The 111,741-nt window shown below is 67.6% G+C and carries 111 protein-coding genes and 1 riboswitch (2 of these 112 running past the window's edge); of the genes, 52 read left to right on the top strand and 59 right to left on the bottom strand.

What is annotated here, in order from left to right:
* The 4 genes in view from ACFTSF_RS04885 to ACFTSF_RS04900 are tightly spaced (at most 47 nt apart) and all read right to left on the bottom strand, a layout consistent with a single transcriptional unit that may run on beyond the window.
* Window positions 1-205: the beginning of a RimK family alpha-L-glutamate ligase gene (locus ACFTSF_RS04885; protein WP_380152540.1), read on the bottom strand. 1,037 nt of this gene lie to the left of the window's left edge; the window shows 205 of its 1,242 coding nt (coding positions 1-205); its start codon is at window positions 203-205; its stop codon lies beyond the left edge, outside the window.
* 16 nt (window positions 206-221) lie between these two features.
* A complete protein-coding gene (locus tag ACFTSF_RS04890; RefSeq protein ID WP_344159246.1) occupies window positions 222-968 on the bottom strand; it encodes an alpha/beta hydrolase-fold protein in 747 nt (248 codons plus the stop codon).
* A gap of 47 nt (window positions 969-1,015) precedes the next feature.
* A complete protein-coding gene (locus ACFTSF_RS04895) occupies window positions 1,016-2,143 on the bottom strand; it encodes an MFS transporter (RefSeq protein ID WP_380152541.1) in 1,128 nt (375 codons plus the stop codon).
* 10 nt (window positions 2,144-2,153) lie between these two features.
* On the bottom strand, window positions 2,154-3,185 hold the full coding sequence (locus ACFTSF_RS04900; RefSeq protein ID WP_380152542.1) for an alpha/beta hydrolase: 1,032 nt from the start codon (window positions 3,183-3,185) through the stop codon (window positions 2,154-2,156).
* A gap of 64 nt (window positions 3,186-3,249) precedes the next feature.
* Between ACFTSF_RS04900 and ACFTSF_RS04905 the strand changes: the two genes are divergently transcribed.
* Window positions 3,250-3,594 (top strand): MmcQ/YjbR family DNA-binding protein, encoded by a 345-nt coding sequence (locus ACFTSF_RS04905; RefSeq protein WP_344159255.1) that lies wholly within the window; start codon window positions 3,250-3,252, stop codon window positions 3,592-3,594.
* 72 nt (window positions 3,595-3,666) lie between these two features.
* Window positions 3,667-6,450, top strand: coding sequence for a hypothetical protein (locus ACFTSF_RS04910; RefSeq protein ID WP_380152543.1), 2,784 nt, complete (start codon window positions 3,667-3,669; stop codon window positions 6,448-6,450).
* A 176-nt stretch (window positions 6,451-6,626) separates the two neighbouring features.
* Here ACFTSF_RS04910 and ACFTSF_RS04915 read toward each other — a convergent pair whose 3' ends face one another.
* Both ACFTSF_RS04915 and ACFTSF_RS04920 read right to left on the bottom strand, forming a co-directional pair.
* Complete coding sequence (locus ACFTSF_RS04915) at window positions 6,627-7,367, bottom strand: response regulator (protein ID WP_380153081.1); 741 nt, start codon at window positions 7,365-7,367, stop codon at window positions 6,627-6,629.
* Entirely contained in the window at window positions 7,364-8,713 is a 1,350-nt protein-coding gene (locus ACFTSF_RS04920; protein WP_380152544.1) for a sensor histidine kinase, read from the bottom strand. The genes ACFTSF_RS04915 and ACFTSF_RS04920 overlap by 4 nt, the downstream gene beginning before the upstream one ends.
* 174 nt (window positions 8,714-8,887) lie before the next feature.
* On the opposite strand from ACFTSF_RS04920, the gene ACFTSF_RS04925 reads away from it, so the two are divergent.
* The 3 genes from ACFTSF_RS04925 to ACFTSF_RS04935 are packed head-to-tail and all read left to right on the top strand — an operon-like array spanning window position 8,888 to window position 10,459.
* A complete protein-coding gene (locus ACFTSF_RS04925) occupies window positions 8,888-9,655 on the top strand; it encodes a D-alanyl-D-alanine carboxypeptidase family protein (RefSeq protein WP_380152545.1) in 768 nt (255 codons plus the stop codon).
* A 29-nt stretch (window positions 9,656-9,684) separates the two neighbouring features.
* Window positions 9,685-10,062: a hypothetical protein gene (locus ACFTSF_RS04930; protein WP_344159267.1), complete on the top strand. Its 378-nt coding sequence runs from the start codon at window positions 9,685-9,687 to the stop codon at window positions 10,060-10,062.
* A 10-nt stretch (window positions 10,063-10,072) separates the two neighbouring features.
* Window positions 10,073-10,459 carry a pilus assembly protein CpaE gene (locus ACFTSF_RS04935; protein ID WP_344159270.1) on the top strand — a complete coding sequence of 129 codons (387 nt, stop codon included), beginning with the start codon at window positions 10,073-10,075 and terminating at the stop codon, window positions 10,457-10,459.
* 1,274 nt (window positions 10,460-11,733) lie between these two features.
* On the opposite strand, the gene ACFTSF_RS04940 is transcribed toward ACFTSF_RS04935, so the two are convergent.
* Window positions 11,734-12,441 carry a hypothetical protein gene (locus ACFTSF_RS04940; RefSeq protein WP_380152546.1) on the bottom strand — a complete coding sequence of 236 codons (708 nt, stop codon included), beginning with the start codon at window positions 12,439-12,441 and terminating at the stop codon, window positions 11,734-11,736.
* A 64-nt stretch (window positions 12,442-12,505) separates the two neighbouring features.
* Between ACFTSF_RS04940 and ACFTSF_RS04945 the strand changes: the two genes are divergently transcribed.
* The 3 genes from ACFTSF_RS04945 (at window position 12,506) to ACFTSF_RS04955 (ending at window position 15,762) form a co-directional block, all read left to right on the top strand.
* On the top strand, window positions 12,506-13,519 hold the full coding sequence (locus ACFTSF_RS04945; RefSeq protein WP_380152547.1) for an ornithine cyclodeaminase family protein: 1,014 nt from the start codon (window positions 12,506-12,508) through the stop codon (window positions 13,517-13,519).
* 1 nt (window position 13,520) lies between these two features.
* Window positions 13,521-14,954 (top strand): aromatic amino acid lyase, encoded by a 1,434-nt coding sequence (locus tag ACFTSF_RS04950; RefSeq protein WP_380152548.1) that lies wholly within the window; start codon window positions 13,521-13,523, stop codon window positions 14,952-14,954.
* 184 nt (window positions 14,955-15,138) lie between these two features.
* On the top strand, window positions 15,139-15,762 hold the full coding sequence (locus ACFTSF_RS04955) for a hypothetical protein (RefSeq protein ID WP_380152549.1): 624 nt from the start codon (window positions 15,139-15,141) through the stop codon (window positions 15,760-15,762).
* Here the strand turns inward: ACFTSF_RS04955 and ACFTSF_RS04960 are convergent, their stop codons facing one another.
* The 3 genes from ACFTSF_RS04960 to ACFTSF_RS04970 form a co-directional block, all read right to left on the bottom strand.
* Entirely contained in the window at window positions 15,763-16,920 is a 1,158-nt protein-coding gene (locus ACFTSF_RS04960; RefSeq protein WP_380152550.1) for an NAD(P)/FAD-dependent oxidoreductase, read from the bottom strand.
* Window positions 16,917-18,461, bottom strand: a complete 1,545-nt coding sequence (locus ACFTSF_RS04965; RefSeq protein ID WP_380152551.1) for an aldehyde dehydrogenase family protein — start codon at window positions 18,459-18,461, stop codon at window positions 16,917-16,919. Before ACFTSF_RS04965 ends, ACFTSF_RS04960 begins: the two co-directional genes overlap by 4 nt.
* 121 nt (window positions 18,462-18,582) lie before the next feature.
* Complete coding sequence (locus ACFTSF_RS04970; RefSeq protein ID WP_380152552.1) at window positions 18,583-19,155, bottom strand: hypothetical protein; 573 nt, start codon at window positions 19,153-19,155, stop codon at window positions 18,583-18,585.
* Between the two features lie 103 nt (window positions 19,156-19,258).
* Here ACFTSF_RS04970 and ACFTSF_RS04975 point away from each other — a divergent pair, with 103 nt between their 5' ends.
* Window positions 19,259-19,753: a DUF1992 domain-containing protein gene (locus ACFTSF_RS04975; RefSeq protein ID WP_380152553.1), complete on the top strand. Its 495-nt coding sequence runs from the start codon at window positions 19,259-19,261 to the stop codon at window positions 19,751-19,753.
* Here the strand turns inward: ACFTSF_RS04975 and ACFTSF_RS04980 are convergent.
* Both ACFTSF_RS04980 and ACFTSF_RS04985 read right to left on the bottom strand, forming a co-directional pair.
* Window positions 19,746-21,848, bottom strand: a complete 2,103-nt coding sequence (locus tag ACFTSF_RS04980) for a thiamine pyrophosphate-dependent enzyme (RefSeq protein ID WP_380152554.1) — start codon at window positions 21,846-21,848, stop codon at window positions 19,746-19,748. The two genes, ACFTSF_RS04975 and ACFTSF_RS04980, sit on opposite strands and share 8 nt — an antisense overlap.
* A 12-nt stretch (window positions 21,849-21,860) precedes the next feature.
* Window positions 21,861-22,334: a MarR family winged helix-turn-helix transcriptional regulator gene (locus ACFTSF_RS04985; RefSeq protein ID WP_380152555.1), complete on the bottom strand. Its 474-nt coding sequence runs from the start codon at window positions 22,332-22,334 to the stop codon at window positions 21,861-21,863.
* Window positions 22,335-22,441: 107 nt separating this feature from the next.
* On the opposite strand from ACFTSF_RS04985, the gene ACFTSF_RS04990 reads away from it, so the two are divergent.
* Both ACFTSF_RS04990 and ACFTSF_RS04995 read left to right on the top strand, forming a co-directional pair.
* On the top strand, window positions 22,442-23,737 hold the full coding sequence (locus ACFTSF_RS04990; protein WP_380152556.1) for an MFS transporter: 1,296 nt from the start codon (window positions 22,442-22,444) through the stop codon (window positions 23,735-23,737).
* 133 nt (window positions 23,738-23,870) lie between these two features.
* Window positions 23,871-24,506 carry a hypothetical protein gene (locus ACFTSF_RS04995; protein ID WP_380152557.1) on the top strand — a complete coding sequence of 212 codons (636 nt, stop codon included), beginning with the start codon at window positions 23,871-23,873 and terminating at the stop codon, window positions 24,504-24,506.
* A gap of 3 nt (window positions 24,507-24,509) precedes the next feature.
* On the opposite strand, the gene ACFTSF_RS05000 is transcribed toward ACFTSF_RS04995, so the two are convergent.
* Entirely contained in the window at window positions 24,510-25,370 is an 861-nt protein-coding gene (locus ACFTSF_RS05000; protein WP_380152559.1) for a Ku protein, read from the bottom strand.
* A gap of 18 nt (window positions 25,371-25,388) precedes the next feature.
* A complete protein-coding gene (locus ACFTSF_RS05005) occupies window positions 25,389-26,252 on the bottom strand; it encodes a hypothetical protein (RefSeq protein ID WP_344159309.1) in 864 nt (287 codons plus the stop codon).
* Between the two features lie 48 nt (window positions 26,253-26,300).
* Between ACFTSF_RS05005 and ACFTSF_RS05010 the strand changes: the two genes are divergently transcribed.
* Together ACFTSF_RS05010 and ACFTSF_RS05015 are read left to right on the top strand one after the other, a co-directional pair.
* The gene (locus tag ACFTSF_RS05010) at window positions 26,301-26,954 is read left to right on the top strand and encodes an NIPSNAP family protein (RefSeq protein ID WP_380152560.1); all 654 of its coding nucleotides are present in this window, start codon (window positions 26,301-26,303) and stop codon (window positions 26,952-26,954) included.
* Between the two features lie 150 nt (window positions 26,955-27,104).
* On the top strand, window positions 27,105-27,962 hold the full coding sequence (locus ACFTSF_RS05015) for a serine protein kinase RIO (protein WP_380152561.1): 858 nt from the start codon (window positions 27,105-27,107) through the stop codon (window positions 27,960-27,962).
* On the opposite strand, the gene ACFTSF_RS05020 is transcribed toward ACFTSF_RS05015, so the two are convergent.
* Window positions 27,959-29,614, bottom strand: a complete 1,656-nt coding sequence (locus ACFTSF_RS05020) for an FAD-binding dehydrogenase (RefSeq protein ID WP_380152562.1) — start codon at window positions 29,612-29,614, stop codon at window positions 27,959-27,961. The genes ACFTSF_RS05015 and ACFTSF_RS05020 overlap by 4 nt on opposite strands.
* A gap of 82 nt (window positions 29,615-29,696) precedes the next feature.
* Between ACFTSF_RS05020 and ACFTSF_RS05025 the strand changes: the two genes are divergently transcribed.
* The gene (locus tag ACFTSF_RS05025; RefSeq protein WP_380152563.1) at window positions 29,697-31,544 is read left to right on the top strand and encodes a DUF5107 domain-containing protein; all 1,848 of its coding nucleotides are present in this window, start codon (window positions 29,697-29,699) and stop codon (window positions 31,542-31,544) included.
* A gap of 135 nt (window positions 31,545-31,679) precedes the next feature.
* A complete protein-coding gene (locus ACFTSF_RS05030; protein WP_380152564.1) occupies window positions 31,680-32,102 on the top strand; it encodes a DUF3592 domain-containing protein in 423 nt (140 codons plus the stop codon).
* A 54-nt stretch (window positions 32,103-32,156) separates the two neighbouring features.
* On the opposite strand, the gene ACFTSF_RS05035 is transcribed toward ACFTSF_RS05030, so the two are convergent.
* Window positions 32,157-32,774, bottom strand: coding sequence for a TetR/AcrR family transcriptional regulator (locus tag ACFTSF_RS05035; protein ID WP_380152565.1), 618 nt, complete (start codon window positions 32,772-32,774; stop codon window positions 32,157-32,159).
* A 95-nt stretch (window positions 32,775-32,869) separates the two neighbouring features.
* Here ACFTSF_RS05035 and ACFTSF_RS05040 point away from each other — a divergent pair, with 95 nt between their 5' ends.
* Window positions 32,870-34,018, top strand: coding sequence for a phosphatidylinositol-specific phospholipase C1-like protein (locus ACFTSF_RS05040; RefSeq protein WP_344159328.1), 1,149 nt, complete (start codon window positions 32,870-32,872; stop codon window positions 34,016-34,018).
* 7 nt (window positions 34,019-34,025) lie between these two features.
* Window positions 34,026-34,469: an OsmC family protein gene (locus ACFTSF_RS05045; RefSeq protein WP_380152566.1), complete on the top strand. Its 444-nt coding sequence runs from the start codon at window positions 34,026-34,028 to the stop codon at window positions 34,467-34,469.
* A gap of 391 nt (window positions 34,470-34,860) precedes the next feature.
* Here ACFTSF_RS05045 and ACFTSF_RS05050 read toward each other — a convergent pair whose 3' ends face one another.
* Window positions 34,861-36,045: an aromatic acid exporter family protein gene (locus ACFTSF_RS05050; RefSeq protein ID WP_380152567.1), complete on the bottom strand. Its 1,185-nt coding sequence runs from the start codon at window positions 36,043-36,045 to the stop codon at window positions 34,861-34,863.
* Window positions 36,046-36,099: 54 nt separating this feature from the next.
* On the opposite strand from ACFTSF_RS05050, the gene ACFTSF_RS05055 reads away from it, so the two are divergent.
* A complete protein-coding gene (locus ACFTSF_RS05055) occupies window positions 36,100-36,603 on the top strand; it encodes a DUF5709 domain-containing protein (RefSeq protein WP_344159337.1) in 504 nt (167 codons plus the stop codon).
* A gap of 7 nt (window positions 36,604-36,610) precedes the next feature.
* Here ACFTSF_RS05055 and ACFTSF_RS05060 read toward each other — a convergent pair whose 3' ends face one another.
* Together ACFTSF_RS05060 and ACFTSF_RS05065 are read right to left on the bottom strand one after the other, a co-directional pair.
* Entirely contained in the window at window positions 36,611-37,936 is a 1,326-nt protein-coding gene (locus ACFTSF_RS05060; protein ID WP_380152568.1) for a cytochrome P450, read from the bottom strand.
* Window positions 37,937-37,950: 14 nt separating this feature from the next.
* Window positions 37,951-39,168, bottom strand: coding sequence for a PucR family transcriptional regulator (locus tag ACFTSF_RS05065; RefSeq protein ID WP_380152569.1), 1,218 nt, complete (start codon window positions 39,166-39,168; stop codon window positions 37,951-37,953).
* Between the two features lie 100 nt (window positions 39,169-39,268).
* Between ACFTSF_RS05065 and ACFTSF_RS05070 the strand changes: the two genes are divergently transcribed.
* The gene (locus ACFTSF_RS05070) at window positions 39,269-40,099 is read left to right on the top strand and encodes an SGNH/GDSL hydrolase family protein (RefSeq protein ID WP_380152570.1); all 831 of its coding nucleotides are present in this window, start codon (window positions 39,269-39,271) and stop codon (window positions 40,097-40,099) included.
* A gap of 792 nt (window positions 40,100-40,891) precedes the next feature.
* On the opposite strand, the gene ACFTSF_RS05075 is transcribed toward ACFTSF_RS05070, so the two are convergent.
* Entirely contained in the window at window positions 40,892-43,918 is a 3,027-nt protein-coding gene (locus ACFTSF_RS05075; protein ID WP_380152571.1) for an alpha-mannosidase, read from the bottom strand.
* Between the two features lie 202 nt (window positions 43,919-44,120).
* Between ACFTSF_RS05075 and ACFTSF_RS05080 the strand changes: the two genes are divergently transcribed.
* A complete protein-coding gene (locus tag ACFTSF_RS05080; protein WP_380152572.1) occupies window positions 44,121-45,176 on the top strand; it encodes a TAXI family TRAP transporter solute-binding subunit in 1,056 nt (351 codons plus the stop codon).
* 20 nt (window positions 45,177-45,196) lie between these two features.
* Here ACFTSF_RS05080 and ACFTSF_RS05085 read toward each other — a convergent pair whose 3' ends face one another.
* Window positions 45,197-46,540: a sensor histidine kinase gene (locus tag ACFTSF_RS05085; RefSeq protein WP_380152573.1), complete on the bottom strand. Its 1,344-nt coding sequence runs from the start codon at window positions 46,538-46,540 to the stop codon at window positions 45,197-45,199.
* A gap of 36 nt (window positions 46,541-46,576) precedes the next feature.
* Window positions 46,577-47,242 (bottom strand): response regulator transcription factor, encoded by a 666-nt coding sequence (locus ACFTSF_RS05090; RefSeq protein WP_132414253.1) that lies wholly within the window; start codon window positions 47,240-47,242, stop codon window positions 46,577-46,579.
* 148 nt (window positions 47,243-47,390) lie between these two features.
* Between ACFTSF_RS05090 and ACFTSF_RS05095 the strand changes: the two genes are divergently transcribed.
* Together ACFTSF_RS05095 and ACFTSF_RS05100 are read left to right on the top strand one after the other, a co-directional pair.
* The gene (locus ACFTSF_RS05095; RefSeq protein WP_380152574.1) at window positions 47,391-49,385 is read left to right on the top strand and encodes a TRAP transporter permease; all 1,995 of its coding nucleotides are present in this window, start codon (window positions 47,391-47,393) and stop codon (window positions 49,383-49,385) included.
* Complete coding sequence (locus ACFTSF_RS05100) at window positions 49,382-50,359, top strand: TAXI family TRAP transporter solute-binding subunit (protein ID WP_380152575.1); 978 nt, start codon at window positions 49,382-49,384, stop codon at window positions 50,357-50,359. Before ACFTSF_RS05095 ends, ACFTSF_RS05100 begins: the two co-directional genes overlap by 4 nt.
* A gap of 134 nt (window positions 50,360-50,493) precedes the next feature.
* Here the strand turns inward: ACFTSF_RS05100 and ACFTSF_RS05105 are convergent, their stop codons facing one another.
* The 3 genes from ACFTSF_RS05105 to ACFTSF_RS05115 form a co-directional block, all read right to left on the bottom strand.
* The gene (locus tag ACFTSF_RS05105; protein ID WP_380152576.1) at window positions 50,494-51,156 is read right to left on the bottom strand and encodes a hypothetical protein; all 663 of its coding nucleotides are present in this window, start codon (window positions 51,154-51,156) and stop codon (window positions 50,494-50,496) included.
* 118 nt (window positions 51,157-51,274) lie between these two features.
* Window positions 51,275-52,309, bottom strand: coding sequence for an L-glyceraldehyde 3-phosphate reductase (mgrA, locus tag ACFTSF_RS05110; RefSeq protein ID WP_344159367.1), 1,035 nt, complete (start codon window positions 52,307-52,309; stop codon window positions 51,275-51,277).
* A 60-nt stretch (window positions 52,310-52,369) separates the two neighbouring features.
* Window positions 52,370-53,014: a flavin reductase family protein gene (locus ACFTSF_RS05115; RefSeq protein WP_380152578.1), complete on the bottom strand. Its 645-nt coding sequence runs from the start codon at window positions 53,012-53,014 to the stop codon at window positions 52,370-52,372.
* 58 nt (window positions 53,015-53,072) lie between these two features.
* Between ACFTSF_RS05115 and ACFTSF_RS05120 the strand changes: the two genes are divergently transcribed.
* Window positions 53,073-53,930, top strand: coding sequence for a phosphotransferase family protein (locus tag ACFTSF_RS05120; protein ID WP_380152579.1), 858 nt, complete (start codon window positions 53,073-53,075; stop codon window positions 53,928-53,930).
* A 1,343-nt stretch (window positions 53,931-55,273) separates the two neighbouring features.
* Entirely contained in the window at window positions 55,274-55,459 is a 186-nt protein-coding gene (locus ACFTSF_RS05125) for a hypothetical protein (protein WP_380152580.1), read from the top strand.
* A gap of 1,250 nt (window positions 55,460-56,709) precedes the next feature.
* Here ACFTSF_RS05125 and ACFTSF_RS05130 read toward each other — a convergent pair.
* Window positions 56,710-57,615, bottom strand: coding sequence for a hypothetical protein (locus ACFTSF_RS05130; RefSeq protein WP_380152581.1), 906 nt, complete (start codon window positions 57,613-57,615; stop codon window positions 56,710-56,712).
* Window positions 57,616-57,760: 145 nt separating this feature from the next.
* On the opposite strand from ACFTSF_RS05130, the gene ACFTSF_RS05135 reads away from it, so the two are divergent.
* Together ACFTSF_RS05135 and ACFTSF_RS05140 are read left to right on the top strand one after the other, a co-directional pair.
* Window positions 57,761-58,303 (top strand): acyl-CoA thioesterase, encoded by a 543-nt coding sequence (locus ACFTSF_RS05135; RefSeq protein WP_380152583.1) that lies wholly within the window; start codon window positions 57,761-57,763, stop codon window positions 58,301-58,303.
* On the top strand, window positions 58,300-58,959 hold the full coding sequence (locus ACFTSF_RS05140) for a potassium channel family protein (RefSeq protein WP_380152584.1): 660 nt from the start codon (window positions 58,300-58,302) through the stop codon (window positions 58,957-58,959). The genes ACFTSF_RS05135 and ACFTSF_RS05140 overlap by 4 nt, the downstream gene beginning before the upstream one ends.
* Here the strand turns inward: ACFTSF_RS05140 and ACFTSF_RS05145 are convergent.
* On the bottom strand, window positions 58,956-59,582 hold the full coding sequence (locus ACFTSF_RS05145; protein WP_380152585.1) for a TetR/AcrR family transcriptional regulator: 627 nt from the start codon (window positions 59,580-59,582) through the stop codon (window positions 58,956-58,958). The genes ACFTSF_RS05140 and ACFTSF_RS05145 overlap by 4 nt on opposite strands.
* A 38-nt stretch (window positions 59,583-59,620) precedes the next feature.
* Here ACFTSF_RS05145 and ACFTSF_RS05150 point away from each other — a divergent pair, with 38 nt between their 5' ends.
* The 9 genes from ACFTSF_RS05150 (at window position 59,621) to ACFTSF_RS05190 (ending at window position 66,066) form a co-directional block, all read left to right on the top strand.
* Window positions 59,621-60,529, top strand: coding sequence for a DMT family transporter (locus tag ACFTSF_RS05150; protein ID WP_380152586.1), 909 nt, complete (start codon window positions 59,621-59,623; stop codon window positions 60,527-60,529).
* Entirely contained in the window at window positions 60,508-60,969 is a 462-nt protein-coding gene (locus tag ACFTSF_RS05155; protein WP_344159391.1) for a MarR family transcriptional regulator, read from the top strand. Before ACFTSF_RS05150 ends, ACFTSF_RS05155 begins: the two co-directional genes overlap by 22 nt.
* Entirely contained in the window at window positions 60,969-62,183 is a 1,215-nt protein-coding gene (locus tag ACFTSF_RS05160; RefSeq protein ID WP_380152587.1) for a glycoside hydrolase family 3 N-terminal domain-containing protein, read from the top strand. The genes ACFTSF_RS05155 and ACFTSF_RS05160 overlap by 1 nt, the downstream gene beginning before the upstream one ends.
* On the top strand, window positions 62,183-62,518 hold the full coding sequence (locus ACFTSF_RS05165; RefSeq protein ID WP_380152589.1) for a YidH family protein: 336 nt from the start codon (window positions 62,183-62,185) through the stop codon (window positions 62,516-62,518). The genes ACFTSF_RS05160 and ACFTSF_RS05165 overlap by 1 nt, the downstream gene beginning before the upstream one ends.
* The gene (locus ACFTSF_RS05170; RefSeq protein ID WP_380152590.1) at window positions 62,515-62,823 is read left to right on the top strand and encodes a DUF202 domain-containing protein; all 309 of its coding nucleotides are present in this window, start codon (window positions 62,515-62,517) and stop codon (window positions 62,821-62,823) included. The genes ACFTSF_RS05165 and ACFTSF_RS05170 overlap by 4 nt, the downstream gene beginning before the upstream one ends.
* A 140-nt stretch (window positions 62,824-62,963) precedes the next feature.
* On the top strand, window positions 62,964-63,596 hold the full coding sequence (locus tag ACFTSF_RS05175; protein WP_344159403.1) for a DUF47 family protein: 633 nt from the start codon (window positions 62,964-62,966) through the stop codon (window positions 63,594-63,596).
* 2 nt (window positions 63,597-63,598) lie between these two features.
* Complete coding sequence (locus ACFTSF_RS05180) at window positions 63,599-64,597, top strand: anion permease (protein ID WP_380152591.1); 999 nt, start codon at window positions 63,599-63,601, stop codon at window positions 64,595-64,597.
* Between the two features lie 85 nt (window positions 64,598-64,682).
* Window positions 64,683-65,819 (top strand): anion permease, encoded by a 1,137-nt coding sequence (locus ACFTSF_RS05185; protein WP_380152593.1) that lies wholly within the window; start codon window positions 64,683-64,685, stop codon window positions 65,817-65,819.
* A 13-nt stretch (window positions 65,820-65,832) separates the two neighbouring features.
* Window positions 65,833-66,066 (top strand): hypothetical protein, encoded by a 234-nt coding sequence (locus ACFTSF_RS05190; protein ID WP_344159412.1) that lies wholly within the window; start codon window positions 65,833-65,835, stop codon window positions 66,064-66,066.
* Here ACFTSF_RS05190 and ACFTSF_RS05195 read toward each other — a convergent pair.
* Together ACFTSF_RS05195 and ACFTSF_RS05200 are read right to left on the bottom strand one after the other, a co-directional pair.
* Window positions 66,063-66,587 (bottom strand): hypothetical protein, encoded by a 525-nt coding sequence (locus ACFTSF_RS05195; protein WP_344159414.1) that lies wholly within the window; start codon window positions 66,585-66,587, stop codon window positions 66,063-66,065. The genes ACFTSF_RS05190 and ACFTSF_RS05195 overlap by 4 nt on opposite strands.
* A gap of 120 nt (window positions 66,588-66,707) precedes the next feature.
* Window positions 66,708-67,454, bottom strand: coding sequence for a lysophospholipid acyltransferase family protein (locus ACFTSF_RS05200; protein WP_380152594.1), 747 nt, complete (start codon window positions 67,452-67,454; stop codon window positions 66,708-66,710).
* 29 nt (window positions 67,455-67,483) lie between these two features.
* Window positions 67,484-67,604: riboswitch (TPP riboswitch) on the top strand.
* Here ACFTSF_RS05200 and thiC point away from each other — a divergent pair.
* The 3 genes from thiC (at window position 67,594) to ACFTSF_RS05215 (ending at window position 70,631) form a co-directional block, all read left to right on the top strand.
* The gene (gene thiC, locus ACFTSF_RS05205; protein ID WP_380152596.1) at window positions 67,594-69,216 is read left to right on the top strand and encodes a phosphomethylpyrimidine synthase ThiC; all 1,623 of its coding nucleotides are present in this window, start codon (window positions 67,594-67,596) and stop codon (window positions 69,214-69,216) included. It overlaps the preceding riboswitch by 11 nt.
* A gap of 354 nt (window positions 69,217-69,570) precedes the next feature.
* Entirely contained in the window at window positions 69,571-70,080 is a 510-nt protein-coding gene (locus ACFTSF_RS05210) for a SatD family protein (protein ID WP_344159419.1), read from the top strand.
* Entirely contained in the window at window positions 70,077-70,631 is a 555-nt protein-coding gene (locus ACFTSF_RS05215) for a hypothetical protein (RefSeq protein WP_344159422.1), read from the top strand. The genes ACFTSF_RS05210 and ACFTSF_RS05215 overlap by 4 nt, the downstream gene beginning before the upstream one ends.
* Window positions 70,632-70,634: 3 nt before the next feature.
* Here ACFTSF_RS05215 and ACFTSF_RS05220 read toward each other — a convergent pair whose 3' ends face one another.
* Together ACFTSF_RS05220 and ACFTSF_RS05225 are read right to left on the bottom strand one after the other, a co-directional pair.
* Window positions 70,635-71,117, bottom strand: coding sequence for an RDD family protein (locus ACFTSF_RS05220; RefSeq protein ID WP_344159425.1), 483 nt, complete (start codon window positions 71,115-71,117; stop codon window positions 70,635-70,637).
* Window positions 71,118-71,131: 14 nt separating this feature from the next.
* A complete protein-coding gene (locus ACFTSF_RS05225) occupies window positions 71,132-71,728 on the bottom strand; it encodes an RDD family protein (protein ID WP_380152598.1) in 597 nt (198 codons plus the stop codon).
* Window positions 71,729-71,823: 95 nt separating this feature from the next.
* Between ACFTSF_RS05225 and ACFTSF_RS05230 the strand changes: the two genes are divergently transcribed.
* Window positions 71,824-72,213, top strand: a complete 390-nt coding sequence (locus ACFTSF_RS05230) for a DUF2752 domain-containing protein (protein WP_344159431.1) — start codon at window positions 71,824-71,826, stop codon at window positions 72,211-72,213.
* Window positions 72,214-72,260: 47 nt separating this feature from the next.
* Here ACFTSF_RS05230 and ACFTSF_RS05235 read toward each other — a convergent pair whose 3' ends face one another.
* The 18 genes from ACFTSF_RS05235 to ACFTSF_RS05320 all read right to left on the bottom strand — a co-directional run bounded on the left by ACFTSF_RS05235 (window position 72,261) and on the right by ACFTSF_RS05320 (window position 93,437).
* Complete coding sequence (locus tag ACFTSF_RS05235) at window positions 72,261-72,812, bottom strand: hypothetical protein (protein ID WP_344159434.1); 552 nt, start codon at window positions 72,810-72,812, stop codon at window positions 72,261-72,263.
* A gap of 104 nt (window positions 72,813-72,916) precedes the next feature.
* Window positions 72,917-73,693: a phosphate ABC transporter ATP-binding protein PstB gene (gene pstB / locus ACFTSF_RS05240; RefSeq protein WP_380152600.1), complete on the bottom strand. Its 777-nt coding sequence runs from the start codon at window positions 73,691-73,693 to the stop codon at window positions 72,917-72,919.
* Window positions 73,694-73,714: 21 nt separating this feature from the next.
* Window positions 73,715-74,635, bottom strand: a complete 921-nt coding sequence (pstA, locus tag ACFTSF_RS05245; protein WP_380152601.1) for a phosphate ABC transporter permease PstA — start codon at window positions 74,633-74,635, stop codon at window positions 73,715-73,717.
* Window positions 74,632-75,819, bottom strand: coding sequence for a phosphate ABC transporter permease subunit PstC (gene pstC, locus ACFTSF_RS05250; RefSeq protein WP_380152602.1), 1,188 nt, complete (start codon window positions 75,817-75,819; stop codon window positions 74,632-74,634). The genes pstA and pstC overlap by 4 nt, the downstream gene beginning before the upstream one ends.
* Window positions 75,820-75,962: 143 nt before the next feature.
* A complete protein-coding gene (pstS, locus tag ACFTSF_RS05255; protein WP_380152603.1) occupies window positions 75,963-77,090 on the bottom strand; it encodes a phosphate ABC transporter substrate-binding protein PstS in 1,128 nt (375 codons plus the stop codon).
* Between the two features lie 235 nt (window positions 77,091-77,325).
* Complete coding sequence (locus ACFTSF_RS05260) at window positions 77,326-78,606, bottom strand: hypothetical protein (protein ID WP_380152604.1); 1,281 nt, start codon at window positions 78,604-78,606, stop codon at window positions 77,326-77,328.
* Window positions 78,599-79,033, bottom strand: coding sequence for a hypothetical protein (locus ACFTSF_RS05265; protein ID WP_380152605.1), 435 nt, complete (start codon window positions 79,031-79,033; stop codon window positions 78,599-78,601). The genes ACFTSF_RS05260 and ACFTSF_RS05265 overlap by 8 nt, the downstream gene beginning before the upstream one ends.
* A 7-nt stretch (window positions 79,034-79,040) precedes the next feature.
* Window positions 79,041-80,360 carry a hypothetical protein gene (locus ACFTSF_RS05270; RefSeq protein WP_380152606.1) on the bottom strand — a complete coding sequence of 440 codons (1,320 nt, stop codon included), beginning with the start codon at window positions 80,358-80,360 and terminating at the stop codon, window positions 79,041-79,043.
* 11 nt (window positions 80,361-80,371) lie between these two features.
* A complete protein-coding gene (locus tag ACFTSF_RS05275; RefSeq protein ID WP_380152607.1) occupies window positions 80,372-81,655 on the bottom strand; it encodes a hypothetical protein in 1,284 nt (427 codons plus the stop codon).
* 20 nt (window positions 81,656-81,675) lie between these two features.
* Window positions 81,676-82,938: a hypothetical protein gene (locus ACFTSF_RS05280; RefSeq protein ID WP_380152608.1), complete on the bottom strand. Its 1,263-nt coding sequence runs from the start codon at window positions 82,936-82,938 to the stop codon at window positions 81,676-81,678.
* Window positions 82,939-82,958: 20 nt separating this feature from the next.
* The gene (locus tag ACFTSF_RS05285) at window positions 82,959-84,224 is read right to left on the bottom strand and encodes a hypothetical protein (protein ID WP_380152609.1); all 1,266 of its coding nucleotides are present in this window, start codon (window positions 84,222-84,224) and stop codon (window positions 82,959-82,961) included.
* A 113-nt stretch (window positions 84,225-84,337) separates the two neighbouring features.
* Window positions 84,338-85,603, bottom strand: a complete 1,266-nt coding sequence (locus tag ACFTSF_RS05290; protein WP_380152610.1) for a hypothetical protein — start codon at window positions 85,601-85,603, stop codon at window positions 84,338-84,340.
* A 114-nt stretch (window positions 85,604-85,717) separates the two neighbouring features.
* A complete protein-coding gene (locus ACFTSF_RS05295; RefSeq protein ID WP_380152611.1) occupies window positions 85,718-86,980 on the bottom strand; it encodes a hypothetical protein in 1,263 nt (420 codons plus the stop codon).
* A 79-nt stretch (window positions 86,981-87,059) separates the two neighbouring features.
* On the bottom strand, window positions 87,060-88,328 hold the full coding sequence (locus tag ACFTSF_RS05300) for a hypothetical protein (RefSeq protein ID WP_380152612.1): 1,269 nt from the start codon (window positions 88,326-88,328) through the stop codon (window positions 87,060-87,062).
* Window positions 88,329-88,402: 74 nt separating this feature from the next.
* On the bottom strand, window positions 88,403-89,671 hold the full coding sequence (locus tag ACFTSF_RS05305) for a hypothetical protein (protein WP_380152613.1): 1,269 nt from the start codon (window positions 89,669-89,671) through the stop codon (window positions 88,403-88,405).
* A 119-nt stretch (window positions 89,672-89,790) separates the two neighbouring features.
* Window positions 89,791-90,255 (bottom strand): bifunctional nuclease family protein, encoded by a 465-nt coding sequence (locus ACFTSF_RS05310; RefSeq protein ID WP_165952492.1) that lies wholly within the window; start codon window positions 90,253-90,255, stop codon window positions 89,791-89,793.
* A 134-nt stretch (window positions 90,256-90,389) separates the two neighbouring features.
* On the bottom strand, window positions 90,390-91,268 hold the full coding sequence (locus tag ACFTSF_RS05315; protein ID WP_380152614.1) for an NUDIX domain-containing protein: 879 nt from the start codon (window positions 91,266-91,268) through the stop codon (window positions 90,390-90,392).
* Window positions 91,269-91,277: 9 nt separating this feature from the next.
* Window positions 91,278-93,437 (bottom strand): RNA degradosome polyphosphate kinase, encoded by a 2,160-nt coding sequence (locus ACFTSF_RS05320; protein WP_380152615.1) that lies wholly within the window; start codon window positions 93,435-93,437, stop codon window positions 91,278-91,280.
* A 76-nt stretch (window positions 93,438-93,513) separates the two neighbouring features.
* On the opposite strand from ACFTSF_RS05320, the gene ACFTSF_RS05325 reads away from it, so the two are divergent.
* Complete coding sequence (locus ACFTSF_RS05325; RefSeq protein ID WP_380152616.1) at window positions 93,514-94,569, top strand: alpha/beta hydrolase; 1,056 nt, start codon at window positions 93,514-93,516, stop codon at window positions 94,567-94,569.
* 85 nt (window positions 94,570-94,654) lie between these two features.
* On the opposite strand, the gene mshD is transcribed toward ACFTSF_RS05325, so the two are convergent.
* Window positions 94,655-95,599, bottom strand: a complete 945-nt coding sequence (gene mshD, locus ACFTSF_RS05330; protein ID WP_380152617.1) for a mycothiol synthase — start codon at window positions 95,597-95,599, stop codon at window positions 94,655-94,657.
* 146 nt (window positions 95,600-95,745) lie between these two features.
* On the opposite strand from mshD, the gene ACFTSF_RS05335 reads away from it, so the two are divergent.
* Window positions 95,746-97,503, top strand: a complete 1,758-nt coding sequence (locus ACFTSF_RS05335; protein ID WP_380152618.1) for a bifunctional metallophosphatase/5'-nucleotidase — start codon at window positions 95,746-95,748, stop codon at window positions 97,501-97,503.
* A 38-nt stretch (window positions 97,504-97,541) separates the two neighbouring features.
* On the opposite strand, the gene ACFTSF_RS05340 is transcribed toward ACFTSF_RS05335, so the two are convergent.
* Window positions 97,542-97,847: a hypothetical protein gene (locus ACFTSF_RS05340; RefSeq protein WP_380152619.1), complete on the bottom strand. Its 306-nt coding sequence runs from the start codon at window positions 97,845-97,847 to the stop codon at window positions 97,542-97,544.
* 132 nt (window positions 97,848-97,979) lie between these two features.
* Window positions 97,980-98,219 carry a MoaD/ThiS family protein gene (locus ACFTSF_RS05345; RefSeq protein ID WP_344159484.1) on the bottom strand — a complete coding sequence of 80 codons (240 nt, stop codon included), beginning with the start codon at window positions 98,217-98,219 and terminating at the stop codon, window positions 97,980-97,982.
* 133 nt (window positions 98,220-98,352) lie between these two features.
* Between ACFTSF_RS05345 and ACFTSF_RS05350 the strand changes: the two genes are divergently transcribed.
* Together ACFTSF_RS05350 and ACFTSF_RS05355 are read left to right on the top strand one after the other, a co-directional pair.
* A complete protein-coding gene (locus ACFTSF_RS05350) occupies window positions 98,353-99,066 on the top strand; it encodes a response regulator transcription factor (protein WP_355468733.1) in 714 nt (237 codons plus the stop codon).
* 44 nt (window positions 99,067-99,110) lie between these two features.
* The gene (locus ACFTSF_RS05355; protein WP_380153082.1) at window positions 99,111-100,481 is read left to right on the top strand and encodes a hypothetical protein; all 1,371 of its coding nucleotides are present in this window, start codon (window positions 99,111-99,113) and stop codon (window positions 100,479-100,481) included.
* Here ACFTSF_RS05355 and ACFTSF_RS05360 read toward each other — a convergent pair.
* The 3 genes from ACFTSF_RS05360 to ACFTSF_RS05370 are packed head-to-tail and all read right to left on the bottom strand — an operon-like array spanning window position 100,444 to window position 102,262.
* Entirely contained in the window at window positions 100,444-101,061 is a 618-nt protein-coding gene (locus tag ACFTSF_RS05360) for a hypothetical protein (RefSeq protein ID WP_380152620.1), read from the bottom strand. The genes ACFTSF_RS05355 and ACFTSF_RS05360 overlap by 38 nt on opposite strands.
* Window positions 101,058-101,624, bottom strand: a complete 567-nt coding sequence (locus tag ACFTSF_RS05365; protein WP_380152621.1) for a hypothetical protein — start codon at window positions 101,622-101,624, stop codon at window positions 101,058-101,060. The genes ACFTSF_RS05360 and ACFTSF_RS05365 overlap by 4 nt, the downstream gene beginning before the upstream one ends.
* The gene (locus tag ACFTSF_RS05370; protein WP_380152622.1) at window positions 101,621-102,262 is read right to left on the bottom strand and encodes a hypothetical protein; all 642 of its coding nucleotides are present in this window, start codon (window positions 102,260-102,262) and stop codon (window positions 101,621-101,623) included. The genes ACFTSF_RS05365 and ACFTSF_RS05370 overlap by 4 nt, the downstream gene beginning before the upstream one ends.
* Before the next feature lie 46 nt (window positions 102,263-102,308).
* Between ACFTSF_RS05370 and arfB the strand changes: the two genes are divergently transcribed.
* From arfB to ACFTSF_RS05405, 7 genes are all read left to right on the top strand, one after another.
* Entirely contained in the window at window positions 102,309-102,737 is a 429-nt protein-coding gene (gene arfB, locus ACFTSF_RS05375) for an alternative ribosome rescue aminoacyl-tRNA hydrolase ArfB (protein ID WP_380152623.1), read from the top strand.
* 60 nt (window positions 102,738-102,797) lie between these two features.
* Window positions 102,798-103,226: a thioredoxin family protein gene (locus ACFTSF_RS05380; RefSeq protein WP_344159503.1), complete on the top strand. Its 429-nt coding sequence runs from the start codon at window positions 102,798-102,800 to the stop codon at window positions 103,224-103,226.
* 42 nt (window positions 103,227-103,268) lie between these two features.
* Window positions 103,269-104,177: an RDD family protein gene (locus tag ACFTSF_RS05385; RefSeq protein WP_380152624.1), complete on the top strand. Its 909-nt coding sequence runs from the start codon at window positions 103,269-103,271 to the stop codon at window positions 104,175-104,177.
* A gap of 273 nt (window positions 104,178-104,450) precedes the next feature.
* Window positions 104,451-104,906: a DUF4395 domain-containing protein gene (locus ACFTSF_RS05390; RefSeq protein WP_344159509.1), complete on the top strand. Its 456-nt coding sequence runs from the start codon at window positions 104,451-104,453 to the stop codon at window positions 104,904-104,906.
* 14 nt (window positions 104,907-104,920) lie between these two features.
* Complete coding sequence (locus ACFTSF_RS05395; RefSeq protein WP_380152625.1) at window positions 104,921-105,769, top strand: sulfurtransferase; 849 nt, start codon at window positions 104,921-104,923, stop codon at window positions 105,767-105,769.
* Window position 105,770: 1 nt separating this feature from the next.
* Window positions 105,771-106,067: a DUF1416 domain-containing protein gene (locus ACFTSF_RS05400; protein ID WP_344159514.1), complete on the top strand. Its 297-nt coding sequence runs from the start codon at window positions 105,771-105,773 to the stop codon at window positions 106,065-106,067.
* A gap of 292 nt (window positions 106,068-106,359) precedes the next feature.
* On the top strand, window positions 106,360-107,586 hold the full coding sequence (locus tag ACFTSF_RS05405; protein WP_380152626.1) for a choice-of-anchor P family protein: 1,227 nt from the start codon (window positions 106,360-106,362) through the stop codon (window positions 107,584-107,586).
* A gap of 84 nt (window positions 107,587-107,670) precedes the next feature.
* Here ACFTSF_RS05405 and ACFTSF_RS05410 read toward each other — a convergent pair whose 3' ends face one another.
* Entirely contained in the window at window positions 107,671-108,561 is an 891-nt protein-coding gene (locus tag ACFTSF_RS05410) for a GIY-YIG nuclease family protein (protein ID WP_380152628.1), read from the bottom strand.
* Between the two features lies 1 nt (window position 108,562).
* Complete coding sequence (dtd, locus tag ACFTSF_RS05415) at window positions 108,563-108,988, bottom strand: D-aminoacyl-tRNA deacylase (RefSeq protein ID WP_380152629.1); 426 nt, start codon at window positions 108,986-108,988, stop codon at window positions 108,563-108,565.
* 94 nt (window positions 108,989-109,082) lie between these two features.
* On the opposite strand from dtd, the gene ACFTSF_RS05420 reads away from it, so the two are divergent.
* Window positions 109,083-109,913, top strand: coding sequence for a 3-keto-5-aminohexanoate cleavage protein (locus ACFTSF_RS05420; protein WP_380152630.1), 831 nt, complete (start codon window positions 109,083-109,085; stop codon window positions 109,911-109,913).
* Here ACFTSF_RS05420 and ACFTSF_RS05425 read toward each other — a convergent pair.
* Together ACFTSF_RS05425 and ACFTSF_RS05430 are read right to left on the bottom strand one after the other, a co-directional pair.
* Window positions 109,850-110,305: a hypothetical protein gene (locus tag ACFTSF_RS05425; RefSeq protein WP_380152631.1), complete on the bottom strand. Its 456-nt coding sequence runs from the start codon at window positions 110,303-110,305 to the stop codon at window positions 109,850-109,852. The genes ACFTSF_RS05420 and ACFTSF_RS05425 overlap by 64 nt on opposite strands.
* Window positions 110,302-111,423: a molybdopterin-dependent oxidoreductase gene (locus ACFTSF_RS05430; RefSeq protein WP_380152633.1), complete on the bottom strand. Its 1,122-nt coding sequence runs from the start codon at window positions 111,421-111,423 to the stop codon at window positions 110,302-110,304. The genes ACFTSF_RS05425 and ACFTSF_RS05430 overlap by 4 nt, the downstream gene beginning before the upstream one ends.
* A gap of 157 nt (window positions 111,424-111,580) precedes the next feature.
* Here ACFTSF_RS05430 and ACFTSF_RS05435 point away from each other — a divergent pair, with 157 nt between their 5' ends.
* Window positions 111,581-111,741: the 5' portion of a hypothetical protein gene (locus ACFTSF_RS05435; protein ID WP_380152634.1), read on the top strand. The gene runs 397 nt beyond the window's last position; 161 of the gene's 558 nt are visible here — the first part of the coding sequence; the start codon lies at window positions 111,581-111,583; the stop codon falls past the right edge of the window.

Consider the following 111,741-nt stretch of genomic DNA (forward strand, 5'->3'; position numbering starts at 1 on the left):
AGGCGAGCCGGTCGATCACCAGGCCGACCTTGACCGGGTCGTTCAGGTCGAACGGTTCGATGGTCAGCCGCTCGGCCTCGAACTCGTGGGTGCCCGAGGCGGTCTTGACCGGGCCGACCTGCCGCAGCAGGGCCTCGAAGGCCTGTGGCCAGTCCTCCTCGGCACCCAGCAGCAGCCCGATCAGATGGCGAGAGTTGTCAGCCACGGGTTCTCCTCACGAATCAGACGAATCGGGGCAGGTGGTGGGCGATCTGCTGCCGCCACCACGGCCAGTCGTGGGCTACGTCGTACCCCCATTGGTCCAGCTCATGCGGGATGCCCTTGGCATTCAGTACGGCGTCGATCGCGCGGGCCGACGGCAACGAACCGGTCGGGTGGGTCTCCCAGTCGCCCTGACCGACGGTGAGCACGACGAACAGTCGCCGGCGCAGCCAGTCCAGGTGGTCGCCCTCGAGGTTCGGCAGGTAGTCGGCCGGGTTGTTGAAGTACGTCGCCTCGCCGCGCTCGCCCCAGGCGTGCCAGCTGGCCGCGTCGTAGTTGCCGGACTGGCAGATCGCGACCGGGAACAGATCGGCTCGTTTGAACGCGAAGTTGAGCGCGTGGAAGGCGCCCAGGCTGCAGCCGGTGGTGATCATGTCGGTGGTGCCTGGTGAGTCCGCACCGATCGCGGGGACCACCTGGTTCAGGATCCAGGACTCGTACCCGCCGTGTCGGCGTGCGCGGTCCTCCAGTTGGATGCTGCGGTCCGACCAGCTCAGGTGGTCGTAGGAGTCGACGCAGTACAGCTTCACCCGGCCGGCCTCGATCAGGTCGGCGACTGCGTCCACCATGCCGTTGTTCTCGTAGTCCCAGGCACGACCCTGCTCACTGGGGAACACCAGCACCGGGCGGCCGTAGTGCCCGTACCGGATCACGGTCCCGCGCCGGTCAAGCCCCGGCGCGTCGAGTTCGACCTGCTCTCGCTCCATTCGCCTCACCCCCGCAGTAGTGTCCCGCCAGCCACCTTGCCATGTCTTTACCTCGGCTGCTTTGTCTCAGCGCGTCCTGCGACCGGACCGAGGGCTGCGACGACTACAGCCAGTACTGCGACTCCACCGAGTGCCGTCGGCAACGACCAGACGCTGGATGCGGCGCCGACCATCGCGGGGCCGAGGAGGAAGCCCAGGTAGGCGATGGTGGTGACAGTGGAGATTGCGCTCGCGCGGCGCTCCGGACCGGCCCAGGCGCCGGCCATGCTGATGATGGTCGGCGCGCAGACCGACGTACCGAGTCCTGCGATGGCTATGCCGACCAGTGCGAGCCAGGCGTTACCGGCCACGGCGGCCAGGGCGCTGCCGACCGCTGCGATGACGCCGCCGGCAACCAGAAGCTGTGCAGGCTTGAGGCGGCGGAGGAGCGCGTTGCCGCTGATTCGGCCGGTGGCCGCGGCGGCGGCAAAGACAGCCGGTGCGCTGGAGGCCAGGGCCGGGGCGGCGCCGAGCGTGGTGTCGAGGTGTACGGCGCTCCAGCTCTGCCAGGCGTTCTCGACGACGAAGGCGAGTGCGCAGAGCCCGCCGAACACCAGTAGTGCGGGTTCCAGTCGTCGGGGCGCCTTTTCGGCGACCACTGGCTTGATGTGCGTGGAGCCGGGTGCGAGGACGACGGCAGCGAGTAAGGCGATCAGGATGAAGACTCCGCCGAGTACTGGCAACGCACCGGCGCCGGACGCGCGGAGCGCCGCCGTACCGAGGCTTGCGACGACTACTGCGATCGAGAACAGGCCGTGAGCCAGGTTCATCAGCGGTCGGCCGGTGTCAGCCTCAGCCGCGGACCCGGTTGCGTTGACTGCCACATCCGTGGCTCCCGAGGTGGCACCGAGCAGAAACAGCGCACCGCCCAGTGCGACGGGCGATCCGGCCAGTGCGGGCAGCACACCGCACGCTCCGAACAGGAGTACGGCTACCGGGAGTACAACTCCGCCGAAACGGTCGATCAGGTAGCCGGTGAACCGCATCGAGCACAGTGCGCCCAGTCCGACCATCAGCAGCGCACCGCCCAACTGGGCATCGGTGACACCAGCCTCGGCCTTCACAGCGGGTAGCGCAGCACCCCACGCACCCCAGAACAGACCGAACGCACCGAACCCAGCGAGTGTTTTAACCACCCGCTCGACACTAACTCCAGACGCGGTTCAGCAATCCGGTCAGATCAGGATCCAAGACGTCCCGCCAGGCGGTGAAGTTGTGCATGTCAGGTGTCTCGTCGAACTCGACCGCGAGCCCGAGCTCGGCCAGCTGCGCCGCCATCACCCGGTTGTTGTGCACGTTCTCTTCCGTGGCACCCGCAGTCATCGCAACCGCCGGTGTGCTCGGGGCAGCCGTCGCGGCCAGCACCTCGCGGACGAAACCGGTCACCTGCGCGTAGAACTCGAACCGTGACTCCTGCGGGTCGGTGTCCGGCGTGAAGAACGATCCGGACTGCAGGAACAGCCCGTCGAACGTCCCCGGGTGGTGCCACTCGGCGTACAGCGCTGCCAGTGCGCCCAGGCTCGCGCCCATGAGCACCGGCTGACGACTCTTGTACTGCGCCTCGATCGTCGGAAGCACGAGCTGTGTCAGAGCCTCGGCGTACTGCGGATTGGCGGCGTACCAGAGGTTCCGCGTGGTCGGCCGGATCAGGGCGAGCCGGAACGGCGGGAGGTCCGCGGAGGCGATCATCGCGCCGGCGTAGTGCATCAGACCGGCGTACATGGCGAACTCAGGCCCGTCATGCGACAACAGCAACGGCAGCTCGAACGCCGGTGTGATCCCCTCCGGCGCCCACACCTGTACGTCGATCGGCCCGACCGGCGAGTCCACCGTGAGCGGGGTCAGCGTCGACGCCACCGGCGCAACCCCGATCCACGCCGGCTCGACGTACCCGGGCAGCGGCAGCCACGAGTGGTCACCGAATGCGCCGCCAACCACCCGCGGGTTGGTCGGATCGGTCCGCATCCCCAGGTCGGCGATATCGAACAGGTACTCCATCCGATGCACCGACGGCCGCGGCAACCGCAGCTCCCAGCCGTAGTCCACCGGTTTGAACTCCAGCAGCTCAGCCGCCAGCCCCAGCTCCTGCCACAGCCGCACCCCCGTGAACGCATGCGACGGATCGCCGAGGCGGAACACCACCTCGGCCCCTTCGACCGCACTGACCACACTGGGCATCCGAACACGGTAGCGGCAGAAACACTGACAACACCTGTCAGTGATGACGGCTTATCGTGAGGAGGTGGTCGATCTCACGGATATTCGGGCAGCGACAGCCGACCTGCCGCGCAGCTACGAGGTGCTGGTACGAGACCGGATCAAGTTCCGGGTCGGCAGCATCGTCTACCTGGCCGTGTCGCCGGACGAGGAAACGATCGGTATCGGTTTCCCCCGCGAGGAACGCGCCGCCGCGCTCGCCGCCGAGCCGGACAAGTTCCTCCCGCCGAGCAAGTCCGACGAGCGGTTCCAGTGGATCGTCGTACGACTCGCAGCCATCGAGTACGACGAACTCCGCGAACTCGTCATCGACGCCTGGTCCCTGTGCGTCCCGAAAAAGGTGCGCACGGAGTTCTTGGCGAATCTCTGACACTGCTCCCGGTGACGGAGCGCAACGGAATGGGTACGTTGTCCCCTCGACCGTGAGAATTCTGGGGGAGACATGGCCGAGGTTCCGGTGGGCTTCAATCGACTCGCCACCTCGTTGTACCAGGCGTACCGGCGGGGGAGCCTGCGGCGCGAGAGCGACGAGTCACAACCGATCTTCGCGTGCAGCCAGGATCCACTTGACCTGGAGCCGGCCCGGGGCGGTGAGCCCGCGACCCCGGTCGTGTTGCGGTTGCTGGCGACCCGGCTGCAGCTCGGCGGCCGGCAGGCGCCGGAGAAGCAGATACCGCACGTTCTCGTCGGCCTCGAGGATGTCTCGCCATCGGACGGGCCGGACGAGAATCTCCAGCCGGTGTCGACGGAGGAGGTCGACCAACTGGTCGAACTCCTCGATCGTTCGACGTCAGGGCTGAAGGACAACCACGCGGGCGGCTATGACTTCCCCCGGTACGACCTGGTCCGCTGGCTCATGAAGGGGTACGCCGGTGCCCTGCCCAGGCAAGAGGATCCGCCCCCGCCACCACCGTCCTTCAAGGACGGGCAGGTTCGCCAGGCAATGTACCGGCGGGCTGTCGGAGGGGCCGCCTCCGCCGACAGTGTCTGGGGACGCATCCAGCTGCAGTTGCCGGGGTGGCTCCAGCCGCTCACCCTCTGGCTGCTGCCCGCGTTCTTCTGGTTGCGGCACAGCGGCCGGGTGCCGGTGCTGTCCGGGGAGTACCGCTGGCTGCGCAATCAGGGTTACCTGGCGCGCGGTGACGACGACAACCTGTTCGAGCTGGCCCTGCGACTCACCGAGGACAAGCGGCGCAACCTCGACCCCGAACGATTCGCCGGACTGCTGGTGAACGCGTTCCTGGAGGACCTGCGGGCCGGGTTCCGGCCGGTCGAGTGGATCCACAAGCACCGGACCATGCACCCCATCCTGCTGGTCGGGCCGATCAGCAGGATCAACGGCGGGTACCTGCTGGTCCGGATGGTCGAGACGGTCCGCAACGACACCCTGCGGTTCGACCCGCTGGTACTGGTGACCATCGGCCGCAAGGTTCCACCGCTCGCGGAGGAGCCCGCCGAGAACGACGTGAGTATGGACGTTTGGCGGACGAAGCATCTGGAGGAGAGCCTCCGGCGCTCTGTCGGAGCCTGGTTGCTGAAGTTCCCGATCAGCGACACCGTCGACGAACCGCCGCCTCCGCGCAAGCGCTTCGGACCGCCCCCGGCACCCAAGCCGCCGAAGCTGGAGGAGGAGATACCCCAGTCGTTCGAGCGGGTTCGCGGGCCGATGTGGCGGCGGCGGTCCGGTGGCTGGTCGATCATCGTGACGGTGCTGGTGGTGCTGGCCGCGACGTACGCCGGGTTCGGCGTACTCGATGATCGGCGGCACTGTGGTGGCGACGGGTTCCGGTGGCTGTTCTTCGAGGCCGTGGACGACTCGGTGGCCAGGGTGGACGGTGACTGCGTCGGTCTGACCGACGGTACCAACGCCTTGCTCTACCCGAGCGAGTCGTTCGGTCCGGTGGGGGACAAGATTCTCGGGCAGAACCGGCAGGCCGCCGAGTTGAGCAAGCGGGATCCGGAGCGGCCGGTGATCACGCTGGCCTCCCTGACCTCCGCGAGCGACGGCGGCTCGAGTCCGGGCGGCTTCACCGCGGAGCGCGAGCAGTTGGCCGGGCTGGCGGTCGCGCAAGCTGTCCAGCTCGGGAAGCCGTCCCAGCGCTACGAGCCGATCCTGCGCGTGCTGATCGCGAACGCCGGGCCGCGGTACCGGCATGCGGACCGGGTGGCGGCGCAGCTCGGCGCCTTGGCGGCGAAGGATCCCTCGGTGGTGGCTGTGGTCGGCATGGTCGAGAGCCGGCAGTCGACGCAGGACATGATCCGCAAACTCGCCGCGGTCGGGCTGCCGACCGTCGCGGCCACCCTGACGGCCGACCAGATGATCGACGTCAGCCGGATGTATCTGCAGATCAGTCCGCAGAACCGGCGCGAGGCGGCGGTCGCCGCCGCGCACGTCCGGAACCAGCTCGCGACCGGGAAGGACCCGTTCGGCAACCCGCTGACCAACAAGCTCATCGTGTACAAGTCCGACGATCCGTCCGACACCTACAGCCAGAACCTGGCCAAGGACGTCGTGCAGGCGTTCGCGGCGGTGGGGATCTCCGGTACCTCGTCCTCCTACAGTTCCCAGGGCGGGGCGACGGATCCGGCCGCGGCCGGCCGCGAGGCCTGCGATCACCAGGGTGAGGTGGTGTTCTTCGCCGGCCGCGGCCAGGTCGACTTCCAGGCGTTCCTCGGTGGCATCCAGGACCGCTGCCGGACCAGGCCGCCGTACCTCATCGGTGGTGACGACACGACCAAGTACGTCGCCGATCGCGAAGTCAGCGGCCTGAACCAGTCGGTCCCGTTCCAGTACCTCGCGCTCTCGCTGGCACCCGATCTGCTGGAGAACGCGACCTCGGAGTCGGCCGATTTCTACAGCCGGCTGGAGGAGTTGTTCCCGTACGAGAAGACCGATCGTGGCCGCAGTCTGGACGGTCACGCCGCGCTGAGCTTCGACGCGGCCTACGCCGTGGTGCTGGCGACCAGTTTTCTGCGGCGGGACAACATCGCCGTGAACGGCGGGACGGTCTGGTCCGCACTGCAGTCGATGACCGACGCCGACGGCGCCAAGCGCGGCTACCAGGGCGTGACCGGGCGGATCGACTTCGGCGGGACCGTCTCGCGGCGGGTGCCGGTGAACAAGCCGGTCGCGATCGTCACCTTCCAGCGGGGTAAGCCGGTGCCGAAGGCAACGATTGTCTGCGGTTCGCGGTCCGAGTCGCCGGCCTGGTGCCCGGCTGACTAGTCCTTCGGGATGAGGGAAAGACCATCCTGGCGGCCGATGGGTGGCGGCGATTCGGCACGCATTCTTGAAGGTATGACCGGGGACTTCTTACCTGAACGCCGTAAGGCTTCAGTGCTCAGCCAGATTCTGACCGTCGCACTACTTGCGGCGGTCGCCGTCGTTGCCTGGCTGGTGCTTTAGGCGTCCCAGCGCACTTCCGCCTCGCCGGGCCGGACCACGCCGGCCTCGTAGGCGACGACGACCGCCTGCACGCGGCTGGACAGACCGAGCTTGGACAGCACGCTGCTGACGTGGGTTTTCACCGTGGTCTCGCTGACGAACAGCTTGCTGGCCAGGTCGCGGTTCGAGAGACCGCGCGCCATCCAGACCAGGATCTCCCGCTCACGCTCGCTCAGCTGACTGAGCATCCCGGCCCAGCGCGCATCCGGCTGCGCGGGCGCTGCGGCCGTCGTACCGCCGATTTGGCGCTCGAGCTCGACGCAGCGCTCCAGCAGGACGCGCGTCGACGCCGGGTCGACCAGTGAGTCACCGCGGTGTACGGCTCGGACGGCTGACACCAGCAGGTCCGGGTCGGTGTCCTTGAGCAGGAATCCGGACGCCCCGGCCCGCACAGCACTCAGTACATAGGCCTCGTCGTCGAATGTCGTCAGCACCAGTACGGCGGGCTTCGAGCGCCCGGCGGCCTTGTTGGCCGCGGTGATGCGCTCGGTCGCGACCAGGCCGTCCATCACCGGCATCCGGATGTCCATCAGTACGACGTCCGGGTCGTACTGGTCGATCAGCCGCAGCGCCTCTTCGCCGTCACCGGCCTGCGCGACCGTGGTCAGGTCGGGCTCGTGATCGAGGATCATCGCCAGCCCCATCCGGATCACGCCCTGGTCGTCGGCGACCAGGATCCGGATCTTCGGCTCGCTCAGTTCTGCGGCGGCAGCCATGCCTGCACTCTCCATCCACCCAAGGGGCCCGCCGCGACGGCCAGTGTGCCGCCGACCGCTGTGGCCCGTTCACGCATCCCGATCAGCCCGTTCCCGCGGCCGCTCTCGCTCCGCCGGGCGGTCTCCAGCACGTTCACCGGTGGTGGCCCACCGCTGCCGTTGTCGTCGATGGTGAGGAGCTCGCCCTGCGGACTACTCTGCCAGGTCACCCGAGCCGCGGTGGCCTTCGCATGCACCATCACGTTGGTCAGAGCCTCCTGGATGATCCGTACGGCGGTCAGGTCGGTGGCCGTGGTGAGCTGCTGCTGCCGGGTCGGCAGGAACATCGCGACGTCGATCCCGACCGCCTTCAGCCGCTCGCCCATCCGGGCCACATCGCCCAGGTCGGGGACCGGGGCGGTCCCGCCACCGGAGTCGGTCGGCTCAGTTCCCGGTGCCGCGTTCAGCACCCGCACGGTCTCGCGCATCGCGGTCAGCGCTTCCTTGCCGCTGGCAATGATCCAGCGGATCGCCTCCCGCAGTACTTCGGGGCGCTGGTCGGCCACGCGGTCGGCGGCCTGGGCGCGGATCACCACCGCGCTGACGTGGTGCGAGATCACATCGTGCAGGTCGCGGGCGATCCTGGTGCGCTCAGCGACCGCGGCGCGTTCGGCCTCGACCGCGCGCAGGCGGACCAGTTCGGCGTTGCGCTGCTCGAGGACCGCGACGCTCTTGCGGCGCCGGCGGGCATCGGCGCCGAGCAGCACCATGCCGCAGATCAGTGCCTCGGCGAAGACGAAGAGCGACACGTTGATGTAGCTGTAGAGGCTTTGCAGGTCGCTCGGCAGGTTCTCGTACCGGCGGCCGTACATGATCGCGCGGTTGGAGTGCCCCAGCACGATCGCGACCACAGTCGGCAGCCCGATCATCAAGGCGGCCAGGCTGCCCATCGCGAAGAATCCGCTGACCAGGCGACGGACGCCGTTCGAGGCAGCGATGTAGCCGGCCACCAGCAGCGGGACCAGATGGATCTCGGACTGCAGTGCCGCGTCGGCGATCTCGGGCTGGCCGAACATGGTGAGCCCGAGCTGGGCGGCCAGACCGGTGCCGACGGTCGCGTACACGAGCGGGTAGAGGATGGCGACGGTGATGAGGGTGGTCCGGGGGCTGCGGCGGCCGAAGGCGACGGTGGCGATCAGGAAGACACCGGTCACCGCGGAGACCATCGGATTGCGCGGTCGCAGCCAGCTGTCGTCGATCACTCCGAGGGCCACGAACCAGACAACGCCCACGAGGGCAGCCACCAGCAGGTCCTGCTGGAGCTGGGTCAGGCGTCGCCATCCGGTCATGTCGCCCAGCGTAGTCATCCGGTTCTGAGTAACGCTTCGTCACAGCGGTCGGGAAGTCTCCAACTTTCGGACGAGTCCGGACGTCCGAACTGATACTCAGGGCCTACTGGTGGACTCGGAGGACGGTCCCTGGGACCGATGTGTGTTCCGTGGCAATCCGAGAGGCTGTACCCCATGACCGAACAGCTACCGCAGCGGCCGCGCCGTACCTTGCGGTCCCGGTTGCTGTCCGTGACCGGAGCGGCTGTGCTGGTGACCGTGGTCGGATCGGTCCTGATCTGGCACACGCAACTGGGCGAGTTCTTGTCGCCGGAAGCCGACAAGGAGCCGGTCGTCTCCGGTCTGAACGCGCCAGGCGTCGGCGCGCCGCCTCCTCCCACGAAGCTGGCCACCGGCAGCCCGGCGAACCAGCCCACGCGTGGCCCTAGCTCCGCGCCCACCAAGGCCCCCAAATCCGAGCCCACCAAGCCCGGGTCTACCAAGCCCACGACGCCGGCGCCGACCAAGCCCGCGCCCACCAAGAGCCCCAAGTCGACGCCCACCGCGGAGTACGGCGAGCAGAACATCAACGCGCTGTCGCCGAAGCTGCGCGCCCGGTTGAAGAAGGCGATCGTCGCGGCCCGCGCCGACGGCGTCCGGATCCAGATCAACTCCGGCCGGCGCAGTACCGCCAAGCAGCAGCGGCTGTTCGACGACGCGGTCAAGAAGTACGGCTCCGCGAAGGCAGCGAGCCGCTGGGTGCTGCCGCCCAAGTACTCCGCCCACGTGCAAGGCAAGGCCGTCGACATCAAGCCGGCCGCCGCCATGCAGTGGCTGGACAAGAACGGCTGGCGCTTCGGCGTCTGCCGCCGCTACGACAACGAACCCTGGCACTTCGAGGCACTGACAGCGCCAGGAACCAAATGCCCACCGCGTGAACCCCACTCAGTGGCCAAGAAATAGTCCATCCCGATGCTTGCCAGGAGCAGATCATGACGATGACCTACGCACACCCGTTGCCCACGCGCTACACCCGCGCCCGGCTGACCGTCCCCGCCCTGTGGCGCCAGGTGATCCGCGGCACCGACACAGCGAAGGGCAGTGAGAAGACCATGCCGGAGCCGGACCGTTCGGCGTACACGCAGCTGGAGATCTACGACGGCGTTCTCGCCGCCTTCGAGCGCCGCGACGAGGTCGCCGCCGTGCTGTCCGCCGCCGGCGACCGCGACACCGCAGTACGCCGCTTGCGTCAAGAGCTGGCGTTGAGCCACCTGCAGGCGACCGCTCTGGTCGATCTCCCGCTCACCACCGAGTGCCGCGACCGCATCGCCCACCGCGCCGCGGAGTTGCGTACAGCCCTGGAGCGGTAACACTGGATGTGTGATCACCCTCGAGCAGGCCGCACGGTTACGCAAGGCGGGTGTCCTGTGGACACCCGCGGCCGGCGATCGGTTCGTCGTCCCCGACCGCGAAATGGACGAAGACGTCTTCGTCGTGAGCGACATGACCGTCGAGGTCCACGACTACCAAGGCAGCAAGGTGATCGGCTTCAACGGAACCACCGAGTGGGCCCTGGACAGCATCGAACAACGCGAGGTGATCTGGCTCCCTCGCGAAGAACAACTACGAGCCCTGCTAGGCCCCCACTTCCGCCGCCTAGAGGCCGTCCCCGACGGCTTCGCCGTCGAGCTGACGAGTTCCACACATAGCTCTCCAGACGCCGAACAGGCCTACGCCGACGCCGTACTACATTTGCTAGCCGCCTGATTCCCCAGGCCCGCGATCGCGGCACGGGAGCAGGACGTCGGTGGACCAGCGATGATCGCCACCTGCGCGGACCGTTAGCACCGAGCGAATCACCCCGGCCCCCCGGGCTAACCAACCCGGCCCCGAGCTAACGACCCCGGCCCCGGGCGAGCCACCTCTAGCCGTGGGCGAACCACGCCTCAGCCACCCCGGCCCTCGGGCCAACCACCCCGCTCCTGGGTGAGCCACCCCTATCCGCGGGCTAACCACCCCCCCAGGGCTTAACCACCCGGCCCCCGCCCCGGGCGAGCCACCCCAGCCCCGGTTGATCGGGCTCCGGCGCGCGCCCATCCCCGCAACCACGTGTCAGCTAGCCGCGGTGCACGCGACGTAGGAGCGGGCTGGAGCGGCGGCTGCTTGCGAATGGACGGTGGGGCGAAACTGCTTTCGAGGGGAAGCGGCGTTAGCCGCGTCGGAGGGTGGGTGGGGCGCACGGGTGGAGCTCGCGACGGAGGAGCGCGCGTGCCTGGAGCGAGGGGTGACGGGCGTCGGGAAGGACACGTAGTAGTCGCCTCCGGAGGCTCCGGTCAGGCGTGGGTGAGCGTGGGGCGACCGGTGTTGCGGCACCACTACGTGTCCTTACCGACGATCCCCAGCCGTCCAGCAAGAGCCGAACGGCGCTCACCACGCCACCCCGACCCCGGCGACCACCCCAGCCCAGCCGAGCGGGCTCCCGGCGTCGTCCCTCCCCACAACCACCTGTCAGCTAGCCGCGGTGCACGCGACGCAGGAGCGCGCGTGCCCGGAGCGAGGGGTAATCGCGCGAGGCGGATCGCCAGCTCGGGCGAGCCACCCCCAGCCCCCGGGCAGGCAACCCCAGGCTCGTTGACCGGGCTCCGGCGCGCGCCCATCCCCGCAACCACGTGTCAGCTAGCCGCGGTGCACGCGACGTAGGAGCGGGCTGGAGCGGCGGCTGCTTGCGAATGGACGGGTGGGCGAACGGATCTTGAGGGAAGCGGCGGTAGCCGCGTGAAGGGGTGGGTGGGGCGCACGGGACGTAGGAGTGGGCGTGTTCGGGGCGAGGGGGGATCGCGTGGGGCGGACCGCCCCCACTCACTAACTTGGGGGTGGTCGTGTGGTTCACGCTCAGTGCGTCGGTTGTGGACGACCTGAACGGGGGTTGGTGAGTGGGACAGGTCCGCGATCGCGGTACGGATGCTGAGGAACTGCTCGGGTAACCGTGGAAAGTTGATGGCGGGCTCGAGGAAGCAGCGGGCGTGCCCGGAGTGAGAGGGCTACCGCGGGTTGTTGGATCGCCAGTACTGCTTCTTGTCTTTGTCCTTCACGGTGTAGCCGAGTTTGGCTACCTCGTCGCGGAGTTCGCGGAGGTCGGCCTTGCCTTTGTCGCCGTCGTCGAAACCCTTCGCGCGAGCTTTCAGTACGGCGTTCGCTCCCGGAGGCAGCTCGGGTTCGTCCTCGACCCACCGGCGGAAGCGGTCCTCGTACGGATCGCCACTGTCGGTCCACGGATAGCCGTGCGTGCGGAAGGCCTGCGGGATCTTGTGGGCCTCGCCTTTCAGCTGATCGTGCTTCTCCCGCGCCAGCTCACGTGTGGTCGAGTCCAGTAGGACGATTTCCTTGCCATCCAAGAACGCGGTGGCGACCTTGTTCCGGGGCACGGTCACGGTCTTGTCGTTCTTCAGGAACTCGACCGACTCGTTGGTGATTGTCACCTTGAGCGTGTCGGCGAGGGCCATTGCGCCCAGCAGTAGTCCGCCGAGTAGGCCGGCCACCATGCCGCCGACGCCAACCCAGAGTGCGTCCCAGGTTGCGAGTACCTCGAGCAGCCGGCGCCAGGGGACCCAGCGTAGGCCGACTGCCCAGTCGGCGATTCGGGGGAGGAAGAAGCCGAGTACTACGCCGACCAGTGGCAGCCCGCCGTACAAGATCAGCTTGTCGGCGAGCGAGTGCCCGATCACCGTCTTCCCGGTCGTCACCTGCATGCTTCGAAACTAGCGTTCGGGAAGAGAACTTTAGTATCGAAACACGACGACCGAAGGAGACTTGGTGACCGAAGGCATCTGGCTGCGCTTCCTGAGCGGGCCCGAGATCGATTCGCTGGGGCTGACCCGGACGGAGATCGTGGACGCTGTCGAGGGGGCGGTCCGCGAGCACGGGCTCGGGCGGACGAGCTTCGAGCCGCGGGTGCACCTGATGCCGTCGAACGGCGGGATCGGTCATTTCAATGTGCTTCGCGGTCATCTGGACGGGTTGGGCGCGCACGGCATCAGTGGGGTGAAGGTGGTCGGCGACTTCGTGCCGAACTACCAGGTTGGTCTTCCGAGTGAGTTGGCGATGGCCACGTTGTTCGACCCGACCACCGGTGTACCGCTGGCTGTGCTGGACGCGACGTTCATCACCGCGGCGCGGACCGGGGCGATGACGACGGTCGGGGCGCGGTATCTGGCGCGGCGGGACAGCAAGATCCTGGCGCATGCCGGTGCGCGTGGGACCGCGTGGTGGAACGTGACGATGCTCGACGATCTGTTCGACCTGGCCGAGATCCGGGTGACGTCTCGGCGGGCCGAGTCGCGGGAGAAGTTTGCGGCTGAGTTGTCGGCGGAGCTGTCGACGCCGGTGCGGGTGGTGGCGACGGCTGAGGAGGCGTTCGACGGGGCCGATGTGATCGTGGAGGCGACGCGGTTGATGGAACCCGAGCCGTTGCTGCGGACGGCTGCTGTTCGGCCCGGGGCGTTCGTGGTGCCTTATGGGACGGTCAGTGCGGTGGAGCTGGATCTGCTGGACGTGATGGACAAGGTCGTCGTGGACGACTGGCGTGAGGCGCAGTCGGGGAAGTTCGGTTCGCTGCGGCGGCATGTGGATAGCGGTCGGCTGTCGCCGGAGACCTTGTACGCCGAGCTCGGGCAGATCGTCGCCGGTCAGAAGCCGGGGCGGGAGAATGATGCCGAGCGCAACCTTTTCTGGCATCGGGGGTTGTCGTTGCTGGATGTGGCGATCGCGTACCTGATTCTGCAGAAGGCCGAAGCGGCGGATGTCGGCACGATGCTGCGGTTCCACTGACATGCTGATCAACCAGGCAGCGGATGTCGATCCCAGCAGTGCTGAGTCGGTGGAGATCGCTCAACCGTTGCTTGATCAGCTCGCCGCGATCCGCCGAGAGGTGCTGCAGGCGTTGGCGTCGGATGAGCCTGTGTACGGCGTCAATACCGGGATGGGGGCGATGAGCAAGGTTCGGCTGAGCGAGTCCGAACAACGCATCCACCAACGGAACCTGCTACTCGGACGTGCGGTTGGCGGGCCTCCGTGGTTGCCGGCCGATGAGGCTCGCGCGGTGTTGCTCGGTCGGCTCCGTACGTTCCTGAACGGCGACGCGGGGGTGTCGGTCGAGCTGATCCAGCAATTGGTTGCCCTGATCAACAGTAACGTGGTGCCGCAGATCCCGGCCGAGGGGGCGGGGTCGGCCGGCGAGATCATCCCGCTCGCACACGCCTTCGGAACGTGGGCGGGTGGAGACGCATCGGGCCCTGAGATCGGCCTCAAAGAGGCGGGCCTTGAACTTGGCGTCGACAGGTCGGGATCTGAGCTCGACCCCCACGAGTCGGGCTTTGAGCTTGGCCCCAAGGAGGGGATCGCGTTGCTGGCGGGGATTCCCGGTGCGACTGGTCGGGCGGCTCTGCACGTGGTGCGGGCTCGGCGGTTGGCTGACCAGTTGACGGCGGTTGCTGCTGGGGCGATCGCGGTGGTGGGGGCCAACAGAGCGCCGTACCAGCCGTTGGCGGGGCGCGGGAACGACGTACTGGCTGGGGAATTGGCGCGGCTGCTCGAGTTGGCCGGGCCTGAGGGGGAACCGCGGAGTTTGCAGGCGCCGGTTTCGTTCCGGGTAGCGGGGCAGGTGATCGCGCACGTACGGCGGTCGATCGACGACCTCGACCGTGCTGTCGGGCGGGCGTTCGACGGGGTGACGGATTCGCCGGCGTACCTAGGTGGTGAGTTCGTGGGTACGGCGGGCTTCCACGGGATCGATCTGACGGCGTACTGCGATCACCTCACCGCCGCATTGGCTCATGCGGCGGAGGTGTCGGCGGCGCGGTTGCATCGGCTGCTGGATCCCAGCGTGACGGGGTTGCCGGCACAGCTCACCCACGAACCGGGGCCGCAGGCGGGGTTGGTGGCGGTGCACAAGCGGGCGGTCGCGACGACGCATCGGCTGCGGCGGCTGACGTTGCCGACGGCAATCGGTACGGCGGAGACGTCGAACGGGCAGGAGGATGTGCAGACCTTCTCGTGGGAGGCGGTCGGCAACCTCGCCGAGGCCATTCGGCTGACCCGCGAGGTGACCGCCTGCGAACTCCTGGCCGTCTATCAGGCCTTCACCCTGGCCAAGCGTCCGCTGCCGACCAGCCTGCAGATCGTGGCGGACGTCGTACCGCCGATCTCCGTCGACCGGCCCTTCGGGAAGGACCTGACGCGACTGCTGGAGACCGTGCTCTCCTGACGCGTCAGGAGCCATGTCAGGGGTTGAACGTAAAATCCAGCGCGACACGCGGGTTACGCACGAGTTGCAAGTAGCTCGCGGCCCTGTTGTGTCGTTCAGAAGGTAAAGCTGACCCGACGGGGGTATCAGGTCACTGGTTGTATCCAGTAGCCTGACGCGCGTGTGGCGGATATGGAGGAAGTCGTTGAAGCGGTTCGTGGTCCCACCGGACTGGCCGTCGCCGCCGCGCCGCAGTTGGGTTCCTCCGAAGACCTGGCGTCCTGATCCCTCCTGGCCCCCGGCGCCCGACGACTGGCAGTTCTGGGTCGACGGCAAGGGCGAGCCGGTCCGTGGGCCGATCGGTCGGTACGCCGGTCCTGCGCGCGGCAAGGTGTTCGCCGGGGTCGGCGCGATGGTGACGGCGCTTGCGGTCGTCTTCTGGGCGTTGTCCGCGGTCGGTCTGTTCGGCGGTGGTAGTGAGGACGCCGGTGCGGCGCGCCTCGCCCAGACGTCCGAGAAACCGTCGGTGAGCGAGACTCCCGTCGTACCGCCGCGGGTGCCGTCGGTGAAGCCGAGCCGGCGCCCGACACCAACGGCGACGCCGACCAAGATTCTCGTCGAGCCGTCCGTGCGGCCGACCAAGACGAGGACCACCAAGAAGCCGGAAACCGTTAAGCCTTCGACCACTCCGAAGACGACCAAGACGGTGCAGCCGACTCGGCCGAGCACGAGCAAGCCGCCGACCCGCGAAGAGATCCTCCGGCAGTACTGCATCGACCGCGGCTGGCCGCCGGAGTGGTGCGTCCCCGACGACGACCCCGAGCGCTGATCAGACGACGTTGCGCTCGGTACGGCGGATGTCCGCGCCGAAGCGGTCGGCGTGCATGGGGCTGATGTCGACGAACGGTTCGCGGCCGAGGTAGAGGTCGCGGATGATTTCGCCGACGGCCGGTCCTTGCAGGAACCCGTGGCCGGAGAAGCCGGTGGCGTAGAGGAACCGGGATAGACCGCCGGCTTCGCCGATCAGGGCGTCGTGATCGGGCGTGACCTCGTAGAGGCCGGCCCAGCCGCCGGTGAGGCCGACGTCGAGGAGCGACGGGGCTCGGCGTTCCATCGCTGAAGTGAGGCGGGGGAGCCAGGCATCGGTGCGGTCCAGGTGGAAGCCCGGCAGTTCGTCAGGGTCGGACATACCGATCAGCAGGCCGGGGCCCTCGTGGTGGAAGTAGAGGGTGCTGGTGAAGTCGATGGTCATCGGCATCGTCGGCGGCAGGTCGGGGATCGCCTCGGTGACGACGATCTGGCGGCGCAGCGGAGTGACCGGCAGGTTGATGCCGAGGGGCGCGGCGAGCGCGGCGGACCAGGCGCCGGCCGCGCAGATGACGGTGCTGGTGCGGACGGTGCCGAGGCTGGTCCGGACCGTACTGATGTTGTTGCCGATGGCATCGATTCCGAGGACATCGCAGCCGGTGAGCAGGGTGGCGCCCAGGCGTCGGGCCGCGGTCGCGTAGCCGAGGACGACGGACTCCGGTGAGCAGTGACCGTCCGTGGGGGAGAAGCAGGCGCCGGCCAGGCCGTCCGGGGCCAGGATCGGTGCCAGGGAAAGGGTTTCGTCGACGCCGATCATCCGGGTCGGCAGACCGACCGCACGCTGCCGGATCGTGCTTTCGCGGAACAGTTCGAGCTGGTCGTCGTTCTCCAGCAGGAACAGGTAGCCGACCCGGTGCAGGTCGATCTCCTGGCCGGGGCGCTTGCCGAAGTTCGCGAACGCCTCCAGGCTGCGGGCGCCGAGCGCGATGTTCAGGTCGTCGGAGAAGTTCGCCCGGACCCCACCGGCCGCCTTCGACGTCGAACCGGAACCGAGTGCGTCCCGCTCCAGCAGCAGCACGCGTTCGACCCCGGCCTCGGCCAGGTGGAACGCGATGCTCGTCCCCATCACCCCGCCGCCGACGATCACCACGTCGGCGGCCTCCGGTAGAGCGCTGCTCATGGCAGCAAGAAGTCCAAGTCGGCTTGCACTGTCTCAGTATCCATCTGGGCCTTCTGCAGCTTGCCGGAGTAGTCCCAGTTCATCGACTGCCAACGGGTGAACTGGTCGAGCACCCAGATCCCGCTCTGTCGCGAACCGTTACCCGACTTGCCGTTGCCGCCGAACGGCAGATGCGCCTCGGCGCCTGAGGTCGAGTTGTTGACGCTCACCATGCCGGCCGAGATGCCCTGCGCGAACCGGAACGCCTCATTCGGATCGGTGGTGTAGATCGAGCTGGACAGCCCGTACCCCGGCTTGTTGCCCAAGGCAATCGCCTCGTCGAGGGTCGTGTACGTCGTGATGCCGACCACCGGACCGAAGGTCTCGTTGAGGAAGATCTCGTCGTCGGACCGTACCCCGTCGACGATCACCGGGTGGTAGAACAGCCCGTCCGAGGGGTCGCCGACGAATCCGGCCCGCGGGTTGTCCGCGCCGACCCGGCCGGTCGCGCCGATCACCTCGTGGTGCGCAGCGATCCAGCCCAGCGACTTCTCGAACCCGGCTGCGAACTTCTCGTCCAGCAACGGCCCGAACAGCACATCCTGGGTCGGATCGCCCATCGCCGCACCCGCGACCGCGGCGGTGAATCGCTCGACGAACGCGTCGTGGATCGACTCGTGCACGATGACCGTGCCGAGCGACGTACAGCGTTGACCGGCCGTGCCGAAACCGGAGAACAGGGCACCCTCGACAGCCAGGTCGAGGTCGGCGCTCGCACTGATCACCATCGGGTTCTTGCCGCCGAGCTCGAGACATGGCGTCTGCAGGTGGCGGCCGCACAGTTCGCCGATCTGGGTACCGACCGCACTCGATCCGGTGAAACCGACCTTGTCGATCAGACCGGCCTGCAGCGACTGTTCCAATCCCGCGAAGGTGTCTGGACCATCGGCGTACACGACGTTGAAGACCCCAGCCGGTACGCCGGCATGCGCGAACAGCTCGTAGAACGCGTCGGACATCACTGCCGAGTACTCCGCAGGCTTCCAGACGACTGTGTTGCCGCAGAGCAGCGCCGGGACGATGTACCAGGACGGGACCGCGACCGGGAAGTTCCCGGCGGTGATCACCGCGACCGTGCCGATCGGGCGGCGGAAGGTGAACAGCTGCTTGTCCGGCATCTCCGACGGAACGGTCTGCCCGTACAGCCGACGGCCCTCGCCGATGAAGAAGTCGCAGGTGTCGATGATCTCCTGGACCTCACCACGCGCCTCCGCGATCGGCTTGCCGATCTCCCGCGTGACGAGCTGAGCGAGCCGCTCCTTGTTGGCGGTCATCAGCCGGCCGACGTTCGCGATCACCTGACCGCGCTGCGGCGCCGGTGTCGCGGCCCACGCGCCCTGCGCCGCCCGAGCCGCCTCGGCCGCTCGCACGAACACCTCCGGCCCGGCGCTAGCCACCGTCCCGACGACATCGCTCAACCGCGCCGGGTTCGTCGACTCGGTACGCCGTACCGACTCCGTCACCCGCTCGCCGCCCACAACCGACAACACCTCGACGCCCATGCAATTCCCCTCAGCTAGTTGATCACCCCCACCCTCACCCACCCAGCCGCCCCTCGCCACCCCAACCCGCCAGGTGGCCCGCCCACCCCGGCGCCCCCATCCGCAGAACGGGGCGGCAGGGTCAGGTGGGGACTTTGCGGTTGGGGTAGAGGTCGGGGACGGGGATGGGGAGGCTCCAGAAGTGGGTTCGGGAGTTGACCATGCCGTAGCGGACGGCCAGGTAGCGCATCACCTTCAGGGGGCCGCCGATGAGGATCAGGGCCAGGGGGATCTCCAGGAGGACAGCGCTGAGGAGGGCTTGCATCAGGTCGGTGCGTTGGCTGGTGAGGATGTCGAACCAGGCGTCGCAGAGCAGCAGTACGCCGGAGACCACGGCGGTCGGGAAGACCATCACCCGGCGTTTCCAGCCGGCGATCGCGGTGAGGGTGAGGGTCGACAGCAGCATGATGTCGAAGCCGACCCAGGTGGCGACCCAGTTCCGGGCGACGTAGTGGTTGGGCAGGGTGACGGCCAGGTAGACGGTCCACGGGATCAGGGCGAGTGCGCAGAGCAGGATCAGCACGGTTCGCCACTTGCGGATCCGGTTGATCGTCCGCGCCGACGGCAACCCGTCCGGGCGCGGTACCAGCCGCAGGATCAGGTCGCGCCGCTCCGCCGGGGTCAGCGCAGCGATCTGTTCGTCGGTCAGGGTCACCCTCCCAGTATCGAGGCGAGGTCCAGCACTCCTTGTGATTGCATTCACAAGCACGTAGGATGAACGTCCGGAGCAACTGTCGATCTGACAGCGAGGTGCCATGATGACGAGCCGCAAGCCGCCGTCCATGTCGATGGAGGACTGGGTCGATCTCCAGGTCCGCCAGGCCGAGAAGGATGGCAAGTTCGACGATCTGTCGGGTGCGGGCAAGCCGTTGAAGCTTGCCGACCAGCACGATCCGGACTGGTGGGTGAAGGACTTCATCCGCCGGGAGAACATCGACACCGAGGCGTTGCTGCCGCCGCCGATGCTGCTGCGCAAGGAGAAGGCGCAGGTCCGCGAGAAGGTCGCGAAGATGCGCCGCGAGTCCGAGGTCCGCGACTACCTCGAGGACCTGAACAAGCGGATCGTGCTCGCCATCCGCGACACCACCGGCCCGGTGATCCCGGTCGGCAAGGTCGACGCCGCGGCGGCTCTCGAGCAGTGGCGCGTGGACCGCGAGGAGTGGCTGGAAGAACGTCGCCGTGCCGCCGCGCGGGCGGACGCGGCGGACGCCGTACCGGCGAAGAAGTCGTTCTGGCAGCGGCTCTTCAGCTGATCAGCGCGCGGGCGGCGGTCTCGATCGTCTCCTCACTGAGCAGCACCTGACGGGCCGCATCGCCGAGCGGGACGAACGAGTCCTCCGAGGTGACGCGAGCCATTCGACCGGTGTAGCCGTGGTCGACCAGTGCGGCCAGCACGCCCTCGGACACGCCACCGGATCGCCGGGTCTCGTCCACAACGAGCACCCGGCCGGTGGCCGTTGCCTCACGCAACAAATCCTCGATCGGCAGCGGTGCCAGCCACCGCAGGTCGAGAACCCGTACGCCGGGAACCCGCGCCGCGACCCGCAAGCTCATCGGCACCCCGTTGCCGAAGCTCACCAGGGTCAGCTCGGTACCGCCGCCGTACGTGCGGCCGCGGCCGATCGGTACCGGTTCGGTCGGGTACGGCGTCAACCACGCGTCGTCGGCCTCGTCGTACAGATCGCGGCGGTGGTAGAGCGCGATCGGCTCGAGGAAGACGCAGACCGTGCCGGAGGATCGGGCGGCCGCGGCGCAGGCATGCAGCATCGCCGCGGCGTCGTCCGGTCGCGACGGTGACGCGATCACGATGCCGGGGATGTCGCGCAGGACGCCGATCGCGTCGTCGTTGTGGAAGTGGCCGCCGAAGCCCTTCTGGTAGCCGTAGCCGGCGATCCGCAGGACCATCGGGTTCGCGTACTGCTCCTGCGAGAAGAACTTCAGCGACGCGGCCTCACCGCGGAGCTGGTCCTCGGCGTTGTGCAGATAGGCCAGATACTGGATTTCTGGAAGCGGCAGCAGGCCGGAGACACCGGCACCGAGTGCGAGTCCGAGGATGGACTGCTCATCCAGCAGGGTGTCGAAGACCCGGGCTGCGCCGTGCGTTTTCTGCAGTCCGCGGGTCACGCCGTACACGCCGCCCTTGCGGCTGACGTCCTCGCCGAACAGGACGGCCTCGGGGTATGACCCCAGTACGTCGCTCAGTGCGCGGTTGATGGATTGGCTCAGTGTCAGCCGTTCCGTGGTTGGTGTGCGCTGGGGCAACGCTTGAGCGACGGTTGCCGGATCGGGGAAGCGGAGTGGGGCGGCGACGGCCTCGGGTGATGAGAGCTGCGGGAGTCCGGACACCTCGGCTGCGATCCGCATCGCCTCGGCGCGCTTGTCCTCGTAGAGGTCGATCACCTCGTCCGCGCTGAGGCCTGCGCCCAGAAGACGACGCGCGGTCCCCAGTAGTGGGTCGAGCACCTCGTCGGCCGCCACTTCCGCCGTACTCCGGTACGCCGCCTCGACGTCGGAACCGGCATGGCCGAGCAGCCGGACGGTTCGTAGCCGGAGGAATGCCGGCCGCCGATTCCGCCGTACGAAGGTTGCCGCTTCCGTCGCCATCGTCAGGGTCGCGGCGAGGTCGGTACCGTCGGCGTCGAAGTAGCGCAGGCCGGGGCGTTGGCCGTAGGCCTGCTTGATCCAGCCGTCCGGCGTCCGCACGCTGATCCCGAGTCCGTTGTCCTCGCAGACGAGCAGCAGCGGCATCGGGATGCCCTGGTACGACGTGTGCAGCGCAGCGTTGATCGCACCGGTAGCCGTGGAGTGGTTGGCCGAGGCGTCGCCGAAGCTGGTCACCACGATCGCGTCCGCCGGCCACGGCGACGGTACGCCGAGCTTCGCGGCCCGGGCCATCGAGAACGCGACCCCCATCGCCCGCGGCAGGTGCGACGCGATCGTCGAAGTCTGCGGAATGATCGCCAGGTCGTGCCGCCCGAAAACTTTGTGTCGACCGCCCGAAATCGGCTCGGTGGTCGCCGCCGCGACGCCGAGCAGAATGTCGCGCAGCCCGTCCTTCACACCGCACTGATCCGCCCGCGCGAGGTAGAAGGCGCCCGACCGGTAGTGCAGCAGAGCGGGGTCGGTCGGCCGAAGCGCCGCGGCGACGGCCGCGTTGCCCTCGTGTCCCGCTGATCCGATCGTGTAGAAGCCATGCCCCTGGGACTGCATCCACCGGGCCGCGAGATCCGCGTGCCGGCTGCCGAGCTGAGCGTCGTACAGGCTGCGCAGCAGATCGGCGGAGTAGTCACAGGGGGCGGATTTGAGGGCGCGGACACGCTCCGCGAACCGCTCGTCTACTGCGGTCATGGAACGACTATCTCAAAGGCCGCAGTCGAAGCCTTCGTCGTTGGGGTTGGCGTCGGCCAGGACGTTGAGGATCCGGCTCGACGCGTGAAGGTCCGCATTCGATACATGATCCGCGAAGAACGTCGCGACCACAGCTTCGACCACGGGTCGGGCGGCGTCGAGGGCCTTGCGGCCGTCGTCGGTGAGCTCGGCCCAGGTGGCGCGGCGGTCCTCCGGGGTGTTCCGGCGGACGACCCAGCCGTCCTTGTCCTCGAGTTTGCCGATCAGACGGGTGGCGCCGCTGCGGGAGATCATCAGCTCCGCCGCCAGCGGGGCCATCCGCATCCGGCCGCCGGCGCCGTCCAGGGCGCGCAGCACCTCGTGCTCGAAGTAGCTCATCTTCAGCCTGGTCCGGAGCGTGTTCTCGATATGCGTGAACAGCAGCGTGTCCGCGCGGTACAGCGCTCGCCAGGCCTGGAGCTGGGTGGGACTCATCTCCGGCGGCATGGGGTCAGTCTACGCGTTTCGGTGCACGATAAAACAGTTGACACGTGAACAGTTCGCGTGGGTATTCTGTCGGCTCCGGGTGAAAGTGTGAGCAGAAGGAGGCGATCGTGAGCGAGAGTGGCGCGGGGTGGAAGGCGGTTCGGCCGCTGCGGCACCGCAATTACCGGCTGCTCTGGACCGGACTGGCAGTGGCCCTGCTCGGTAGCGGGCTCTGGCTGGTCGCGCTCGCCTGGCAGGTGATCGAGCTCGGGGGCGGGCCGGTCCAGCTGTCCGTGGTGACGACGGCGTACAGCATCGGGCTCGTCGTCTGCGTGCTGTTTGGCGGAGTCGCCGCTGACCGGTTGTCGCAGCGCTCAGTCATCGTCGCGGCCGATGTGGTCCGCGGTGTGGTGCTGCTGGTGGTCGCCGGGCTCGCGTTGACCGAGCTGCTGGAGGTCTGGCATCTGGCCGGAGCGGCCGTGCTGATCGGCGCCGGCGAGGCGTTCCTGATCCCGGCGTACACGGCGTTGGTGCCGAGGCTGCTGCCTGCCGATGAGTTGCTCGCGGCCAACGGGCTCGAGGGGACACTGCGGCCGTTGGCACAGCAGGCGACCGGGCCTGCGCTGGGTGGTCTGGTGATCGCCGCGATGTCGCCGGGCCTGGCGATCCTGATCACCGCGCTGACCTACTTCTTCTCGGCCGCGTGCGTGCTCGCGATGCGGATACCGGCCGATGAGCAGCCGGCCGAGATCGACGAGGAGCGGGCGACCGGCGTACGGGCGATGTTCGCTGACCTCCGAGAGGGCTGGAGCTATGTACGGCGGACTCGGTGGCTGCTCGCGTCGTTGCTGTTCGGCACCGCGTTCGTGCTGTTCATTCTCGGGCCGCTCGAGGTGCTGCTGCCGTTCGCGGTCAGGGATCAGTTGGGTGGTGGGCCGAAGGACTTCGGCCTGGTTCTCGCGGCCTTCGGCATCGGTGGCGCGGTCGGTGCGCTGGCGATATCGTCCCGCAGTCTGCCGCGGCGCTACCTGACCGTCATGACGTTGATGTGGGGCCTCGGTGCCTTGCCGATCGTGGTTCTCGGTGTCGCCCGGGACCTGTGGGTGATGGCGCTCGGCGCGGCCGTGGTCGGCGCGACCATGTCGGCGGGGATGGTCATCTGGGGCACCTTGCTCCAGCGCCGGATCCCCGACCAGTTGCGGGGCCGGATCGCCAGCCTCGACTTCTTCGTCTCGCTGCTGCTGATGCCGGTCTCGATGGCGCTAGCCGGCCCGGCCGGTGCGCTCTTCGGTGTCCCAGCCATGTTCATCATCGCCGGTGTCGGTCCGGCTGTTGTCTGCCTACTGGTCGTCTACTTCGGGCGGATGCCGTCCGACGAGCTCGCCAACCCGCTCGACACCACGGCGGAACCCGTCAACGCCTGACCGCGTCCGACCCGAGGCTTCTCGCGGTGACAACCTTTCGCCAGGTTCCAGACGTCTCTGTTTGGGGAACGGTGGGAAGAGGCCGCTCGTTCTATCGGGTAGTGGGGTGCTTTGACGTGAGGTGGGCGTGACTGTGAGTGTGCAGCGGGTGGTGATTGCTGCCGGTTTGGGTGCCGGGACGGTGGGCGCACTCACCGGCGTGCTGCTGCTTGGGCCGTTGGGGGCGTCGCTCCTGCTCGCAGTCGTCTTCCTGATCGTCTGGCCACTGGCCGCGGTGATCCGGCAGGTCGTCGTCGACACCCCGGACTATTCGGCCACCACGGTCGCGGCGCTGGCCGCCACCGGCGTGCTGTGTCTGCCCGGCCTGGTTCGGCTGGTCGCGGACGGCGCGTTCGGTGTCGCGACTCTGCTGGTGGGTGCGGTGGTGTTCGTGCTGATCGATCTCGTCGTACCGGATCGTCGGGAGCGGCCGTCGTCGCGCCGGCAGCGTCGGATCCGGCGGTTGACCGAGGAGCAGTTCCTCGAGGACGAGGCGCTGATCGCGTCCCTGCAGTGCCCGCTGAGCATCAGCGAGCTGTGTGACGTCTGGGTCGAGACCGCGGGCCAGTTGGCTCAGGGTGCCGACATGCGCGACCGGCAGGCGGTCGCCGAGGTGCGGCGGATCTGCCTGGACGAGTTCGAGCGCCGCAATCCGGTGGGGTTCCAGCGCTGGCTCGACGCCGGTGCGCCGCCGAACCCCACGACGTACCTGATGGCCCACGGCGAATAGCCCTTACGAGGCCTTCTTCCGCGCCGTCTTCTTGGCAGCGGTCTTCTTCGCGGCCGGCTTCTTCGTGGTGCGCTTGGCCGTGCGGGACTTGCGGGCGGCCTCGACGCTGGCGCGCAGGGCGCTGACCAGGTCGGTCGGCGTGGTCGCCTCCGGCTCCTCTTCGGAGTAGACGACCTCCTTGCCCTTGCGCTTGGTCTCCACGAGCTTCTTCACCCGCTCGGTATAGGTGTCCTTGTACGCCGACGGTTTCCACTCACCGCTCATCGCCTCGACCAGGTCGGCGGCCATCGTCAGCTGCTTCCCGGCCCGCGACTTGGCCGGCAGATCGTCCAGCTCGGCGACCGGATCGCGGATCTCGTCGGCGAAATACATGGTCTCCAGCACCAGCACCTTGTCCTGCGCGCGGATCGCGGCCAGGTACTCCTTGCCGCGCATCACGAACTTCGCGATCCCGGCCCGGTTCGTCTTCACCAGCGCGTCCCGCAACAGCCCGTACGACGAGGCGTTGTCACCCTGTTTCGGGCCCAGGTAGTAGGTCTTCTGGAAGTGGATCGGGTCGATCTCGTCCAGGTCGACGAAGGTGTCGATCTCCAGCGACCGCGACTTGCCGGGCGCGATGTCGTCGAGCTCGGACGGTTCGACGACGACGTACTTGCCGTTGCCGAGGTCGTGGCCCTTCACGATCTTGTCGTAGGCGACCTCACGGCCGGTGCGTTCGTTGACCCGCTTGTAGCGGATCCGGTCCGACGTCCCGCGCTGGAACTGGTGGAAGTCCAGCTCGTGCTCCTCGGTCGCGCTGTACAGCCCGACCGGCACCGAGACGAGCCCGAAAGTGATGTAACCGCTCCAGATCGATCGCGCCATGCGCGTCCGGTACCCAGGTCACATGCGGTTGTAGCGCTTCCGGGCCTCGCGACTCTCCTTCTGAGCGTCACGAGCGGTACGGCGGGCTTCGTCGAGCTCGGCTCCCAGGTTGTGCACGAGTTGCTGCGCCTCGGCGAGTGCCTCGCGCGCGTCGTCGAGCTGTTTGTCGAGATCCTCGACTCGCGCTTCAGCGGCCTGGGCCGTGGCGACGGCGTCTTCGAAGGCCTTCTTGGCCTCCGCGCGAGCCGCGGCCTCCTGCTCCTCGGCCTCCCGCTGCGCCCGGTCCTTCTCGGCGTCGGCCTTGGCATCGGCCGCTTCCGAGGCCTGCTGGGTCTTCCGCCGGGCGCGAGCCGCCTCCCGGCGTTCGTCGGTCAGCGGCGTGACGTTGGTGGGCTCGCCGTTCTCGTCCACGACGCCGAAGCCGACGTGCCGCAGCGCGCTGCTCAGCCGCCCTTCCCGTACGGCGTCGCCTGCGGCGGGGTCGACCAGCGCAGCGTCGAGCGTCTCGCGGAGCTTCTGCGTAACGTCCGCGCTGACCTTCTGGTTGGCGTCCTTGGCGAGCCGCCCGGCCTCTTTGACCAGTTTGTCCAGCAGCTGATGGCGTTTCGGGGTCAGCTCACGCAGCCGGTCGCCATCCATATCGGCGGTCGCCTCGCGGAACTCGTCGCCCAGAGCAATCAGATCGTCGAGGTCGTCGGCCGCGTTGTGGGCCACCAGGTTCGCCACCCAGGCGGCGACGGTCGGCTTCCGGAGCGCCTTCAGCCGCGTCGAACCGAGCTGATCGCCATCAGCCTTCAGCTGCTTGGCCAGCTCGTTGCGCGTCGGAATGAAGTCAGCCGCCGGAATCGCGTACAGCCGGTCCGCCGCCTCCTCGAAGTCCACCCGCCTGACGCTACCCGAAAGCTGACATGTTCTGGCAGGTTGATCTGCTTGACTCGCGCGGTGAACGAATGCTGCTCCGTGGTCGACCTCCGTCAGTACACGCTGCACCCAGGCGCCCGCGACACCCTCATCGACGTCTTCGACGAACACTTCGTGGAGGGCCAGGAAGTGTGCGGAATGCACATCGTCGGCCAGTTCCGCGACCTCGACGACCCAGACCGCTTCGTCTGGCTCCGCGGCTTCAACACCCTGGACGCCCGCGCCGAAGCCCTCAAGTCCTTCTACTACGGCCCGGTCTGGCGCGAGCACGCCGCAGTAGCCAACGCCACCATGATCGACTCCGACAACGCCCTACTCCTGGAACCGATTCACCTAGGACCGGACTACCCAAGCCCCAACTCCCCACGTCCTACCGAACCCGCGGAGTCGCTCATCACAGGGTTCGTCCATCCGGCCGGCCCTGGGTTCGTCGAGCAGTTCCAGCGCGAGATGCTTCCCGCTCTTGCTGAGGTGGGGGTTTCGCCTCTGGCGGTCTTCCGGTCGCTGGTTGTGGAGAACAACTTTCCGCAGTTGCCGTTGCGGGACGACGTGGTTCTGGTGTGGCTCGCGCGGTGTGTGGATGAGCAGGCGCGGGAGGTACTGCGTGCCTGGGAGGGGCAGGAGTTGCGGCTTCGGCCGACCTCGCGTTCTCAGCTGCGTTAAATAGTTTGCGCGCCCGCGCGGCGCCGGGCATCCTGAATCGACTTGAGCGGCGACGAGCGCTGCCTGGGCCTAAGGAGGGCTGACGGATGGCAATCACTGTGCTGCGGCATGTCCGCGTCAGTCTCACCTCAAGCCTCAGGAGCACTCCCGATGTCTTCCGACGTCTTTCGTACCGAATCTGACTCATTCACTTTTGACTTCCAGCAGGTCGACGAACATCTGGCGCCGAACCAGCGCTGGACCACCTGGCTGGACGTCGAGCGCGGTTCTCGCGGGCCTGAGCCCCGCCCCTCGTGGGTGGTGACGGCACAGGCCGCGATCGATACCGAGCTCGGCGTCCTCAAAACCGGTAAGGAAGCCGATGTCTTCCTGATCGAGCGCGCCGTCGAAGCCATCGGCGACGCGCCCGCACAGTCCTCGCTGCTCGCCGCCAAGCGGTACCGCACCGAGGAACACCGGTCCTTCCACCGCAGTACGGCGTACGTCGAAGGCCGCCGTACTCGCAACAGCCGCGACAGCCGGGCTATGGCCAAGAAGACCCAGCACGGGCGCAGTGTCGCGTCCGGGCAATGGGCCTACGCGGAATGGGCCGCGCTGAACCAGCTGTGGAAGGCCGGGGTGCCAGTGCCGTACCCGGTCCAGATCGACGGGACCGAACTGTTGATGGAGTTCATCGACGACGGCGAGGGCGGAGCCGCGCCACGGCTGGCCCAGGTCCGTCCGTCGAAGGACCTGCTCGGCGAGTACTTCGAGCAGTTGCGAGGTGCCATGCGGGAGCTGGCTCGCGCCGGTCTCGCGCACGGCGACCTCTCGCCGTACAACGTGCTGGCCCAGGGCGAGCGGATTGTGATGATCGATCTGCCGCAGGTGATCGACGTCGTCGGCAACCCGAAGGGGATGGAGTTCCTCCTCCGGGACTGCCACAACATGGCGGCCTATTTCACCAGCAGGGGCTTGGAAATCGACGAACAGGAGTTGTTCGCCGATCTCCTCTCCATGGTGTTTTAAGAGACTGCTTTTGCAGCTGCGCGGCCGGCGGTGCGTCCGGTGAACAGGCAACCGCCGACGAAGGTGCCTTCGAGTGAGCGGTAGCCGTGGACGCCGCCGCCACCGAAACCGGCGACTTCGCCGGCCGCGTAGACACCGGGCAACGGCGTACCGTCGGTGCGCAGGACGCGAGACTCCAGGTCGGTCTGCAGGCCGCCCAGGGACTTGCGGGTCAGGATGTTCAGCCGTACGGCGATCAGCGGGCCGGCCTTCGGGTCCAGGATCCGGTGCGGTGGCGCGACCCGGATCAGCTTGTCGCCGCGGTAGTTGCGGGCGCCCCGCAGCGCGGTGATCTGCAGGTCCTTGGTGAAGCTGTTGGTGATCTCGCGGTCGCGGGCGACGATCTGGCGCTCGAGGTCAGTCAGGTCGATCAAGTTGTCGCCGGACAGGTCGTTCATGCCGCGGACCAGGTCGGGCAGGTTGTCCCGGACCACGAAGTCGGCGCCCTTGTCCATGAAGGCGCGGACCGGCGGAGTCGCGCCACCGCGGGCGCGGCCGAGGACTGCCTTGATGTCCTTACCGGTCAGGTCGGGGTTCTGCTCCTGGCCGGAGAGGGCGAACTCCTTCTCGATGATCTTCTGGGTGAGCACGAACCACGTGTAGTCGTAGCCGGTGGTCATGATGTGCTCGAGCGTTCCCAGGGTGTCGAAGCCGGGGAAGAGCGGGACCGGGAGCCGCTTGCCGGTGGCGTCGAACCACAGCGACGACGGGCCGGGCAGGATCCGGATGCCGTGCATCGGCCAGATCGGGTCCCAGTTCTGGATGCCTTCGGTGTAGTGCCACATCCGGTCGCGGTTCACGTACCGGCCGCCAGCCTGTTCGGTGATCGCGAGCATCCGGCCGTCGACATGCGCCGGTACGCCGCTGATCATCCGCCGCGGCGGTTCGCCCATCCGCTTCGGCCATTGCGCGCGGACGAGATCGTGGTTGCCGCCGATGCCGCCCGACGTGACGATGACCGCCTGCGCCTTGAGCTCGAAGTCACTGACCTCGGTCCGCGAACTCGCCTGGCCACGCAGCACGTCGCTGGGCTCCAGCACCTTGCCGGAGACACCGTCGACGACACCACCGGTGACGGTCAGCTCGTCGACGCGGTGCCGGAAGCGGAACTCCACCAGCCCCTTGGCCACCGCCTCACGGACGCGGCGTTCGAACGGCGCGACCAGGCCCGGGCCGGTGCCCCAGGTGATGTGGAAGCGTGGGACCGAGTTGCCGTGCCCATCGGCGTTGTACCCACCGCGCTCGGCCCAGCCGACCACGGGGAAGAACCGCACGCCCTGGGCATGCAGCCACGGCCGCTTCTCGCCAGCGGCGAAGTCGACGTACGCCTCGGCCCACTGCCGGGCCCACTTGTCCTCGTCGTCCAGCCGGTCGAACCCGGCCGAGCCGAGCCAGTCCTGCAGGGCGAGATCGCGGGAGTCCTTGATCCCCATCCGGCGCTGCTCGGGGGAGTCGACGAACATCAGGCCGCCGAACGACCAGAAGGCCTGTCCGCCCAGCGACGCCTCCGGCTCCTGGTCCAGCAGCAGCACCTTCTTGCCCGCATCCGCAAGCTCCGCGGTCGCTGCCAGCCCGGCCAGTCCCGCCCCCACGACGATCACATCGGCGTCCATGGGGACATGTATACCGGACAGTAGTCAGGCATGGACTCTGGTGCGCGTAGTTGCAAGAATATCGGCCGTGACGATCCTTTCCGTGCAAGATCTTGTCCTGCCTGCCGCTGCTCTCGGCGGGGAGAACCCGTTGCCGCCGCTCCGCAGTCACCAGGAGGTGCACGAGGTCCGCAACCTCGCCGAGCTCCCGGCCGACCTGCAGGCGAACATCACGTACGGCGGCCTGCGCAGCACCCTGCCGTGTCTGGACCAGGACGGGTACGACCGCACCCTCGTCGAGACCACGCTGCCGTCACTCGTCCTGGAGAACGACTTTGTGCGGGCGGTTGTGCTGCCGAGTCTCGGTGGGCGGCTCTACTCGCTCGTGCACAAGGCGACCGGGCGCGAACTGCTCTACCGCAACCCCGTCTTCCAGCCCGCGAACCTTGCCCTGCGCAACGCTTGGTTCGCCGGTGGTGTCGAGTGGAACGTCGGTAGCACTGGCCACTGGACCGGCACGTGTTCACCGATGCACGCGGCTCGGGTCGAAGGGCCGGACGGTACGCCGATTCTGCGGCTGTGGGAGTTGGAGCGGACGCGGAATCTCGTTACGCAACTCGACTTTTGGCTGCCTGCCGATTCCGAGTTCCTGTACGCCGGTGTGCGGCTGCAGAATCCCGCGGACCACGACGTACCGGCGTACTGGTGGTCGAACATCGCGGTCGATCAGTCGGAGCGCACGCGGGTGCTGGTGCCGGCGGATCAGGCGTGGCGGTACGGGTACGGCGCTCGGCTGGATCTGGTCGATGTGTCGAGCGAATTGACCTATCCGATGTCGCACGACAAGGCGGTCGACTACTTCTTCGAACCGCTGGCGGGTGAGCGGCCGTGGATCGCGTCGATCGATGCTGAGGGCAACGGGTTGGCGCAGGTGTCGACTGCTCGGTTGCGTGGACGGAAGCTGTTCGTGTGGGGCGAGGCGCCGGGCGGGCGACGGTGGCAGGAGTGGTTGGCGCCGGGTCTTGACGGGCCGGGGTATGCGGAGATCCAGGCTGGGTTGGCGCGGACGCAGATGGAGCACTTGAAGTTGCCTGGGGCAACTTCGTGGCAATGGCTGGAGGCGTATGGGCCGGTGTCGGTGGATGCCGACGCTGCTCATGCGGATGACTGGCAGGTCGCGCGTACGGCGGGTGCTGCGGCGCTGAACGGGGTTCTCGACGGGCTGCCTTCGCGGGAGGCGGAGTGGTCGACCGTGGTCGATGCGGAGCCGGTGGAGCGGGTGGCGGTTGGGTCGGGGTGGGGTGCGTTGGAGCTCGCGCGGACTGGATGGTCGGTGTCGGCGGGGACGCCGTTTGACGCGGACACGATGACTGATCGGGAGCGGGCGTGGTTGCCGTTGCTGGACGGACAGTTGCCGGCGACGGACGGCGTACCGGACGGGACGCTGGTGGGGTGGTTGGAGCTGTTGGAGAAGGCGGCGGACAACTGGCTCGTCTGGTACCACCGCGGGGTCGCGCGCTACTACGCCGGTGACGAGGCCGGCGCGCTGGACGCGTGGCGCGAGTCCGGAGACAACCCATGGGCGCTACGGAACATAGGTTTCGTCCAACAAGACCTCACGGCATATGACCGAGCTCTCGAACTTTGTCCCGACCTCGTCGAGTTGCAGGTTGAGGCCATTGGGCTCGCCATCGCCGTCGATCCGATTCGTGCCACGCAGTACCTCGCGTCCGCAGCGGACGATCCGCGCATTCAGGCTCTCCGGGTACAGCAGGCTCTTGCCACCGGGGATGCGCAGCGGGCGCACGAGTTGCTGGCTGAAGGTATTCAGCTTGCGACTGTTCGTGAGGGGGCGAATCCGCTGACTGACTACTGGCTGGCTGCTGAGGAAGCGCTGGGGACTGGGCGTCCGGTGCCGCCTGAGTACCAGTTCGGGATGTCGGGAAGCTGACTCTGCTCGATACCTTCCCCGCCCCACCACCCCGGTCGGAAATTCTTTGTTCGGACCTGGAACCGAGTACGTGTAACCGGCGTCTCACCGACGTGCGGCAAGGGCCGCGCAGTCTGTTTCGGGGAGGTGAGTGCCATGTTGACGATCGTCGTTCTCGGCGGGTTCGGCCTGGTGCTGCTGGTCACCGCCTGCATCGTGGCGGATGTGATCAGTGGTTCCCGGCATGAGGCGAACGCTTCGGGGAGTGAGGAGAAGACCGCAGGACGGGTGCTCCGGGTTCGTGGCCCGGTCCATGGGCGCCTGCAGGACGGAACACCGGCGACGTACACCGAGGTCGTCGTCGAGTACTACACCCGTCGGGGTGAGGGGCCGTTCGAGGTCGCTCGCAAACTGCCGGTGGGCAGCAGGACGTCGTACAGCAAGGGCGATCGCGTGATCGTCGCGTACGACGTGCGCACCCCGCGGCGGGGCCGGATCGCCGGCCGCGTCACGCACTGGCCGCAGCTGGGACCGAGGTCCGGGCAGCCGGTGCCAGAGGAGCCTGTGCCACACGGCTAATACTTGAACACCTTGGAGTCCCTCACCTGATTTTCCAGGTGAGGGTTTTGTGATTCAGGCCGGGAAGTGCGGGGCGAGGGTGCTGTAGAGGGCGGGGAGCCCTTGGGACAGGACGTACTCGGCCTCTGCCTCCGGCAGTCGGTCGGCGAGGTGCGCGAGCGCCTCGCCCATGGCGATGCTGAGGGTGACCGCCAGCCGGAAGTTGCGGCTGTCGACGGCGCCGAAGCGCGCCACCAGCAGCTCCGAGAACTCGCCGGCGTGCTGGTCGTCGTACTCGCCCGGCTGGGTCTCCAGGTCCGGGTCGCCGAGTCCGCTCAGCACGACCGCGCGGAAGCCCGGGTCGGTGCGGTGCATCTCGCGGAACGTCACCATCGTGACGTCGACGGCCTGCCGCCAGCTGGTCACCTCTGCCAGCCGGCTGCTCACCGCCTCGGTGTAGCGGGCCTGGTTCCGCCGCTCGATCGCCTGGATCAGGCTGCGCTTGTCGGGGAAGTAGCGATAGACGCTGCCGACCGCGATCTCGGCCCGTTTCGCGATCCCGCTCGTCGAGGCCGCGTCGTACCCGCGCTCGACCACCTCGGCACAGGCCGCGTCCAGAATCCGCTCGACCTGGCGGCTGGCCCGATCCTGGGTCGGTGTACGGCGCAGCGGATACGCCGACGATGTCACCATTCGGCCATTGTGCACCGAAACGTCGACAACGTTGCCACTCTCGTATGACAGATTGCCGTCAGATCTGCGTCATGACTCATGGGAGGGAACGCACGATGCGCATCAGCAAATCGGTGGTCGCCGGAATCGCGACCACCGCAGTCGCCGCGTCCGGGCTGGCCGGTTCGGCTCTGACCACGTCGCAGGCCAGTACGTCGGCGGGGCTCAAGATGAACCAGATCCAGGTGATCGGGTCGCACAACTCGTACCACCGTGAGCTCAGCGACGCCGAGAAGAAGATCCAGGTCGGGCAGAACCCGGGCGCGGTCGACCTCTTCTACTCGCACGCCCCGATCGGTCAGCAGCTCCAGGACCAGAACGTCCGCCAGCTCGAGCTGGACCTGTTCCCGGACCCGAACGGCGGCCTCTACACCTATCCGCTGATCCGCAAGATCGCTGGACTCCCCGCGCTCACCGACCCGGAGCTGGCCAAGCCCGGTATCAAGGTGATGCACATCGTCGACGTCGACTACAACACCGTCTGCCGCAGCTTCACGCAGTGCCTGCAGCAGGTGAAGACCTGGTCCGACGCGCACCCGCACGCGGCGCCGATCGCGATCAGCCTCGAACTGAAGCAGTCCGACCCGGCGATCGTCGCCCAGGGCGGCGTGAAGGCTCCGCCGTGGGACGCCGGCAACCTGAACAGCATCGACGCCGAGATCCGCTCGGTCTTCAGCGAGCAGCAGTTGCTGTCGCCGGACGACGTACGGAAGTCGGGCCTGACGCTGGAGCAGTCGGTCACGACGAAGGGCTGGCCGACGCTCAAGAACGCGGCCGGCAAGGTGCTGTTCTACTTCGACAACGCCGGCCCGGGCACCGAGATCCGCAACATCTACCGCGAGGGCAAGCCGAACCTGGAAGGCCGGGCGGTCTTCACTCGCGGTGCCGAGGGTGAGGCCGACGCCGCGATCACCCAGGTGAACGACCCGCGTGGTGAGGGCTCGGCCGAGATCCAGCGCCTGGTGAAGAAGGGGTACCTGGTCCGGACCCGGTCCGACGAGCCGCTGTCGACGATCCGGAACAAGGACTTCAGCCGGGTCGACATCGCGCTGGGCAGCGGTGCGCAGTTCGTCAGCACGGACTTCCCGGTGGCCGGGATGGCGTCGCGGTACGACAGCGACTTCGTCGCCAAGCTGCCCGGGAACACTCCCGTACGCTTGAACCCCGTCACGGGGAAGCCTGGGGCCCGCGTAGCAGAGAGGTGATCTGAACATGTCGGAGCACGTGGTCGACGTCAACTGGAGCCGTGGTGAGCACGAGTTCACCTACGACACCTACAGCCGCGACCACGAGTGGCGCTTCGACGGTGGGATCACCGTGCCCGGGTCCGCCAATCCGGCGTACCTGGGCAGTCCCGGACCGGTCGATCCCGAGGAGGCGTTCGTGGCGGCGATCTCGTCCTGCCACATGCTCACCTTCCTCGCGATCGCGGCCCGCAAGCGACTGGTGGTCGACTCGTACGACGACCACGCGGTCGGCGTGATGTCGAAGAACGAGGCCGGGCGGGTGGCGGTCACCGCGGTGACGCTGCACCCGAAGATCGTCTGGGGCGGGCCTTCGCCGGATGCCGCCGTACTGGATCGGCTGCATCACCTGGCGCATCAGGAGTGTTTCATCGCGAACTCGGTGACCACCGAAATCACTGTCGAGCAATAAAAAAACCACCCACCGAGTCTGGCCTGAGCCTCGCGCAAGCGGCGTCAGGACAGTCGGTGGGTGGTTTTGCGGTGCATCTCTGTGGTGATGCACCGGACGGATCCGGCGGCGCTGCACATGGGCGCCTCTGCGTTTCGTGTGCGTCATCCGAGCGGTCCAACTCGGTGGGTAGGACCGTTCGGGTGCGCCGCCGGTTTCCGTTCGTCCGGTTCGCGCCAGTTATTGCTCAGCGGCGGCGTCGCTCCGGTCGTCTGTGGTGGGGTCCGTTTCGGTCCGGCCGAGTTCCGTGGCCAGTGCCATCATCATTCGGTGGATCGTCATGCCAGTGAGACGCACGGCAGGCCGGGGTATGACGAGAAAACCCCGAAATTTCTCGATGTGACCTAGGCCACTACTTCTCGTCGAGCCCGTCCAGGCGCAGCGGGACGAGTTTCCGGGCTTCGTCGTACGACGTCCCGGTCAGCTCGAGCAGGTCCACGACGGTCGAGCGGATCTGGCCGAGTACCACGACCGCGGACAGGCCGGCGGGGAGCGGCAATTCCGCCGTACGGCGGCCTAGCTCGCCCAGGACGCGGTGAGCGGCGACCTTGGCGGCGGGCTCGAAGAGGGATTCCGCGATCAGGCGGGTGCCGTCGGCGAGGCGGTCCAGGAGCATCGGATATTCGTCGGGCATCCGCTCATCACGCCAGACCGAGACCGCGCACCGCCGTACCAGGACCCGGATGTTGCGGATCGCGCGGTCGAGCGGGACGACCAGGTCGGCGATCTGCTGGACGCGACCGCGATGCCTCCGGCGGAACGGCGAGAGGCGGACGACCGCGACACCCTCCGCGGCGGCGCTGCGCAGGTCGTCGAGCATCGCCTCGCTCGCGCGTGCGCGTCGGAGGGCGTCGGTCAGCTCCCGCTCGTCGCGCTCTTCGGCGTGTGCCTCCTGGTCGTTCTTGTCGCGGAGGCCCTCGGCAGTCTCGACGAGGATCGCCGAGAGCTCGTTGAGCACCTCGGAAGCTTGTTGCCGAGGGCGCCTGATCGCGGCGGCTGGGGCGATCGTCGCCGCGGCGAGCGCGACCACGCCGCCCAGCACCGCATCCAGCCAGCGGCTGAAGCCCGCGCCCGGGTTGGGCAGCAGGGTGGTGACGATCGCGGCCTGGACGCCGGCCTGGGTGGTCATCAGCGTGCCGGCACCGAGCAGTACGGCGATGCTCATGGCCAGCGCGACCACGAAGATGATCTGCGGTACCCCGGTGCCGAAGAACCGGACGAACAAGTCGCCGACCCCGACTCCCACGGCCACTCCGACCATCACCTCGGCGACTCTCCTCAGTCGCTGGCCGAAGCTGAAGCCTAGACAGACCATCGCGGCCACCGGCGCGAAGAACGGTTGATGGTGGCCTGCGACGTACCGGGCCAGGGCCCAGGCGACGCCCGCGGCGAGCGCACACTGCGCGATGAAGAAGATCCGATCCCGCCACCGCTCGAGCCGGCGGCGGACCGAAGCACGCGAGCGTCGCGCAGCCTGCGGCGCGATGTCGTCCCGCAATTCCCGCAGCTGGTCCAACGTCAGCCTGACCGGATCCATCCGCTCATTGTGCCCGGCTTGATTCATCCGGCCTCGACGGGACACTGTGTGTCTATGACCGAGAACAACCGTGAGGACTACGGCAGCTACAGCGTCGACGACGAGGACCAGCTGCAGGCGGAGGACACCCTGAACGACCGTGGGGTGGACGATCTGCTCGACGAGGGCTACTCCCCGCCCGAGAAGTGGTCCGCCGGTGAAGGCTTCGGCACCACCGCCGACGAAGCGCTCCAGGGCGAGACCCTCGACCAGCGCATCGCCCAGGAAGAGCCCGACGTGGACCCCTACGCCGAAGACCCCGAAGACGTCGGCGGCCCCGAAGTAGGCACCCGCCGCTCCGGCCGCCTGGTCGCCCCCGACGAAGGCGCCCACTCCGACACCGACTCCGACCTGGTCGCCGAGGACATCGGCTTCGACGGCGCCGCCGCCTCAGCCGAAGAAGCCGCCGTCCACGTGGTCGACGACGAAGAAAACTTCGAACTCGACGAAGACGACGACACCGACCTGTCGTCCTACGAAAACGTAGACCTGGGCGACATCACCGACCCCGAGAACTGAACGTCCATTAGCGGCGGGTGACGGTGACCTTCGTGCCGTGTTTGGGGACGAGGGTCACGTTCTTGGCCTGCGCGGGTTCGGGAGTGGGGTCGGGCGCGTGCACGTTGTAGGCGGCGAGCGTGGCACGGAGGATCTCGGTGCCTTCCATCAGGGAGAAGCCGGCGCCGATGCAGCGCCGGGCGCCGCCGCCGAACGGCATCCAGGTACCGGGGGCCGGTGGGTCGTCGGAGAGGAAGCGCTGCGGGCGGAATTCGGTCGGCGCGGGGAAGTGTTCGGCGTCGCGATGAACCAGGCCGATGGCGGCCATGATCGTCGTACCGCGGGGGAGGCGGTAGCCGGCCAGGTCGGTGGTCTCGGTCAGGCGGCGGCCTACCTGGTAGACGACCGGGTGCAGCCGCATGGCCTCCTTGACGATCGCCTCCAGCTCACCGTCCGCCGCGTGGTCGGCAGCGCGCTGACCGAAGGCGAGGTCCTCCGGCCGGCGGGCCAGCTCGTGGAAGGCCCAGGCGAGGGCGGTCGCGGTTGTCTCGTGGCCGGCCAGCAATAGCGTCACGAGTTGGTCGCGCAGTTCCACGTCTGTCCACTCACCGGCCGCGAGCAGGCGCGACAGGACATCGTTGCGTCCGGCAAGGTTCCCGCGGCGGCGCGCGATCTCGTCGTACAGGATCTCGTCGACCTGCTCCTGTGCTCGCAGGAAGCTCCGCCACGGCGGGATCCGGAGCAGCGGTGGGTAGAAACCGCCGAGCATGATCACCGGCGACACCGACACGATCTTGTCCATCAACGGGCGCAGGGTGTTCAGCCGGTCGACGTCGGTCACGCCGAAGATGACCTGGAGGATGATCTCCAGCGTCAGGTTCCGCATCCGCTGGTGCATCTGGAACGGCGTATCGATCGGCCAGGTCGCGACTTCGGCGACCGCGAGCTCGTGGACCATTTCGGCGTACCCACGCAGTGCTTGCCCGGAGAACGCCGGCATCAGCTGCCGCCGCATCCGGACGTGGTCCTCGTCGTCGAGTAGCAGTAGCGAGCTCGACCCCATCACCGGTTCGAGCGCGGTGTTGCCCTCACCCGCATGCATGACCGCGGGCGAGCTGCCGAAGACCTCGCGGATGTGATCCGGCCGGCTCAGCACGACACAGACGCGGCTCGACGGAACCAGGCGGATCGTGAACACATCGCCGTACTTCTCGCGCATCCGTGGGAAGAACGTCTTGCGGTGGTTCGCGAACAGCACGCTCTGCACCACCGTCGGCAGACGCGGGCCGGGCGGCAGCGTGCGGGCGGTCTGCCGATCGAGAGTGCGGGAACCGAGCAGTGGAGTCGGAGCCATCCTTCGACGTTACGTCACACGGGTGAACGCTGAGCATCGAACGCGACAAGCGCAGCAACGATCCTGGGCAACTGATTGTCGCTGCCCGGATCGAGGCCGGTCAGTTTGGCGACCTGTTTGAGCCGGTAGTCGACGGTGTTCGCGTGGACGTGCAGGTCGGCCGCGGTCTGGCGGCGGCTGCGCGCGTTGTCGAGATAACACCGCAGCGTGGAGAGCAGGTCGGCCCGGTCTCCGAGCGGTTCGAGGAGCTGCGCCAGCCGGTCGCGCGCCGGACTCGGCCGGCTCAGCTGGAACTCCAGGACGAGATCGTCGAGCTCGTAGACACCCGCCGGATGACGATGGATGCGGATGACGTCGAGCAGGTCCCGGACCAACGCAACAGCAGCCGGTACGTCGGATGGCGCGCTGGTGGTGATCGCCAGCGTGACGTCGACACCCGCGACCCGGCTCAACTTGGTGCGGAGGTTGTCGACCTCGCCACGGGTACACGGGAGCAGCGCGATCCCGCCGTCGACCGACAAACTCGCCATACTGCCGGCCAATCGATCAAGCTCGACCCGCACCCGCCGAAGCTTGCGCCGGGCAACGATCTGCGGGTCGACACCCGGCTGGAGCTCGTCGGGATGAGTACCGAACGCGAGGCCGGCCACGAGATACTCGGCCGGCAGCCGTACGCCGGTCCGCACCGCAGCCTCGTCAACCGCGCGCCCGTCGAGCAGCGCCGCGAGCACTGCCTGCCGGGAGGCCTGGTCCTCACCCGCGATCGACTGCCGCTCCTCGAAGTAGCTCGCCGAAACGATCGCCGTCACTTGCTGCAGGAAGTCGAGGATCAGCCGGTTGAGCGCGATCGCATCCGCCAACTCCTCAGGCCGGAACCCGGCGGCGACGTCATCGGCACAGACCTTCCCACCCAGGTGGTAGGCAGCCAGCAACGCCTCCAGCGGCACGCCCTCCTCAGCCCGCCGCCGCGCCGACTCCCTGAGCGGCGCGAGAACCTCCCCGGTCGGTACGACGCCAGTCCGGAAGGTCTCGATGAACGCCCGCAACGACTGATCGGTGATCCGGCGGATATCGCCCTGCAACTCCTCGGCCGGCAACTGCGCGTACAGCGGGATCTCCGCGACCAACCGCGTCAGTACGTCGTCGACCAGCCGCGGCAGCCGGGACCGCACAAGCTCATGCACCGGCACACCACCGGACCGCAGCTCCTTGTGATCCGTCACAACGATCACCCCTCGAACTCTGGGCGTGGCCCCAGCGACCGGCGGGCGCTTTGGGGTCGAACATTACTACCCAGAAGTAGTGCTCGACCGACCGCAAAGGGTGATGACCATGAAACGACGGGTACTGCTGGCAGTAGGCGTGATGCTGGCCGGCCTGGTCAGCCCCACGGCGGCGCGTGCGGCCGACCCCTTCGAGTACGTCGCCCTCGGCGACTCCTCCGCCGCTGGGCCGCTGATTCTGCCGCAGATCGACCTGCCGTGCCTGCGGTCCGCGGTCAACTACCCGCACGTTGCCGCCGCCAAGCTCGGCGCCGACCTGACGGACGTGACCTGTTCGGGAGCCGTCATCCCGGACTTCAGCGAGAAACAGTTCGGGTTCGTGCCCCCGCAGTACAACTCCCTGAGCGCGGCGACCGACCTGGTAACGGTCGCCATCGGCGGCAACGACACCGGCCTAGTGGCCGCAGCACTGAGCTGCATCAACCTGCTCCCCGCCCCAGCCGGCACCTCCTGCAAAGAGCGCTACACCGCCGGCGGCAAAGACCAGCTAGCCGCCCGCATCACCGCCACAGCCCCCGCCTTCGGCCAAGCCCTCGACCGAATCCGCACGTTGGCCCCCAACGCCCGCATCCTCGTCACCGGCTACGGCACCTACATCCGCCCCAACGGCTGCTACCCCCAAATCCCCGTCTGGCCCGTCGACGCCAACTACCTCCAAGCCACCGTCGACCGCCTCAACCACATGCTCGCCACCCAATCGGCCCAGCACGGCGCAACCTACGTAGACCTCCGCACCCCCTCCATCGGCCACGACGCCTGCGCCCCCATCACCCAACGCTGGCTAGAAGGCCTCATCCCCACCTCCGACGCCGCACCCCTCCACCCGAGCCGCCGAGGAATGGCCGCTTTCGGGGAGCTGGTGGCGGCCGCCGCGAGTTAGCCCCCTCGCCCCGGCTCCCGCCTCGCTACCGCTCGGCCCGCCGGTGCCCCACCCACCCTTCCCACGCGGCTACCGCCGCTTCATCTCGAGAGCAGTTCCGGCGGCTGTGCGGTTCGCATGTGAGTGTGGAAAGCGCGGAGGCGTCCTGGGGTGGAGTCCATCCCACACCAATTGCGGTTGGCGGGGTGGGCTGGGGCGTGGGCAGTCGCCCCGGCACGCGATTGATGAGTGCTGGTAATCCGCCCGTGCGATCAACGCAGGCGATGATCCACTCGCTCCGAGCGACGACGCGCTAGTCGGTAAGAAATGGGCATATGGCGCCCAAAAGTTTCCGACCAACGCAGCACCCGCCACGAAACAGCCACCTCAACAAGCCCTCGAATCACACACTGCGCGCACCACCCACCCAATCCCAGTACAGCAAGCCGCGTGCACGCGACGGAGGAGCGGGCTTAGCGGCGGCGGTTGCGAATGAACGGTCGGCGGAACGTTCTCGCAAGGAAGCGGCGGCAGCCGCGCGAGAGGGTGGGTGGGGCGAACGGGCGGAGCACGCGACGCAGGAGCGCGCGTGCCCCGGAGCGAGGGGCAACAACCTCCCCCGAATCACACACGGCGCGCACCACCATCCACCCAATCCCCAGTGCGGCACGCCGCGCAAAGGGTGGGGCCCGAGCGGTGGCGAGGTGGGAGTTGGGGCGAGGGGGGAGACAAGCGCCGCGCCCGGTGCCTGAGTGGCACCGGGCGCGGGGAGTGGGCGGCACCAGGGTGGGGGTGGGTGGTGCCGCTCCGGGGTTAGGAACGCTTGAAGCGCAGCGTCAGGATCTGGAACGGACGCAGGTCGAGAGCGACCGCTCCGCCGTCCAGGGCCCGGTCCGCGAGGTGGCGTTCGAGGAGGTCTACCTCGGTGACCGACGTTGCCTCGAAGGACGGGGTGATGACTCCGCGGGAGCGGCCGCCGGTGGATTCGTAGAGGCGGACTATGACGTCGCCGGACTGGTCGTCGGCGAGTTTTAGGGCTTCTACGACGAGGTTCGGGTTGTCGATGGCGACCAGGGGGGTGGTGCCTTCGGCGCCGGTGATGGTGCGTTCGGGCAGGTTGATGTTGTAGCCCTCGGTGATGGCGTCGCCGATGGCGGCGCCTACTACCAGGGCGTGGTTGACGGTGTGGAGACCCTGGTCGGTCTCGGGGTCGGGGAACCGGGGGGCGCGGATCAGCGACGTGCGGATGGTGGTTGTGGTGCCGCCATCCGGGCGGGCGGTGCGGTTGATGTCGTGGCCGTACGTCGAGTCGTTGACGACTGCTACGCCGTAGCCGGGTTCGGCTACGTGGACCCAGCGGTGGGCGGCGATCTCGAACTTGGCCGCGTCCCACGAGGTGTTCTGGTGGGTCGGGCGGAAGATGTGGCCGAACTGGGTTTCGGAGGCGGAGCGGTCGGCGTGGACGTCGACGGGGTAGGCGGCCTTGAGGAACTTCTCGGCCTCGTGCCAGTCCATCTCGGTCTCGATGTCGACCCGCTTGGCGCCCGGGCGCACCCGCAGCGTCTGGGTGACGGTCGAACGGTTGAAGGAGCGCTTGACGACAACAACAGCCACGCCGTCGACCACGCTGAAGTCGACCGAGTCGACCTCGGTGATGTCGCGGACGTTGTTCTTGTAGAACGAGTCGACGTCCCAGGCGTCCCACTGGTTCGGGGTGTCCACGTGCAGCTGGAGAAGGTTGCCGACGGCACCTGGTGCGATGACCTCGCGGTCGGCCTCGACGTCGTACAGGGAGGTGATCAGGCCGCGCTCGTCGATGGTGACCCGGATGACTCCGTTGTCCAGTACGCCGTCCGCCACCGAGACCGCGGTTCCGGCCGGCGCGGCGACTGCCGAGCCCAGGCCGGCGACGCCGTTCCGGGTGTGCGGTGCACCGTTGAACACGATCGGCGAGGAACCGGTGCCGGCCAGGGCCTGCTGTGCCTTGCCGATGATCGCTTCGAGCTCCTCGGCCAGGCGCGCGTACGTCGCTTCGGCCTCGCGGTGCACCCAGGCGATCGAGCTGCCGGGCAGGATGTCGTGGAACTGGTTCAGCAGCACGGCCTTCCAGATCCGGTCCAGCTCGTCGTACGGGTAGCTGTCCAGCTTGCCCGCGACCACGGCGGCTGCCGACCAGAGCTCGGCCTCGCGGAGCAGGTGCTCGCTGCGCCGGTTGCCCTGCTTGGTCTTGGCCTGCGAGGTGTACGTCGCGCGGTGGATCTCGAGGTAGAGCTCGCCGGACCACACCGGGGCCTGGTCGGCGTACTCGTCCTGGGCGGCGGTGAAGAACTCGGTCGGGGACTCGATGGTCACCCGCGGCGAGGACTCCAGGTTGGCCACCCGACGGGCGGTCGCGATGAACTCACGGGTGGGGCCGCCACCGCCGTCGCCGTACCCGAACGGAGCCAGCGAGCGGGTCGCCGAGCCGTTCTCGGCGAAGTTGCGCTGCGCCTTGGCCAGTTCGCGGCCGGACAGGTCCGAGTTGTAGGTGTCGATCGGCGGGAAGTGGGTGAAGATCTGGGTCCCGTCGAGGCCCTCCCACCAGAAGGTGTGGTGCGGGAACTTGTTCTTCTGGTTCCAGGAGATCTTCTGAGTCAGGAACCACTTCGAGCCCGACAGCTTCACCAGCTGCGGCAGGGCCGCGGTGTAGCCGAACGAGTCCGGCAGCCAGACCTCCTGGGTGTCGATCCCGTACTCGTCCAGGAAGAAGCGCTTGCCGTGCACGAACTGCCGGGCCAGCGCCTCGCCGCCGGGCAGGTTGGTGTCGGACTCGACCCACATGCCACCGACCGGAACGATGGTGCCCTCGGCAACGGCCTTCTTCAGCCGCTCCCAAACCTCGGGGTAGTTCTCCTTCACCCACGCGTGCTGCTGGGCCTGGGAGAACGCGAAGACGAGCTCCGGGTACTCCTCGGCCAGCGTCGCGACGTTGGAGACCGTGCGGGCCACCTTGCGGCGGGTCTCGCGCAGCGGCCACAGCCATGCGGAGTCGATGTGGGCGTGCCCGACAGCGGACAGCTGGTGCGCCGAGGCGTGCGCCGGCCGGCTCAGTACGTCGGTCAACTGGGCGCGCGCGTCGGCCGCCGTACCGGCGACGTCCTCATAGTCCAGTACGTCGAGCGCCCGGCTCAGCGCCCGGAGAATCTCGCGACTGCGCGGCTCCTGCGGGGCCAGCTCGCGCTGTAGGCCGTCCAGCGCCTCGAGGTCGAGGATCAGGTCCCAGACCTCGGCGTTGAAGACGGCCAGGTCGGCGCGGGTCAGCTCGTAGATCGGCTTGCCGCCGGGCTCCGGCTTGGAGCCGAGGTCCGCGGACACCGGGGCGAACGCGTTCCAGCCCAGTACTTCGGGGTTCGCGGCTGCCTCGACGTAGAACTCGATGGTGTCGCCGGGCGAGGCCGCCGTACCGTCCGGGCCGAGGATGGACAGCGGCGCGTAGGTCTGGCGCGGGTGCAGACCCTTCAGTGGGACGCCCTTGGTGGTGTGCACGAGGCCCTCGGCGGAGAAGCCGGGGCCGCCGCTGAAGCCGAGGTCGATGACGGCCTCGATCTCGGAGCCGGCCCACTCGGCCGGGACCTGGCCGCTGAAGTGGAACCAGGCGGTGCCCCACGGGGCGCCCCAGGGGAGGCCGATCTCGGCGGGCTCGTAGGTGGCAGCGAGTGCCTCGGCGGGGGACACCGGCTCACCAGGCGCGTGCCACACCTTGATGTCCAGCGGGACCGCCGCGCCGTAGATCGCGGGGCGGATCCGCTCCCGCAGGGCGCGCTGGAGCCGCTCCTCGATGAGTTGACGGTCGTCGTGCACGAAATCAGCCTCCGGGGCCTTGTGACGGGGGTTCAGTCACGCAACCCACGCGGGCGCGCGATGACAACGCTGTCACACCGACCGGGGGCCCGTCCAGACGTAGTTTGTGAGAACTATCCGACGAACGCTCCGGGTAGCGGTTCGGTAGCGGCGGGCACGCGCAGCTACCGATCCGGCCCGGTTGCCACATAGGTTGTCCCGTATGGATCGTCCCCGCCTGATCGTCCCGGATTCGATGAGCCGGCGCCGCGTGCTCGGCCTCGGCGCGGCCGCCGCGGCGGCCTTTGCGGTGCCCGGGTGCTCGCGCGGCCGCTCCGACGAGCCCGCGCCGTCGGCTCCGGCCAAACTCGCGACCGGGAACGTCGGCGGTGTCTACAACAAGTTCGGCACCGGGCTGGCCCTGCTGGTCAGCGAGGTGACGGGGATGACGCTCAGCGCGGTCGAGAGCGCCGGGTCGATCGACAACCTCCGCCAGGTGGCGAAGGGGAGCGTTGATGTCGGCTTCACGACTTCGGACTCCGCGTACGCCGCCTATGAGGGGCTCGGGGCCTTCAAGTCCGGGGCGCTGGAGTTCTCCTCACTCGGCCGCACCTACGACAACTACGTGCACGTCGTGGTGCCGATGGCCTCGACGGTCAAGACTCTCGAGGACCTGGCGAACAGGGACGTCAGTGTCGGTCCGGAAGGATCCGGGACTCAGCTGGTCGCCGAGATGATCCTCGACACGGCCAAGATCGAGAAGACCGGGGAGAGCCTCGGGAGCAAGGTCAGGAAGCGGGCGCTGTCACTCGAGGACGCGGTCAAGCAGCTGACCGCCAAGGCCGAGAACCCCGCTGCCAGGGGGATCGACGCGATGATCTGGAGCGGCGGTCTGCCCACCGGACCGATCGCGGCGATGCAGCAGACGATCGGCTTCCGGCTGGTCGACATCGGCTCGGTCGCGCAGACCATCGCGCTCAAGCAGTTCGGCGGCTACATCGTCTCCTCGATCCCGCCGAAGACCTACGGGCTGGCCAGCGCGGTGCCGACCCTGACCATCCCGAACTACCTGATCGCCCGGCCGAACCTGTCCGACTCCTGGGCCTGGTGGATCGTGAACACGCTGTTCCGCCGCCAGAAGGACCTGATCGGCAACCCGAACGACAAGGAGCACTACCACCCGGAGGCCAGCGCCCTGGACCCGCGATCGGCGATCGCGACCATGCCGGTCCCGCTGCATCCGGCCGCCGAACGCTGGTACCGCAACAACCACATCTGAGGTACGACGAACGCCGTACCTCAGAGCTCGTAGTCGTCGATCAGCGGGACGCGGACCTCGATCACCAGGCCGCCGCCGATCGGCGGGCGGGCGACCACGCGGCCGCCGACCCGGGCCGCTTCGGAGCGGACGATCGCGAGGCCGAGACCGGTGCCCGGCATCTCGCGGTGGTGGGCACTGCGCCAGAACCGCTCGCCGACCTTCTTCAGGTCGCGTGAGCCGAGGCCGAGACCGTGGTCGCGGACCGACAGCACGACCTCGGTGCCGTCGCGGGTGACCGAGACCTCGACCGGCGGAGCGCCGTACTTGGAAGCGTTGTCGAGCAGTACGTCGAGGATGTCGTCCACCTCGAGTTCGGGCGCGACCCCGCCGGGGACCATGTCGCCGATGATGAGCTCGAGGTCGTCGGCGGCGTACACGGCCTTCCAGCCGACCAGCCGCTCCTTGACCGCCTGCGCCAGGTCCAGCGGCTCTTCGCTGCTGCCCTCGGCCTCGGCGCCGGGGCGGTCCGAACCGGCCAGCCGGGACAGCCGCTGGACGATCCGGCCGAGCCGGTCGATGTCGCTGAGCGCGAAGCGCGCGGTCGGGGACAGCCGGGACAGACCCTCGATGTGGATCCGGGCCGAGGTCAGCGGCGTCCGGAGCTGGTGCGAGGCGTCTGCGACGAACTCCCGCTCGCGCTGCCGGGCCTGGTGCAGGCTGAGCGCCATCGAGTTGAAGCTGTCGCCTAGGCGGCGGAGCTCGGGCGCACGGCCGTCGGTGGAGACTCGGGTGTCGAGCGCGCCGCGGGTGATCTGGTGAGTCGCGTTGTCCAGGTCCTTGACCGGGTTGATCACCCAGCGGCTGATCGGCCGGACGATGCCGGCGATGATTGCGCCGATGCTGATCAGCAGGCCGATCAGCAGCAGGATCAGGCTGCGCCGGACCTCGAGCCGCGGGTCGTCAGTGGGCACCCGCAGTACGGCGGCGCCGAGGATGCGGCCGTTGTTGGCGACCGGACGGGCGACGACCATCTCGCCGCCCTCCCACGGCCAGAGTGCCGGCGGCTCGGCCGGTAGCCGACCGGCCAGCGTGCTTCCGAGGGCAGTGGCGATATCCGGCTCCGCCAGGTCCACCCCGGACTTCGACGTGGCCACGACCTTGTTGTTGTCGTCGACGATGAAGACCGGCGTGTTGTAGAGCTCGTCGTACCGGACTGCCATCTCGCGCAGGTTCGCGATGTCACCGGACTGCAGCGGAGCTTCGGCCATGGTGGCGAACCAGTCCGCGTCGTTGCTGCGGGACAGGAACAGGGTGCGGGAGGCGCCGGTCGCGATGAAGTTCGCCAGCGGGACGGTGGCGATGATGGCAAGCAGAACCACCATGGGGACGAGAGACTGCAGCAGTCGACGGCGCAACGGTCAGTCCGAACCCAGTCGGTAACCGACGCCCCGGATCGTCTGCACGAGCTCCGGACGGCCGAGCTTGGCCCGCAGGCTGGCGACATGCACGTCCATGGTCCGCGAGGAGGCCTCGAAGACGGACTGCCAGGCGTACAGGGCGACCTGTTCGCGGGGGACGACCCGGCCGTGGTGCGCGGCCAGCACAGCGAGCACGTCGAACTCCTTGCGGGTCAGGCTGATGGGCTTGTCAGCGACCTGGACGGTTCGGGCCTCGATGTCCACGGTGAGGTCGCCGACTGTTACCCGGGGGCGGGGCTGCAGCAGGCCGGTACGACGTAGTACAGCATCGATCCGGGCCAGGAGCTCGGAGATCGCGAAGGGTTTCACCACGTAGTCGTCGGCGCCGCTGCGCAGCCCGCGAACCCGGTCGGCCGCTTCACCACGCGCGGTGACCGCGATCACCGGCACGTCGGAGACCGAACGGATCTGCCGGCAGACGTTGATGCCGTCTCCGTCGGGCAGTCCGAGGTCCAGCAGGACCAGGTCGCCGGGGTCCGCCGCGAGGGCATCCGCCGCCGTCCGTACATGGGTCACCATCAGGCCGTAACGCCGCAACGCGGGTATCAGCGCATTGGCGATATCGAGATCGTCTTCGACCAGCAAAATCCTGACGGCGCCACTCATGCGGTGATCGTAGGCCAGGTGACGCCCTGATGTGTCAGATCTTGGTAAAGACGTAATCACGCGACTCCACGCAGTGTTCGGCAACATTAGCCTTCCGCACACAGGAGGGAACCGCTAGATGACTGTCGGTATCGGACCGGGGGGTGGCGTGAGCACGCCCTCCGACCAGGAGTTAGCCGAGTACGAGCAGGAGCGGCCCGCTCGGCGGCTTCGTCCTGCTCTGGACCTGGTGATCTCGGTCTGGTGCGCGGTCGTCAGTGTCGGCGTCCTCGTCCAGGTGTTCTTCCCACTACCACAGGGAACCCAGTTTTACCTGGTGATCTTTCTCGCAGCCATTCTGCCGATCACGCTGCTGTGTTACCGGGGCTGGAAGGTCCCGGCGGTGCTCAATCCGTTCAAGCCGCGCTCGCATGACGACCCCGGCCTGACCGACTGGTTGCTGGCGCTGATCGCGCTCGCGGCGTGCGTCTACCCCCTGCTCGACTTCGACGGCTACCTGGAACGGCGTCAGGCTCCGACCGGTCTCGACGTACTGGCCGGCGCCGTACTGCTGGTGCTGCTGCTGGAAGCCTGCCGTCGTACGACGGGGTGGGTGCTGCCGCTGGTGAGCCTGCTGTTCTTCGCCTACGCGTACTACGGCGGTTTCCTGCCCTACACGTGGTCGCTGGCGCACCAGGGCTTCAACTTCGACGCGATCATCGGCCAACTCACGATGGGGACGGCCGGCTTCTACGGGACACCGTTGAGTGTCGCGGCGTCGTACATCGTGCTGTTCACCATCTACGGCGCGGTCCTCGACTACTCCGGTGCCGGCAAGTTCTTCATCGACCTGTCCTTCGCAGCTTTCAAGCGCAGCCGAACCGCACCGGGCCGAACCGTCACCCTGGCCGGCTTCCTGCTCGGCAGTGTCTCCGGCTCCGGTACGGCGACCGCCGTATCGCTGGGGACGGTGTCGTGGCCGATCCTGCGCCGGGCCGGGTATCCGCCCGAACCGGCTGGTGGAATGCTCGCCGCCTCCGGTATCGGCGCGATCCTGTCGCCACCGACCCTGGGCGCGGCGGCGTTCATCATCGCCGAGTTCCTGCAGGTCTCGTACCTGACCGTGCTCGGCTTCGCCGTGATCCCGACGATCCTGTACTACCTGGGCATCCTGCTCGCGATCGAGATCGACGCCCGCCGGCACGGTACGACGTCGGCCGAGACGTCGACGCAGTCCGCGCGGAAGCTGCTGTTCCGGTTCGGGTACCACTTCCTCTCGCTGTTCGTGATCATCGGCTTCATGGCGGTCGACGTACCGCCGTTCAAGGCTGTCGTCTACGCGGTGATCATCCAGTTCGGGTTGTCGTTCCTGGACAAGGAGCACCGGCTGACCGGGCGGCCGCTGTTCAAAGCGCTTGCCCAAGGCACCCGTTCGATCCTGCCGGTCGCGGCGACCTGTGCGACGGCGGGCGTGATCGTCGCGGTCACGACGCAGACCGGGCTCGGGCTGAACCTGGCCGAGATCATCGTCGGCGCGGCTCGTGGGCTCACCGACAACCAGACCGTGATCCTGATTCTGACCGTCGTGTTGTCAGCATTCGCCGTACTGGTGCTGGGGCTTGCGGTTCCGGTCACCGCGTCGTTCATCATCGCGGCCGTCATCATCGCGCCGGCGCTGGTCCAACTCGGCGTGACACAGGCCGAGGCCTACATGTTCATCTTCTACTACGCGGTGCTTTCCGAGGTGTCGCCGCCGACCGCGCTGGCCGCGGTCGCGACGTCCGCGATCACCGGCGGCAAAGTGATGCCGACGATGTGGCAGGCCTGGAAGTACACCCTGCCTGCGTTCCTGGTCCCGTTCGCGTTCGTGCTCACCGACAACGGCGCCCACCTGCTCGGTCAGGGATCCTTTGTCGGCATGGTGTGGACGCTCGCGGTGTCGATGCTCGCGGTCGCCGCTTTAGCTGTCGTGACAGGCGGTTGGATCGTGGTCGCGACGAGCTGGATCGAGCGCGTGTTGTGCGTACCGGCCGCGCTGTTGCTGCTTTACCTCGCGCCCGTAACCATCAGCGCCGGAATCTGTTTGCTACTTGTTGCCGTCGTCATCAATGTGGTCCGGCGGCAACGCCTGGCCGCACCCACGGAAGGATCCGCCAGATCATGAGAATCCGTCGCCTCCCCGCTGTCGTGGTGGCGCTCGCCGCCACCGTCTCACTCGTTGCCTGCGGCGGGCAGCGGGAACCTTCCGGAAACGGTACGGCGGCCGGTGGCCGGCTGACCATTGCCACCGGCAACACCACCGGCGTCTACTACCAGCTCGGTGGCGCGCTGGCCTCGGTGATCTCGCAGAAGATGACCGGCTACCGGGCCACCGCGAGTGAGACCGGCGCCTCGGTGCAGAACATCCAGGGTCTGGCCGGCGGCAACTACGACATCGCCTTCTCGCTCGGTGACACCGCGGCCGACGCCGTCAAGGGCGAGAACAGCTTCCAGTCCAAGCAGGACGTGGTCGCGCTGACCCGGCTCTACAACAACTACACGCAGGTAGCGGTCCGCACCTCGGCGAACATCAACTCGATCGCCGACCTGAAGGGCAAGCGCGTCTCCACCGGCTCACCGAACTCGGGTACCGAGGTGATCGCGCGGCGCCTGCTCGAGGCCGCCGGTCTCGACCCGGCCAAGGACGTCACCGCCCAGCGGCTCGGGCTGCCGGAGTCGGTGGATGCGATGAAGTCGGGCTCGATCGACGCCCTGGTCTGGTCCGGCGGGCTGCCGACCGGTGGCATCACCGACCTGACCACCAGCCTCGGCAAGGGCGTCAAGCTGTTGCCGATCGTCGATCTGCTGCCCAAAATGACGGAGAAGTACGGCTCGGTCTACGCCGAGGCGCCGATCCCGGCCGCGACGTACAAGCAGCCGGCCGACGTCGCGACGATCGTCGTACCGAACGTGCTGCTCGTCCGCAAGGACATGAAGGATGAGCTGGCCGAGCAGCTCACCAAGACCCTGTACGAGAACCTCGACGCTCTGGTCGCGGTGAACGCGGCCGCCAAGGGCATCACCAAGGAGAACGCCGCCAAGACCGACCCGGTGCCGCTGCACCCGGGTGCCCAGAAGGCGCTGGACGCCTTGAAGTAATCCCCTGAACCGTCCTCCCTCGCACACCAGGCGCAGCGGGGGAGGACGTCAGATCGGCTCCCACAACCAGGCGCAGTGAGAGCCGGTCGGCCGGGCCCGGCCCTTCGGAGGCATCCGAGGGGACCCGGGCCCGGTCACTTTTCTGCGGCCGGTGTGTCCGTCTCCGGCATCGCGGTTCCGTACAGGTAGTGCGACAGCGCCGAGTTGCGCTTGGGATGCACGTGATACTTCGCCGGTACGACGCGCCCTTCGGCGCTGTCCCAGGCGGTGTCGGCCAGCCGCCACCACCGGTGTGCCAGCCGGCCGGCGCGACCGGTGTGCGGTGAGTTCGGGTGTGCTCGGGTCGGGGCGACCTCCTCGGCCTCGAGCAGCTCCTTGGTCAGCTCGTTGACCTCGGCCGCGTCGAGCTGCTCACTCAGCTGGTGGCCGTAGTCGGTCTCGAGTCGCTCGTGCTCGGTGAGCAGACCGTCGATCGTGCGGAGGACGTCGTACGGATCCAGGTGCTGGACGCGACTGTCGCCGTACTGGCGTCCTTTGAGGTACCGCAGGTTTCGCTCCAGGTCCTTGGCGTTCACGACGTACCGTGCGACCAGCTCGGCGCCATCGGGCAGGCGTCGTACTTGGGGCAGCAGTACGTCTTCAGCGGCGGCCAGGTGCTGCGCGGTGATCGCGTAGAACCAGTCGGTCCGATGCCTGCGTTCCGGGTGGGCCGCGGCCGGATGATGGGCCGGTTCGGCCAGCTCCCGGATGTTCGCGTGTTCGTAGCTCAGCGCCATTTCCAGCGTCGAAGCGGTCACAGCAACCACCTCCAGGGTCTCTCCCCAGCGTGTGCCCACCTGCTGCACAACGCAACCACCCCAGGACTTTCCGTCAGGTAACGGTTGCCCGGGGTGGTCTTTTGCTCGCTGCCTCAGCTCAGTGGTCGGAGCTCTTCTTCCACAGGTTGATCCCGGCCTCGACCGCGTCGGCGTCGATCGCCTCGAGCTCTTCCGCAGTGAACTTGAGGTTGCGGACGGCCTCGAGGTTGCCTTCCAGCTGCGCAACGCTGGAGGCGCCGATCAGGGCGCTGGTGACGCGGTCGTCGCGCAGCGTCCAGGCCAGAGCGAGCTGGGCGACGGACTGACCGCGCTGCTTGGCGATCTCGTTCAGCGCACGGACGTGCTTGAGGGTGTCCTCGGTCAGCGAGTCCGGGTTCAGCGACTTGCCCTGGGACGCCCGCGAACCCTCCGGGATGCCGTCCAGGTAGCGGTCGGTCAGCACACCCTGCGCCAGCGGCGAGAACGCGATCACGCCGACCCCGAGCTCACCGACCGCGTCGAGCAGGTCCTCCTCGATCCAGCGGTTCAGCATCGAGTACGACGGCTGGTGGATCAGGAGCGGCGTACCGAGCTCCTGCAGGATCTGCGCGGCCTGGCGAGTCTTCTCCGCGCTGTACGACGAGATACCGGCGTACAGGGCCTTGCCGGAACGCACCGCGGTGTCGAGGGCACCCATCGTCTCCTCGAGCGGGGTGTCCGGGTCGAACCGGTGCGAGTAGAAGATGTCGACGTAGTCGACGCCCATCCGCTCCAGCGACTGGTCGAGGCTCGCCAGCACGTACTTCCGCGAGCCGCCACCCTGACCGTACGGACCCGGCCACATGTCGTACCCGGCCTTGCTCGACAGGATCAGCTCGTCACGGTACTTCTTGAAGTCCCGCTGGAAGTGCGTGCCGAAGTTCGTCTCGGCCGCGCCGTACGGCGGGCCGTAGTTGTTCGCCAGGTCGAAGTGCGTCACACCGAGATCGAACGCGCGGCGCAGAATGTCGCGCTGCGTCTCGAACGGCTTGTCGTCACCGAAGTTGTGCCACAACCCCAGTGAGATCGCCGGCAGCTGCAGGCCACTGCGGCCCGTCCGCCGATACACCATCCGGTCGTCGTACCGCTCCTGGGCAGCCACATAGTCAGTCACGAGCCTCAGTCTGCACCATGTCGTAACAAGCGCAAAACCCCTTGTTTTGCGCGAGAAACGTCAGCTCTGAGACCCAGAACCCGGCCTTCTTGATAGGTCGAAGTGGCCGGGCCAATCGGCGTACCGGATCCGGCTGATCTCCCGGATCTCACCCAGCGTCGACCACTCGTCCTTGCCGAGCCGAGCCAGCGGCCGCAGCAACCGAACCTCCGGCCGGCCATCGGCCAGCACCGCCTCGTCGACCGCGATCGCCCGCACCTGGCCGATCACAACCGTGCAGTCCCCGAGCTCCAACGTGGTGTGCAACGTGCACTCGATCGCCACCGGCGACTCGGCCACGCGTGGGGCTTCGACAGTTCGCGACGGCTCCGGCGTGACCCCGATCGCCTCGAACTCCGACACATCCGGCGGGAAGTTCGTCCCCGACGCGTTCACCTGCTCGAACAACCCCTCGGCCGCGAAGTTCACCACGAACTCCCCGGTCGCCTCGACATTGTTCAAACTGTCCTTCCGACCCACCGACGTGAACTGCACCATCGGCGGCCGCACACACGACACCGTGAAGAACGAATGCGGCGCCAGATTCAGCACCCCGTCCGCCGACCGGCTCGACACCCACGCAATCGGCCGCGGCACCACCACCGAGTTCAACGTCGCATAGATCTCCCGCGACCCGACCTGCTCCGGATCCAGCTCAACTCGCACACCCGCAGTACATCAAACCGTTGGACACCACCCGCTCCCCCCGTCGAAGATCACCGAGATGGATCGAATCCTGGACGACGTACGCCAACTGGCAGTCCGGTACGGCGTCGCCCCGGCCGAGGTGGCCGAAGTCCCCGGTGGTGTTGCGAATCGCGGTTTCGTTGTCGGCCCGCGACTGTTCGTCCGGGTGGCGAGGGTTGGCTTCGAAGACGACCTCCGTAAGGAAACCCTCGTCGTACCGCTGGCCCGCAAGGCCGGCGTCCGAACACCAGCCATCCTCGAATACTCCGAGAGTCGCGCGCTGGTCGTGATGGAACGAGTCCACGGCACCGAGCCAGTCACCACACCCTCCGAGGTCGTCGTCGACCTGGCCCGCCTGCACTCCACCGAACGCCTTTCGCTGCCCGGCGTCCCCACGGACGGCTGGGGTGAACCACGCACGACCGTCGAAGACCTTGCTGTGCGTGGATATCTAGACGCCGGCACAGCCGACTGGTTGATGGGTTGGTTCGACCGCCTAGAACAACGCTTCGACCCCTCGGCGCCACTTGTCCTACTCCACGGAGACGTTGCCCCCCACAACCTTCTCGTCAACCCTGCCACTGGCAACTTCGAAGCCCTCATCGACTGGGGCGACGCCGCCTGGGGCCCCCGCGCCTACGACTTCGCCAAACTCCGCCTAACCGAAGTCGCCCACCTACTCCCCAAATACCTAACCGCAACAGCCACTTCTGTCTCCGACGACGAACTAGCCGCCGGCATCCTCTACCTCCACCTCTCCTGGGCCCTAGGCAAACTAACCGCCACCCCCTGGCCCGCCCAACGTCACTGGACCGCCCCACCCACCAGCCGCCTCCTAAACCTCCTAGCCTTCTTCACCACCACCCCACCCCACCCCTGGCCCACCCTCACCTAACCCCGCCCTCGGTCACATGTCAGCCGACCGCAGGTCCCCCCGGAACACATCACCACCCGACCGACAGGACGTATACGCCAAATCCCCCCTGCCCCCACCCCCGCTAAGTGTCCCAGGTCGCCTGCCACCCCTACACGTCCTGTCGCTGCGCACATCCCCCGTCACTCGAATGCGGCCGGCCCCCACGCCGGCCCTTGCCCGCCGCCGCGGCCGGCCTACAAAGGAGGAGCGGCCGGCCGGCCCTGTGGCTGAACTGCTCGGCGATGCCGGCGACCGCATGCCCATTGACACCGTCGACGCACGTCCGCTGCACGCGATGCCTCGGGCTGACGGGCTCCGGTTGCCGCCGGTGAGATACGTCGTCTGACGACTAACCGCCGCAGCTGCGACCGGTTGCGTGCGGTCAGCCGGCCGACAACGGCGGCGACCACGTCGCCCGAGACCTCGGGGGTGTCTGGCGCGTTAGTCGGAACGGAATCGGGTCCAGGCGCCCCCGAAAATCTTCCGACTAACGCAAGACTCGAGCATCACGCACCCCAGCCGCAGCCCGTCAGCCCCAGACAGCGTGCGGCCGCGGTCGCCGGCCTCGCCAACCAGCCCAGCCACCCGCGTGGTGCACCCTCTGGTTTCTGTCGGCCGCCTTTGGTGGTCGAGTCGGGGTGCAGGCGCGAAAGGACTCGGCCGGGGACGTTCGCTGTGGCTCATCGCCGCTTCCGGCCGACTAAAAAGAAAGCGTGGCTGGGCGCCGCGGTGGCTGAGGCGGATGGCGAGGCCCGGCGACCGCGGCTCCACGTCGCCTGGGGTTGCCGGGTTGTGGTTGGCGTGCGGGAAGGGGCCTGCTGGGAGCCGAGCCGAGCCGAGCCGAGCCGAGCCGACCGGGCGAGCCGAGCGGCCGAGCCGAGCGGCCGAGCCGCCGACCGGGGCGAGCCGCCGACCGGGCGAGCCGGCCGACCGGGGCGAGCCGCCGACCGGAGCCGACCGGGGCCGACCGGGGCCGATGGAGCCGAATGAGGGCCAACGGGGCGATCGGCGTGGAGCCGGGCCTGTGCTGGTTCGGATCGGGATGAATGCCAAGCCGATTCGGGGGCAGATTGTCTCCACGCCGCTCCCGATCGCTAGTCGGTAATAAATGGGCAAATAGCGCCCAAAAGTTTCCGATCAACGAAGGTTGCCTCGATGTGGCGAGGATCCGGGACGACGCGTTGGGGGAGGTAGCTCCGTGCCCGTCAATCTGTTGTGTGGGCTGGCTTCTGCGGTCCTCTCTCGTTGGCTGGCTTAGGCGATCGGTTGGGGATCTGGATCTGCGGTTGCCGCGTTCGGGTGTGGGCGAGTGCGGGTGGACCTTGCCGGGACTGGCGATCGGCGATCAGGTACTGCGGGTCGTCCTGCTCGGTGGGTTGCTCGGTCTCGCGGATTCGGGGCTGGTGCTTGTTGACCCGCTTGTACTACTGCGCGAGCTGATCCGCCCCGCGATTCCCGGTCTCGTCGTGGTGCACGTCCTGCCCGAATCGGCATGGGGAGATTGTTGAGCCGGATAGGGCGAATATCGACCCCGGTCTGCCAGCCGGCCGGACGTCCCGGCGGTCTGGGCGCCCGCGATCGCCCACTCGTCGTGCGACGGAGGTTCACCTACGCCAGCTACAGCCGGAAACCACAGGCGACCAGCGTTCGCATCATCCGATCGACAGGATGTGTACGCCGAATCGGGCTGGTCGCCGCCTGTACTGAGCGTGCCGATGGCGACTAGTAGGTCTATACGTCCTGTCGTTTCGCAGGTCGCGTGAGCAGGCAGGCTCGGATGCGGCCGGAGACGTACGGCGGTGGGTGTTCGCCGCTGCGGCCGGCTTACTGAGGAGGGGTGGCGGAGCGGGGCTGTGGCTGAGCTGCATGGCGAGGTCGGCGATCGTGTGCCGATTGCCGATTGCCGATTGCCGGTGGCTGACGGGCTTCGGTTGCCGTCGGTGAGATACGTCGTCTGACAGCTGACCGTTGCCGCTGGCCGAACTGGCCCGAACTGGTCCGAGCGGGGTCGGTTGGGGGTGGAGCCGGGCCGACGGGGTTGAGCGGGGTGGTGCTGGAGGGTGGCTGGCTGAGCTTGTGGCTGAGGGGGATCGCGAGGCTGCAACCGTGTTCTCGTCGCCCGTGTAACGGTTGCCGTGCCCGGTTCTCGGTACCCGGCCGTCCGCTGCCGGTGCCCGGTGCCCTGCCGATGCCGATGCCCGGGCGTCCGATGCCGATGCCCGGGCGTCCGATGCCGATGCCGTGGCCGGTGCCCAGCCGCCGATGCCGTGGCCGTGGCCGGTGCCCAGTCGTCCGTTGCCGATGCCGATGCCGTGGCCGGTGCGCGGCCGTCCGTTGTTGTTGCCCGGGGTGTCCGTCGCTCGTGGGCGGATTGGCGGTTGGCTGGGGCTGACGGGTTGTGGTTGTTGCTGGGGATCGCGTCCTCTGACAGAGAGCCGATGTGGGAGCGGGGTTTGCTACCGGTCGATTCGAGGTTGGAGTCGGTGGGTTCTGTTTCCCGGCGTGTTGGTCTGCGGGGCTGGCCATCGTGGTGGCGTGGGTCTGGGGCTGTTGGTGCCGACGGCAACCACAGCCCGTCAGCTGTAGACGGCGTGCAGCTCGGTTGCCGGCCTCGCCAAGTAGCTCAGCCATAGGCCTGGCCCGCCACTCCTCTCTTCTGTAGCCCGGCCGCAGTGGCGATCAGCCACTGTGGACGTGCCCGGCCGCACAGAAGTTCGGCGGGAGGGAGCTCCACACAGCACGCCCGGGCGCTGGGGCCTCAGTCGGCTTCGGCGGGGAGGGAGCTTACGAGGGTGGTTAGTTGGGGGGAGAGGGCGAGGGTGGTGGGGGTGGAATGGGTGGTGGCTGGGTGCCAGGTGGGGTGGCCGGTGGGGGTGAAGGTGACTAGGTGGATGTCGGGAGAGAGGGGGCCGGGGGCCTGGGTGTGGGCTCGGGCGGTTAGGTGGAGGAGGTGGCCTAGGGCTGGGAGGACGGAGAGGTCCTTCACGATGTGGATCAGGAGGAGGTCTCGGGAGGGGACGGCGGCTAGGACGGCGGACGGGAGGGTGGGGAGGTTGAGGGTTTCGTGGAGGACTGTGTCGAGGACCAGGGCTCGGGAGGCGGTGAAGGAGTCGCCGGTTAGGCGGGCGATCTGAACGTCGTCTTCTTCCAGGAGGTCTAGGTGGTCGGGGCGGCGGCGGAGGTTGGCTAGGCCTAGGGCTTCGGCGGCTGACCAGGTGAGGCCTAGGTCGGTGGGGTCGAGGTACATGGTGACGGTTTGGTCTTGCTGGGTGGCGGGGACGGACAGGAGGCCGGGGAGTACGTCGGGGCGGCTGGCGACCCAGTTGGGCGGGAGAGATGTGCGGGGGACCAGGCGCTGGATGAGTTGGGCGGCGGGGTTATCGGGGGGATCGGGGACGCCTTGGTCGAGGCGGCGGAGTAGGTCGATGAAGTGGATGTCGATGAACTGCGGCCAGTCGTCCGGGTCCTGGTGGGCGATGGCTCGGGCCAGGTTGGTGAGGCCGAGGATCGGGCCGGGGCCAGGGGAGAACAGGGCGCCGGCTTCATAGTGCAGATCGAAGCCGAGTCGGCGGCAGGTGGACAGCGCTAGCGTGACCAGACGGTCGACCTGGGCGGCGGTCAGGGGGCTCAGGTAGGCGTCTGTGGGGGTTTCGGTGGTTGTCATGGGCACCTCCTCGACAGAGAAAATACGAGGATTCGCCCCCGCCCCAACCGCCCAATCCGAACCTGTGGACAACTTGGTCGGTACTCTGCGGCCGGGACCGAACCGGTCCCGGGACCGAACCGGTCCGGAGTGAAGGAGAGACCAGATGTCCAGCATCCCGGCGTCGCGGCCGACCTCGGTGACTCGGCTGTCGTTGTCGCACATCACGGCGCAGAACGAGACGAACCTGCTCGGTACTGTGCACGGCGGGGTGATCATGACGCTGGTCGACTCGGTCGCCGGGGTGGTCGCGGCGCGGCACTCCGGTGGGCCCGCGGTGACCGCGTCCATGGACGAGATGACGTTCCTGGTGCCGGTCCGGGTCGGGGACGTCGTGCATTTCACCAGCCAGGTGAACTGGACCGGCCGGAGTTCGATGGAGGTCGGGGTGCGGATCACCGCCGACCGGTGGGACGCGGTCGGACCCGAGGTGCACGTGGCGTCGGCGTACCTGGTGTTCGTGGCGGTCGACGCGGATGGCAAGCCGCGCGAGGTGCCGCAGGTCGTGCCGGAGACCGACGAGGAGCAGCGCCGGATGCGGGAGGCGGAGATCCGCCGCAGTCACCGGCTGGCCAAACGGCAGGCCATCATCGCCTCGCGTGAGCAGGACCGGGCGCAGGCGGCGGCAGGCGACGAGGCCGCGGGATGAGCTGGTTCTCGGGCGCCCGGCGGCATCCGTCGGCCGTCCTGCTCGTTGTCCAGTTGCTGGGTGTGGTGATCTACCCGCTGACCCAGGACTCCCAGGCGGGCCGCGTCGGCTTCGAGATCATCGGCATCGTCGTACTGGTGCTCGCGGTCTTCTCCGTGCGCGCCACACCGGGTCTCACCTGGATCAGCATCGGCCTGGGTATTCCGGCCGTCGTCCTTTCGCTCATCGACGTGTACAACTCCAGCGACACGGTGGTGGCCGTCTCCGCCGTGTTGCACGCGGCCTTCTACTTCTACGCGGCCTACAGCCTGCTGCGCTACATGCTGTCCGACCACGACGTCAGCACCGACGAGCTCTACGCGACCGGTGCCACGTTCACCTTGGTGGCCTGGGGTTTCGCCTACCTGTACGTCTTCGTCCAGGTCCTCGTCCCCGGCAGCTTCATCGCAGCGGTTGCCCCCAGCAACGACCGGACCTGGATGGAGCTGCTCTTCCTGAGCTTCACCACGTTGTCCAGCACCGGCCTGAGTGACGTCGTACCGATCACCAACTGGGGTCGCTCGGTCGTGATGCTCGAGCAACTGGCAGGTCTCGGGTACGTCGCCATGGTCGTGTCCCGCCTGGTCGGTCTGACGATCTCGCGGCGCAACGCTTAAGCGTGAAGGCGCGGCCACCCGGCAAGCATGTCGGCGGCAGCGCGGCCGGCGACCTCGGTCGCATTCGCCATCGCTGCAACCCGGAAGCTGACCAACGCGCCCTCGTGCAGCAGTAGGAGCCGATCAGCCAGCTCGCCGGGATCCGCCATCCCGGCCAGCCGTGCCTGCGCTTCGAACTCGGACCGCATCCACTGCTTCTGCCCGACGATCACCGGCATCGCCGGATGGTCAGGCGCCGCGAGCTCGACACTCGCGTTGATGAACCCACACCCGTTGCGCGACCCCGCAACCCAGTCCGTCAGCGCCGCGAACAGAGCCAGTACGACGTCCTCCGGCGTCTGCGGTGCGCGCTCCGCGAGCTGCTCATCCAGGAACTCGTGCCACACGCGGTTCCGATGCTCCAGGTACGCCGCAATCAGCCGATCCTTCGAACCGAACCGGTCGTACAGGGTCTTCTTCGTCACGTCGGCCGCCGCCGCGATCGTGTCCACCCCGACCGTCCGGATGCCCTGCTCGTAGAACAGGGTCGAAGCCGCCGCCAGGATGCGTGTCCCGGCCGGGGTCAACCGGTTCGCCACCGGCACTTCGCGGTCGACGAGCAGTCTCATCTGCTGAACAGGCATACTGACAGTATACCGACCGGTGTGGTTACTGTCGGGGAATGACAACCCAGGCAGTACGACGTACGCCGGATCTGCGCCTGATCACGCTGGCCGCGGGAGCCGGATTCGTCGTGTTCTGGAGTTCGGGGTTCATCGGCGCCGGCTGGGGGACGCGGTACACGAACGCGTTCGACCTGCTGGCCTGGCGCTACCTGGTCGCTGCAGCACTCGGCGCAGTGATCCTGAGCATCCGCCGACCCCGGATGACCCGCCGCGACCTCGTCACCCAGGTGTGGATGGCAGTCCTGACCCAGTTCGTTTACCTCGGTGCGATCTTCACCGGCATCGACCACGGCATCACCGCCGGAGCGACGGCGTTGATCGGCTCGCTGCAACCGCTGCTAATCGCGACTGTCGCCGGTCCGCTGTTGGGCGAGCCGGTCAGCCGACGTCAATGGGCCGGACTGGTCATCGGGCTCGGCGGTGTCGCTCTGGTGGTCGCAGATGATCTGAATGCCGGCCACGGCTCGCTGCTGCTGTTCCTGATCCCGCTGCTCGGCCTGCTCGGTCTGGTGGCCGGCACCGTACTGGATCGTCGCCGTCAATCAGCCGTCAGTTCACTCGATGCCGTCTGTGTTCAGAGCATGGTGTCGGCAGTGCTGTTCGTCACGTTGGCTGCGTCGACTCACCAGCTCAGCGTTCCGCAGCAGCCAGGGTTCTATGGCGCTGTGCTGTGGCTGGTGCTGTTGGCAACAGGCGGCGGCTGGGGCTTGTTCTTGGTCAATTTGAAGCTTTCCGGAGCTACGCGGGTCAGCGGCCTGCTCTATCTGGTGCCCCCGACCACGATGCTGCTGGCCTACGTTGTGCTGGACGAGAGCATCGGAGCGCTTGCAGTGCTCGGCATGTTGGTCTGTGCGGTTGCAGTCCTGCTGATTACGCTGCGGGCATGGCGGAACCCCGATGGCTGAACGAGAAAGAGGCGCGTGCGTGGCGAGCGTTCATCGCTGCCCAACGCGTGGTGAACAGCCGGATCGAGCAGCAGCTGCAGCGTGACGCCGGGATTCCACACACGTACTACGAGATCCTGGTGCGGCTGTCCGACGCAGCAGACGGCCGGTTGCGGATGAGTGAGCTCGCGATCGCGACGCTCGGTTCCCGGAGTCGTCTCTCGCATGCGGTCAACCGCCTGGAGCAGTACGGCTGGGTGCGTCGTGAAGGGATCGAGTCCGACCGCCGCGGTCAGGTGGCGATCCTCACCGACGTTGGTCGGCAGAAGTTGGTGGACTCCGCGCCCGGTCATGTCGAGGAGGTCCGCAGTGCGATCTTCGACGCCCTGAGTCCGGAGCAGGTGGAGCAGCTGTTCGACATCTGCACGGCACTGGCTGAGAACACCGGCCAGGACCGCTGATGATCCGGGCACGCGCGACAGCTCTCGTCGTACTGTCCGCGCTGTTGCTGGCCGGATGCAACGACAGCCAGTCCCCGCCGACCGCCGGACCCAGCACAGTCCCGTCATCGTCGGTACCGCTGCCACCGAAGACCACAGCGCAGCCAACGACAACCCCGACCGAGACGCCGTCCGAGCCCAGCTGCCTCGACGCGAAGCTGGAGAGCCTCACACTGCGCCAGCGCGCGGCCCAGCTGATCATGACCGGCATGGGCGCCAACGGCATGACCTCGGCGCAGCGGTCGATCATCCAGAAGCAGAAGCCCGGCGGCGTCCTGCTGCTCGGTCCGGGCGGCAGCCTGGCACACACCCGTACGGCGACCGCCGCCGCGACGACCGCCGCCACGGTCGACGGTATTCGGCCGCTGGTGGCAGCGGATCAGGAAGGTGGTCAGGTCCAGCGTCTGAAGGGCTCTGGCTTCACCCGCATCCCATCGGCGACGGTGCAAGGCACGTGGACGAGTGACAAGCTCACCGCCCGGGCGACGCAGTGGGCCGGCCAGCTCAAGCAGGCTGGGGTGAATACCAACCTCACTCCGGTGGCCGACGTCGTACCGGCGTCTCTGAAGAAGCAGAACGCGCCCATCGGCAGTCTGGACCGCGAGTTCGGTAACACGGCGGCCGAGGTCGGGCCGCCGGTGCAGGCGTTCGTCCGGGGGATGGCCAAGAGCGGTGTGATCACCTCGGTGAAGCACTTCCCCGGTATCGGCAAGGTCAAAGGCAATACCGACTTCTCGGCGAACGTGTTCGACAACGTCACCGTCCGCGGCGACGACGACCTGCAGCCGTTCGCGGACGGGATCGAGGCCGGTAGCGAGATGCTGATGGTTTCCACGGTCACGTACACCAAGATCGACCCCGACAACCGGGCGGCGTTCTCCAAGACCGTCATCCAGGGCATGATCCGCGGCGACCTCGGGTACGGCGGCGTTGTGATCACCGACGATGTCGGCGCGGCGGCGAACGTGGCGAGCGTGCCGGCCGGTCAGCGTGCGACCCGGGTCATCGCAGCTGGTGGCGACATCGTCATCAACGGCGCAGCGAATCTCACGGCCGCCATGGTGAACGCACTGGTCGCGAAGGCCCAGCAGGACAAGGCGTTCGCCGCACAGCTCGACCAGAGCGTACGGCGGGTGCTCGCGCTCAAGCAGAAGCACGGTCTGGTGACCTGCTGATGCCGGAGGAGCAGGAGCCTGATTACCGGTTCACTCTGGCCAACGAGCGGACCTATCTGGCGTACCTGCGGACATCACTGGCCTGTTATGCCGGTGGACTCTCGGCCGTGCAGTTTCTCGACCTCGGACTGGACCGCTGGCCGGCCCGCATCATCGGACTGATCCTGGTCAGCGCCGGACTGGTCACGACCTTCGGCGCACTGCGCCGCTGGCAACAGAACGTGGTCGCCATGCGGCGCGGTGAGCCGTTGCCGGTGACCAGACTGCCCCTGATGCTCGCGGCAACCATCGCCGTGGCCGGTCTGGTGGGCCTGATCTTCGCAATGTGGCGATGAGCACACCGGACCCCGGACTGCAGCCCGAGCGCACCCTGCTCGCCTGGCGCCGGACCTCGCTCGGTCTGATCGCCAACGGCATCCTGCTGCTTGCCTCCGGCCACGGTTCGTCCGATGTCCGCACCGGCCTGGGCATCGTCGTACTGGTGCTTTCGCTGGGCTGCTGGGCGGCGGTGAGCGCTGTTTACCGGCATGCGCAGGGTGCCGCGGTCCCCGCCCTCGGCCACGACCGGGTGCTCCGGATCGCCGCCGGGCTGGTGCTGGTGGTCGGTCTCTTCGACCTCTATGCCGTGGTCACACGCTGATACCAATTGATTACTCGGTAGTCATCTCCTAGTGAACTAGTTCACCCCGACGCGCTACGTTGACCCCGCGGATGCAAGAACCGCGGGCTGTTCCCCCTAGCATGATCAACGGTTTGTCCCTCGTTCACCCGGAGCTTGAAGTGCCGTTACGTCTGCGTCCGAACGACCCGACGTTCTACGACCTTTTCACCGAGTCCGCCAACCACCTCGTGGACGGAGCTCGCATCCTCGCCGAACTGCTCGGCAGTACCGCGGGCACCGGCCTGTCGGCCAGTCATCAGATCGCCGTCCAGATGAAGGACGCCGAACACGCCGCGGACGAGACCACGCACTCGATCATCCGCCGGGTGAACTCGACGTTCGTGACCCCGTTCGACCGCGAGGACATCTACCGGCTGGCCTCCGACCTCGACGACGTCATGGACTTCATGGAGGAGGCGGTGGACACCGTCCACCTCTTCAACCTGGAGAAGCTGCCGGAGGAGGTCGCCGAGCAGATCGAGGTCCTGCAGCGGGCCGCGCAACTGACCGCGGAGACGATGCCGCGGCTGCGCACCATGAAGGACCTGGCCGAGTACTGGATCGAGATCAACCGGCTGGAGAACACCGGTGACGCGGTGCACCGCCGGATCATCGCCAAGCTGTTCAGCGGTGAGTACGAGACGCTCACCGTGCTGAAGCTGAAGACCGTGGTCGACCTGCTGGAGGCTGCGATCGACGCGTTCGAGCACGTCGCCAACACGGTCGAGCAGATCGCCGTCAAGGAGAGCTGAGCGTGGAGTTCGCGCTCGTCATCGCGGTCGTCGCGATCGCACTGGCCTTCGACTACACCAACGGTTTCCACGACGCGGCGAACGCGATCGCGACCTCGATCTCGACCCGGGCGCTGACCCCGCGGGTGGCCCTGGTGATGGCCGCGGTGTGCAACTTCGTCGGCGCCCTGATCGGCACCGAGGTCGCCGAGACCGTCGGCAAGGGAATCATCAACACGCCGACCGGGCAGCACGGCCTGGTGATCGTCCTGTCGGCGCTGATCGGCGCCATCACCTGGAACCTGATCACCTGGTACTTCGGCCTGCCCAGCTCCTCGTCGCACGCGCTGATCGGTGGCCTGGTCGGCGCCGGTCTCGCCTCGAGCAGTGTCGTGCTGTGGTCCGGAATCGTCGACAAGGTCGTCATCCCGATGGTGATGTCACCGGCCATCGGCTTCCTCGGCGCCTTCGTGCTGATGACCGCGATCCTGTGGATCTTCCGGCGCAAGAATCCCGGCAAGACCACCCGGGGCTTCCGGCTCGCGCAGTCGCTGTCGGCCGCGGCGATGGCGCTCGGCCACGGTCTGCAGGACGCGCAGAAGACGATGGGTGTCATCTTCCTGGCGCTGCTGACCACCGGTCATGTCTCGAAGGGTGACGGCATCCCGCTGTGGGTCAAGCTGTCCGCCGCGACCGCGATCTCGCTCGGGACGTACTCCGGCGGCTGGCGGATCATGCGGACCCTGGGCCGCCGGATCATCCACCTCGACCCGGCCCGCGGCTTCGCCTCCGAGGCGGTTGCGGCCACGGTGCTGTACGTGATGGCGATCGGCCTGCACGCGCCGGTCTCCACGACCCACACGATCACCAGCGCGGTGATGGGCGCCGGCGCCACCAAGCGCCTGTCCGCCGTCCGCTGGGGTGTCGCGAAGGGCATCGTCACCGCCTGGGTGCTGACCATCCCGGCCGCAGGCCTGGTCGCCGCCGGCTGCTACGCCCTCGCACACTTCATCCTCGAGTAATCCCCGAATCCCATTCATTTCGAATTCATCCACCGCCCCTACGGTCGGACGAGGCCCCACTCGTCCGCCCAGGGATGTGATCGAGATGGATCTGTCGTTTCTCGTCGTCGTGGTGATCATCACCGCGCTGGTGTTCGACTTCACCAACGGCTTCCACGACACCGCCAACGCGATGGCGACATCGATCGCCACCGGCGCACTCAGACCCAAGGTCGCGGTCGGACTGTCCGCCGTACTGAACCTGGTCGGGGCGTTCATCTCCACCGAGGTGGCCAAGACGATCTCGAGCGGACTGGTCGACGACACGCTCGTGACCGTCCCGATCATCTTCGGCGGCCTGGTCGGCGCGATCTTGTGGAACCTGCTGACCTGGTACCTCGGTCTGCCGAGCTCGTCGTCGCACGCACTGTTCGGTGGTCTGATCGGGGCGACCTGGATCGCGGCCGGTAGCGGCGCGGTCAACTTCGGCACCGTGGTGCAGAAGATCATCGTTCCGGCTGTCGCAGCGCCGGTCGTGGCCGGAGTGGTCGCCCTGCTGGGCACCTACCTCGCGTACAAGATCACTGCGCGGGCCCGGAAGAAGAGCGTCAACGACGGCTTCCGTGCCGGTCAGATCGCCTCCGCCTCGCTGGTCTCACTGGCGCACGGCACCGGTGACGCGCAGAAGACGATGGGCATCATCACGCTGGTCCTGATCACTTCCGGCAGCCTGGCGCAGGGCTCGCGGCCGCCGCTGTGGGTGATCTTCGCCGCCGGTCTGGCGATCGCCCTCGGCACGTACCTCGGCGGCTGGCGGATCATCCGCACGATGGGTAAGGGGCTGGCCGAGATCGAGTCGCCGCAGGGCTTTGCCGCGGAAACCAGTTCGACCGCAGTGCTGCTGGCGTCGTCGCACCTGGGCTTCCCGCTCTCCACCACGCAGGTCTGCTCCGGCAGCATCCTGGGTGCCGGTCTGGGCAAGCGGCTGGCGGAGGTGCGCTGGACAGTCGCCGGCCGGATGGCACTGGCCTGGCTGTTCACGCTGCCCGCCGCCGCGATCGTTGGCGCGCTGGCCGGCCGCGTGGCGAACTCCGGCAACCTCGGGGTCGCGCTGATCGCCGTACTGGCTGTGGGTGCCGGTGGCGGCCTGTACGTCGCCTCTCGGCGCAAGCCGGTGACTTCGTCCAACGTGAACGAGTACCCGAGCACCCGGGCCGCCTCCTCGGCGACCGCGGCGGTCTGAGAGGAGTAGGGCGATGCACATCAACTGGACCGGTCTTGGTGAAGTGGCGCTGGTCAGCCTGCTCTTCGGAGTGGGGCTGGCGGTGCTGTTCGCCTTCGGTGTGACCGCTATGGGGCGGCGAGCGGTGGCAATCGACGAGAAGCGGCCGCCGGCGATGCTGGACACCGCAGTGGCGTCGCTGTGCTTCGCAGCGTGCCTAGCTGCGGTGCTCTACGGCCTCTACCTGATAATCCCGCAGTTCCATTAGCGGTTCCACCTACGCACTGCCTTGGCCACGTCCTTGGTGCGCACTGCGTCGAGGTTCTGCTCCCAGGCTGCGAAGAGCCGGTCGCCCAGCTCGCCCGCGTCCAGACCAGCCTGGGGACGGACCGCCACGGCCCACGTCGCTGCGGCAGCATGACCCTGCTGGTGCAGCAGGTGGTTGACGGTCGCCTCGATGCGCTGCCGGTTCTCACCGGTCAGGCCGCGACCGGCCCACTCCTGCAGGATGGCTGCGTCGTCGGCAGTCATCTGAGCCAGATAGGTCAGCGGACCACGCCAGTAGCCGCGGTGGCCGATGCTGTCCAGGCTCTCCAACGGGAACCAGCCGTTCGCGCAGCGGCGGCCGTTGACGGCGGCCTCGACCTCGCGGGCCCGCTCTGCATCCAGACCCTGGCTGGACCAGTCGATGAAGTAGCCCCCGGCGTCCGGGAGGTGCTCCGCCACGTGTGGCGCGATCTGCAGCGTCCCGGGATCGAACAGGCGCAGTTCTTCCGGTGATTCGAACAAAAACCTTCCCCCGCCCAGCACAAGGCAAGCAGCACAGAAATCCCCCAGATTCCTGCCTTGTCAATAACAAGTGCCCTTCGTACCCTCATCGACCGCCGAGGGTCAAGGCCTTGTCCGGAGTTACTGCTGCCGCTCCGCGCGCCGCGCGAGCTCCTCGCGGTCCAGCCGATCCGCCTCTTCAGGCGTCGGTGCGGAGCCGCCATAGGCCGCCGGCAACCACCACGCGCCCGGCGGTTGCTCCGGGTAGGCGCGGATGGTGTCGTCGAGCATCTCGGCCATCTTCGAGCGCAGTACGGCGGTCGCCGCGACCGGATCGTCGTCCGTGGTCACGGACATCGGCGTACCGACCGTGATCGCGATCGTGCGGTGCCGGGAGAAGTCCTTCGGATGGTCCTTGGTGAGCATCCGCTGGGTGCCCCACAGGATCAGCGGAATCACCGGTACGCCGGCCTCAGCAGCCATCCGGACCGTGCCGGACTTGAACTCCTTGAGCTCGAACGACCGGCTGATCGTCGCCTCCGGGAACACGCCGACCACCTCACCGGCGCGCAGGTGCCGCAGAGCATGCTCGTACGACGCCGCTCCCGCACCGCGGTCCACCGGGATGTGGTGCATCCCACGCATCAGCGGACCGGACCAGCGGTTGCGGAACAGCACCTCCTTGGCCATGAACCGGACCAGCCGCTTGCTCGGCAGAGCGCCGTACCCGCCCAGAATGAAGTCGACGTAGCTGATGTGGTTCAGCGCGATCACCGCACCGCCGGTCCGGGGCACGTTCTCGGTCCCGGAGAGCTGGAAGTTCACGTCCAGCACCTTGAACGCCGTACGGGCGAAGCCGACCACCGGTGGGTACACAAAGTCGCGCATCCACGAATGCTACTAAGCTGCCGGTGATAACTAGAGATCGCGGGAGCTCGCACCGTAGTGGGCTGAGAGGGCGGCTGGAGGATTCCGGCGCCGCCGACCGCCGAACCTGTCCGGGTAATTCCGGCGTAGGGAGCAGCAAGTGACAACCATCGGCACCGTACGACCGACTGTCACCACCGGCCCGATCTCGGGCTCCGAGAAGATCTACCGCGGCGAGCTGGGAGTCCCGGCGCGTCGTGTCCACCTCACCAACGGCGAGCACTTCGACCTGTACGACACGTCCGGGCCGTACACGGACGCGACCGCGCAGATCGACGTACAGACCGGTCTGCCCGCGCTGCGGCGCGAGTGGATCGCCGGCCGGGAGAACCTGACCCAGCTGGCGCATGCGCGAGCCGGCACCATCACCGAGGAGATGCGGTACGTCGCCTTGCGGGAGAACATGGATCCGGAGTTCGTCCGGTCCGAGGTGGCCCGCGGCCGGGCCGTCATCCCGGTGAACCGGCGGCACCCGGAGGTCGAGCCGGCGATCATCGGCAAGAAGTTCCTGGTGAAGGTGAACGCGAACATCGGCAACTCCGCCGTCAGCAGCTCGATCGAGGACGAGGTCGAGAAGCTCGTCTGGGCCACCCGCTGGGGCGCGGACACTGTGATGGACCTGTCCACCGGCAAGAACATCCACGAGACCCGTGAGTGGATCCTGCGGAACTCGCCCGTCCCGATCGGCACCGTGCCGCTCTATCAGGCGCTGGAGAAGGTGAAGGGCGATCCGGCCGCGCTGAACTGGGAGGTCTACCGCGAGACGGTGATTGAGCAGTGCGAGCAGGGCGTCGACTACATGACCGTGCACGCCGGCGTACTGCTGCGGTACGTGCCGTTGACCGCCCGGCGGATCACCGGCATCGTCTCGCGCGGCGGCTCGATCATGGCCGCGTGGTGCCTCGCGCATCACCAGGAGTCCTTCCTGTACACGCATTTCGCCGAGCTGTGCGAGATCCTGCGTGAGTACGACGTGACGTTCTCACTCGGCGACGGACTTCGCCCGGGCTGTATCGCGGATGCGAACGACGAGGCCCAGTTCGCCGAGCTGCGGACGCTGGGGGAGCTCACCAAGATCGCCTGGGAGCACGACGTACAGGTGATGATCGAGGGCCCGGGGCACGTGCCGATGAACAAGATCGCGGAGAACGTGCGACTCGAGGAGGAGCTCTGCGGCGAGGCGCCGTTCTACACCTTGGGGCCGTTGGCAACCGATGTGGCGCCGGCCTACGACCACATCACCAGCGCCATCGGTGCGGCGCAGATCGGCTGGCTCGGTACGGCGATGCTCTGCTACGTCACGCCGAAGGAGCACCTCGGCTTGCCGGACCGCGACGACGTGAAGACCGGGGTGATCACCTACAAGATCGCCGCCCACGCTGCCGATCTGGCCAAGGGGCATCCGGGAGCGCAGGCCTGGGACGACGCGTTGTCCACGGCCAGGTTCGAGTTCCGCTGGGAGGATCAGTTCAACCTCTCGCTGGATCCTGACACCGCGCGGTCCTACCACGACGAGACACTGCCGGCCGAGCCGGCCAAGACCGCACACTTCTGCTCGATGTGCGGGCCGAAGTTCTGCTCGATGCGGATCACCGCGGATATCCGCGCCTACGCCGAGGAGCACGGCCTGACCTCGACCGAGGCGATCGAGGCCGGCTTCACCGAGATGTCCGAGACCTTCAAGGCCAAGGACAGCAAGCTCTACCTGCCGCTGGCGGACTGAGCAACGGGCCCTCCGAAACCGCGGTCTGAAGCGGTTTTGGAGGGCCTTCGGGCGCGAAAACCGGCCTTTTCAGCCTTACGCGCTGTGAAATTGGCGCGCGAGTCGAGATGCCGAAGTGGCCGGTTTGAGCGGAGAATTGGGGAATCAGCTGTCCCGCGGGGTGATCACCGAGAGTGATTGGGTGAACCGATTCAGGTTTTCGCCTTCACTCAGCGTGAATAAGACTGTAGCCTTAACTCCGTTGGAAGGAGGTGCGGGACAGTGCTCTTCGTTCTCACGGTAGATCAGCGAGGCAGCAGAATCAGCGGCGATCTCGTACCCGAGCTACTGATCAATCTGAACCGCAGACCCCGCGTGCCCGGCCTGATCCGCAAGTTCGAGCGGACCGCCGGCGACGAGGTACAGGGCGTGCTTTCGGAGGCCAAGGCAACCATCGACCTGGTCGTCGAGCTGCTCCGCCGCGACTCCTGGTACGTCGGGCTCGGGATCGGCGACGTCATCGAACCGCTCCCGCGCAGTACCAGGGCGGGTAACGGGGACGCGTTCGTCCATGCCCGGGACGCGGTGACGAAGGCGAAGTTCAGCCCGCATCATGTCAATGTGTGCGGATCCGACGCCCAGCTTGCCGATCAGGTGGAAACGGTGCTGTGGTTGATGGCGTCGGTACTGCGCCGGCGTAGTGACCGCGGGTGGGCCGTCGCCGACCTGCTGGCCGAGGGACTGACACGACGGGAGATCGGCGTGAAACTGGGGATCAGCCAATCTGCGGTAACCCAACGGGCTCAGGCGGCCGGAGTGGCCGAGGAGCAGCGTGGCCGGGTGCTGGCGTCCGAACTGCTCAGTCGCGCCGAGGTCGCTGCGTGACGGCACTTGTCCTGGCACTCACGGCCGGTGGGCTGCTGTTCGCCGTACTGGCCTGGGTGCCGAAGGCCGGTGCCACGCTGGAGATCGTGCTCAGCGGCATCATGCTGGCCTGTGGTGTCGCGGTCGGCCTGGTGCTGCTCTCCGGCGACGGTGTGGCGTCCTGGCCGGAGCGCTGGTGGAACGTATTGCTTCTACTGGCTGGCGGGCTCGCAGTGACCGGTGGCGGCCCGCTGACGACCTCTGTGCTCGCTCTGGTGGACCGAGGCAACACTCGGGCGCAGTCGACGCAGAAGGCCGGTGAGGTGCTGCGAGGCGGCGCTCTGATCGGTTCACTCGAGCGTGGTGCGATCTTCGCGGCCCTGGTGGCCGGCTGGCCGGAGGGGCTGGCCATCGTGCTGGCCATCAAGGGACTGGCCCGCTATCCCGAGCTGCGCAGTCCGGACCAGCCCGCCTCCGTCACCCCGCAGGCGGTCGCGGAGCGCTTCATCATCGGCAGCTTCACCAGTGTGCTCTGGGCAGTGACCTGTGCCGGGTTCCTGCTGTCCCACTGACCGCTAGCGCTGGGTGTCGATCACGACGTACGTGTTGAGCACCTTGTCGTGCAGGGTCTGCTTCTTCTCGTCCCAGAGCGGCCACAGTACGTCGATCAGCGGGGCGTAGGCGAAGACCCAGCTGAGGAGCTCGCGGCCGAGCGCCTTACCCGGGCCGACCGGCTGGTTGTAGACACCGTCGATCAGACGGATCTTCAGCACGCTCTTGCCGATGCTCTGGCCGGTGTTGCCCTGGCGGAACACGCGGTTCCACAGCCACAGGCCGAAGCTGATCGCCATACCGGCCAGGAACGCGAGCACGGCCCAGGCCTCCGGTGCGTCGTTCTCCAGGTCCGCCCGGGAGAAGACGTTCACGATGAACAAGATGTAGCCGATGGCAACGGGGAGGTTCTGGATCAGCCCGTCGACGAGCCCTGCCCCGACCCGCGGCCCCCACTCCGCCAGCGGAGCCCATTCGTTGTTCGGCTGAAAGTACGGTGCAGTCATTGGTGTGTCCTGTCTCAGGTGCTGACGACGATGTCGTTGACGACTTTGTCGTGCCAGGTCTGCTGCTTCTCGTCCCACAACGGCCAGAGCAGGTTGATGAAGCAGAGGTAGTTGAAGAAGTAGGCGCAGATCTCGCGGCCGAGGTTCGCGCCGAATCCGATCCGTTCGCCGGTCTCGATGCTGATCACCCGGCTGCCGGTGATCTTCTTGCCGAGCGACTGGCCGGTGCGGCCCTGCTGGATGACCCGGTTCAGGAACCAGATCACGAAACTGCCCAGGAATCCCAGCGACAGCGGAGCTCCGGCGGCATCCGAGGTGTGCATCGCGATGGTGACGATCAGCCCGATCCCGGCCGGAATCCCCTGCACGAAACCGTCGATCAGGGATGCGCCGACGCGCGTTGTGAAGCCGACCGGATCACCGGGGAGCGCATAGCGGAAGTTGCCCTGTCCCGAAGGGCCTTGCCCATAAGGGTTGTAGCCCGGCTGGATCTGCCCGGCCGGCTGGAACCCGCCACCCGGCTGGCCCGGCGGGTACTGGTTGGGCTGACCAGGCGGGTACTGATTCGGCTGACCGGGCGGCGTGGGGCCGCCGTACGGAGGGGTGGTCACCTGGGATTCCTCTCTGGTGCACTGCTGCGGGCTGCAAGGCAGGTTACTGTGGTGCGGTGAGTGATGGCGTCGTAATCCGCCCTACGGGACCGGTCGTGCCGGTGGACCGACGGGTGCAGGGGCTCGCGCTGGTGGGGGTCGGCGGCTTCGCGCTCGCCGGGGTCTACCAGCTGACCGGGCTCGGCATCCCGTGCATCCTGCACGCCACCACCGGTCTGAACTGTCCACTCTGCGGATCGACCCGGATGGCTGCCGCCTTACTCCGTGGCGATCTGAACGCCGCCTGGCACTTCAACCCCGTCGTACTGGTCCTGGGACCGCTGATCGGCCTTGCCGTCGGCTACCAGGTGCTGGCGTGGGCCCTGGAGGCACTGCGGCTGGTGAAGCTGCCCCGGATCAGCATGAGCCCGCGGGTCGTGGACTGGCTCACCAAGGCCGTGATCGCCTTGATGATCGTGTACGGCGTCGCTCGCAACCTGAACTGAAGAGCGCCGGGTAGCGAGTGCTACCCGGCGCCCTTCGAGCGTGAACGTCAGCGGCCGACGAGACCGGTGGCGTACGAGATGATGCCGAGGACCAGGAACGCGATACCGCCGATCCAGGTCACCTTGGCCAGCGTGTCCGACTGGCCCTGCTCGCGGTACTTGCTCTGCGCGAACAGACCCAGGCCGATGGCGGCCGGGGAGCAGCAGAACCAGCACACGATGCCGATGATCGACAGGATCATCGGGGTGTTGCTCGGGGCAGCCTGTGCACCGTAGCCGTAGCCCTGGTTCTGGCCGCCCGGGTAGGCGCCGTAGCCACCGGCTGCCGGCTGACCCGGCTGCTGGCCGTAGCCACCGGCACCCGGCTGCTGCTGGCCGTAGCCCGGAGCCTGCGGGGGCTGCTGGCCGTAGCCCGGCTGCTGCTGCCCATAGTCAGGCTGCTGCGGCTGGCCGTACTGCCCGGGCTGACCCGGGTAGGAACCAGGCTGCTGCTGGCCGTAGCCAGGCTGGCCGTACTGCCCCGGCTGGCCGCCCGGAGTCTGGCCAGGAGTGTCCTGGGGGTCGTTCTGATCATCGCCGGGAGGCGTCGGAGTGCTCACCACAGTCCCTTCTGAGACATCGAAGAATCCCCGCAGACTATCTGGGCCACGGGTTCAGGGTCACGTACCCGCGCCGCCTGGCGCGGGGACGTGATTCTCTGTGATCAGCCGAAGCGGCCGGTGATGTAGTCCTCGGTGGCCTTCTCGGTCGGATTCGAGAAGATCTGCTTGGTGGCCGCCATCTCGATCAGCCGGCCCGGCTTACCGGTCGCGGCCAGGTTGAAGAAGGCCGTCTGGTCCGAGACCCGGGCCGCCTGCTGCATGTTGTGCGTGACGATCACCACGGTGAAGCGGTCCTTGAGCTTCTCGATCAGGTCCTCGATCGCCAGCGTGGAGATCGGGTCCAGGGCCGAGCAGGGCTCGTCCATCAGGATCACCTCGGGCTCGACCGCGATCGCCCGGGCGATGCACAGCCGCTGCTGCTGACCACCGGACAGACCGGCGCCCGGCTTGTCCAGGCGGTCCTTGACCTCGTTCCAGAGGTTCGCGCCCTTCAGCGACGACTCGACCACCTCGGTGAGCTTCTTCTTGTCCTTGACCCCGTTCAGCTTCAGGCCGCTCGCGACGTTGTCGAAGATCGACATCGTCGGGAACGGGTTCGGCCGCTGGAACACCATGCCGACAACCCGCCGTACGGCGACCGGGTCGACGCCGTTGGCGTACAGGTCCTGCTGGTCCAGCAGCACCTTGCCCTCGACGCGGGCCCCCGGGATCACTTCGTGCATCCGGTTCAGGGTCCGCAGGTAGGTGGACTTGCCGCAGCCGGACGGGCCGATGAACGCGGTGACCGAGCGGGGCTCGATCGTCATCGACACATCCTCGACGGCCTTGAAATCGCCGTAGTAGACGTTGAGGCCGCTGACCTCGATGCGCTTAGCCATATCGACTCAGAACCTCTCTGACTATTTCGACTTGATGGTGCTGAACCGGGCAACCAGCCGGGCCAGCAGGTTGAGGGCAAGGACCAGGAGAATCAGCGTCAGAGCCGCCGCCCAGACGCGATCCGCGGCCGGCTGCAAGGCCAGCTCGGTGCGGTCCTGGTTGATCATCGTCGGCAACGCGCCCTGGAACCCGTCGAACGGATTCAGGTTGATGTTCTTCGAGTAGCCGACCAGGATCAGCAGCGGCGCGGTCTCACCCATCACCCGGGCCAGACCGAGCATCACGCCGGTGACGATGCCGCCGAACGCGGTCGGCACGACCACCTTCAGGATCGTCTTCCACTTCGGCACCCCGAGCGCGTACGACGCCTCCCGCAGCTCGTCCGGCACCAGCTTCAGCATCTCCTCGGTGGAACGCAGTACGACCGGCAGCATCAGCAGCACCAGCGACAGCGACACCGCGAACCCGACCCGGTTGAAGCCGAAGATCGTGATCCAGACCGCATAGACGAACAGTGCCGCGACGATCGACGGGACACCGGTCAGGATGTCGATCATGAAGCTGACCGCCCGCGCGGCCCGCGTGCCCTTGCCGTACTCGACCAGGTAGACCGCGCCCATGATCGCGATCGGAACCGCGATGACCGCGGTGATCAGCGACATGATCAGCGTGCCCATGATCGCGTGATAGGCGCCGCCACCCTCACGACGTACGGTGACGCCGCGTTGCGACTGACTCCACCAGTCCGCGCTCAGCAGGAGGTGATATCCCTTGCTGACAACGGTCCAGAGGATCCACAGCAGCGGGATGATCGCGACCACGAAGGCGGCGACGATCAGCACGGTGGCCAGCGTGTTCTTGAAGGCGCGCAGCCCCGACTTCCCGGTGAGGTCCAGCTCCTTGCCGTCGTACGCCGGCCTGTTCTCGATGACTGCGGTCATGACGAGGCTCCTTCGGCGGCGGCCGTCGTACCGGCGCGGCGGTTGCGCTTCGGGCGCTTGGCGCCGGGCGCGCTGCGGGCGACGATCAGGCGGGCCGCGGAGTTGACCAGGAAGGTCACCACGAACAGCACCAGGCCGGCCGCGATGTAGGCACCGGTCTTCTCCGGCGAGTCGAACTCGGCGGCGTTGTTGGCGATCTTCGACGCGAACGTCTCACCACCGGCGAAGATCGACGAGTTCCACGGGTCGTTGCCGTTCGGCACCGACAGGATGATCAGCACGGCGACGGTCTCACCGAGGGCCCGGCCGAGGCCGAGCATCGCGGCACTCGTCACACCGGAGCGTCCGTACGGCAGGACTGCCATCCGGATCATCTCCCACTTGGTGGAGCCCAGTGCCAGCGCGCCTTCGCGGTGCGAGATCGGTGTCTGCGCGAAGATCTCGCGGCTGATCGCGGTCACCACCGGCAGGATCATGATCGCCAGTACGACGGACGCGGTGAAGACGACCCCGACGTTGTCGCCCGGCGGCTTGTCGAACAACGGGATCCAGCCGAGCGCAGTGGACAGGCCGTTGATCACCGGCCGCAGGATCGGGGCGAAGAACAGGATGCCCCACAGGCCGTAGATGATCGACGGTACGGCGGCCAGCAGGTCGACCGCGTGCGCGACCGGTGCCGCGAGCCGCTTGGGTGCGTAGTACGTGACGAACAGCGCGACCCCGATCGCGATCGGGACCGCGATCAGCATCGCGATGATCGAGCTGATCACGGTGGTGTAGAACAGCGCCGCGATACCGAACCGCGGCTCGGCGCCGCCCGGCTCCCAGATCCGGGAGAACAGGAAGCTGCTCTTGTTGTCGGCGAGCGAGGGAATCGCCAGCGCCAGCAGGAAGATGCCGACGAACGCCACGATCGCGACCACCAGGCCGCCGGATCCCCGGGCCAGGCCGGAGAACAGCCGGTCGCCGAGGTGACCGACCGGGCCGAGCTCGAGCTTCTCCTTGCTCTGCTCAGGTTCCGGGGCCGCGGGGCGGGCGCCGTCGTCGTGCTCGTCGGTCAACGTCTCGAAGTGCACGGACGCCGGGCCGGTGGTGTCGACCAGGTCCTCGATCCGTGGTTCTGCTCCGGAGGCAGCCGGTTCCGCCGGCCGGTCGGGCGGTTCCGTGCCGTCTGGACTACTCATTGATGGTGCTCCAAGCGCCTGGGGTCGTCGTCGGGCTGTGTGCGGTGCGGGATGACGAGGCGAAGCCCCGGCCGTCGTCCGAGGAACTCGGGACCGGCCGGGGCTCGCTTCACTGCTTTGTCGTAATCAGCGGATCTGCTGGATCAGCTGATCGTCTGGATGGCCGCGTCGACCTTGGTCCGGATCTCCTCCGGGAGCGGCGCGTAGTTCAGCTCGGTGAGCGCACCCTGGCCGTCCTTGCCGGCGAAGTAGGTCAGGAAGCTCTTCACCAGCGCGGTCTTCTCGGCCGGCAGGCCCTTGCTGCAGGCGATCTCGTAGGTGACCAGGATGATCGGGTAGGCCCCGGCCTCCTTGGTCGCGTAGTCCAGCTTCAGCGCCAGGTCGGATCCGGTGCCGGCCGGCTTCGCGGCGGCCAGCGCCTTACCGGCGGACTCGGCGGTCAGCTCGACCGGGGTGCCCGAACCGTTGTCGATCTGCGCGACGCCGAGCTTGTTGTCGACGGCGTACGACCACTCGACGTACGTGATCGCGTTCTTGGTGCTCTTGACGCCCTCGGCGACACCCGCGGACTTCTCCTTGCCCGCACCGGTACCGGTCCACTTCTTGGCCGGCTCACCCTTCCAGGCGCCACCACCGGCGGCCTTCAGGTACTTGGTGAAGTTCTCCGTGGTGCCGGACTCGTCCGAACGGAAGAACACCGAGATCGGCGCCGACGGCAGCGTGACGCCCGCGTTCAGCTTGGCGATCGCCGGGTCGTTCCAGGTCTTGATGTCACCCTGGAAGATCTTGGCGGCGGTCGCGCCGTCCAGGACCAGCTTCTGCACGCCGTCCAGGTTGTAGGCGATCGCGACCGGGCCGATGACCATCGGCAGGTTCAGCGCCGGGTTGTTCGCGCACCGCTTCGCGGCCTGCGCGGCCTCCGGCTCGCCGCCGTCCTTGGACTCGGTCTTCAGCGCCGAGTCCGAACCGGCGAAGTCCACCTGGCTCGCGTTGAACTGCTTGATACCCGCGCCGGACCCGGTCGGGTTGTAGTTCACCGTGACCTTGTCGCACGTCTCGTTGTACTTGCTGATGACCTCTTCGATCGCGTTCTTCTGCGCCGAAGAGCCCTCGGCGTTCAGGGTGCCCTGCGGGCACTCCGCACCGGTCGAGGAGGAACCCGTGCTCGGGCTCGAGGAGCCGGACGGCTCCGGGTCACTGCCACAGGCGCTCAGAGCGAGCACACCGAGGGATGCCACGGCGACGGAGCCGACGCGGAGCAGGCGATTCACGGACACGAGAGTGTTGCCCTTCTGCGGGAATCAGACTTCTGAACTTCCACAGACGGTAGGGAGACCACGTGACTGAACGGCCCGTCGCCGGTAAACGACCGGTGAACGGTTCCAGCACCGTAAACGACGCCCGGCGTGCCACCAGGCAGCCATCAGGTGAACTGAGTTAGCGCCCGTCACTCTCAGTGCATCAAAACGATCATTTGCTCACGTTTCGGTAACACTCAGCGCTCTCCTAGTACACGGTCAAGGTGAAGTAGGAAGTGCTCGTGGCCAGGACCGGGAGCCCGTTCACCTTCACCGCCGGAGTGAGGACACGGTACCTGGTCGTCCCGGCCGGCGCCGTGGCCCGGAACTGAATGCTCACCACGCCCTTCTTCAGGGCCAACTCGCGCGCGTACCGCCACTGCTTGCCGTCCCACCGCTGTAGCGCCGCCTTCATGTCCACCGCCGGCTGCACCTGAACCTTCAGACCCACCATCCGCCCAGCACGTGCCTTCGAGGCGACGATTCCGCGGGTGTAGATCCACGCGATCGTCTTCGAGGATTTGGCGCTGGTCGACGCGGCCGACGTCAGCTTGATCGCCGACTGGGTGACCTGCTTCGACGGCAAGACCCAGAGGCGGTACTGACGCTCGCCCAGCGACGCGATGTGTGTGTCGAACGACGGCTCCCGCACGTTGCCGTCGTACCGGCCGTAGGTCTTCCACGGCGCCTTGCTGTTCGGACGAGCCTGCAGGTGCACCAGCGGGCTGATGTTCGTCAGGTTCGACTTGAGGGTGCTCTCGATCCCGAGCTGCTGGCTGAACGTCCCCAGCGCGGGCACGACGAACGAGGCCGCCATCGTGCCCACTTCGACCTTGCGCTCGAGCCACGGCCCGTCTCCGTTGGACAGGAACGACTCGCGCCACTCGTTTCCGGCGTACAGGGTGATCGTGGCAGGCCGCGGCCTCGCAGGCACCGTGTACGACGTCGAGCCGGCCGGGATCAGCATCCTCTCCGTCGGTCGGCCCGGTACGACGACCTGGGCGCCCAGGTACTCGTCCGCCGCCGGCCGGTCCAGCGGGTCACCAGGGTTCGTGTCCGCGACCACCGGCTGCTTCCACCGCACCAGCTGCACCGACCCGTCAGCCAGCAAGTTCGCGTCCTCGATGATCGGATACACCGGAATCCGAGCATCGAACTCCACACTCGTCGCCGACGGTCCGTTCTCCCCCTCCGGGGTTCGCACCAAGACCCGGATCAGAACCCGATCCCTGTTCATGAACCTCGACCTGTCGATCAGAAGCTCATTGGCCCCGCCGGCTACCGTTCGGCCGCTCGTCTCGACGAACCCGGTCCCCGGGTAGGACGTCCAGATCTCGTTCGCGTCCCCGCTGTCCTGCCAGGTCACCCGAACCTTGTCCCCCGCCCAGGCGACCTGCACATCAGTAGGCGCCTCAGCAGCCCAAGCAGGCGTGGACAAACCCGCGGTCAGCAGGAGGGCGGCGCTACTGATAGCGATTGATTTACGCATGAAGTTGGCTTCCTAGCGAATCGTGAGAACGAAGGGCTTGCTGGTGGTGGCGAGGACGGGCAACCCGTTCACCGTCAGTCGCCCACCGCGCGTCGAACCACGCCGAAGGCGTCGCCGTACTCTGCTCGCCGCCGTCCTTCGTCGTCACCGTCACACGAACCCGGTTGTCGTCCACGAACCTGTTCACGAACGCCTCGTTCGGCGCACCCGCCTCCGTGAACTCAACCACCTGAATCAGCGGCCGATCCGGATACTCGACCCGAACCGTATTCGCCTCGCCCTGGTCCTGCCAGCTGATCCGGACCCGCCCGTCCACCCACGCCACCTGCACGTCGGTAGGCGCTTCGGGAGCCGCAGCCCAGGCCGGCGTGGAAAGACCCGCGGTCAGCAGAACGGCAGTGGTGCCAAGAGCAACTAATTTGCGCATGAGATCCCTAGCGGACGGTGAGGGTGAACTCGCGGCTGATCGTCGGCTCGATCGGCAGGCCGCCGACAACGAGCCGGGGGACCGCGATCCGGTAGCGGGTCTTGGTTCCGCGCCCGGCGGCCCGAATCGCCACCGTCGCCTTGCCGTTGGTGAGTTGCACGGTCCGCGCCGTACGCCAGCTCGTGCCGTTCCAGGCTTGCAGGGTGACCTTGGTCGTCACCCAGGGCCGCGAATCGACGACCAAGTTGACGGTTTGGCCGACCTGGGCGGTCGGACGGCTGAAACCTGCGGTCGCGATGTATGCCCGCGTCTTCACCAGCCGCGCGCTGGTCGATGCCGGTGTCGCGACGATCCACTCGCTCTGCTCGGGGAAGTTCTTCCAGCTCGGTACATTGAGCCGGTACTCCTGCCCGCCGCGTGCGCGCGTCCCTCCTTGCACCTGGCCGGCAGTACCGGACGTCGCCCGCGAGATGTAGCCCCACGGCTGCTTGGCCTTGGCTCGTCCTTCCAGCGTGACCGGGATACCGACTGTCCTCGGCTTGCAGCTCGGCGTCACCGGCAGGCAGATCGGCGTGCTGGCTGTCGCCTGGATCGGCTCGCTCCAGCTGTACTCGTCCATGGTGGGGACAAAGGTGTAGCGAATAGTCATCGTGCTGAACACGAGCCTCCGCTTCGACTCCTGCTTGCCCCACTCGTTCTGCGCAGCGATCCGGACCGGGAACGGCCGAGGACGCGGTGGTACGACGGCACTCGTCGTACCGGCCGGAGCTGCGAACCACTCCATCGTTCCGCCGGCCGATTCGCTGGGGGACCAGACCACCGGCCCGACCGCCTTGCTCGTCGGAAGGTCGAGCGGATCGCCGGGAGTGGTCTCTTCGGGCACCGGGGCGTTCGCCCAGTTGACCTGCAGCGCCCCGTCCGGGAGCGGCGTCGCGCCCTTCAAGGTCGGTGCTGCCGGCCCGGTGGTGTCGAACCAGGCCGAAAAGACCGGAGAACTCTCGACACCGTCAGCGTCGACCGCCGTCACCTGGATCCGGGCAACCTTGTTCAGTCTGAAGTAGGCAACTGCAGTACGCGCGACGTCGTTGGGCTGGTCTGCCGGCACTTGAACCAGAAGCTCAGGAGTCGGCCAGTCCTGGTACTCGACCCGCACCCGATTCGCTTCGCCATTGTCCTTCCAGGTCAGCCGCACCTTGGTGGGCGCGGCCGGATCCACCCAGCCGACCTGCAGGTCGGTAGGGGCCTCCGGAGCCACAGCCCAAGCAGGGCCCGACAACCCCGCGGTGAGCAGCAGAGCGGCGCCACCGATAGCCATTGATTTACGCATGAAGTGGCTACCTAGCGAATCGTGAGGGTGAAGGGAGTGCTGGTGGCGGCGTCCACCGGCAGGCCGTTGACAGTGACGGCCGGGGTGGCGATCCGGAACTTCGTCGTGCCGCGTCGAGTCGCCTTGATCGCGACGCTCGCTCGTCCCTTCGTCAACGGGAGTGCCCGCGCATAGCGCCAGTGCTTGCCGTCCCACTGCTGCAAGGCTGCCTTCATGTCGACCTCGGGCCGGACAGCGACGTTCAGCTTCGTGGTCTGGCCGACCTTCAGGCTGGCCGGCTGGAACTTGGTGGTGAGCATCCTCGAGAAGGTTCGCGAGGATTTGGCCGCGGTCGAGACCGCAGGCGCCAGGGTGATCGTCGACCAGTCGGACTTCTTCAACGCCGGGACCCAGATCCGGTACTGGCGGCCGCCGAGCGAACCCAGGCCGGTGTCGAACGACTTGATGTAGGCGGAGTACCGGCCGTAGGTCTTCCAGGCGGCTGCGCTGTTCGGGCGCGCTTGAAGCTGAACCGCATCGAAGTATTCACCCGGCAGGTTGGACGTGAGAGTGGTGCGCATCGGCATCCACAGCCCGTATGCCATCCGCGCCGGTACGCCGGACAGGACCGCCTGCACCGTGCCGACAGACACCGTTCGCTGGTACGACGGGCCGCTGCCGGCCTCATGGATGTACGACGCTTTCCACTCGTTACCGGCGTACATCGTGATGGACCACGGCCGGGGCCGGGCCGGGACGGTGTACGTCGTCGAGCCGACCGGGACCGTGATCTTCTCCACCGGCGCCCCGGGAGCCCCGAGTTGCAGACCCAGGTACTGGTCGTCGACCGGCCGGTCCAGTGGATCGTTCGGCGTCAGGTCCTGAACCGTGGGTTGCGTCCAGCGCAATCGCACCGACTGATCGGCCAGCAGATCGGCGTCCTCGATGAAGGGGAAGACCGGCACCCGTGCGTCGAACAACGGGCTGGTCGCCGCGGTGCTACTGCCCTGACCGGTGAGGTACGACGTGACCAGGATTCTGATCCGGTCACGATCCTCGAAGGCGGCACCGGAGATGCTGGCCTCGTTCGTCTGCGTGGCCGTCCTGTTGGCGAGCAGCACCGTCCGGTCCGCGTCCACGTACTCCGCTCGGACCATGTTCGGTTCGCCGTTGTCCTGCCAGGTCACGCGGACCTTGCCGTCGGCCCAGGAGATCTGTACGTCGGTCGGTGCTTCCGGGGCAGCGGCCCACGCCGGAGTGGACACGGCAGCGGTGAGGACAGCCGCAGTGGTTGCGGTGACGAGAAGCTTGCGCATGAAGAGAGTCCTAGCTCGGGTCACAGAACGATGAGGGTGAAGGTCTTGCTGGTGGTGGCCAGGATCGGCAGGCCGTTGTAGCTGAACTTCGGAAGCACGACGCGGTAGCGCGTCTCACCCTTCAGCGCGGTCTTGATCGGCATCCGCACCATCGCGCCGTTCTTGATCTGTACGACGGGACCGCTGCGCCAACTCCCGTTGGCCCAGCGCTGGAGGTTGCCGCGCACGGTGACACCAGGCTGGATCTTCACCGTCAGATACACGTTCGTTCCGAGCTCTGCTGCCTTCTTGTCGAAGCCGACGACCGCGAACTTGGTCGTGGTCTGCGACGACTTGGCCGACGTCGACGCGGCTGAGAAGAGGTCGATCCACCCCTCCTCGATCTCTTTCACCGCGGGCACCCACAAGCGGTACTGGCGGCCGCCGAGGGACGCGATCCCGGTCTCGAACGGCCGGCCGACGCTTCCGCTGTACCGGCCGACGGTCTTCCACGGGGCTGTGCTGGTCGGGCGTGCCTGCAGCTGCACCGGGTGATTGGCGTCAAGCGTGCTGTAGATGCCCAGACGCTCGCCGAAGACTCCCTGTGCAGGCACGGAGATCCCCGCCCGCTGTGTGCCGGTATGCACCGTCCGGCTGTCCTCTAGGGGTCCGGAGACGGACCGGCCCCACACGTTCCCGGTCTGCACGCTCGTGCTGGTCCACGGCTCGGCCTGCGCGGGGACGGTCATCGTGGTCGTGTCCGGAGCGATGGGGTACGTCGCGAGCCTGCGGCTGCCGGCCCACTGGTCGACCCACACCAGCCGCCAGTCCTCGGATGTCGGCCGGTCCAGCGGGTCGTTCGGCGTCTGGTCCGCGCGCGTTGCCTGCGTCCACCGCAGCCGGACCGACCGGTCGGCCAGCAGATCGGCGTCCTGGATGAACAGGGGTGCCGGCCGACGAGTGTCGAACGTGACCGACGCCGTCGGCGCACCCCAGTGCCCCGTCGTACCGCTCGCGACCGTGATCTGCACCTGCTCCCGATCAGCCCCGAGCATGGACGGGGAGACCATCAGCTCGTTGGTTTCGCCCTCGACCCGTCCTCCGAGAACCGCGCTACCGCCGTCGGCCGGGACAGTGGTGCGGATGGTGTTGGCGGCCCCGTCGTCCGCCCAGGTCACCCGAATCTGGTCCCCGGCCCAGGAGATCTGTACGTCGGTCGGGGCCGGATCAGCAGCCCAGGCCGGGGTGGACAAGGTGGCTGCCATCACCGCCGCAGTGGTTGCAGAGGCGAGAAGTTTGCGCATGGAGAGAGTCCTCACTGGGATCACACGATCAGGGTGAAGGTGCTGCTGGTGGTGGCCACGAGTGGCAGGCCGTTGTAGGCCAGCCTCGGAAGCGCCACGCGATACCGCGGTTGACCCTTCACGGTGGCCTTCATCGGAAGCCGCGCCGTACCGTTCGTGATCTGTACGACGGGACCGTTGCGCCAGCTCCCGTCGACCCAGCGCTGCAGATTGCCGCGGACCGTCAGAGCGGGCTGGATCTTCACTATCAGGTTCACGGTCTGACCAAGCTCGGTTCCCCTGCGGTCGAACCCGACGTCCGTGAACTTGGTCGTCGTCTGCGATGCCTTGGCCGAGGTCGACGCAGCCGGGAACAGGTCGATCCACGACTCGTTGATCTTCTTCAGAGCCGGTACCCAGAGGCGGTACTGCCGGCCACCCAGCGACGCGATACCGGTCTCGTGGTTTCCGATGTCACTGATGGAGTAGCGGCCGACCGTTTTCCAGGCGGCGGTGCTGCTCGCACGCGCCTGCAACTCCACCGGCCAGGTGCCGGAAAGACTCGGGCTGAGCGAGCTGTAGATCCCGAGGCGCTTGCTGAAGACGCCCAGGGCAGGCACGGACATCTTGGCCTTCAAGGCGCGGGGATGCACGGTGACGTAGTTCTCGAGCGAGGCCGGAGAGGAGGTGCCCCACACGTTGCCGGTCTTGACCGCCAGCCAGGACAGCTTTGGCTGCGCAGGGACGGTCACGGTCGTCGACCCCGGTGCGAACGGGTACGTCGCGAAGACACCGCTGCCGTCCTCGTCGTGGATCTCAACCGTGCGCCAGTCCTCGGATTCCGGTCGGTCCAAGGGGTCGTTCGGTGTCAGATCCTGCCGGACTTTCTGGGTCCACCGGATGCGGACCGACCGATCGGCGAGCAGATCGGCATCCTTGACCTGCAGGAACGTCGGCTGCCGGGTATCGAAGCTCACCGACGACGTCGGAGTGCCCCACTGCCCCGTCGTACGGCCGGCGACCGTGATCTGCACCTTGTCCCGGTCAGCTTCCAACACGGTCGGAAGAACCTCGAGCTCGTTCGTCTCCCCTTCGATCCGGCCCCCGATGGTCTTGCTGCCGCCGGTCACCGGATAGACGGCCCGGATGGTGTTGGCAACACCGTCGTCCTTCCACGTCACCCGAATCTTGTCCCCGGCCCAGGAGATCTGTACGTCGGTCGGGGCCGGATCAGCAGCCCAGGCCGACGTGGACAGACCGGTGGTCAGGAGTACGGCGGCAGCGGTGGTGGCTGCGAGTTTTCGCATGGGATCCCCAGGTGAGTACGCCTGGTGGTCACCCCTGCCGCCAGTGCGTGCAGGAAAAAGTAGCGCACGGACTGGCGGGTGAGGCAAGTCGAATCGGTTGCAGGTTCGTGCAATTAGCCGATGGTGATGGGGAAGGCTGAGCTGGTTGTGGGGCTGAGGGGGAGGCCGTTGATGGTGGTGGCGGGGAGGGCTATGCGGTAGAGGAAGTGGCCGCGGTCGTTGCCTACGTTGGCGTGGGTGAGCATGGAGCCGTTGCGGAACTGGACCGGGAAGACGTTGCTCCACTTGTTGTTGAGCAGGACCTGGAGGGTGCCGCGGACCGTTGCGGCGGGCTGGATCTTGGCCCAGACATCGACGTTGGCGTGGCGGGCCGGGTGGGCGGGAGTGAAGCCCTTGCTGACGAACTTGACCAGGGTCTTGGAGGACTTGGCCGAGGTCGACGACGCCGGGGTCAGGGCGATGACGTTGCCGCTGACAACCTTCCGGGCCGGGACGAGCAGCCGGTACTGGCGGTTGCCGAGGGCAGCGATGCCGGTCTCGAAGGCGGTCGTGGTGTTACCGGCGTACCGGCCGTAGGTCTTCCAGGCGTCGGTGGTCTTGGCGCGGGCCTGGAGTTCGACCTTGATGCCGCTGGCGCGCTCCTCGCGCCCCTCGCTGGTGAAGAGGTCGAGGGTGCTCTTGATACCAAGGCGGTTCCCGTAGAGCGCGGACGCGGGGACGGTGATGCCGGCGCCCAGGGTGCCGAGGCGGACGAGTTTGGTGTCGGCGGTCTCGCCCCACTCGTTGACGCCGCTCAGCTTGACCGCGGCCGGGCGTGGCTGGGCCGGGATGGTGCCGGTTGTTCCCGGGGCGAAGCTGTAGGTGCGGGTCGCGGTACCGGGGAGGTCGACGGAGGCCTTGACCGATTCGCCGGTCGGGAGGTCCAGCGGATCGCCCGGGTTCGTGTCGCCGATCGGGAACTGCTTCCACTTGAGTGATGTGGACAGGTTCGTGAGCAGGTTGGCGTCCTGCAAGGCCGGTACGTTCGGCCGGAGCGTGTCGAACTGCGGTGTCGGCGTCTGCTGGCTGTACTGCTGGTCGACGAAGGACCGGACGTGCAGCCGGACGCGTTCGGCGGCCTGGAAGGTCGGTGGCAGTTGGACCTCGTTCGGCGCGTCCGCGGCGGTGGTCGCGACGATCTTGATGTCCTGCGTGTCCTGGTTCTCGAGCAGGACCTCGTTCTGCTCGCCGTTGTCCTTCCAGGTCAGGTGCACCTGGCCGTTGAACCACCCGACGGTGACGTCCGTCGGCGCGGGCGGGGTCTCGACGGCCCAGGCTGGTGCCTGCAGGCCGGCGGTCAGTACGGCGGCAGCGGCCGCGGTCAGAACAGTCTTGCGCATGTGGTCCCCAGGTGAGAGTGCCTGGCGATCACCCCTGCCGCCAGTGCGTGCAGGAAAAGTAGCGCACGCACTGGCGGGTCGGGCAAGCTCGATGAGTTGCAGCTTCGTGCAATCTCAGCGGAGGGTGAAGTTGAAGGTGGGGCTGACGGTGGCGCTCAGGAGCAGGCCGTTGACTGTGATGGCGGGGAGGACGATGCGGTGGCGGTAGGTGCCTGGCTTGTCGACGCCGGCCCTGCCGTGCTTGAGCATGGAGCCATTGTTGAACTGCACCGCGAAGCCCTTGTCCCACTTGGAGCCGGTCCAGTACTGCAGGGTGCCGCGGACGGTGGCTCCGGGCTGGATCTTGCCCGTGATGTCGACCTTGGTGCCGGTCTTGGCCGCCGCGGGGGTGAAGCGCAGGCTGACGAACTTGATGAACGTCTTCGAGGACTTGGCCGAGGTCGACGACGCCGGGGTCAGGGCGATGACGTTGCCGCTGACAACCTTCCGGGCCGGGACAAGCAGCCGGTACTGGCGGTTGCCGAGGGCAGCGATTCCGGTCTCGAAGGCGGTCGTCGTGTTACCGGCGTACCGGCCGTAGGTCTTCCAGGCGTCGGTGGTCTTGGCGCGGGCCTGGAGTTCGACCTTGATGCCGCTGGCACGTTCTTCGCGGCCCTCGCTGGTGAACAGGTCGAGCGTGCTCTTGATGCCAAGACGGTTCCCGTACGCCGCCGACGCGGGAACTGTGATCCCGGCTCCGAGGGTGCCGAGGCGGACGGTCTTGGTGTCGGCGGTCTCGGTCCACTCGTTGACCGCGACCAGCTTGATCGCCGCGGGGCGGGCCTGCGCGGGGATCGTGCCGGTCGTCGTACCGGCGGCGAAGGGGTAGCTCTTCGTGGCGGTGCCGGGGAGGTCGACGACAGCCTTGACGGTGCCATTGCCTGGTACGTCGAGGGGGTCGCCCGGCGTCTTGTCCTCGACGGTGCCCTGGGTCCACTTGAGCGTGGTGCTCAGGTTCGTGAGCAGGTTGGCGTCCTGGAGAGCCGGTGCACCCGGGCCGCGGGTGTCGAACCAGGGCGACAGCGTGTCCACGCTGGAACCGTCGGCGGCCACCGTGCGGAGGATGAACCGGACCTTGTCCGCCGGCTGCAGGTTGGAGAAGCCCTGGATGTCGTTCGGTTCGCCGGCGGCGAGGTTGGCGAAGAGAATGAGCTCCTGCTGGCCGTCGTACTCGGCGAGGACGATGTTCTGCTCGCCGTTGTCCTTCCAAGTCAGGTGCAGCTTGGCATTGAGCCAGGAGAGCTCGAAGTCGGTGGCCGGATCGGCTGCCCAGGCAGGTGCCTGCAGCCCGGCGGTCAGCAGTACGGCGGAGGCCGCGACAGCGGCGAGTTTGCGCATGAAGGATTCCTCAGGGGGTGGTCAGCAAAATCCCCGCTGCCGACCCGTGGGGCCGGAGCGGGGATTCGTGGAGCTGTACTTAGCGAACGGTCAGTGTGAAGGCGGAGCTGGTGGTGGCGCTGAGGGTCAGGCCGTTGACTACGACCGCGGGTGCGGTGATGCGGAAGCGGGCTGAGCCGGGCTCGTCGCCGGCGCCGCCGTGCTGGAGGGCGTAGCCCTTGGTGAACTGCAGGGGGCCGGCGTCGAACCAGCGCTGGCCGTCCCAGAACTGCAGGCGGGCCTTGACGGTCGAGGCGGGGGAGATCCGCGCGGACAGGTCCACGTTGGCGCCGCGGCGGGCGACGGCGGGGGTGAAGCCGGCGGAGATGAACTTGATCAGCGTCTTGGAGGACTTGGCGGAGGTCGAGGTGGCCGGGGTCAGCGCGATGACGTTGGTGCTGACGATCTTGCGGGCCGGGACCCAGAGCCGGTACTGACGGTTGCCGAGCGACGCGATGCCGGTGTCGAAGGCGGTCGTGGTGTTACCGGCGTACCGGCCGTAGGTCTTCCAGGCGTCGGTGGTTCCGGCGCGGGCCTGCAGCTCGACCGGGATCCCGCTGGCCCGCTCTTCGCGGCCTTCGCTGGTGAACAGGTCGATCGTGCTCTTGATCGCGAGCCGGCTGGTGTACACCGCCGACGCGGGCACCGAGATGCCGGCGCCGAGAGTGCCGAGCCGAACGCTCTTGGTGGCCCGGAACGAGCCCCACTCGTTGGCGGCGATCAGCTGGATCGATGCCGGCCGAGCCTGGGCCGGGATGGTGGCCGACGTCGCACCCGGGTCGAGGGGGTAGCTGTTCGTGGCGGTGCCGGGGAGGTCGATGAACGCGGTGAGGGCCTTGTCCGTGGCCGGCAGGTCGAGCGGGTCGCCCGGGTTCTTGTCGACCACGGCGGCCTGCGAGTACTTGAGCGTGGTGGTCAGGTTCGTGGCTAGGTTGGCATCCTGCAGCACCGGCTGACCCGGCGTCTGGGTGTCGAACTCCGGCGTCGCGGTCCCCGTGCTGACCTCGCTACCGGCAACGGCCTTGACGACCAGCCGGACCCGGGCGTTCTGGCCGAAGGTGGGCGGCAGTACGACGTCGTTCGCGCTGGTCGACAACACCTCGGCGACGAGCCGCGACTGGTTGGTGTCCAGGTCCTCGAGGTGGACCGTGTTGGCCTCGCCGTTGTCCTTCCAGGTCAGGTGGACCGACTTGTCGGCCCAGCCGACGGTGAGCTCGGTCGGGGCGTCCGGGGCCGCCGCGAAGGCGGGGGTCTGGAGACCGACGGAGAGGGCGGCGACCGCGGTCGCCGCGAGGGCAAACTTACGCATGGGGGAGCCTTTCGAAAACGCACTCACCGCCACGGCAGGAGCTGCCGTGGCGGTGAACATGCGGTGACTGACTACTACTTGACGGTGAGGTTGTACGCCGGGCTCGTGTTCGCCAGGACGGTCAGGCCGTTGACGACGACGGTCGGTACGACGAAGCGCAGGCGCAGCGTGTAGCGCTCGGTCTCGATGTCACCGCGCTCGACGTACGAACCCTTGGTGAGCGGTACGTCGATGCCGAGGTCGATCCAGCGGCGGCCGTCCCAGCCCTGTGGACGGGCCTTGACGGTGACGGCCGGCAGGATCTTGACCGACAGGGTCGAGCGACCGCCGACCCGGACCGTCGACGGGTTGAAGCCGCCGGGGCCGAACTTGACGTAGGTCTTCGAGGACTTCGCGCCGGTCGAGGCGGCCGGGGTCAGCGCGATGATGTTGCCGCTGACGACCTTGCGGGCCGGGACCCAGAGCCGGTACTGACGGTTGCCCAGCGAGGCGATGCCGGTGTCGAAGGCGGCCGTGGTGTTACCGCTGTAGCGGCCGTAGGTCTTCCAGGCGTCCGTGGTCTTGCCGCGGGCCTGCAGTTCGACCTTGATCCCGCTGGCCCGCTCCTCGCGGCCCGCGCTGGTGAACAGGTCCAGGGTGCTCTTGATCGCGAGGCGGTTCGAGAACAGCGCCGAGGCCGGGACGGTGGTCGAGGCGCCGAGCGTGCCCAGCTTGACGGTCTTGACGTCCTGCGGGCTCGTGCCCCACTCGTTGACCTGGCTCAGCTTGATCGCTGCGGGCCGAGCCTGTGCGGGCACCGAGCCGGAGGTCGCACCAGCGGCGAAGGGGTAGCTCTTGGCGCCGCCGGGGCCGGTGACGTTCGCCTGGACGGTTCCGTTACCCGGGAGGTCCAGCGGGTCGTTCGGCGTGTTGTCCGAGATGATCGAGCCCGGCACCCAGCTCAGGTTGGTCGTCAGGTTCGTTGCCAGGTTGGCGTCCTTCAGACCCGGAGCGGAGGGGCGCAGGGTGTCGAACGCGGGCGTCGCCGCATCCGCGCTGACGCCGTCGGCGTTCTCGGACCGGACGAGCAGCCGCACGCGCTCCGCCTGCCGCAGCGGAACCGACAGCGTCACGTCGTTTCCTTCGGCGGCGGTGGTCTGGAGGACGGTGCCGGGCGTGCCGCCGTCGTACTCGGCGAGGATGTAGTTGGCCTCGCCGTTGTCCTTCCAGGTCAGGTGGACCTTGCCGGCCTGCCAGTCGACGGTCAGGTCGGTCGGTGCGTCCGGCGCCGCGGCGAACGCGGGCGTCTGGAGACCGACGGAGAGGGCAGCGACAGCCGTCGCCGCAAGGGCAAATTTGCGCATGTGTGTAACCCCAGGGGAGATTCGCCTGGCGATCACCCCTGCCGCCAGCGCGTGGCTCGGACCCTAACAGGTCAACGGTGCAGACCGGAAAACTTTTGCACCAACGTGCAAAAGCTCACTCAGCTGGAGAAGTCCTCCGGCGCGACGCCGTCCAGGAACTGGCGGAACCGCTCCAGCTCGGCCTGTTCCTCCTCGGGCGTGGCCACGCCCGCCTCGCGGAGAACCTCTTCTGTACAACGGATCGGGGTGTTCAGCCGTACGGCGAGCGCCACCGAGTCGCTCGGTCGCGCCGACACTCGCGCACCGTTGTCGAGCAGTAACTCCGCGTAGAACACCGCATCGCGCAGTTCGACGATCTCGACCGCCTCGAGCCGCACGCCCCAGGCCTCGATCAGGTCCCGCATCAGATCGTGGGTGAGCGGACGGGACGGGCGCAGGCCCTGTTCCTCGTAGGCGATGGCGGTCGCTTCGACCGAGCCGATCGAGATCGGCAGGTAGCGGTAGCCCTCGGTCTCGCGCAGCATCATCACCGGTGCCCGGTTGGGCGATTCCATCCGGATCCCGATCAGTGTCAGTTCTCGCATCATCGTCATGGTGCGACCTCTCCTCAGACCGGCACCCGGTGGGGCGCCGGTTCCTCGGTAGGAACATACCCGCCACTCCCAGTGTCACCCGGAAGCCCCTGCGGCTGTGCCAGGATCGACACCGAGCCGTGTCTCTACGGTGCGCGGAACCGTTCGTACACGAGCCGGCCGTCGGCCAGCCGGTGTGCGACCAGGAAGGCGCCGGGGGAGAACTTCCCGACCTTGAGACCGAGTTCGCGTTGCAGTGCGGGCAGTACCGGCCGGTGCGAGCACACCACAGTCACGCGGTCCGACTTCCACGCCCGGTCGCCCGAACCGCGCAGGCGGTCCGGATCGGCGTCGTACCCGCGTTCGGAGATCTCTGGCCAGAGGTGCACGTGCCGGTCGATCGAGTCGGCGTACGGCAGCACTGTGGCTGTGCAGCGCTCGGCGTCGCTGCTGATCAGCCGGTTCGCACCGAGAGCAGCCAGTACGTCGCTCAGTCGCTCGGCGACCGCCGTACCGGTCGGGTTGAGCGGGCGGAGTGTGTCCTTGCCGTCCCAGTCCTTGCGTTTCACCGCCTCCGCGTGCCGCACCAGGATCAGAGTCGCGTCCACGGACGCCACACGGTTGAGGGCGTCCAGGATGTCGACGTCACGCGGGTAGCTGAGCCGCGACCGGGCCTTGTCCACCGGCAGCCACTCGATCTCGTCGACCTCGTCGTTCGGCTGGAAGTCACCGCCCCCAGTGGCGGCGGCAGACCAGTAGTGCACCAGCTTCTGCGCCGTACCGCCGTTCTTGCGGACCAGATAGCGCTGCACACCGAGTGGTGCACCGAGCACTACCTGTACGCCGGTCTCTTCCTCGATCTCACGTCGTGCCGCGAGCAGGACGTGCTCGTGCTGGGACAGCTTGCCCTTCGGCAGGGACCAGTCGTCGTACCGAGGGCGGTGCACGAGCAGCACCTCACGGATGCCGCGGCGCTCACGCCACACGACACCACCCGCGGCGATAACCGTCGCCGGGTTGCTCATAGTCGAAGCCTAAGTAATCGGGTCGGCAGTTCTGCGGCGGCCACGCGTGGCGATCAGCTTTTCCTGCAGGTCACGCAGTGGCTCACCATCTGGTCGGGTCAGTCTGGCTTCCCAGGTGTTGTCCGGCTGCAACCACCAGGACTGGGTCTCGTCGTCGAGAGCCATGTCGAACATCTCCCGGACCTCACCGATGTGGTCGGGCTCCTTGAGTTGCACGAGCACCTCGACCCGGCGGTCCAGGTTGCGGTGCATCAGGTCGGCCGATCCGATCCACGCCTCGGGCTCATCGCCGTTCTCGAACCAGAACACTCGGCTGTGCTCGAGGAACCGGCCCAGGATGCTGCGGACGCGGATGTTCTCCGACAGTCCCTCGATCCCCGGCCGGATGGTGCAGATGCCACGGATCCACAGCTCGACCGGTACGCCGGCCTGCGAGGCCCGGTAGAGCGCGTCACACAGGGCCTCGTCGACCAGGCTGTTGACCTTGATCCGCACCCGGGCCGGACGACCGGCCAAGTGGTGCTGGACCTCGCGGTTGATGCGCTCGATCAGACCACGCCGTACTGACTGGGGAGCCACCAGGATCCGGCGGTAGCCCGCGTTGCGGGCGAAACCGGAGAGGTGGTTGAACAGGTGGGCCACGTCCTCGGTGACCACCTTGTCGCTGGTCAGCAGGCCGAGGTCCTCGTACAGCCGGGCGGTCTTGGGGTGGTAGTTGCCGGTGCCGATGTGGACATAGCGGCGCAGACCATCCGGCTCGTCCCGAACCACCATGGAGAGTTTGGAGTGCGTCTTCAGGCCGATCACGCCGTACACGACGTGGCAGCCGGCGTGCTCGAGCTGCCGGGCCCACTTGATGTTCGCCTGCTCGTCGAACCGGGCCTGGATCTCCACCAGCACCAGCACCTGCTTGCCGGACTCGGCCGCGTCGATCAGGGCGTCGACGATGGGCGAGTCACCGGAGGTGCGGTACAGCGTCTGCTTGATCGCGAGCACGTGCGGGTCGGCGGCCGCCTGCTCGATGAAGCGCTGCACGCTGGTCGAGAAGGAGTCGTACGGGTGGTGGACCAGGACGTCGCGCTGCTTGAGCGCGTAGAACATGTCCGCCGGGTTGGAGGTCTCCACCTCCGCCAGATGCGGGTGGGTGGACGGGACGAACGCCGGATACTTCAGCTCGGCGCGGTCCAGACCGGCGATCGTGAACAGACCACGCAGGTCCAGCGGGCCGGGCAGCTCGAACACCTCGGCCGCGGTGACACCCAGCTCGGACAGCAGCAGCGCCTTCACCTGCGGGTCGATCGACTCCTCGACCTCGAGCCGGACCGGCGGGCCGAACCGGCGGCGCAGCAGCTCCTTCTCGAGCGCGGCCAGCAGGTTCTCCGCGTCGTCCTCCTCGACCTCGAGGTCCTCGTTACGCGTCACCCGGAAGGTGTGGTGCTGAGTGACCTCCATGCCCGGGAACAGCTGGCCCAGGTGGGTCGCGATCACGTCCTCCAGCGGGACGAACCGGCCCTCGGCCACCTGCACGAACCGCGGCAGCAGCGGCGGCACCTTCACCCGGGCGAAGTGCTCGCCGCCGGTGTCGGGGTTGCGGACCACGACGGCCAGGTTGAGGCTCAGGCCGGAGATGTACGGGAACGGGTGCGACGGGTCGACCGCCAGCGGGGTCAGCACCGGGAAGACGCGGTCCCGGAAGAACCGGGTCATCTCCTCGCGCTCACTCTGCTCCAGGTCGACCCAGCGCAGGATGTCGATGCCCTGCTCGGTCAGCGCCGGCTGGACCACCTTGCGCCAGGTGTCGGCCTGGCGGTCCATCAGCTCGCGGCTACGGGTCAGGCTCCGGTCGAGCACCTCACGCGGGAGCAGCCCACTGGCCGCCTTCACCGCGACCCCGGCCGCGATCCGGCGCTTCAGACCGGCGACGCGGACCATGTAGAACTCGTCCAGGTTGCTCGCGAAGATGGCCAGGAACTTGGCCCGCTCGAGCAATGGGACCGTGTCGTTCTCGGCGAGCTCGAGCACCCGCTGATTGAACGCCAGCCAGCTCAACTCACGATCGGAGAAGCGGTCCGCCGGGAGATCGCCCGCAGCCGCGATGTCGTACGGCGGTTCTACGTCGTACTCGCGATTATGGGACGCCAGCAAGTCTCCAGCCACGTTGACCAGCATCCCATCCTTTGATGAACATGAGGTTGCGGAGGGCATGTCTTCGGACAGTCCGAACTTGTTGCTAGCGTCACTCCTTGTGAACCCTCGACTGGACGCCTTGCTCCGCGGCACCGTGTCCGCCGTACAGGCGAACGCGCTGACGCCGCTCTACGCGCTGCCCACCGCTGTCCGGCGGCGCCTGGCCGGCGCCCCGATCCAGATCGACGGCAACACCTTCGACCCCGAAGTGCAACTGCTCCTGCGCGTGGAGTCATTGTTGCCGGGCACAACTAAGACGGACGCGGCCACGGCCCGCGCGAACCTGCGCAGCGTGAGCAAGCTGATCGCCGGTCACCCCCGCGAGCTACAGCGTGTGACCGACCTCACCGTTCGTGGCGCCGACGGCCAGCTCGGTGCGCGTCTCTACGTGCCCCGGAACGCCGGCCGCGGCCTGCTCGTCTTCTTCCACGGTGGCGGCTGGGTGGTCGGCGATCTCGACACCCACGACGCCCTCTGCCGCACCATCGCCGCCGATGCCGGTATCCGCGTCCTGTCCGTCGACTACCGCCTTGCCCCCGAGGCACCCGCCCCGACCGCTGCCGAAGACGCCATCGCCGCCTTCACCTGGGCCGTCGAGCATGCCGAAGACCTAACAGTCGACCCAGGGCTGATCGCGGTCGGCGGCGACAGCGCCGGCGGGAACTTGGCCGCGGTGGTGGCCCAGCAGTCGGTCGTCCGCGACTTCCCGCGCCCGGCGCTCCAGGTGCTGCTCTACCCCGCAGTGGATCTGGTCGGCCGCCGTCCCAGCCGAGACCTCTTCGGCGAGAACTTCATCCTCACCGAGGAAGACATCCTCTGGTACCGGGACCACTACACGCCCGACCCAGCACTCCGCCCCGACCCGGTCGTCTCCCCGCTGCTGGCCGATTCGCTCACCGGCCTGCCGCCGGCTCTCATCACCACCGCCGGCTTCGACCCGCTCCGGGACGAGGGCACCGAGTACGCCGACAAGCTGGCCGAGGCCGGAGTCGAAGTGACCCACATCTCGCACGACTCGCTCCCGCACGGCCACTACAACCTCCAGGCCCTGCCCGGAGCCGCTGCGGACGCCCTGACCACCCTCACGACCCACCTCAAGTCAGCACTGCACTGACGAGTTGGGGGCCAGGAGCCGTCCGGCTGGGGGGTTAGAGGCGCAGACGGCTCCTGGTTGTCAGTGAGACGAGCACTGCCGCGGATTATGACGCGGAGTGAGGGACCGAGTTCGGTGTGGCGTCGGTCACGGGCGTGTACTGGACGTGCTGGGCGGCCGTGGTGAAGCCGAGGTTCGCGTAGAGGCGGCGGGCCGGGGTGTTGGTGCCGTCCACGTAGAGGGTGATGGTGTCCAGGCCGCGGGTGTCCTGGAGGTAGATCAGCCCTTGGAGGGTCAAGGCTTTACCCAGGCCGGCTCCCTGGTGATCGGGGGAGACGCCTACGACATAGACCTCGCCGCCGCCGTCTTCGATCTTGGTCCAGTGGTATCCGGCCAGGTTGCCCTCGGCATCTATAGCGAGGAAGAACCCCTCGGGGTCGAACCAAGGCTGGTTGAGGCGGTCGGTGAGGTCGGACTGGGTCCAGGCGCCTTGTTCGGGGTGGGTGGCGAAGGCCTGGCTGTTGACCTTCAGCCAGGCGGCGTCGTCCTGGCCGGGGACGAAGGTGCGGACCGTGATGCCCTCGGCCCAGGTCGGCTGGGGGAGGTCGGCCCGGGTACGGCGGAGGAAGTAGAGCTCGCGCGATACCTCGAGCCCGAGGTGGGCGGCGAGTTCGTCGGCGCCGGGCAGGCGGCCGTGCGCCCAGACGGCGAGCCGGGAGCCCGCATGGTCGAGCAGGATGCGCAGGAGCGCCGTACCGGTGCCTTGGCGGCGGAAGTCCGGAGTGACGACGAGTTCGGCGGAGCCTTCGGGGGTGAGAGCGGCGTAGCCGATCAGGTTGCGGGCGGACTGGAGGCCGGTGGGTTCGAGGGTGCCGGGTTCGCCGTCGTAGGCGAGCACGTGCAGGTCGCCGGGATGTTCGCCGTCGAGGTGCAGGAGGGTGCGCTCGTCGAGCGGGTTCACACCGTCGCTGTGCGCGGCCGTGCGAGCGAGCTCTGTGACGGCGGCAGCGGTGGCCGGGGGCAACGGTGAGGGAACTGCTTCGAGAGTCACAGGAATACCGTAAAAGGTCCTGGTCAGTTCATGCTCGAGTCCTTGGAAGGGTTGCCGCGCGTCGGGTAATTTCTCGGGATCGCGTGGCGAATCCGCGCGGTGATCGCTACGACGACGGAGTAGACATGGCCTTGACAGGACGAGACATGAAGTGGCTGCGCGGACGGCGGGGCGTCGGCCTGATCGCCGCCGGCACGGCCGCGGTGCTCGGCTTGGCCACGGGGGGAACCGTGACCCAGGCAGCGCCGGCGAAACCGAAGCCGACGCACACGCAGATCCAGCTGCTCGCCATCAACGACTTCCACGGCAACCTGGAAGCGCCCGGTGGATCGAGCGGCAACATCAACGGCGTCCCGGCCGGTGGGGCGGCCTTCCTGGCCACGCACCTGAAGCAGATGCGCGCGTCGGCGGAGGCCAAGGGACAGGACTCGGTGACGGTCGCCGCGGGTGACCTGATCGGGGCGTCGCCGCTGCTGTCGGCCGCGTTCCACGACGAGCCGACCGTCGAAGCGCTGAACGGGATGGGCCTGGAGGCCGCCTCGGTCGGCAACCACGAGTTCGACGAGGGCTGGCACGAGCTGCTCCGGATGCAGACCGGTGGCTGCCTGCCGGACGGCGACGGGCAGAACAACCAGAACTCCTGCCCGGACCCGAAGCGCCCGTTCCAGGGCGCCAAGTTCAAGTACCTGGCGGCCAACGTGTTCTTCGAGAACACGCAGAAGACGCTGTTCAAGCCGTACACGATCAAGACCTTCGACGACGGCCGCAAGGTCGCCTTCATCGGGATGACCCTGGAGAACACGCCGAACATCGTCACCAAGGCCGGTGTCGAGGGGCTGACCTTCAAGGACGAGATCGAGTCCGCGAACGCGCTGGTTCCGGTGCTGCAGAAGAAGGGTGTGAAGTCGATCGTCGTGCTGCTGCACGAGGGTGGCTTCCCGGCCGACCCGAAGGCGTACAACAGCTGCCCGGGGATCTCCGGCCCGATCGTCGACATCAACAAGGGCCTCAGTCCGGAGATCGACGCGATCATCTCCGGCCACACCCACCAGGGCTACAACTGCAGCCTGCCGGACAGCGCCGGCAACCCGCGGCTCGTGACCAGCGCGTCGTCGTTCGGCCGCCTCGTCACCGAGGTCCGGCTGAGCATCAACAACGCCACCGGTGACGTCGACCGGCTGAACACGCTGGCCAACAACCAGATCGTCACCCGCGATGTACCGGCCGACCGCCGGACCAGCGAGCTGATCACCAAGTACCAGACGCTGGTAGCCCCGATCTCGAACAAGGTCATCGGTCACCTGACCGGTACGTCGGTCTCGCGCACCCCGGACGATTCCCTCGAATCCCCGCTGGGCAACCTGATCGCGGACGGGCAGCTGGCCGATCCGTCGACCGTGACCGGTGGCAAGGTGCCGGTGGCGGCGTTCATGAACCCGGGCGGGATCCGGGCGGACCTGGCGTCGAACGCGGGTGAGGTCACCTTCGGGCAGGCCTTCACTGTGCAGCCGTTCAACAACTTCCTGGTCTCGATGGACATGACCGGAACGCAGATCAAGGCCCTGCTGGAGCAGCAGTTCTCCGGCGTGAACGGTCCGGAGGCCGGCAAGTACAAGGTGCTCCAGGTCGCCGGTATCACCTACACCTGGAACCCGGCCGCGGCGGCGGGCTCGAAGATCGTGGCAGGGTCGGTGAAGATCGCCGGGCAGCCGATCGTGGACGGGACGTCGTACCGGATCGTCACGAACAACTTCCTGTCCGACGGTGGTGACGGCTTCCCGGCCTTCACGACCGCGACGAACAAGTTCTTCGGCGGGCTCGACATCGACGCCTTCGCGAAGTACCTGACCGCGCACGACCCGTACACCCCGGGCGCGACCGACCGGATCTCGATCGGTTCCTGACCGGCTCCTGGTGAGTGCGCCGCCTCAGCGGGGCGCACTCACAGGAAGAACTTGAGCAGCACGAAGGTGAGTGCGCCTGCGGTGGTGAGCGCGGAGAGACCTCCGAACCCGCGCCGCAGGGCAGCACCGAAGACGGCCAGGGTGAGCGGGACCAGCATCACCAGCAGGGTGACGCCGCCCGCGTGGACGCCGACATGCTCGCGGCCACTGAGGACTAGGCCGAGAATCATCGCGAAGGTCAGACCCAGCCAGGTGGACCGGCGGATCGGACCGTCAGCGGTGCGATGACCGCGGTGCGAAGCGCGGGTCGCGCGGCGATGCGAGGTCGGAGCAACGTGCGCCATCGATGATCGGTGACCTTCCGTGGAACGACGGAATACGCAAGGTAGCAGGATCCTTGACAGTCGTAAAAGGTCGTCGCCTCACCAGTCACACTACTTTCTTCCGTCACATAACGACGGCCGCGCAACGGCGTATCAGCCGCCGGCGAAGGGTGGCAGCGCGTCGACCTGAGCGCCCGCCGGAAGCAGCGTGGCAGGCGTCGCGCGCTCGCCGTTCAGCAGAAAAGTGCAGAGCGAGAGGACCCGCGCGAGCTCGGGCCGATCGGACGAGACCGTGCTGATCAGATCGCCGAGCGAGGCGGCGTCTGCGGTCGCGGTGGACTCACCGGCGGCGCTGCGGGCGGCGGCGAAGTACCTGATGGTGACTTCCGGCATCTGGAGGGGACCTCACTAATCGGTTAAGTCTTCCGCTATTATGTCAGCTTGCTGTTGCTATCCAGTGTCTCGGGCCCCCGGCAATGACGCCGCTGGGGCTCGACGTGCACTACGACCGGCACAGGGGGACAACGTGAGCACGTTGCTTCTGCTGACGAACGCTCTGCAGGCCTCCACCGAGGTGCTGCCGTCGCTCGCGTTGTTACCGCACCAGATCCGGATCCTGCCCGCCGAGGTGGCCGCGTTGGTCGATGCCCCGGATGCGGATGCCGTCCTGCTGGACGCGCGGCGGGACCTGGTCGCCGTCCGCGGCGTCTCCCGCCTGATCCGTACGACGGGAATCGACGTACCGCTGATCCTGGTCGTCACCGAAGGCGGCCTGACCGCGGTGAACGCGGACTGGGGCGCCGATGACGTGCTGCTCGACACCGCTGGTCCCGCGGAGATCGAGGCTCGGCTGCGCCTGGTGATCGGCCGACTGGCCGCCACCCGCAACGAGGACCCGGACACCAGCCTGATCCGCACGGGTGACGTCGTGATCGATGAGGCGTCCTACACCGCCAAGCTCAACGGGCGGGCGCTCGACCTCACCTATAAGGAGTTCGAGCTCTTCAAGTTCCTGGCGCAGCACCCCGGGCGGGTGTTCACCCGGGAGCAGCTCCTGCAGGAGGTCTGGGGCTACGACTACTTCGGCGGCACGCGGACGGTCGATGTCCACGTCCGGCGGCTGCGGGCCAAGCTCGGCCCGGAGCACGAGCAGCTGATCGGCACTGTCCGCAACGTCGGCTACCGCTTCGTGGTCCCACCGACCACCAGCCAGCGCGAAACGGCCGAAGCACCGGCCTGAAGTCTCGCGACGCCCCCACGGGCAGGTAGATTCTGCGCGTGGCGATGGAGTCGGGGTCGTTGCTCACCACGGTGGGCCGCGCGGGGGTCTTGTTCGGTAAGGCGTGGCCGAGGTTGCTGGCGGTGTTTCTCATCGCCCAGCTCGCGCATCGCGGACTGCAGTGGGTGGCCGTCCAGGCCGGTGCCGCCGCGGAGGCGGCCGGTCTCGCAGTCCTCGCGCTGATCGTCGTGGTCTCACTGGCCATGTACGTCGCGATGTTCCTCGTCCTCCGCGGTGAGCTGCCGTTCCACCGGCGGGCCGTTGCCGAGGGCATGCTCGCGCCCGACGGTGTTGAGCCTGGCAAGGAGAGCCGCCCGGTCGATGCGTTGGCCGCGGCCCTCTTGCCGTTCCTGGCGTTCTACGCGGCGTACAAGTTCTTGCAGGCCGAGGCGCTTGACTACGAGTACAAGCTGGCCGTCCACAAGGTGAACGAGACCGCGGCCACGGTGCTCGGCGGCGGGACAGTCGCTGAGCCGTCGCAGGGCCTGCAGTCGTTGTCGACCTGGTTGTTCATCGGCCTCGGTGCCGTGGCGTACCTGCTCCGCTTCGTGTTCAAGAAGTGGAAGCGGGAGGACGAGGGCCCGGTTCGGAAGCTGTTCGTCACGTACCTCGAGGCGCTCTGGATCTTCGTGGTCATCTACCAGGCCTCGTCGTACGTGCCGTCGCCGAAGCAGTGGCTGCAGGAGCGCCAGATCTGGCAATGGCTGCACGACGCCTACGTCTGGGTCCTCGACCATGTGCTCGGCGTGAGCCAGGTCCGCGAGATCTGGGACGCCGTCACCGGCTTCATCGCCGCTGGCGTCGGCGACCTGTGGAGTGCGGCCGTGCTCCCGCTGATGTGGATCACCATGACCGCGGTGATCTACGGCCGGGCCGTGCACAAGGCGCAGCAACAGCCGCGCTGGCGCTTCGACCGACTGACGAACCGCTGGCAGGCGACGCCGCGCTTCGTGCAGGCGGCCGGTAACACCGTCGTCGCGGACTGGAAGGATCGTTGGACGCCGGTCGCAGACGCGTTCCGGCTCGTGCTCCGCTCCGGCCTGCGCCCGATGCTGGGCTACTTCCTCGCCTGGGCGGTCGTCACGTTCCTCGCCAGCGGCGTGTGGATCGCGCTGAAGCTGTGGGTTCTCGGCCCGCACACGCTGCCGTTCTGGCTGGTGATCGACGAACCGCTGAGCCTGCTCACCGACGGGCTGAAGATCATGCTCCAGGTCGCCCTACTCGCGGCCGCCTACGACCGGATGATCGGTGGCCTGGCCGGCTACCTGAACCGCGGCACGCACGCGGTCGTCGAGCAGGACGACAGCGAGCAGGGCGGCGTCGCCGACCTGACCGCTGCTACCTCGGGAATGCCAGATACTCAGGGACTTTCGTAGCCCACGTGATCGTCGGCTGAACCTCGGCCGCAACAGATTTCGGTACGACGAACACGGCCGCGATCTCGTACGGCTTCCCGGCCGCCGGCTTCACGTAGTACTGGGCCGACTGTCCACGCCAGCTCTGCGGTTTGTCGTCGTACCCACCGGTGCAGCTGTTCGGCCGGTCCTGGTAGTCGTCGGCGAGGATGTCCTCGTCCCAGATCCGCCCGTCCGACGCCCGCAGGTGTGGTCGGCAACCGCCGAGCCCAGGCTCGTCGAGCGTCTTGATGTCATCGACCTGAAGCCGGAAGTGCACCCGGATCCGGGTCGTATCCGGCGGCAGCGGATCCTCGGCCCCGGCCCGCTTGGGCTCCGGGTTCTCTTCGACACTGGCGGCGTACCAGACGGCTCCTTGGTACGACGTCCCACCGTCGGCAACGACGACCGCGTCGCGCGGCTCGGCGTCGTACCAGGATTTGTAGTCCGATTTCGTCGTCCACCAACCGGCCAGCGGCACGGTGACGACCAGCGAGGCCAGTGCGGCGACGTTCTTGCTGAACCAGCCGCTGCGTCGGCGGGCCCGGCGTGCCCCGGTCATGACGCGCTCGCGCGGGTGAAGGTGACGACCGGGCTGATCTCGGGGGACTTCACGTCCAGCGGGACGTTCACTTCGGGCTCGAGGTCGTTCATGATCGACTTCTCCATCACCTGCAGGGTTGCCCCCGGCAACTTGTCGGCGGGCATCTCGACCACGAAGGCGCCGCGCGCCGGAATCCCGGGCGCGAACTGGAAGCCGGTCAGGTCGACCCGGTCCAGGCCGCTGCGGTTGGCGCCGAGATAGGTGATCCCGTCGGAGCTGCGGATCTGCACCCGGTTCAGGTGGATCGGCTCGCGGGTCGCGGTGACGGTCGCGTCCACGACCACGAAGCTGGTCTGGGTCTTGCGGTCCGGCGAGCTGCTCGGGATCTTCAGCGTCTTCCCGACCCGCACCGCGTCGACCTTCAGCTCGAACCGGCCGGCGTCGACCGCGCGGCCGACGATGCCGTTCACCGGCGTCGGGTCCTGGATGTCCTGCTGGGTCGGCGTCAGCCGGTAGAGACCGATGATCGCGACCAGGACGGCCAGCGTCAGGCCGCCGTTCAGGAGCTTGCGGCCGGTCACTTCGTGTTGTCCTTCACCTTGATCGTGCCCTCGCCGGCGAGCTCCTCGGGCAGCCACTTCTCGTGGTGGTCCAGCAGCGATTCGTCGTAGTGCTTGTAGCCCTGCACGCTCACCTTGACCTCGGTCGGCAGGTCGGAGAGCTTCGGCAGCTTCCAGACGAAGGCAATCTGCTGCTCGACATCCGGGGTGAGCACCGGGTTCATCGTCTCGTCGTCGATGGTGGTGGTCCCCATCGGCGCCTCGGTCTCCTTGATCCCCGGTACGCCGATCAGCCGGAACAGGTCCGACGGCGGCGTGGTCCCGAGGTCGTCGGTGACCTTGATCTTGGCCACGATCGCGATCAGTGCACCACCGGGCTCCGGCTGGAACAGCGGCTTCAGGTGCTTGACCGTGACGACCCGATCGACGGTGATCGCGAACTGCCCGGCGTCCACCGACTTCCCCGCGGCCAGCGGCGGCGTCTCCGCGGCCGCCTTGTTCAGGCCACCGAACGCGGCCGAAACAGCCAGTACGACGGCGCTCGCGCCGATCACCCAGGTCTTGACCGAACGCCCGCGCACCTTCAGGTTCGCCAGCTCCGGAAGCTCTTCAGGCTCTTGCTCTTGCCCCGGCCCTTGCTCTGGCCTCCCCGTCTGCACGGGAAAAGGGTAACGAGCAGCGGGGGCAACAAGGTGTAATGGGTCTGTGGAGGAGACGGGGCTGATCGTGCGACCGGGGCTGGTGGTCCCCGAGGGGGAGCTGAGTTGGCGCTTCTCCCGATCCAGCGGTCCGGGCGGGCAGTCGGTGAACACCACCGACAGCCGGGTCGAGCTGAGCTTCGACCTCGCCGGTACGACGGCGCTGTCCGGCGTACTGAAGACTCGCGCGCTGGAGCGGTTGGAGTCCCGCCTGGTTGACGGTGTGCTGACGATCGCAGCTTCGGAGTACAAGTCGCAGTGGCGCAATCGGGAGGCGGCGCGGACCCGGCTGGTCGCGTTACTGCGGGAGTCGATCGCGCCACCGCCACGGCCGCGGCGGGCGACCAAGCCCAGTAAGGGCGCGGTCCGCCGTCGTCTCGACGACAAGAAGCGCCGCGGTCAGACCAAGCGGCTGCGATCCCGCCCAGAGGACTGACTGTCCAAGGCGTGAAACAGCAGGTGGAGCTGAAAAACCACCGACGTACTCTGGATTGTTGTGAGCCTAGGTCTGTGGGTACTAGCCGGCGCGCTCGTCGCCGGAGTGCTTCTCAGTGTGCTCAAAACCTGGATCGACGGGCGATTCCGCGAGAAGGCGAGTGATGTGGAGAGGGTTTCCGCAGCCGACGTAGGTGTCGAGCTGGGTGAGCGGGCCACGTTGCTGCAGTTCTCCTCCGCCTTCTGCGCTCCCTGTCGAGTGACGAGGCGCACGCTGGCCGAGGTCGAAGGCATGGTCGACGGAGTCCGGCATGTGGAGCTGGACGCGGAGTCGAATCTGGACCTGGTCCGGAAGCTCGACATCCTGCGGACACCGACCACGCTGGTGCTCGACAGCACTGGTGCAGTGGTCAAACGCGCCAGCGGTGCGCCGCGCAAGCCGGATGTGATCGCGGCACTGGCTACGGCGATCGACCACCAGCCGAACTGATAGGGATGGCGCTCGACCCCGCCTGACCGGCATGCTGTGCCAGTGAACTTCCCAGCCGGTTGGTACGACGACCCTGAGCACCCGACACAGCAGCGCTACTGGGACGGGAACGTGTGGACCGACGAGCGTCGTCCGCGTGAGCAGCCGTCGCCGTACCAAGGCCAGTACGGACAGCCCAAGCAGGACCAGCCGCAGTACGGTCAGCCGGTGCAGCACGGCCAGGTGTTCGGCGGTGGACAGGCACAGAAGCCCGCATCGGACCGCCCGGTCTACGGCCAGCCCGGTCCGCAGCAGCCGCCGCAGGCCCAGTACGGCCAGCCGCAGCCGCAGTACGGCCAGCCCGCTCAGCAGCACGGCTATCCGGCGTACCCGCAGCAGCAGCCGGGCTACGGCTACCCGGGCCAGAACCGCTTCACGACCCCGGACGGCCAGCCGTTGTCCGGCTGGTGGCGCCGGGTGCTGGCCCGCGTCATCGACTCGGTCCTGATCTTCTTCGTCAGCCTGCCGCTGACCGGCTACTTCTGGATGAAGTACCTCAACGACTACACGGACAACGTCGAGCGGCAGATGCGGAGCACGACTCCGCCGACCTTCTCGGAGATGCTCAACTCGTCGATGTCCGCGGTGGCCTGGACGATTCCGGCGGCCATCCTGACCGCCGTGGTGATGTTCGCGTACGAGTACCTGATGCTGACCAAGAAGGGCGCCACGATCGGCAAGTCGGCGGCCGGTATCGCGGTGCGGCTGCGGGACGTGCCCGGGGCGGCACCCGGTGCGGCGATCGCGAAGCGGGCCGGGATGGGCCTTGCGCTGACCGTGCTGGGTGCGGTCCCGATCCTCGGTTCGCTGCTCGGCATCGTGGTCCTGCTGAACTACCTGTGGCCGCTGTGGGACGACAAGAAGCAGGCGCTGTGGGACAAGGTCGCCGGCACCAACGTCGTTCGCACCTAGCTTGTCCATCATGTGATCAGTTGTCTCATTCAATGGGACAACTACGAACGTCTCGCTCCACGTTCCGTACTCTCGGAGCGTGGAGTACACGACCTTGCTGACCAAGCGCCGCGCAGTGGACAACTGCCGCATGCGCTCGTCGCTGTGTCGTGGCCGCTGACCAGGCGGCGTCCCGAGCGCTGTGGAACTGATCGCTGAGCGCGGTTCCACGTACGTCGTCTCCCGCAGGTACGGGCGGGTCCGGCTCGAACCACTCCTCCTCCAGGAGTCGTCATGTCCGAACAGACGGCCAAACTCACTCCTCCCCAGGTCGACCCGCGGGGGCTCCGGTTCGCAGCCGGTGTGACCGCGGTTCTGCTGGCGTTGACACTGATCCTCGGTAACCCGTGGATCCTGGCGGTCCAGACACTGGTGTTCGCGATCGGGACCGCCTTCGGCGTCCAGGCATCGCCGTACGGCCAGTTCTTCAAGCGTGTGATTCGTCCGCGCTTGAGTCCGCCGAAGGAGCTGGAGGACGCGGCGCCGCCGCGGTTCGCCCAACTGGTCGGGCTGGTCTTCGCGATCGCCGGCCTGATCGGCTACCTGAGCGGCGCGACCGTGCTCGGAGTGGTCGCCACCGGATTCGCCCTCGTCGCCGCGTTCGTGAACGCGGCCGTGGGGCTCTGCCTCGGCTGCGAGGCTTATCTGCTGATCCAACGCATTCGTACGCCAAGCACCGCTACCAATTAAGAGAGGCAGCACACATGAGCAGGGAATCTGCGCTCGTCTCGGCCGACTGGGTCGAAGAGCACAAGAGCGATGCCAACGTCGTCCTGATCGAGGTCGACGAAGACGTCTCGGCGTACGACGCCGGCCACATCGCCGGTGCGATCAAGCTGGACTGGAAGGACGACCTGCAGGACCCGGTACGCCGGGACTTCGTCAACCAGCAGCAGTTCCAGGAACTGTTGTCCGGCCGCGGTGTCAAGAACGACGACACCGTCGTGCTGTACGGCGGTAACAACAACTGGTTCGCCGCCTACGCGTTCTGGTACTTCAAGCTCTACGGTCACGCCGATGTCCGCCTGCTCGACGGTGGCCGCAAGCGCTGGGAGCTGGACAGCCGCGAGCTGACCGACGAGGCCGTCAAGCGCGACGCCACCGAGTACGTCGCCAAGGCGCCGGACCTGAACATCCGCGCCTTCCGCGGTGAGGTCGAAGAGGCCATCGGCGTGAAGAACCTGGTGGACGTCCGTAGCCCCGACGAGTACGCCGGCCGGCTGCTCGCCCCGGCCCACCTTCCGCAGGAGCAGGCCCAGCGCGCGGGTCACATCCCGACCGCGGCCAGCATCCCGTGGAGCAAGGCGGCCAACGACGACGGCACCTTCCGCTCCGACGACGAGCTGAAGACCCTGTACGCCGACGCCGGGGTCGACTTCGGCAAGGACACCATCGCGTACTGCCGGATCGGCGAGCGCTCGGCGCACACCTGGTTCGTGCTGCACGAGCTGCTCGGCCAGGAGAACGTCAAGAACTACGACGGTTCATGGACCGAGTGGGGTTCGCTGGTCGGCGTACCGGTCGCCCTCGGCGACGAGCCAGGGGAGGCCTGACATGTGCGGAGCCAAGAAGGGCGGCCTTGATCTCAAGGGCGTCGACGTGGACAAGGAAGCCGTGATCCAGGGACAGGTGCTGCGCGGCGAGGAGCCGGTCGGCGGCGCCTACGTGCGGTTGCTGGACGCAACGGGTGAGTTCACCGCCGAGGTACCGACCTCGGCGACCGGACACTTCCGTTTCTTCGCCAAGCCGGGCGAGTGGACGCTGCGCACGCTGGCGCCCAAGGCCGACCCGGTCGACCGCCAGGTGGTGGCCCAGTACGGCGCGGTCGCGGAAGTGGCCGTTACCGTCTGAGCTCTCGCTCGTTACTGATGGTGCCGCCGTCACGGGACGGCGGCCCACCCTGAGGCAAGTCCCCGAAGGGCCCGGACCTTGCGCGTCCGGGCCCTTCGGCATGCCCGGAACCTGTTGTACGTAACGGATTCCCGGTCATTCGACCGGGGTTATGGGTGCGGGTTCATTGAACTGCAAGGTAACGGTTTGGTCTCGGAGCGCATCAGGCTCGTTACCTACCGCTACCGCCTGAGTTGTGCTCTGTGTCCTGGCCCGCGCTACGGGTCATGTCATCACTCAGGGAGGAGGGGTCATGGGACCCCGCATCGGATACAAGAAGCTCGCCGCCGTCGGTGTAGCGGCGGTCGTCGGCGTTGCTTCTACGATCGCGCTGACTTCGGGCTCGGCGTCCGCGTCGCCGGTCTTCGGCTACAGCGGCTACGGCATCGGCGTTGAGGCCACGGGAGGTGTCGTCAACAGCGGCCCGCAGACCGTGAGCACCATCAGCTGCACCACGAACTCGTCGGCCAAGATGTCGAACGACGTCGCCACGGCGAACGTGAACAACCAGGCCATCGCGCGCACCGTGCGGACCGACACCCACGCCTTCAACAACAAGAACGGCAACGGCGTCACCAGCAATGCCTCGGCTGTCGACATCAAGATCGGCAACCTGCTGCACCTGACCGGTGTGAAGACGACCACCACGGCGGTGTACAAGAACGGCAAGCTGTCCTACACCGGCAACACGACGTTCGCCGGCGTGAAGATCGGCGCCGTCTCGGTGCCGTCGCTGCTCAAGCCGGAGTGGAACACCAAGGTCGCCGTACCGGGCCTGGGCTACATCGTGCTGAACCGCGTCGGTGGCGTGAAGAGCGCGAGCGGCATCTACTCGTACGCGCAGGCGGTCGTCGTCCACGCGAACGTGAAGAACAAGTACATCCCGGAGGGTGTCGACGTCGCGATCCTGAAGACGCGTGCGGAGATCGCCAAGCCGGCCGTCGGTGTCGTCATCGGTGACGCCTACGTGACCAAGGCGAACGTCGACAAGCTGGTCGTCTCCGGCCCGACGTCGTACCAGGCCACCTGCAAGGGCACCGAGGGCAAGACGATCCGCGCCTCGGTGGGCGAGGTCGTGATCCCGAAGGTCGCCTACGTCGGGGCCGCGTTCACCACCAAGAACGGCTACCAGAACGCCGACAAGGCCGCCGTCAACTTCACCTCGCACGTCGCGGGTGTGAAGGTCGGCACGCTGGCCATCGGCGCCGTCAACTCCTCGGCAGCGGCCTGGAAGTCCAAGGACGGCACGTACGGCGTCAAGTCGACGTCGAGCATCGCGTCGATCTCGGTGAACGGCAAGGTCTACCCGGTCAAGACCGGCGTGAACTCCACGCTGGACATCCCCGGCATCGCCAAGCTGACCTTCAACCAGGTCGTCAAGCAGCAGCGGTACATCGCAGTGAACGCGCTCGTGATCGACGTCTACAGCCTGAACACCAAGGTTGTCGTCGGCCACTCGGCCGCGGGCGTCATCGGCTGATCGAGCCAACCGTCTGAGTCGAACCTCACCGTCTCAGAATCTCTGAGAACCGCCTCGGGTCCTTCGGGACTCGGGGCGGTTTTCTTATGCCAGTAAGCGCGCAGCGAGTTCGGCGTTGCGTTGGGCAAACAACTGCCAGCCGACCGGAGTTGCCGCGACCCGCTCCCGCGCCGTCCGCTCGGTCATCGCATGCTGGGTCCAGGTCCGCACCCGCCCGTCGCGCACTCCGAAGCCGACCATGACTCCGTCGGCCCAGCCGAACACATCGGCGTCATCGGCCGTCAGTAGCGACACCTTCTGCTCGGCCACGATCCACTCGAACGCCGCCAGTTCGTCCTGCAGCTTCCCCGCGAACTCGAACCGCAAGGCACCCGCGGCCAGATCACGCCGCCGCGTGAGTTCATCCCGTACGGCGGCCACCGCGCCCGGCTCGCGGTCGAGTACGGCGTACGTCGTCCTGGTCAGCGTCTCGCGGTCGTCGGGGCCGACGCCGAACAGCTTGGCGAACTCGCGGACTGAACCAGTCGCGTCGGTCGTGTACTGCAACGGGATCACGCGTTGCAGGGCCGAGATCGCCTGCCGAACGCGCAGCCCACCGAGATAAGGCCCGAAGTGCTTTCTCGTGAGTTCTAGCTCGTGGGTGAACCGCGGGCCGTCCGGATCGAAGCGGATGTACCCGACGACCTCCGCCCCACCCTCGGTCCGGTTCCAGCGCGGTTTGGTGTGCTCGAGCAGGTTGCGTTCGAGCCAGGCCGCTTCATGTTCGGAGTCGCACTGGACACCCTCGACCCGGGCGATTCGGTTCACCATTCGTGCCAGCCCCGGTCGGTCGCCGAGGTGCGTCCAGTACGACAGGACGCGGCGGCGCAGGTTGACCGCGCGGCCGATGTAGAGGATCCGGCCGCCGTCGTCGCGGAAGCGGTAGACGCCGGGCGCCTGTGGCAGTCGGCGGGCGACCAGACGGGCCTGGTCCATGTCAGGCGTCGAGAATCAGCGTGACCGGACCGTCGTTGACCAGACTCACGTCCATATGGGCACCGAACCTGCCGCGCTCCACCTTGGCGCCCAACTTCTCCAGCGCTGCGCAGAAGGCGTCGTACAGGGGTTCGGAGACGGGACCGGGGGCGGCCGCGTTCCATGACGGGCGCCGGCCCTTGCGAGTGTCGGCGTACAGGGTGAACTGGCTGATCGCGAGGATCGGCGCCTGCTCGTCGGACGCGGATCGCTCGCCGTGCAGGATGCGGAGCGTCCAGATCTTGGCGGCCAATGTCTTCGCCGTCTCGGCGGTGTCGTCGTGCGTCACGCCGAGCAGGACCAGCAGCCCCGGCCCGTCGATCGCCCCGACCACTGCGCCGTCCACCGTCACAGACGCCTGACTGACCCGCTGCACCACTGCTCTCATGGGATCAATCCTGCCGTGCCGGAAAAAATCCTGCGAGTCTGCTGTTTGACCGCCGAATCTCCCGGATCTCGGAGTGATCTGGCAAGATCTCCCCATGGCCTCGACTCTGATCACCGTTGCCCCCACCGGCGCCGAGACCGCGAAGGCGGACTGTCCGGCGCTTCCCACCACCCTCGATGAGCTGGTCGAGACGGCGAAACGGTGCGAGGCGGCGGGGGCCGCGATGATCCACCTGCACATCCGCGACGGTGAGCACCGCCCGACGCTCGACCTCGGCCGGCTGACCGAGGCGGTGGCTGCGGTGCGGGCGAACACGGCGCTGATCGTGCAGCTGTCCAGTGGCGGTGCGGTCACCGATCCGTACGAGAACCGGCTGCGCGTGCTCGATGCAGAGCCGGACTCCTGCTCGCTGACGATGGGCACGGTCAACTTCGGCGACGACGTCTTCATGAACCCGTGGCCGTTCGTGACCGAGCTCTACCAGCTCAGCCAGGAGCGCGAGATCGTCCCGGAGTTCGAGCTGTTCGACCTCGGCCACGTGGCCGCGCTGCACCGGCTGCTGGACAAGTTCGGCCTCCCGTACGGCGGTCGCGTGCACTGCGACCTGGTGATGGGAGTCCCCGGCGGCATGCCCGGTACGGCGGATGCCCTGGTGGCCGCGGTCAACGCGCTGCCGTCCGCGGTGACGTCCTGGTCCGCAACCGGCATCGGCCGTACGTCGATCACCGTCGCGCTGGCTGCGTTGTCGAAGGGCGGCCACCTGCGGGTCGGCATGGAGGACACGCTGACCCTGGCGAAGGGGCAGCCGGTGAACCACAACGCCGAGCTGGTCGAGCGCGCTGCCGCACTGGCGACGATGGCTCAGCGCCCGCCGATGTCGCCGGACGAAGCGCGCGATCTCCTGAACATCAAGCGCGACCGCTGAATCAGGAACACTGCTAGGCCTGTTGTGATGATGGTTGCCTCTAGCAATAACCAGTCGCGGAGGTAGTTGCGGGGCAAGATCGTTGGGTTCGCGCCCTTGCCCTGGCGGAGGAGTAGCGGAATCGCGATCAGTGTGGTGACGCCGACGTACAGCAAGATGGTGCGGACGGCGCCGACCGTGCGGTGATGGTCGGGGCCGATCGACCAGCGGGTGACGAGCCAGCCGACCGCGACCGTGATCGGGACGAGGAAGAGGTCGTCCGCGATCACGGCACCGCCCAGCCAGAGCGGTAAACGGATCAACGCCTGCGGTTCCAGGGCTTGGAACATCAGCCAGACGCCCCAGAGGCCAAAGCCGACGCCGAACGCGGCCAGAGCCGCCCGGGTCTTCATGACAGAACCTCCAGCCGGTGCACCCATTTGGTCTGCAGGACGCCGGGGCGGTTGGGCGCGATGATCCGGGCCGGGAAGCCGTGGTCGAGGGCGAGCTCACCGCCGTTCAGTCGAAGCGCGAGCAGCGTGAGCGGATCGGCGGCGTACTCGGGTGGTAGCTCTGTCGTCGCGTAGAAACCGCCCTTCTCCATCGAGACGACGCGGACGCGGGAGGTCGCTGGGGCGCCGCAGAGGTGGAGTAGATCGCGGATCCGGATGCCTTCCCAGCGCCCGCCTTGGCTCCAGCCTTCGACACACGCGATCGGCAGGTCGGAGCGGCTCTGCGGGAGGTCTCGCAGTTCGTCGAGTGCGTAGGAAAGTTGCCGTGGGCCACTGATCGTGAAACGCCAGTCGGCGGCGATCCCGAAGACGCCTGCGTCGTGGGCGGTGCGGTTGACGGGCAGGCCTTGCGGTCCGACATTCGGCTTGCGGGGTGCGAGAACGGCGACCGGGCCGAAAGCGGGGACGGATTGACCGATCGTGCTGATTCCGACCAGCGATGCGGCGCCGGCGACCGTGCGGAACAGGCCGCGCCGGGTCAATCCGGTGGTTGCTGGCGGCAATGACTCTGCGACGACTTCCGCCGTACGGCGCCAATGGGTGCGGATCAGTGGGAGTTTGACGGCGAGGTGGACGAGGAGGGCGCCGACGATGATCCAGGCCAGCGCGTAGTGCGTCTGCTTGAAGGGGAACGGCCACGGATACCACTGGAGGGTGTTGAGGTAGCCGATGAAGAGTTCGAGTGCCATCGCGGCGACCAGAACGAGGATCGACGCCTTCTCCAGGAGGCCTTTGAGGTTGAAGAGCTTGGGGTAGACGGTCCAGAGCTTTGCCAGCAGCAACGGTACGGCGATCGTGCCGCTCAACACGTGCAGTCCTTGCGTCACCCGGTAAAGCGAGGCCGGTCGGGTGGGGATGTGCAGCCAGGCGGGGGTCTCCTGGACGAAGTGGCTGAACAGGCCGGTGAGGAAGCAGATCACCACCGCCACGGCCAGCCAGCGCCCGAGCACCGTCGCCACGCGGGGATGGTGCAGCGGCGACCGGAACGACTTCTCCGTCGGAAGGGCCGGAAGCTTCATGACTCAACTACAACCCAGAACCTGGCCGCTGAACGGCGATCTGCGCTTACTGCTCGCGAACGGGATCCGTTGCCGGTTTCGGCACGTCTATCGAAGGGGTGCCCGGCCCGCCGAAGGCATAGGCTGGGCCGGATCAGCGGAGAGGAGTGAGCACCAGGTGAAGACGCAGCAGCGGTCGTTCGAGGACGACGAGCGGGCGATGGCGGACCTGGCCGAGGTGACCGACTGGACCGCGGTCTGGGGACCGGCAGGGGCCGGCCCGGAGGCGATCCGGGAGCGCGTCCTGCGGATCACTGCTGCCACCGGCTGGCGGCCCTG

The sequence above is a fragment of the Kribbella sp. NPDC056951 genome (assembly GCF_042674205.1).
In the GTDB taxonomy this organism is placed as follows: Bacteria; Actinomycetota; Actinomycetes; order Propionibacteriales; family Kribbellaceae; genus Kribbella; species Kribbella yunnanensis.

What these genes read in the sequence shown, in the direction of transcription:
- ACFTSF_RS04940 (WP_380152546.1), bottom strand. Translation starts at nt 12,441, where the DNA reads ATGCAGGTGACGACCGGGAAGACGGTGATCGGGCACTCGCTCGCCGAC.
- ACFTSF_RS04920 (WP_380152544.1), bottom strand. Translation starts at nt 8,713, where the DNA reads ATGACCGGATGGCGACGCCTGACCCAGCTCCAGCAGGACCTGCTGGTG.
- ACFTSF_RS05060 (WP_380152568.1), bottom strand. Translation starts at nt 37,936, where the DNA reads ATGGCTCCGACTCCACTGCTCGGTTCCCGCACTCTCGATCGGCAGACC.
- ACFTSF_RS05135 (WP_380152583.1), top strand. Translation starts at nt 57,761, where the DNA reads ATGTCCAGCATCCCGGCGTCGCGGCCGACCTCGGTGACTCGGCTGTCG.
- ACFTSF_RS05315 (WP_380152614.1), bottom strand. Translation starts at nt 91,268, where the DNA reads ATGAGCAACCCGGCGACGGTTATCGCCGCGGGTGGTGTCGTGTGGCGT.
- ACFTSF_RS05190 (WP_344159412.1), top strand. Translation starts at nt 65,833, where the DNA reads ATGCACATCAACTGGACCGGTCTTGGTGAAGTGGCGCTGGTCAGCCTG.
- ACFTSF_RS05020 (WP_380152562.1), bottom strand. Translation starts at nt 29,614, where the DNA reads ATGGACGCCGATGTGATCGTCGTGGGGGCGGGACTGGCCGGGCTGGCA.
- ACFTSF_RS05340 (WP_380152619.1), bottom strand. Translation starts at nt 97,847, where the DNA reads ATGGCGCACGTTGCTCCGACCTCGCATCGCCGCGCGACCCGCGCTTCG.
- ACFTSF_RS05160 (WP_380152587.1), top strand. Translation starts at nt 60,969, where the DNA reads ATGATCCGGGCACGCGCGACAGCTCTCGTCGTACTGTCCGCGCTGTTG.
- ACFTSF_RS05320 (WP_380152615.1), bottom strand. Translation starts at nt 93,437, where the DNA reads ATGCTGGTCAACGTGGCTGGAGACTTGCTGGCGTCCCATAATCGCGAG.
- ACFTSF_RS05355 (WP_380153082.1), top strand. Translation starts at nt 99,111, where the DNA reads ATGGAGTCGGGGTCGTTGCTCACCACGGTGGGCCGCGCGGGGGTCTTG.
- ACFTSF_RS04925 (WP_380152545.1), top strand. Translation starts at nt 8,888, where the DNA reads ATGACCGAACAGCTACCGCAGCGGCCGCGCCGTACCTTGCGGTCCCGG.
- ACFTSF_RS05085 (WP_380152573.1), bottom strand. Translation starts at nt 46,540, where the DNA reads ATGGTGGTTCTGCTTGCCATCATCGCCACCGTCCCGCTGGCGAACTTC.
- ACFTSF_RS05045 (WP_380152566.1), top strand. Translation starts at nt 34,026, where the DNA reads ATGTCGGAGCACGTGGTCGACGTCAACTGGAGCCGTGGTGAGCACGAG.
- ACFTSF_RS05290 (WP_380152610.1), bottom strand. Translation starts at nt 85,603, where the DNA reads ATGCGCAAGACTGTTCTGACCGCGGCCGCTGCCGCCGTACTGACCGCC.
- ACFTSF_RS05100 (WP_380152575.1), top strand. Translation starts at nt 49,382, where the DNA reads ATGAGAATCCGTCGCCTCCCCGCTGTCGTGGTGGCGCTCGCCGCCACC.
- ACFTSF_RS05265 (WP_380152605.1), bottom strand. Translation starts at nt 79,033, where the DNA reads ATGCGCAAATTAGTTGCTCTTGGCACCACTGCCGTTCTGCTGACCGCG.
- ACFTSF_RS05400 (WP_344159514.1), top strand. Translation starts at nt 105,771, where the DNA reads ATGTGCGGAGCCAAGAAGGGCGGCCTTGATCTCAAGGGCGTCGACGTG.
- ACFTSF_RS05055 (WP_344159337.1), top strand. Translation starts at nt 36,100, where the DNA reads ATGACCGAGAACAACCGTGAGGACTACGGCAGCTACAGCGTCGACGAC.
- ACFTSF_RS04980 (WP_380152554.1), bottom strand. Translation starts at nt 21,848, where the DNA reads ATGACCGCAGTAGACGAGCGGTTCGCGGAGCGTGTCCGCGCCCTCAAA.
- ACFTSF_RS05155 (WP_344159391.1), top strand. Translation starts at nt 60,508, where the DNA reads ATGGCGGAACCCCGATGGCTGAACGAGAAAGAGGCGCGTGCGTGGCGA.
- ACFTSF_RS05335 (WP_380152618.1), top strand. Translation starts at nt 95,746, where the DNA reads ATGAAGTGGCTGCGCGGACGGCGGGGCGTCGGCCTGATCGCCGCCGGC.
- ACFTSF_RS05000 (WP_380152559.1), bottom strand. Translation starts at nt 25,370, where the DNA reads ATGGCGCGATCGATCTGGAGCGGTTACATCACTTTCGGGCTCGTCTCG.
- ACFTSF_RS05410 (WP_380152628.1), bottom strand. Translation starts at nt 108,561, where the DNA reads ATGGACCAGGCCCGTCTGGTCGCCCGCCGACTGCCACAGGCGCCCGGC.
- ACFTSF_RS04930 (WP_344159267.1), top strand. Translation starts at nt 9,685, where the DNA reads ATGACGATGACCTACGCACACCCGTTGCCCACGCGCTACACCCGCGCC.
- ACFTSF_RS05080 (WP_380152572.1), top strand. Translation starts at nt 44,121, where the DNA reads ATGGATCGTCCCCGCCTGATCGTCCCGGATTCGATGAGCCGGCGCCGC.
- ACFTSF_RS05200 (WP_380152594.1), bottom strand. Translation starts at nt 67,454, where the DNA reads ATGCGCGACTTTGTGTACCCACCGGTGGTCGGCTTCGCCCGTACGGCG.
- pstC (WP_380152602.1), bottom strand. Translation starts at nt 75,819, where the DNA reads ATGAGTAGTCCAGACGGCACGGAACCGCCCGACCGGCCGGCGGAACCG.
- pstB (WP_380152600.1), bottom strand. Translation starts at nt 73,693, where the DNA reads ATGGCTAAGCGCATCGAGGTCAGCGGCCTCAACGTCTACTACGGCGAT.
- dtd (WP_380152629.1), bottom strand. Translation starts at nt 108,988, where the DNA reads ATGAGAGCAGTGGTGCAGCGGGTCAGTCAGGCGTCTGTGACGGTGGAC.
- ACFTSF_RS05295 (WP_380152611.1), bottom strand. Translation starts at nt 86,980, where the DNA reads ATGCGCAAACTCGCCGCTGTCGCGGCCTCCGCCGTACTGCTGACCGCC.
- ACFTSF_RS05130 (WP_380152581.1), bottom strand. Translation starts at nt 57,615, where the DNA reads ATGACAACCACCGAAACCCCCACAGACGCCTACCTGAGCCCCCTGACC.
- ACFTSF_RS05275 (WP_380152607.1), bottom strand. Translation starts at nt 81,655, where the DNA reads ATGCGCAAGCTTCTCGTCACCGCAACCACTGCGGCTGTCCTCACCGCT.
- ACFTSF_RS05070 (WP_380152570.1), top strand. Translation starts at nt 39,269, where the DNA reads ATGAAACGACGGGTACTGCTGGCAGTAGGCGTGATGCTGGCCGGCCTG.
- ACFTSF_RS05430 (WP_380152633.1), bottom strand. Translation starts at nt 111,423, where the DNA reads ATGAAGCTTCCGGCCCTTCCGACGGAGAAGTCGTTCCGGTCGCCGCTG.
- ACFTSF_RS05310 (WP_165952492.1), bottom strand. Translation starts at nt 90,255, where the DNA reads ATGCGAGAACTGACACTGATCGGGATCCGGATGGAATCGCCCAACCGG.
- ACFTSF_RS05270 (WP_380152606.1), bottom strand. Translation starts at nt 80,360, where the DNA reads ATGCGTAAATCAATGGCTATCGGTGGCGCCGCTCTGCTGCTCACCGCG.
- ACFTSF_RS04950 (WP_380152548.1), top strand. Translation starts at nt 13,521, where the DNA reads ATGCTGATCAACCAGGCAGCGGATGTCGATCCCAGCAGTGCTGAGTCG.
- ACFTSF_RS04985 (WP_380152555.1), bottom strand. Translation starts at nt 22,334, where the DNA reads ATGCCGCCGGAGATGAGTCCCACCCAGCTCCAGGCCTGGCGAGCGCTG.
- ACFTSF_RS04975 (WP_380152553.1), top strand. Translation starts at nt 19,259, where the DNA reads ATGACGAGCCGCAAGCCGCCGTCCATGTCGATGGAGGACTGGGTCGAT.
- ACFTSF_RS05050 (WP_380152567.1), bottom strand. Translation starts at nt 36,045, where the DNA reads ATGGATCCGGTCAGGCTGACGTTGGACCAGCTGCGGGAATTGCGGGAC.
- ACFTSF_RS05040 (WP_344159328.1), top strand. Translation starts at nt 32,870, where the DNA reads ATGCGCATCAGCAAATCGGTGGTCGCCGGAATCGCGACCACCGCAGTC.
- ACFTSF_RS04960 (WP_380152550.1), bottom strand. Translation starts at nt 16,920, where the DNA reads ATGAGCAGCGCTCTACCGGAGGCCGCCGACGTGGTGATCGTCGGCGGC.
- ACFTSF_RS05090 (WP_132414253.1), bottom strand. Translation starts at nt 47,242, where the DNA reads ATGAGTGGCGCCGTCAGGATTTTGCTGGTCGAAGACGATCTCGATATC.
- ACFTSF_RS05285 (WP_380152609.1), bottom strand. Translation starts at nt 84,224, where the DNA reads ATGCGAAAACTCGCAGCCACCACCGCTGCCGCCGTACTCCTGACCACC.
- ACFTSF_RS05140 (WP_380152584.1), top strand. Translation starts at nt 58,300, where the DNA reads ATGAGCTGGTTCTCGGGCGCCCGGCGGCATCCGTCGGCCGTCCTGCTC.
- ACFTSF_RS05015 (WP_380152561.1), top strand. Translation starts at nt 27,105, where the DNA reads ATGTCTTCCGACGTCTTTCGTACCGAATCTGACTCATTCACTTTTGAC.
- ACFTSF_RS05420 (WP_380152630.1), top strand. Translation starts at nt 109,083, where the DNA reads ATGGCCTCGACTCTGATCACCGTTGCCCCCACCGGCGCCGAGACCGCG.
- pstA (WP_380152601.1), bottom strand. Translation starts at nt 74,635, where the DNA reads ATGACCGCAGTCATCGAGAACAGGCCGGCGTACGACGGCAAGGAGCTG.
- ACFTSF_RS05165 (WP_380152589.1), top strand. Translation starts at nt 62,183, where the DNA reads ATGCCGGAGGAGCAGGAGCCTGATTACCGGTTCACTCTGGCCAACGAG.
- ACFTSF_RS05185 (WP_380152593.1), top strand. Translation starts at nt 64,683, where the DNA reads ATGGATCTGTCGTTTCTCGTCGTCGTGGTGATCATCACCGCGCTGGTG.
- ACFTSF_RS05395 (WP_380152625.1), top strand. Translation starts at nt 104,921, where the DNA reads ATGAGCAGGGAATCTGCGCTCGTCTCGGCCGACTGGGTCGAAGAGCAC.
- ACFTSF_RS05220 (WP_344159425.1), bottom strand. Translation starts at nt 71,117, where the DNA reads ATGACTGCACCGTACTTTCAGCCGAACAACGAATGGGCTCCGCTGGCG.
- ACFTSF_RS05405 (WP_380152626.1), top strand. Translation starts at nt 106,360, where the DNA reads ATGGGACCCCGCATCGGATACAAGAAGCTCGCCGCCGTCGGTGTAGCG.
- ACFTSF_RS05120 (WP_380152579.1), top strand. Translation starts at nt 53,073, where the DNA reads ATGGATCGAATCCTGGACGACGTACGCCAACTGGCAGTCCGGTACGGC.
- ACFTSF_RS05425 (WP_380152631.1), bottom strand. Translation starts at nt 110,305, where the DNA reads ATGAAGACCCGGGCGGCTCTGGCCGCGTTCGGCGTCGGCTTTGGCCTC.
- ACFTSF_RS05280 (WP_380152608.1), bottom strand. Translation starts at nt 82,938, where the DNA reads ATGCGCAAACTTCTCGCCTCTGCAACCACTGCGGCGGTGATGGCAGCC.
- ACFTSF_RS05030 (WP_380152564.1), top strand. Translation starts at nt 31,680, where the DNA reads ATGTTGACGATCGTCGTTCTCGGCGGGTTCGGCCTGGTGCTGCTGGTC.
- ACFTSF_RS05390 (WP_344159509.1), top strand. Translation starts at nt 104,451, where the DNA reads ATGTCCGAACAGACGGCCAAACTCACTCCTCCCCAGGTCGACCCGCGG.
- ACFTSF_RS05300 (WP_380152612.1), bottom strand. Translation starts at nt 88,328, where the DNA reads ATGCGTAAGTTTGCCCTCGCGGCGACCGCGGTCGCCGCCCTCTCCGTC.
- ACFTSF_RS04965 (WP_380152551.1), bottom strand. Translation starts at nt 18,461, where the DNA reads ATGGGCGTCGAGGTGTTGTCGGTTGTGGGCGGCGAGCGGGTGACGGAG.
- ACFTSF_RS05305 (WP_380152613.1), bottom strand. Translation starts at nt 89,671, where the DNA reads ATGCGCAAATTTGCCCTTGCGGCGACGGCTGTCGCTGCCCTCTCCGTC.
- ACFTSF_RS04910 (WP_380152543.1), top strand. Translation starts at nt 3,667, where the DNA reads ATGGCCGAGGTTCCGGTGGGCTTCAATCGACTCGCCACCTCGTTGTAC.
- ACFTSF_RS04900 (WP_380152542.1), bottom strand. Translation starts at nt 3,185, where the DNA reads ATGCCCAGTGTGGTCAGTGCGGTCGAAGGGGCCGAGGTGGTGTTCCGC.
- ACFTSF_RS05145 (WP_380152585.1), bottom strand. Translation starts at nt 59,582, where the DNA reads ATGCCTGTTCAGCAGATGAGACTGCTCGTCGACCGCGAAGTGCCGGTG.
- ACFTSF_RS05035 (WP_380152565.1), bottom strand. Translation starts at nt 32,774, where the DNA reads ATGGTGACATCGTCGGCGTATCCGCTGCGCCGTACACCGACCCAGGAT.
- ACFTSF_RS05260 (WP_380152604.1), bottom strand. Translation starts at nt 78,606, where the DNA reads ATGCGTAAATCAATCGCTATCAGTAGCGCCGCCCTCCTGCTGACCGCG.
- ACFTSF_RS05150 (WP_380152586.1), top strand. Translation starts at nt 59,621, where the DNA reads ATGACAACCCAGGCAGTACGACGTACGCCGGATCTGCGCCTGATCACG.
- ACFTSF_RS05360 (WP_380152620.1), bottom strand. Translation starts at nt 101,061, where the DNA reads ATGACCGGGGCACGCCGGGCCCGCCGACGCAGCGGCTGGTTCAGCAAG.
- ACFTSF_RS05170 (WP_380152590.1), top strand. Translation starts at nt 62,515, where the DNA reads ATGAGCACACCGGACCCCGGACTGCAGCCCGAGCGCACCCTGCTCGCC.
- ACFTSF_RS05345 (WP_344159484.1), bottom strand. Translation starts at nt 98,219, where the DNA reads ATGCCGGAAGTCACCATCAGGTACTTCGCCGCCGCCCGCAGCGCCGCC.
- ACFTSF_RS04890 (WP_344159246.1), bottom strand. Translation starts at nt 968, where the DNA reads ATGGAGCGAGAGCAGGTCGAACTCGACGCGCCGGGGCTTGACCGGCGC.